This is a genomic window from Dysgonomonas sp. 25, assembly GCF_010501075.1.
Classification (GTDB): Bacteria; Bacteroidota; Bacteroidia; order Bacteroidales; family Dysgonomonadaceae; genus Dysgonomonas.
In genome coordinates, this window is record NZ_QVMN01000006.1 from 173,014 (window position 1) to 267,234 (window position 94,221).

The following is a 94,221-nucleotide window of genomic DNA, read 5'->3' on the forward strand; positions in this document are numbered from 1 at the left end:
AGCGTGCGGGGCTTGAAGTCGAGATAAGAGAACTTGTGAAAATCATCTTCACCTTTTTGTTCGTCCATCAAACTGAAGTCGACACTTCTTCCATCGATTCGCACGGGCGTTCCCGTTTTCATGCGGTCGGTTACAAATCCGTATTCGCGAAGCTGTTCGGTTATTCCGGTAGAGGCCGGTTCAGCAATTCGCCCACCTTCCAGTTGAACGCGGCCGATGTGCATCAGTCCGTTCATAAATGTTCCCGAAGTGAGGATAACCGCCTTTGCCCGGAAGGTAACGCCTAAATTGGTGTTGACTCCGCAAACCGTATTTTTTTCGATGACAAGGGAAGATACCGAGTCTTGCCAGATATTGAGATTATCCGTATTTTCTAAAATTTCTCTCCATTTCAGAATAAATTGCGCACGGTCGCTCTGCGCTCTCGGGCTCCACATGGCAGGACCTTTCGAGCGGTTGAGCATGCGGAACTGTATAGCTGTTGTGTCGGTCACGATTCCCATCTGTCCGCCTAATGCATCTATTTCGCGCACAATCTGCCCTTTGGCAATTCCACCGACGGCGGGGTTGCAACTCATCTGGGCAATTTTGTTCATGTCCATTGTTATCAACAGGGTTTTAGAACCCATATTGGCGGCCGCTGCTGCGGCTTCGCAACCAGCATGTCCTGCTCCGATAACAATGATGTCGTAATTAAAATTCATATATTGATAAAAAAAGTAAAGCTTAATTTTTCTGATTCGGAAGCTAAAGATACATATTATTTTGCATTGTTAGCACGCTGTAGAGCCAGTTTCACACGATTGCTGTCTGTCTGGAGGTAGCTGTATTCCTCTTTTTCGCTACCGATGAGAGTTGTTTTGTATTCCATTTTCCCGATGAATTGGGATTGAAATGAGCCGTGAAATTCTTTCAGGCCTGTATATTCAACCAGCTCCTGAATGTTATTTTCTGTAATTCCTCCTCCCGGCATGATGCTAATCCGTCCGGCCGCTTTTTCGATAAGTTGCTTGATTACTTCTTTCCCTTCCAAGGCTGTTTTCTTCCCTCCCGAAGTAAGAATCCGCTCACATCCCAATGCTATGATATCCTCCATTGCACCGGATAAATCGGCAGTTCTGTCGAATGCTCGGTGAAAGGTCACGCCCATATTATATTGGCGGGCGATATCTATCAGTTCTTTATTCCTTTTCTTATCTATTGTGCCATCCGGATTGAGTATGCCGATAACGATTCCGTCGCAACCGGCTTGTCCGCAAAGATGAGCATCCCGCTTCATTATTTCGAACTCGATAGCAGAATAGAAAAAGTCTCCTCCTCGTGGGCGGATAATTGTATATAGCTGTATATCAATGCTTTTTCTGGTTGTTTCTATCTGTGCCAGCGAAGGTGTGGTTCCTCCATCTGCCAGATTATCACAGAGTTCCACCCGCAAAGCACCTCCTTTTTGAGCCTCGATGGCTGATTGAATGGAATTGGCACATACTTCTAACTGTATCATTACTATCTTTTTAGGGATGCAAAGATAATGAAATTGAAGCGGTTAGACATAATAAAATCTTCCGAGAAACTAAAACTTTTCTCAAAAATGGTCTTTTTATACCGATAAAGTTGATTCTTTTTAAGAATATTCTATCTTTGTAGCATAAAAATAACAGGAGCAAATTTTTTTAAGAAACTTTACATACTTTGAAGAGGGTGGTAACTATAACAATCATTAACATATGAAAAAGCAAAAACTGATACAGATATTTGTCTGTTGTGCTATTCTTTGTATCCTACCTTGTCGTGCTCATGCACAAGTAACAATCGGATCGGATGAACGTCCTAATGAAGGGACGCTTCTTGACTTAAAAGAACAACCGGATGGGACCTCTACCCGTGGAATTGCCATGCCCCGGTTGAAGCTTACTGTAGAACGCGATTTGAACAACGTATTACCTAATGCTTCGGATAGGCAGGGGAGTTATAAAGCGGATCATGTTGGTTTGACGGTCTATAACAACAATGCTTGCTTTTCGGAAGGAGTAGGCCTTTATATCTGGGAAGGAGAAAAATGGCAAAAATTAGGCGGAAGAGCTGTTGATTTGCCACAACCTTCTAATGTCTCTACAGATATATATTCCGGTGCTAATTCGTATATAATGACTCCGTACAGCCGGATAAAAATTCCGATAAAACGGGCTTTCGATATCTGGAATGCCTATTCCAGTACTGGCGCTACCCCCACGACAATCGAAATAATTAATGGCAAAGTTCTGAATAAATCGAGCATAAATGGGGCGACAGGAACTTTGTCTGCTTCTATTGCATGGCAAGAAGCATTGGACGAGACATCGACGTGCCTTCTTAAAAGTGTTGCTATAGAAGGGGACGGTAGTCAGGCATTTTTAGTTGTCCAGACTTTGGCCAAGCTTGGTAATGCAGTAGTACGCGTTCATATTGGCAATAATGGGAATAGCTCCGATCCTGTTCTTTGGCAATGGCATATCTGGATTCCTGACGGGAATCCGGCGGAAACACCTGCCGTTACATTGAATGATGGTACAAGTAACTGGACTTTTATGGATCGTTATTTGGGGGCTATTGATAATATCCCTGTAACATACACGGGAAGTTTGACTGCCGGATCCTCTCCGGGCGGCGGCTCTAAGGGAGGAGTGACTCGTAACGCACATGGTACATATTATCAATGGGGCCGCTCGGTCCCTTTGCGCAGATGGACGGCTATTACGACAACTTCTATCGGTATGACGGAACAATCGAGCCTGACATCTGCTATCCAGACGAATAGTTGGATATCGCATGTCAGTATAGCATCGCATGATTGGTATTCGGGTGATAATAGTAAATGGGATAATCGATGGGGAAATGCAACTAGAAAATCACCGTTCGATCCTTGTCCGCAAGGATGGCGGGTTCCTTCGTGGAAGGGTGGCAGATCTCCTTGGTCGGTTCTGGGAACTACCGGTACTTGGACAGCGAATCAGGGCTTTAATTTTACAAATCAAGGTGCAGGTTATTATGCAGCCGGAGGATATCGGAATGATAAGTATATCCATGTGGTGGGAAGTAACGGGCATGTGTGGTCTGGTAGTCCTTCGGGTAACTCGGCATATTCTTTTTTTATATCTGATGCGCCGATTACGGACAAGAGCGAATATCGAAGCGAAGGGTATTTTGTCCGTTGTGTAAAGGATAATTAATCAATCGAATAGATAAGGATATAACCTCTGCCTCAAAAATAATAGTGGGCAGAGGTTTTTTATATACTTAATGCTAAAATACCTGTCTATAATAGGATTTTATGTATATTTGTACACTTTGCAAAAAATGTTTTTACGATTTGCATAATAATATAGCATAGAAAAATGAAAATAGCACTGATTGGTTACGGAAGAATGGGGCACGAGATTGAACGCATCGCCCTTGAGAGAGGACACGAAATCGTTTCGATAGTTGATATAGATAATGCTGCTACGGCGTTCGATTCTCCCGAATTCAGAAGTGCCGATGTCGCCATCGAATTTTCTACACCCGATACGGCCATCGATAACTACCGCAAATGTTTCGCGGCCAATGTTCCTGTGGTGGCTGGTACTACTGGCTGGCTCGAACATCTACCCGAAGTGAAAAAAGCCTGCGCCGAAGGTGGTAAGACCTTCTTTTATGCATCAAATTATAGTATCGGGGTGAATATCTTTTTTGCGGTGAATAAGTATCTGGCGAAATTGATGAATAACTTCGACGGATATAACGTGCGTATGGAGGAGGTTCACCACATCCACAAGCTGGATGCGCCGAGCGGGACAGCGATTACGCTGGCCGAAGGGATTATCGAAAATCTCGATCGCAAAACCGACTGGCACCTCGAAACGGAAATGAAACCGGCCGATATAGCTATTCATGCCGTTCGCGAAGGCGAAGTTCCCGGAATACATGAAGTGACTTATGAGTCCGAAGCAGATATTATCAGTATCAAGCACGATGCGAAAAATCGCAAAGGGTTTGCTTTGGGTGCTGTATTAGCAGCCGAGTTTACGAAGGGTAGAAAAGGCTTTTTAGGAATGAACGATATGCTCAATTTTTAATCGATAGATAATGGGAAAAGAAATTCGCGATAAACAAAATAAGAGTCGGGCAGAACGTCCGAAGCCGGGTATCCGTCAGTGGATTTGGTGTATTGTGGCTTGTGTGGCTACTATTGCTTTTGTCATCTGGACAGGCTACTGGGCTGTGCTGATTCTGTTGCCGGTTTTTATAGATATTTATATTACCAAGTTTATACCTTGGGGGGCTTGGAAGGAATCGAAGAATCCTACTACCCGCAAAATACTCGATTGGGTAGATGCCATCGTATTTGCTTTGATAGGCGTTTACTTTATCACTACTTTCTTTTTCCAGAATTATCAGATTCCGTCATCTTCACTCGAGAAATCATTGCTTGTCGGCGATTTTCTGTGCGTGAATAAAATGGTTTACGGTGCGCGTGCGCCGATGACGCCGTTGTCTTTCCCGCTGATGCAGCATACAGCCCCTATAATCGGGACTAAATCGTATTTAGAGAAACCACAATTAGAATATAAACGCTTTGCCGGATTCCGTTCCATCGAACGCTACGATATTGTTGTATTCAACTATCCGTCGGGCGATACGGTAGCCACCAAACACCAATCGGACGACTATTACCGCTTGTGTGCACAAGATGGCTGGCACGCCGTGAATACCAATAAAGCAGAATATGGCGACATTATCTACCGTCCGGTAGACCGTCGCGAGAATTATGTGAAACGTTGTGTAGGGCTTCCGGGCGATATTATCGAAATCCGCGAAGACACTACTTTCATCAATGGCGCGAAGCTCGAAAATCCCGAAATGATGCAACTGTTTTATGTTATTCAGACGGATGGAACGCAGATTTCGACGAAAGTTTTTGAGGATTTGGGTATGAGTATGGAAGACCAGAATGTTATCTATCCTCCTCAGCTTTTACAAGCCAACAGCGACAGCATGTTCCTGAAAGAGTTGGGATTGAAATCATCTGACAAAGAAACTCTTCTCTATCAGCGTGTTAATATGACCAAAGAAATGGTTGACAAAATGCTGCAAAAACCATTTGTGTTGAGTGTGACACCATGGAACAAATACATCAATGTGTTGCGTGAGAAAGATCCTATTTCTTATGTCGAATTTACTCAAACGGTTTATCCTGTAACATATTATAAATCTGTTTCTATGGGTGATTTCCCTGCTACATGGATACCCAAAAAGGGAGAAACGCTCGTATTTGACGAGAACATAGCTTACAAAGTAGCCGTTTACGAACGCTGTATCAAGAATTACGAACACAACGATTTCGAATATAAAGACGGAAAAGTATATATCAACGGCCAGCAAGCCGATTCGTATACATTCAAATACGATTACTACTTTATGATGGGTGACAATCGCGACAGGTCGGCCGATTCGCGTCTGTGGGGATTTGTTCCCGAAGACCATATCGTCGGTTCGCCGATGTTTATCTGGCTGTCGCTCGACAGTGACAAGAGCGGTTTGAGCAAGATACGTTGGAATCGTATATTTACGAAAGGCAACAAGAATAAGTAATGGACATTTACTTATCTACGGCTTATCTCGCTCCTGTACAATATTATACCAAGTTCGTAGAAGACGATGCATCGATTTATATCGAGGCAAAGGAGAATTATGTAAAGCAAAGCTACCGCAACCGCTGTAACATTGTTTCGGCGAACGGTGTAATTCCCTTGTCCATACCCGTGGAACATGCTTCGGGAGCAAAAATTCCGATAAGAGATATTCGCATTGCCAGTCATGGCAACTGGCAGCACATGCACTGGAATGCCATCGTTTCGGCTTATAATTCCACTCCTTTCTTCGAATACTATCAGGACGATTTTGCCCCTTTCTATCACCAGAAATATTCGTTTCTGTTCGATTTCAACGAAGAATTGCGACAACTTATCTGCCGGCTGGCAGGATTGGACGACGCCATGATTCGCTACACCGGTGACTATAAAACCGATTTTGTTGTGAATGAGTTGGACTTGCGCAATTCCATCCATCCCAAAAAAGACTGGGCACAATCGGATTCCCTTTTCTCTCCACGAAAATATTATCAGGTATTTGCACAACGATTTGGCTTTATCCCTAACATGAGCATTATCGACCTGCTTTTCAATATGGGAAACGAAAGTCTGTTAGTGCTTAAAGATTCTCTCGGGCAGGAGTAACAATTAAGCCTGATTTCCCGTAAACTGCATTTCTCCTGGGTAAAAGCCCTATTTACAATTATATTTCTTAAATTTGCAGGTTACTTAAATACTGAGGAAATAATAATTTGAAATATGAATATACTGGAACTAAGCGAACAGGAAATAGTTCGCCGCAAAAGTCTCGATGAAATGAGGGCAATGGGTATCGAGCCATATCCTGCTGCCGAGTACGAAGTCAATGCTTATTCCGAAGAAATAAAGTCGTCATTCCAAGACGATGCGCCGCGCCGCGAAGTATCTATTGCCGGACGTATCATGAGCCGCCGCATTATGGGTAAGGCCTCGTTTATGGAATTGCAGGATGCCGAAGGGCGTGTTCAGGTCTATATCTCGCGCGACGATCTTTCTCCGGGAGAAGATAAGGAACTTTACAACACCGTATTCAAGAAGTTACTCGATATAGGAGATTTTGTCGGCATCAAAGGATATGTATTCCGCACACAGATGGGCGAAATCTCGGTACATGCCGAATCGCTCACCGTGTTGTCCAAGTCGCTTCGTCCGCTTCCTGTGGTAAAAGTAAAAGACGGCGTAACATATGACGGCTTCACCGACCCTGAGCAACGCTATCGCCAGCGCTATGTCGACTTAGTTGTGAACGAAAATGTAAAAGATACTTTCGTGAAACGGACAAAAGTCTTCAATTCCATGCGCGAATATCTGAATAGCTATGGCTATATCGAAGTTGATACGCCTGTTTTGCAAAGCATCCCCGGAGGAGCGACAGCCCGTCCGTTTATCACGCACCACAATGCACTCGATATCCCATTATACCTGCGTATTGCGAATGAACTTTACCTGAAACGCCTTATTGTCGGCGGATTCGATGGGGTATATGAATTTTCGCGTAACTTCCGCAACGAAGGAATGGATCGCACGCACAACCCCGAATTCACGGTGATGGAGTTCTATGCAGCTTATAAAGATTATAACTGGATGATGGACTTTACAGAGCGCATGCTCGAGAAAATCTGTATGGATGTGCACGGAACAACCAAAGTAATGATGGGCGATAAAGAAATCGACTATAAAGCACCTTATCCGCGCGTGACGATGATTGATTCTATCAAACAGTTTACAGGTTTCGATATCGACGGCATGGACGAAGCTCAATTGCGCGATGTCTGCAAACAACTTGGTATAGAACAGGACGAAACAATGGGTAAAGGAAAGCTCATTGACGAAATATTCGGCGAAAAATGCGAAGGCAACTATATTCAGCCGACTTTCATCATCGATTATCCAATCGAAATGTCGCCATTGACAAAACGCCACCGTTCAAATCCTGAACTGACAGAACGTTTCGAGCTGATGGTGAACGGAAAAGAACTGGCAAATGCTTATTCGGAGCTGAATGATCCTCTCGATCAGCGTTACCGTTTCGAAGAGCAATTGAAATTATCCGAAAAAGGAGATGATGAGGCGATGTTTATCGATCAGGATTTCCTCCGGGCGCTGGAATACGGTATGCCTCCTACAAGTGGTATCGGCATCGGTATGGATCGTCTGGTGATGTTTATGACAGGACAGGAAAGTATTCAGGAAGTAATGTTCTTCCCGCAGATGCGCCCTGAAAAAGTTGCCAAGAAAGATGCCGTAGCAAAATATACCGAACTGGGTATAGCCGAAGATTTAGTCCCTGTGATACAGAAAGCAGGCTACCTGACAGTGGAAGACTTGAAGGAAACCAATAATGCGCAGAAAATCAGACAGGATATCGGCGAAGTGAATAAAAAATATAAGTTAGACTTAGCACTACCTTCTGTCGATGATATCGCCGGATGGCTGACTAAACTAAATTAAGCGCGGAACCGTTTATAATAGAGTAAAAACTAATTGTAAATCTATGGATTTTCCCGGACGAATAGCGATTTTTGGAGGAGGTACGTGGGCTACCGCTTTAGCCAAAATCATGTTGGCGCACGAAAAGCATATTAATTGGTATATGCGCCGTCCTGAACAGATTGAAGAATTCAGGGCGACAGGGTATAACCCATCCTACCTTTCGACTATCGAATTTAATACAGACCGGATTACATTCTATTCGGATATCAACGAAGCGGTAAGGAACTCGGACACACTTGTGCTGGCAGTTCCTTCGCCTTTTCTGAAAAGCCATCTGGAGAAGATGACGGAAAGCCTGCATGATAAATTTATTATCTCTGCGGTGAAAGGGATTATCCCTCCGGAGAATCTGATTGTAACAGATTACCTCATCCAGCACTATGGTGTTGCGCCGGACAATGTAGCTGTGGTCGGAGGTCCTTGCCATGCCGAAGAAATTGCGCTGGCGCGGTTGACTTATCCCACTATTGCCTGCACCGATCCCGAAAAGGCTGCGACCTTGGCGAAGGTATTTACCAATCGCTTTGTCAAAGCTTCTACGTCGACCGATGTAGTAGGCATCGAACTGGCTGCCGTATTGAAGAACGTCTATGCTATAGCCGTGGGAATATGCCACGGGTTGAAGTATGGCGATAACTTTCTGGCGGTTATGGTTTCCAATGGGCTCGACGAAATGCGTCGCTTTGTAGACAAAGTTTCGCCTACGGAACGGAGTATCACCGCTTCGGCTTATATGGGCGACCTGTTAGGAACGGCTTATTCCAATTTCAGCCGTAACCGGACGTTCGGTTCGATGATTGGACGTGGTTATTCAGTCAAAGCGGCTCAGATAGAAATGGAAATGATTGCTGAGGGATATTTCGGTGTGAAGTGCATTGTAGAGATGAACGAAGAATACAATGTTTATATCCCTATCATCGATGCGGTTTACAATATCCTTTACGAAGGAGTACCCGCCCGCCAGGAAATAAAATTGCTAAGAGAGCGTGTTCTCCGGTAAATTGGGTTAGGGTTACACTGAGTTACACTGAGGAGTCACTGAGAAAAAATATGATAAACGAGAATTATAAATATTCGGAATTAACAGGTAAAATAATAGGGTGTGCCATTGAGGTGCATCGTTTATTAGGGCCGGGACTTTTAGAATCTGCTTATGAAGAATGCTTGTCATTTGAGCTGATAAAAGAAGGATTGAATATTGAGCGCCAAAAAGCGACACCAGTTGTGTATAAAGATATAAAATTGGACTGTGGGTACCGAATAGATATTTTGGTGGAAAATAAAATTGTTATTGAATTAAAATCAGTAGAAATATTGAATCCGGTTCATGAAGCACAGATTTTGACGTATATGAAATTCGCGGAAAAAGAAATTGGTTTACTAATAAATTTCAATGTAACGTTGCTAAAAAATGGATTAAAGAAATATATAATGTAAAACTCAGTGAACCTCAGTGTCTTCTCTGTGGTTCTCAGTGTGATAAAAAAATAAACAGATAATTAACTAAAAATATAAAAATTAACTTAGGTATGAATAAAGCGATTAAATTGGATGTAAGTAAAACACTCGGTTTTATCAGTCAGAATGACATCAATGCTCAGGCAGCATTGGCAAAGAAATGTAACGAAACATTGCACAACGGGACAGGAAAAGGAAACGATTTCCTTGGATGGTTGAACCTTCCGTCTTCTATCACTGCAGAACAGTTGAAAGACATTCAGCAGACAGCCGACACTTTACGTGCTAAATGCGAAGTGGTTGTTTTGGTTGGTATCGGAGGTAGCTATCTTGGTTCGAAGGCTGTGATAGATTCATTATCTAACTATTTCGACTGGTTGCAGAAAGACCGCAAAAATCCGGTAATCGTTTATGCCGGAAATAACATTGGCGAAGACTATCTGGTTGAATTGCTCGAATACCTCAATGGTAAATCTTTCGGAATCATCAATATATCTAAATCGGGAACAACTACCGAGCCTGCTCTTTCGTTCCGTATCCTGAAAGGTGCTTTGGAGAAAGCTGTCGGAAAAGAAGAAGCGAAATCGCGTATCGTAGCTATTACCGATGCGGCCCGTGGAGCCTTGTTCACTTTGGCAACAAACGAAGGATATAAAAAATACGTTATTCCTGACAATGTAGGAGGACGCTTTTCCGTACTTACGCCGGTAGGTTTGCTGCCGATTGCTATTGCAGGCATCGATATTCAACAATTAGTTGCAGGAGCTGCTGATATGGAGAAACATACCACTCCTGAAGTTCCGTTCGAGCAAAACTTAGCTGAACAATATGCCGTTGTCCGCAACGAACTGTATAAGAAAGGCAAGAAAATCGAAATCCTTGCCAATTACCATCCTAAATTGCACTATATCGCCGAATGGTGGAAACAGCTTTATGGCGAAAGTGAAGGAAAAGAGCATAAAGGTATCTTCAATGCTTCAGTTGACTTTACAGCAGACTTGCACTCGATGGGACAATGGATTCAGGAAGGCGAACGTACCATTTTCGAAACGGTATTATCTATCGAAAAGCCGAACAAATCGTTGCAAGTTCCTACGGATGGGGAAAATCTTGACGGATTGAACTTCTTAGCAGGTAAGCAAGTAGACTTCGTGAATAAAATGGCAGAACTCGGTACGCAGTTGGCTCACGTAGATGGTGGTGTTCCGAATATCAAAATCTCGTTGCCGGAGTTGAATGCTTACTATATCGGTCAATTGTTGTACTTCTTCGAAAAAGCTTGTGGTATCAGCGGTTATATCCTCGGGGTAAATCCGTTCGACCAGCCGGGAGTAGAAGCATATAAGAAAAATATGTTCGCACTGCTTGGTAAACCGGGCTTCGAAAAAGAGACAGAAGAAATTAAGAAAAGAATATAATAATAAGCTGTTAGCTGTTAGCTTATAGCCGTTAGTTAGGCTAATAGCTAATAGCTATCGGCTAATAGCTAAAACATGACAAAAAAACGATACTTATTGGGAATGACATTGGACGAACTTCGGGTTGTTGCCGATGAGTGTCGTTTACCTAAATTTGCAGCCAAGCAGATAGCTGACTGGATTTATAAGAAACGGGTAACTTCCGTCGATGAAATGACCAATATTTCGGTTGCTAACCGAGAACTTCTGTCCGAAAAGTTTGATGTAGGGCGGACTAAGCCTTCCGAGTTTCAGCAATCGAAAGATGGTACGGTCAAATACCTGTTCGAGGTGCACAACGGCAAGCTGATAGAATCGGTGATGATTCCCGACGAGGAGCGCAAAACATTGTGTGTTTCTTCGCAGGTCGGCTGTAAATTCAACTGTTTGTTTTGCATGACCGGCAAACAGGGTTTCGGTGGAAACCTGACGGCGAATGAAATCCTGAACCAGATTTATTCGGTCAAAGCAGCCGAAGAACTGACCAATATCGTCTTTATGGGGATGGGTGAACCGTTGGATAATTACGATGAGGTGAAAAAAACGATTGATATTCTCACAGCCGATTACGGTCTGGCGTGGAGCCCCAAACGGATAACCCTGTCTACGACGGGTATTACTCCTGTCCTGAAACGCTTTCTGGACGAGACTTCGGCGCATCTGGCGATTAGTCTTCATAGTCCGTTTGCCGAACAGCGCCAATCCATTATGCCTGTAGAGAAAAAATACCCGATGCAGGAAGTGATTGACTTGCTGAAACAATATGACTGGCGCGGACAACGCCGCTTGTCATTCGAATATATTATGTTCGACAATTTCAACGATTCCAGCGAGTATTCGGTCAAATTAGCCCAACTGCTTCGCGGGATGGATTGCCGTATAAACCTGATACGTTTCCATGCTATCCCGAATGTTGATTTGAAAACTTCGACACGCGAGAAAATGGAAGCATTCAGGGATTACCTGAACAAAAAAGGTTTCTTGTGTACCATACGGTCGTCACGGGGCGAAGATATAGCCGCCGCTTGCGGTATGTTGTCGACAGAAAAGAGTAAGAAATGACAAGGTTATTATTATTTATTCTATCATTTGGATGTTTTATTTTTTCTTATGCTCAAGAAGAAATAGATTATAGTAAACTTGATTCTATAGATGGCGTGTATATTCCTGTTGATTTAGACGATTGTGTTCGTCAATTAGACATTATACTGTCTGATAGTGTAAAAACTGAGATAGCGGAAATGAATAGGTCTTCTTTTCTTGGACTGTCTCATCGTGGATTAGGAATGTGGATACGTAATAATTGGGGATTATGGAGAAGATCTAGGCTATCTAACTACTTCCACAAGAGAATAGATGAAAAATATGGGGAAGGGGAGATGTCACTTGCTCGCCATCCGGATTCTATGTCTGCAGGTATTTTATCATATTACTATCATTATTTGATAAATAAAGATATTGACTGGGATACGATAAAAAGCGATTGCAAGAGTTCGAGTTGTCCTTCCAATGATACAGAGATCCAATTTGATTCTGCGACAATTTATATTGATAAACAAGGGAACCGCAAAAAAGCTCATTTTTCCTATATTTCTGATGATGAGGCTTGGATATATTGTGAAGAAATGAGATGGAATAAAATAAAGAGAGAAGATATGGGATCAATTGAGTATGCAAAGGAAGATTCCCGATATGAAAAAATAAAAGAATCAATTGAGAAAAATAAGAAATTATGATAAAAGTAGGAATTACACACGGAGACATCAACGGAATAGGGTACGAAGTTATCCTGAAAACGTTTGGCGATACACGCATGGTGGAAGTTTGCACACCCGTTATTTATGGTTCGGCCAAAGTGGCTGCCTATCACCGCAAAGTATTGGATTTGCCTCATGTGAATTTTAATCAAATACAAAATGCGAAAGATGCAGCTGCCAATAAAATCAATATTGTCAATATTACTTCGGACGAATTGAAGGTAGATATAGGCGAGGCTACTCCCGTTGCAGGCGAGGCTGCCTACCAATCACTCGAAATGGCCGTGGCCGATCTGAAGGCTGGTTTGATCGATGTATTGGTAACAGCGCCTATCAACAAACATACCATTCAGCGCGACGATTTCCACTTTCCCGGCCATACCGAATATCTGGAAGAGCGTTTCGGCGAGGGGAAAGATAAAAGCCTGATGATTCTGGCGAATGATGTTATCCGCGTAGCATTGGTTACAGGGCATGTGGCATTAGCTGACGTTCCCAAGACACTGACGAAAGAAAAGATAATAGATGCAGCGGTGCGTTTTTCTAATAGCTTGCAACGCGACTTCAAAACAGGACGCCCACGCATTGCCATTTTATCATTGAACCCGCATGCCGGCGAAAACGGTCTTTTGGGCAATGAAGAAAAAGATATTATCATCCCTGCTATAAAAGCATTGCAGGATGAGTACAAAATACTGGCTTTCGGCCCTTATGCAGCCGATGGATTCTTCGGTTCGGGCGAGTTCAAACATTTCGACGGAGTATTGGCCATGTACCACGATCAAGGCTTGGCACCATTCAAAACGTTAGCCATGGAAGAAGGGGTAAACTTTACGGCAGGATTGCCGATTGTCCGCACCTCTCCGGCACACGGAACGGCATACGACATTGCAGGTAAGAATCAAGCCTCGGAAGAATCGTTCCGGCAAGCCATTTATATGGCGATAGACGCCTTTCAGAATCGCGCAGAATATGATAAAGCACATGCCAACCCGTTGCGCAAACTCTATGTAGAACGAGGAGGCGACAACGAAGTGCTTGACCTGACTAAGGACGAAGAAGCATGAATTATGGCATCATAGCAGCGGGAGAAGGTTCGCGCCTCGTGCAGGAGGGTATTTCATTACCCAAACCATTGGTTAAACTCCATGGGAAAGAAATGCTCGGGCGCTTAATCGATATTTTCCTGGTGAATGATGCACAATCAATCAGTATTATTGTTAACGAAGAAATGCAACAGGTGCAGGAGTATGTAAAAACCCTCCGCCTGCCTGTTCCGCTGAATCTTGTTGTAAAATCCACTCCCAGTTCGATGCACAGCTTCTTCGAATTGCGTGATTTCTTCCGTGCGGGAAAGTTTTGCCTGACTACAGTCGATACCATCTTCGAAGAAGCCGATTTCAAGGCCTATATCGATGCTTTTTCCGGTAGCGACCAAATAGATGGTTTGATGGCTGTAACGAGCTATATCGACGATGAAAAGCCCTTATATGTCGAAACAGATGGTGAAATGAACATCACCGGATTTTTGGATAAGGCGTATAATTGTCCTTACATCTCGGGCGGAATCTACGGATTGACGCCTAAGGCACTCGATACGTTGGAAGCGTGTATCCATAGCGAACAATCGCGGATGCGCAATTTCCAACGGCAGTTGATAGCCGACGGGCTGAGGCTGAAAGCTTATCCTTTCGGGAAAATTATCGATGTAGACCATGCTGCGGATATTGTTGTAGCGGAGGAGTTTTTGAATACTACCCTAAAATGACACAAACAGATGAATAAACCAATCGATAAAATAATCGGCATTAAACGCCAGACAAAATATTCCCCCAACCATGTTGGTAACGATGGGCTGATATTCAGCCTGACAGCGGATAATCTGCGAAAAATGGGTTATGAAGTAGAAGAATATGCCGAAAATGAATTTTTGGAAGACAATATCGAAGGGCGTTATATCTTCAATATGGTGCGCGATAAACAGTCGATAAGCCGTTTACAACGATTGGAAGATAATGGCTCGATTGTCGTTAATTCGGCTTATGGCATCGAAAACTGCAGCCGGACGAAGATGACGCATCTACTGCTCGATAACCATATCCCGCATCCTAATAGCATTTTTGTAAATACAACGGAAGATCCTACGGCAGAATTGCAGAAGATGCATGCCAAAGCCTTTTGGGTGAAGCGGGGAGATTCACATGCCATCCATCGCGAGGATGTGACCTATGCCCGCAACATGGAAGAGGTGAAAGATATAGTGCGGGAATTTGCCTTGCGCGACATCCCTAATGCTGTTGTAAACGAGCATTTGATCGGCGATTTAGTGAAATTTTACGGAGTAGCCGATACCGATTTCTTCTATTGGTTCTACCCGTTCGACCTGAGCCATAGCAAATTCGGCTTGGAGGAAATAAACGGAGCGGCACAGGAATTTAAATTCTCGGTTGAGGAATTGAAAAAGACCTGCGACAGGGCAGGGGAGATCCTCAACGTGAAAATATATGGTGGCGACTGCATCGTGGATGAAAAGGGCAATTTTAAGATTATCGACTTCAACGATTGGCCGAGCTTCGCTCCTTGTCGCGACGCTGCAGCACCCAAAATTGCCGAGTGTATTGATAAAAATATTAAATATAGTTTTATATCTTAACAGACTTAATTAACATTTCTCTATTATGAAAAACCTATTAGCCTTGATTCCGGTTCTGCTTCTTTTTTTCTCATCTTGTTCTGATGATAATGCAAAACCAAAAGAAATTACGTTGGAGGTTTCCAAAAATGAATTGCTTTTTTCTTCCGGAGGAGGGAACGCTTTTTTTGATATATCATCGAATGATTCATGGATTATTACGCAGATTCCTGCATGGATAGAGATCGATGTTACAGAAGGAGAGGGAGACTTGCGAATCCGTTTGATTGCGGAAGTCAACCCAAAAGAAGAAGAGCGCTCGGCAACGATAAAAATCACCGCAACGGATAAATATAAAGAAATCCTGATAAAGCAAAGCGCTAAAAATGTTACTCTATCTCTCTCGGAGGCAGAGCTTATTTTTGCTGCTGAGCCTACAGCTGCAGGATTGACTTTTGATATAGCAACGAATGAATCTTGGATTATAACGGATATTCCGGATTGGTGTACGCTGAGTGAAGAAAGTGGAGACGAAAATGCTACAATAACTGTTATTGTAGAGAAAAACTATATCGATACCGAGCGAGAAGCGGTCATCTATGTAAAAGCGGGTAGTAAGACAGAAGAATTGAAAATAACACAAGAAGCGTTAGAAATACAATTGGCTTTCGGCGAGGCAGGATATCCTGAATACACTTCTTCGAACAAAATGCAACGTTTTGATTTTTATGAAAATTCCGGAGACCTTTCTGTCCTTATCAAATCGAATACGAAGTGGACTGTAGCTTCTGATTCAGAATGGTGTATTCCGGATAGAGAAGATGGAATAGAGGATGGCACACTGGCAGTGAATGTCGGAGAAAATACCACTTCAGCTGATCGTACGGGAGAAATAACTATATCGGCAGGAACAAAGTCTCTTAAAGTTCTGGTTAAACAAGGAGGGCTTATTCAGGTAGACGAAACAAACCCATATCAGATAAATAAACGGGATAACGCTCCGAGAATTGGTGATATATTGAGAAAGAAGCAAGTGAATTATGTTGATCCCGGAAATGCTGGTGAAAACGTGACATGGAATTTTAGTTCCCTCACGGTAACTAATAATGATTATAAAATAGAATATTCGGCGGCTCCGACCCAATTAAATTATAATGATCCTTACATTCCGACTTATATAATGGGTTATGACAAATTCGATATAACAGAGCCAGAAGCAAACAGCTTGTTTATTTGTACCGAATACTATACGATGTATTATTTTCAAATTAAGAATAATTTGTTAAATGCACTTGGCCATGAAAATCCCGTTACAAAATTGCAATATAATCCTCGGATGATTTCAGATAAATATCCGACCTATTATAATGACACATATAAATATGACTATGAAACAAATGGCTATTATTCAGGAACTGAAAAGATAGAGACAGAAGGCTATAAAGAAATGAAAGCAGATGGATATGGTACTATTGTTTTACCGTCCGGGACATACAATAATGCTTTACGAATAAAATATGTGCAAAGAATAGAAGAGGAAATATTTAATGGAGTTAGCTATGTAGATTATATAAGAGAATATACCACCTATAAGTGGTACGTAAAAGGCTATCGCTATCCTGTCCTTGAAATATATCGCATTGTTGATTTGAATAGTGGGACAGAGTTGTCTAAGCAGGGATTTTATTATCCTCCAACTGATCATACCTATTTGCAGAATACGAGAAATGTAAATGTAAATGCAACAACAATAAAGGGCATGCCACATAAGGAGTTTTCGCGGGAAGAAAGTATTTTACCTATAATGCAATTGAAATAGAGGATGCTCAACGTTGATCAAATTAAAGGCATTATCTTCGACTACGGAGGGACGATTGACAGCAATGGTAAGCATTGGTCGGAAGTCCTTTGGGATGCTTATGAACTGGAAAAAGTACCTCTCGCTAAAGAGCAGTTTCGCGAGGCTTATGTCTATGCCGAACGTTATCTGGCAACTCATCCTGTTATTCAGCCCGAAGATAATTTCCATGTCTTATTGACCAAGAAAGTTGCTATTCAGATAGATCACCTGATCGAAAAAGAATATTTAGCCGATACAAATAAAGGACAATATATAACAGCTATTCCGCAGCGATGTTATACCTTTGTCCGGGAGTTGATTTCAGCGGAAATACCTGTACTCGCCGGGTTGCATAAGAAATACCCGATGGTGTTGGTTTCGAATTTCTATGGGAATATTCATGCCGTGCTGAAAGATTTCGATATTCTCGATTGCTTCGATTCCATCGTCGAATCGGCAGTTGTGGGCATAAGGAAACCCGATCCGAAGATATTTGAATTGGGTGTAAAAGAATTGGGCTTTTTGCCATCGGAAGTCGTTGTTATCGGTGACTCTTACGATAAAGATATACTACCTGCTATGCAGGCAGGATGCCAAACCATCTGGCTGCGAGGGCAGGGATGGGGGCAGGACAGTGAAGATGCTTCGGCAGACATTGTCATTACAGACTTCATGGAGTTGAAGGAACTATTTTGCTGATACGACAAAGGTAATCGACGGCGATTCCTGATAATGGAAGCCTTGCAAACGGAGCGAGGTGGAAAAGCCCGGGTTGGGAGAAAAAAACAGGAGGAGTTTTTCGGTTGGTTTTGTCTTATTATATAGTGTTTAAAGTAAGCCGCGGGTTGCGGTGTAATTTAAAAAGAAACAAAAATGACAAAAAAAGAAGTGAAAGAAGCCAACGGAAAACTTGGTGTTTTGGTTGTTGGCGTGGGAGGAGCAGTAGCTTCTACCTTTATTGCAGGAACATTAATTGCTCGCAAAGGCATGGGCGTTCCTGTCGGTTCCATAACACAATTAGCGACTATCCGTCTGGGAAAGAGAAACGAGAACCGCTTCCCGAAAATCAAAGATGTAGTGCCTTTGGCTGATATGAACGACCTCGTATTCGGAGGTTGGGATTTATTCGAAGAAGATGTTTATCAGGCTGCCAAGCATGCCGAAGTCTTGACTAATGAAGACTTAGACAAGGTAAAAGATGAACTATCGGCGATTAAACCGATGAAAGCGGTCTTTGATCAGGAATTTGTTAAACGCCTCCACGGAACGTGGGTGAAATCAGCCCCTACCAAATGGGATTTGGTAGCGCAGGTACGCAACGACATACAACAATTCAAGAAAGAAAATAATTGCGATCGTGTAGTGATGATTTGGTGCGGTAGTACCGAAGTTTTTACGCCATTGAGCAAAGTACATAAAACACAGGCAGCCCTTGAAAGTGCAATGAAGGAAAATAATCCGGATATTGCCCCATCGATGATATATGCCTATGCATCTGTTGCCGAAGGAGTTCCTTATATCAATGGTGCACCGAACCTTACCGTGGATATGCCTGCCATGTGGGAATTTGCCGATAAGCAACAAGTGCCGATTTGCGGGAAAGATTTCAAAACAGGGCAAACCATGTTGAAAACAGTTCTTTCGCCTATGCTCAAAACGCGTATGTTGGGACTTAGCGGTTGGTTTTCGACCAATATTCTGGGCAATCGCGATGGGGAAGTCTTGGATGATCCGGGTTCGTTCAAAACAAAAGAAGAATCCAAGCTTTCAGTTATCGACAATATCCTCCAGCCGGATTTATATCCGGAATTATATGGCAATGTCTATCACAAAGTGCGTATCAATTACTATCCGCCACGCAAGGATAACAAGGAAGGATGGGATAACATTGACCTGTTCGGTTGGTTGGGCTATCCGATGCAGCTGAAAGTGGACTTTCTGTGCCGCGATTCGATTTTGGCTGCGCCTTTGTGCCTCGACCTTGTATTGTTCACCGACTTAGCTCAACGTGCCGGAATGAGCGGCATACAATCGTGGTTGTCGTTCTATTTCAAGAGCCCGATGCACGATTCCGAGCATATTGCCGAACACGATTTGTTTATCCAGTATGTGAAGCTGAAAAATACCTTGCGTCAGATGATGGGCGAGGAAACGATTGATTTTATCGACTAAATTCACTCGATATATAATAGAAAGAGGCTGTCTAACTGACAGCCTCTTTTGCTTGCAATTCTTTCAAATTGGCTATTATTTTTTCTTGACTTTAGTTTTGGTTACATTACCTTGGTTATCCTTTTTCTCGATAATATAGATGCCTCCTCTTAGGGTTGTATTCTCAATATTGAACTCTCCGACAGATTGCCCTTCGTGTACCATTCTTCCGGAAGGGAACTGATAGACTTAATTTCGAATTTTAACAACAAAATGCAAAAAAAAATACGGAACCGTTTATCGCAAACAGTTCCGTATACTCTTTTCTAAATCTAATTAACTATGAAGGGTGTATATGTATCAATATATATTGAATTCGTAGATGCGGGATACATAACCCTCGCTTTGGTCGGGTTTTGTAATCCATAGGCGGACATATCTCGCTTTAGTAGGAGATGATAACAGGCGATCTGTTTCGTCGGCTGTGTTGTCCATCACCTGATCTACGGTTCTCCAATCGTCGTTCGCATTTTCTTTCACTTGCAGGCTATATTCTTTTGTAATGAAATCGAGCGATTCCATACCTGCATTCAATATGCGCCATCCTTTGACTGTTTCAACCTTTCCGAGGTCGATTTCCAGGTATTTCGGATGATTGTTGCTGATGTCGCACCATTTAGTAAGGAAATCGTCATCGAAGGCCATTTCTGCACTTTCGGAAGAGTTAACTTCACCCGATTTCCCGATAACGCGTACACGGCTGCCTGATAGCAGGTTGCTGCTTGTTTGTTCTCCGGCAATCTCCGTTTTATCTTCCAGTCCTACATTCAATAGGCAACCGGCAGATTTTGTCGATGAATTTCCGTTTTTAACAGCTGTAGCGGCAAACAATACAACACGCGTATTGTGTGGAAGGATAACATATTTCGCCCCTTTCGGAATATCCAATGTGATGTTGAACATATATGTATATTCGTACGGAAGGTCTTTGTTGCCGACGCCTGCGTGGCGGTGAGTTCCTACATAGGCTACATCTGCACGGCTGAGGTGACCTTCGGTGTGGCCTGTATGTCCCCATTGACCGATGAATCCGGTGTATTCCGGAACAACTGCCGATTGGGTAGTTTTGCCTATCTGGAAGTCTACCTTGTTGTTGTGGTTGGTCGAAGCAGCTAAGAATGCTATTTGATTGTAATCGCCTGCAGGAAGCATCAGGGTATCGCCCAGACATTTCATACCATTAGCAGCATCTGGTTCGCCCAATTTGAATGTAACGCCATTGAAGACGATTTCTTCCGGAAGAATTTCAGCAGCATACGAATGTCCGCGTCCGTCGAAGTTAGCATCGCGGCGGAAAGAGTTGTATGTAGCGGTTTTCATATTATATTTCAATGGAATAGGAGTAGAAACAATCTGCGTGTGTTGCTGTGCAGGAGCTTGCAACTTCACTTTGAATGTTTTCATGCTGAACGGTTTCACCTCGAATGTCAGGTTTTTGCCGCTGAAGCTCACATGGCCTATTTCGTCTTCTACACCGTTCAGTTCTTTAGCAGAAGCGATGTTTCCGGCGAATGATACGGTTGCTTTCTGGCTTGCTTTACCCGAAGTTTCGTAGAAACGTACCACATACTCGTCCGATTTTTCAGCTTGCTTAATTGCTTTCATCGAAACATTGTCGTTGTCTACACTGGCAAACGAGAAGGATTTTCCTAAATGTCCTTTATGCTTAGCCGTAGCAAATGCACGCATCGGCTGATTCAATACTTCGGCTTTCAATACTGTTTTGGCAGCCTGATAGCTTCCTTCGTGCCCCATGAGCGAGTACGTAAAGATATGGTGCCCGAAGTCCTGTTTATCCTGATAGCCATAGTTGCCTTTTGTCTTAGGTGTATGAAGCAATGTCAGGCGAAGCGTGTTGTTGTTCGGTTTGTCCCAGCCATATTTGCTGTCGTTCATCACCGATACGCCATAGCTGCCGTCTGTTGCGGTGAGGTCAGCCCATTGCTGAGCATATACTTCGTAAGCTGTTTCGGTATTGTTTCCTCTCATGACAGCTCCTACGCCCAAGTCGTAAGTTGCTTTAGGATTGGAAACAGATAACGGAAATTCTGCTTTCAACAGGGCATTTGTTGTTGCCCAGTCGATTTCGGTGCGGAAGTCGATACGGTCTTTTTGTCCGCTCTCGTTGAGGGTGATATATTGCTTAAAGGTAGAACCGTTGTATTTTCTTTCCACGCAAAGGCTTGCTCTTACAGGCCCTTGTTCGGCAACTGAAATCTTCACATCATCCGTAATAGAAACCGGAGCAGCATCCATTGCCTTTTTCAGGATTTCCCAAGCCGGCCAGTGGAACGATTCGTTTTCGGTGAAAAGGGCTAAACGAATAGCTTTGCCGGATTCGACCAATTCCTTGTTGTTGCGTTTGTCGAGGATAGACGAAACGTCTCCGTTCTGATTGAGTGTTACTTTGTAAACGCTATTCTCGATAGAGTTGCTGGTAGCTTTTAGATTAGTTATTGCTTTTGACGCACCATTTCGAAGGTCGTAGACAACATAACCGTTGGCAGGAACAGTCGCTATAAATAATACTTTTCCATTGGCATATTGGGTAGGCACAGCTTGTCCTTTTTCGTTGTAAACAACCTTTGCTATTTTAGTACGGTTTTCTGTTATTTCTACCACATCCGATACTTCGCGGTCGGTTGGGTTATAAATAACCAACGGAGTACCTTTTACCTGTGTGTCCAATCCTCTGGCAACACCATCAACCGAAGTGGTGAGGATATTGGCAAAGTCTTTCATCGAGATTAGCTCGTCATTCCATGAAAACTCGTAAGCACGTGGGAGACTTGTCCCGGTGAGGTCGTCGTGGAACTGGTGCCAGAGGAAGCGTTTCCATGCTTCATTGAGGTTATGTTTCGGATAATCTACCGCACCAAACCAGTCGGCGGCTACCGCAGCACGCTCGGCAGCATCGGCCAGTAATTCGTTTTTACGGTTGTATAATTTCATCGCTGCCTGCGAAGTATAACAGCCCGTAGCATGCACGTCCATCAACAATTCGTCGTTGAAAACAGGCAATTCAGGATGTTTGTCGAATGGCAGATAGTCTTTGTATAGTTGATCGCTCGTTGCGCTGATGATTTCAACAGGGCCGTCGCCTTTTAATCCTTTTTCTACGGCACGTACCGACTCGATTGTCGGCGCACCGCCCGTGTCGCCCGTTCCGTAGTAGTGATATACCGTTTTGATAGGGCTACGATCGGTCAGTTTTTTCAAGTATTCGCTATTGCTCAAATCCTCGTCTTTCCATTTGGTGGTGTAGTTGTGAGCGTCGGCCACCATCATGATGCGCGAGCCGTCGACCCCTTGCCACAATCCGATTTCGAACGGAATTTTGCTGTCTCCGTAGAATGGTTTGGAGCGCCATTGCAATTTTTGTGTAGAGAAACCAATCAATCCCGAGTGAGCGGCCACCGTCGGCAATGTCCATCCGAAACCGAAACAGTCAGGGAGGAAAATATCCGTTCCACGTACACCGAACTCATCCATATAGAAGTGTTGGCCGTAAAGGATATTACGCGTAAATGATTCGGTAGAAGGGATATTCGGGTCGTTGGCATCCCATGTACTTCCGTTCACATGCCAGCGTCCTTGCTTGATGTATTCTTTTATCAATTTGTATTGGTCGGGGTAGTATTCCTTCATCCACGAATACTTGATTCCCCCTTCGAAGTTGAAGATATAATCAGGATATTTTCCTAACAGAAAAAGATTCTGATTCAGTGTCTTGGGAATGTATTCATTGATGGATTGTTGTACATCCCAGTTCCACTGGCTGTCGAAGTGGGCGTTGGAAACTATATAAGCTTTGTTTTTCGTATTGGCGGGCTTTTGCGCAAAAGCACCTATTGCAACGAAAAACGACAGGCAGATACAGCATATCAGGTTTGTTTTTTTCATGATAACAAGTAAATAATAAAATGAGATTTTAGTAAATTTTTCCGTAAGCTAAGGTATAACTTTAATATCGACCTTACAGTTTCGTTATGAGACAAAGAAGTGCAATTTTGTGACAAAAAATAGCTATATTTAATCAATGCTCGGAAAATTGTATTATAAGAGCATTTTTTTAATCTTATTAACCCATCTTAATCGTCTATCTTCTGCGCTCTTTGGGGATAGCCGATAAAAAGAAAATGGACTTATTTTCAGAAATGTAAAAAGCCGGTAAAAGTATCTGGTTAAGTCTGCCACTATAACAGAAAACCTCCCGTCTGTGGAGAGGGAGGTCTTGCTAAATATTTTGAAATTAATTAGTATCTGTAATGCTCCGGCTTATAAGGCCCTTCTTGCGGCACGCCGAGGTAATCGGCCTGTTCTTTGGTCAGCTTGGTCAGCTTCACACCGATTTGCTCCAGATGCAGGCGTGCAACTTCCTCGTCGAGGTGCTTAGGCAGACGGTAAACGTTCACCTCGTAGTCGCGTTGCCAAAGCTCTATCTGAGCGAGTGTCTGGTTGGTGAATGAGTTACTCATCACAAACGAAGGGTGTCCTGTGGCGCAACCGAGGTTTACCAAGCGTCCTTCTGCCAACAGGAAGATTGAATTGCCTGTCGGGAAGGTATATTTATCTACCTGTGGTTTGATGTTGGTATGTTTGATGCCCGGATAGCTAACCAGCTTTTCAACTTGTATCTCGTTGTCGAAGTGACCGATATTACATACGATAGCCTGGTCTTTCATCGCAGCCATATGCTCGATGGTGATGATATCCTTGTTTCCGGTCGTTGTGACGAAGATATTGCCTTCTTTGACGGCTTCCTCCATTGTCGTTACTTCGAAGCCTTCCATCGCTGCCTGAAGGGCGCAGATAGGGTCTATCTCGGTGACGATGACACGTGCCCCGTACGAGCGCATCGAGTGGGCACAGCCTTTACCTACATCGCCATATCCGGCTATGACGGCTACCTTTCCGGCAATCATCACGTCGGTAGCGCGTTTGATACCATCGGCAAGCGATTCGCGGCATCCGTAGAGGTTGTCGAACTTGGATTTTGTAACCGAATCGTTCACATTGATAGCAGGGATAAGCAGCTCGCCACGTTCCATCATCTGATACAGGCGGTGAACGCCGGTTGTTGTTTCTTCCGAAACACCTTTCCATTCGGTTACCGTGCGGTGCCAGCGTTGGTTGTCCTCGCGGAGAATCTTGGAAAGGGTATCGAGTATCACTTGTTCTTCGTGGTTCGTTCCTTTGCGGTTGAGGAAGTTGGCGTCTTCTTCAGCTTTGAATCCCCAATGGATAAGCAGGGTTGCATCGCCTCCGTCGTCTACAATGAGGTTTGGCCCTTTCCCTCCGGGGAAACGGAGCGCTTGCTCGGTACACCACCAGTATTCTTCCAATGTTTCGCCTTTCCATGCAAAGACCGGTATTCCGGCAGCAGCTATGGCAGCAGCGGCATGGTCTTGCGTCGAGAATATATTGCAGCTGCACCAACGGATGTCGGCGCCCAGCTCTTTCAATGTTTCGATAAGTACTGCCGTCTGAATGGTCATGTGCAGCGAGCCCATGATGCGTGCGCCTTTAAGTGGCTTGCTCGCTCCGTATTTCTTGCGGAGAGCCATCAGTCCGGGCATCTCGTGTTCGGCAATATCTATTTCTTTGCGTCCGAAGTCCGCTAAACTGATATCATCTACCAGATAAGGTAGGTTAGGGAGTAGTTGTTTTGACATAATTGTATTTTAATTATCTATATTTCAGAAAGGACAAAGGTAGCATGATTCGGCGGAATAACGAGCCTAAAATCCTTAAAAGCTACTTACTTATATGATTTTTGATTGTATATTGGTCGTCTTTGTATACGATGAAAGAGAGTATCCAGTTTTTGCCGGATTCTGCGATTTTTGCGGCATTCCGCTCTTCGAGGTATTGCTCAATTGTACTGTTCTGGAAGGCATCGACAAATGAGAGTGCCTCGTAGGGAGTTATGTCGGCAGAGGTTTGTATGTATTCGCCGATATCCTGTTCGTCCCTGTTTTTTGCTTTACGGGCATTGTAAAAAGTTGTCATCTTGTTATGGGCAACATACGATATACATTGATAATTGCCTGCTTTGTCGATGGATTCGACCATAAATACCGAATCGGGATTCAGTATATTGCGGTTGATAGACGAGATGACTGCCGTCCGGGCTTTGAATAGCTCCTCGCGTTCCTGAAAGTGGCCGGTCGATTTGTTCAGTTCGGCCAAAAGGGCTTTTGCCTCTTCTTCGGCATTTGTTCCGGTACAGCTGGCGAGAAGAATTAAAGCAGTAAGTAAAAGTGTTGTGGATAAGGATTTGGACATTAGATACTATTGATTATATATAATCTTCTCCGTATTTAAGTTTCACATCGGTTACAAATTGTCTGATACGTTGCTCTTCGTCTTTTTTGCATATAAGCAGGACATTGTCCGATTCGGCAACAATGTATCCGTCCAATCCTTGTATCACGGCTAATCTGTCGGACGGGAGCGTCACGACATTCTTGGTGCTGTCGTAGAACAAGGTTTTCGGCGAAAGGCTGGCATTGGCATTTTCGTCTTTATCGGATATGTCGTAGAGCGATCCCCATGTTCCTAAGTCAGACCATCCGAAATCGGCTGCCTGTACATATACGTTAGACGATTTTTCCATGATGCCGTAGTCTATCGATATATTCGGGCAGAACGGGAAGTTTTCGTTGATGAAGTTTATCTCCTCTTTGGTTCCGAATGTAGAAATTCCTGTATCGAAGCGATTGGTAATTTCCGGCAGGTGTTCGCGGAACGATTCGAGAATTGTCGTGGTATTCCAGATGAAGATACCTGAATTCCAAAGGAACTCGCCGCTTTCGTAGAATACTTTCGCCAAGTCTAAGTTCGGCTTTTCGGTAAAAACTTTTACTTTGGTTACTCCGTCGAGCTCGTTGTCGCTCATCTGGATATATCCGTATCCTGTTTCGGGGCGGCTCGGGCGTATGCCTAAAGTCAGCAATACGGGATGTTTCTCTACGAAAGAAAAGCCGTTCTCGATGACAGACAGAAAGTTGTCTTCTTTGAGTATCAGGTGATCCGAAGGAGCTACAACGATGTTGGCTTTCGGATTGATAGCATTGATATGATAAGTTGCCAAAGCGATGCAAGGCGCAGTATTACGGCGCATTGGTTCTGCCAGAATCTGGCTCGGATTCAGTTCCGGCAATTCCTGGGCAATCATTTCGGCATAGTCTTTATTGGTTACGATAAAGATATTTTCGATGGGGAGTATCTTTTTGAAGCGGTCGAAAGTCATTTGCAGCAATGAGCGTCCTGTCCCGAAAAAGTCAAGGAATTGTTTCGGGCGGGCTTCCCTGCTGAAAGGCCAGAAGCGGCTTCCGATACCGCCACTCATTATAACGCAATAGTTGTTTTGATTTTTTTCCATTACTTTATCTATAAAATGTACGCAAAGTTACAGCTAAAGGTAATACAAACAAAGGAAAAAGCAGTGATAGGAAGAAAAAATATGTGACAGATTGTAAAAAAGTCTTATCATATAATTGCTTGTTTGAAAAATATATGTATTTTTGCACCTCATAAGCCCAGATGGCGGAATCGGTAGACGCGCTGGTCTCAAACACCAGTGGATTCACTTCCATCCCGGTTCGATCCCGGGTCTGGGTACTGAAGCGGAGAAAGTTGAAAAACTCTCTCCGTTTTTTGTTTTCGTTCCTCGTAACTCATTGGTTTGTTGATAGGTTAGATCTGAAACTTTGTTCAAGAAATTGCTTCGAAGATAGAATCTATCTTCCTGTGGTGTAAAGGAATTGAGATGTCGGTATGGCTGATTGCCAAAGAATTACTATTTTAGCTGGTGATAAAAACAGAAACAATGGAAAAGCTATCCGAAATGCATATAGTATTTCAGAATTAGCTGTGATTTTTCAAACCTCGTCAATGTTTAACAACCTCAAAATATACTGTAAGAAAATAGTCCCTTTAACAGATGATGAACTTAATATTGTTGATAAATATTTTGAAGTCAAAAAGTTGAAGAGGAAAGATTTTTTATTACAAGATGGAAAAGTCTGCAATTTCATTGCTTTTATTGCTAATGGGGTTATAAGGCATTTTCATATTAAGGATGGTGTAGAAAAGACTTGTAATATTTCTTTCGAAAATTCGTGGGTGACTGACTTTCAAAGTTTTACAAGTGGTTCGTCTTGCGTTATGAATTTGCAGGCAATGGAACCCACAATAGTGTTTGTCATCAAAAAAGAAGACTTATACAGATTATACAACGAATGTCATAAATACGAAACATTTGGCAGACTTATGGTAGAACATGCTGCCCAATATGCGACAGAAATTGCAATGTCACTTTCATCTGAAAAGCCAGAGGAAAGATTTCAGAACTTACTAACTAAACATCCAAACATATTTCAACGAGTTCCCCGAAAATATATAGCTGACTTTTTAGGAATAAGACCTGAAAGTTTGAGCAGAATTCAAAAAAGAATTCACCTGAAACGAAAATCTTAACTTAAGTCATCGTCTACAGCCTTACTGTCTTTATACTTTTGTAACCAAAAGATGAAAAAAATTATGGACATGGTAACAAACGACAGCCTCATAGAACAGCATTTGGATTTTTCAAAAGTAAAAGCCTTTGAATATCAATTAGATGATGTTATGGAATTGATTGATATGGCTGAATTGAAAATCAAACTTAAAGAAGTTGAACAGGAATATAAGCAAAATCCGACAGAAATTAATAAAACCCGACTTGGCATTATTTTCCACGAAACAGCATTAAATCTTTCGTTCTTCTCCAAAACAACATTTAAAGGCTATGCAAAAAGAAGCTTTGATACATTAAGCGAACTCTTCAACTCGGCTAACACATCAAAAGAATTATTGCCATTTATTGCTTCCTACCGGGCGTCAGCTCTATCGCTGGTATGCGCAGAAACTAAAAAGTTGAAATTATTGGGGGAAGCATTTGCCTTGTTTAACGAAGCAGTGAAAAATTATTCGGCAGTTTCCTATTTACCTGAGTTCTTACGAGGAAGCGTTGCCGAAAATCTACCTTGGTTCTTCTTCGCAAAAAGAAAATTGGCAAAACAAGATTTTCAGTCCATCATAGACAAGCAAAATAAGAATGAAGAATATGCTAATTGGAAAGTAATAAGTTTTACTTATTGGGCTTGGGCAAAGCAACGACAAAGTTCTAAATATAGGACTCAGGCATTAGACTACCTTGACAAAGCAATAGCATTAGACCCCAACTACAAAGCAGGGCGAGAAAGAGCAGAAAAGTTGAAAATGAAGTTGACAAAATGAGGCTACAGTTAACAAGCGTAACTACAGAACAATCTCGATTCCCAAGTCAGAATCAGGAATAAATTTCCAATATTCGCTTAGCCTCCCTTCTGGTAATACTCCAAGAGGCTACCTCATCATTGTGAGACAGCCTCATTTCTCTGTATAAATTTAATTTATTATTTCTTATACATTTCCGGTTCTTTGGAGAAAATCGCTTTGATGCGTGACATATCGAACTTGGGGGTACGATCGTAATTGTATATACCATTCTGTTCTTGTTCGATATCTGTTAATTGCGTGTAGCAATGACCACGTACATAAGGAGTGGCTATGATTGCATCCATCAAGCCTTCCAGACGTGTATAAAATTCATTGAGTTCTTTTGGTGTTGAGCCATATCCCCATGAACTTCCTTCGTTTACTTTATCTACCCATCTGATTCCTCCCCATTCGTCGAGCAGATAGGGTTGCCCTGTGTATAATGAAAAGTCATTTCTCTTGTCATAGTGGATAGGTTCTTCCATCTCCATAAGAATTTCGCGCATTCTTTGAGGGTCTTGCTCATACTCATGAACAGTCCACATGTCAGCTATAACATATGTCCAGCCACTCACGCCGTTTACCGGACGATAATCGAGCCCATGAGTCAGGGTATATGTATCGCGCACCAGCCTATCAAAAGGCGGATAATCATTTCCGACCGGACGCCATATTTCGTTGAAAGGTGTCCATGTAATTATCGAAGGATGGTTGCGATCGCGAAGTATTATTTCCTGCCATTCACCCAAGAAGTTACGGGCTGATTCAATTTGATGAGGTTGCATCCCCCAACTTGCACCCTCGGCCCATGTCAGATATCCGAGCTTGTCTGCCCAATAGTGGAATCGTTCATCGAAAACTTTTTGGTGAAGGCGTGCTCCGTTGAATCCTGCAGCCATAGAAAGTTCGATGTCACGCTTCAGATCGGCGTCGGTAGGCGCAGTCCAAAGGCCTTCGGGATAGAAACCCTGATCGAGAACAAGACGCTGGTAAAGAGGTTTATTATTGAGATAAATCTGGTCACCCTCGATATGTATCTTGCGCAAACCGGCGTATGATTTCACTTGGTCAATAACTTTCCCATCCACATTCAATACGTCGAACTCTATATCGTAAAGGAAAGGCGATTCAGGCGACCATGTTTTCGGATTCTTAAGGGAGAGTATCGCAAAATTGTTTTCCGATGCGGGTACGGTAACAGTTGTTACTACTTTTCCTCCATCTTTTACGGTTGCGCGTAATTTTTGCCCTTTTTCTACGCTGTAGAAGCTTGGACGCACGACAAAACGTTTTCCATCCAGATCAGGAACTATATATACATTTTTAAGTCCACTCTTTTCAACGGCTTCCATCCAAACAGTAGACCATATCCCCGTTACGCGTGTATAGTTCGGCCCATTCGAATAGTATTCCTGACTTTGTTTTCCCGAAGGCTGGTGCCCTGAGCGGCGTTCGTCAGCTACCTGCACAACCAGGTCGTATTCTTTACCTGCTTCAACAAACCGTGTCAGATCAACACTGAAAGAAGAAGTACCTCCCCAATGCCTGCCGGCTACTTCGCCATTGATATATATGGTGGATTCGTAATCTACTCCTCCGAAGTTGAGCATGACATTCTTTCCTTTCCAGTTTGCCGGAATCATTAACTTGCGGTGATACCACATTGCTTCTATAAAGTCTTTGTATTCTACGCCGGATAGCTTACTTTCCGGGCAGAATGGGACGAGTATATTGCCGTCGAATCCCTTACTTTCGTGTAACTTGCGTTCGATCCCCGACTTGCCGAAGTCAAATGTATAACTCCATGTTCCATTGAGGTTTACCCATGCCTTTCTTTCGAATTGTGGACGAGGGTATTCGGGACGCGGCAGATTACCTTGTGCATGCAGGCACAAGACCGCGAAAATAGCTGTAGCTATTGTACATACAATTTTTCTCATTATCATTTTGTTTTAAAGTTATATGATTTATCCTTTCCCTATTTTAATCCATGTCGCCTTTTTCCATAGCCATTCTAATGGGCCTTGGCGATGCGAACGAAGCCACCAGCGGCAGAAGAAGAACTGTAAAAGAAATACGCCTATACCCATCAGAAAGCATACAGTGATGCCTGTGTGTTCGAAAAGCCTTAATCCCCAGTTGTAGAATAAGAACCCTCCCAGCAAAGACTGCGACAGGTAGTTCGTCAGGCTCATGCGTCCATAAGGTGCTAATGTATGCAGAACGCCTCTAAGCTTTGTCAGGTAATAGAGAAGTATTATGCCGGCAAACAATATGGCTGTAAATGCAATATTAGAGAGCGATTTGAGTATAAGGGTGGAAGGTACAAGTAATGCCTCGCGGCCGATGAAGTCGGGGAGTACGGCTATCAGGCCGTAAATCGGGAAAAAGGCAAAGGTGGCTATGATGAATACTTTAACCCAAACCTTGATATTCTTCTCCGAATAAGGGAACAGGCTGCTGCGTCCTATCAGCATACCTACCATAAACAAGGCTGCGGTTTGCGTAACCCTTCCGTGCAATATCATCCAGCCCATATTGGCCACATTGCCCGTCCATATGGCTGTTTTACACATTTCGAGGAAAGAACCTTCTTTCTGGGCGGCATTGACTATCTCCCAGTATGGCCCGTCGAACTCGGCATTCATTGTAAAATCGGGGTTGATAAGTGCATAAATCAGTTGCCCCCATTCCAGTGGTTGCAGCAAAAGAACGATTGCTATAATGGCGACTGTCCGGGTAGAAAGCCGGCAAACTGCAATCAGCACGTAACCGACCAATGCATAGAGCACCAATATTTCGCCGGGAAATAGCGTCGAATTGATGCAGGCTATAACAAATAGCAATATCAATCGCCAGGCAAACCGCCCACGAAAATCTTTCCCTTTCTTGAGTTGATTGTTATCCTGAATAAAGAAACTGAACCCGAAAAGTAACGCAAAGATACAGTAGGCTTTACCGGAAAAGGCAAAAAATATGCCATCCCAGATAACCTTATCTGTGAACATCAGCAGGCTGTTGGTTTCTTCCGGATGGCTGTTGAGGCTGAAGCGCTCGATAAAATGTATAAGGGTAATTCCCATTACAGCAAAACCTCGTAATACGTCTGCTATTTCTATGCGGTTATTACTGGTCGACATGGTGGTTGGTTGCACGTGGTTCAGATTAAAATGTTAACATATTCATTTACTGGCAGTACAAATCTATTATAAACCTTTGGTGTTTCCTAACAAATGCTATTCAATAAATAGCAAAATATGGTCTATAAAAGCTTTTCCGGATGGATGATATAGCCTGTGAGGATTAACTTCGGAAAGCAAAAACGCCCTGATAGAAAATCTGTCAGGGCGCTTTTTATAGGGAAAATAAGTTTACTTAATGAATGGTATCGATGGCTACGTCATAGATACAGAAGCCAAGATCGATAAACTGGTTGCCTTCTTTGTTGAGGCATTTCACGGCTATCAGGTTCGGTTGATTCGGTTTGATTGTCGCTTTTGCCTCCTCACTGATTTCAACTACTTTGTAGCGGTTGGTAAATTTAGGAAGGGAAGCAGCAAGTACACCGTTGATGTAGATCTCGCAATCTTCGTCGTGGAAAACCAACATTCTCAACTTAGACAAGTCACTTCTGTTCAGGTCTTTGAAATCTTCCCATTTTCTTAAATAGATATGGGATGTATTCCATTTCGTGTTGTTGCTTGCACCTTGCAGCGAACCGTTTCCGAATCCGGCAGCACCTGTTTTCCATGCATTGTCTTCGAATGAGGTATTTTTCCATGCATTTCCAGAAAGTGGTTTATCCGACATATAATATTTCCATTTGCTGACCATCTCTCCTGCGCGGGAGGTAGGGACGAGGATTTTGGAGGTGTGGGTGATATTCCGCTCGATAGCTTGTCTTATCTCGGCCAATTGAGCATCATTTACTTTTACCACCTTGCGGTCATAAGTAATCAGACCGTTTTCTTCGTCTTCAACATCGGTAATCTGGGTATAAACGGCAGCACATAGCCCGTTTGCCTGTAGACCTAATATCTGGTTTGTGAAGTTAACAAACCTGTCTTTCAATTCTTCCTGAGAATGTACCTCTGTATATTGCATCTTACTTCCTCCGATCCAACGGTGGCCATTGACCAGATAGGTGATACCTCCATACTCGCCGCATACCGATGCCCGTCTATTGACAGGATTAGGCAAAACGTTCGGCTCGGGATACCAGTGTGTATCTTTTATGTCGCCACACTCATAGTCGTTCCATCCGCTGGCAGCATTGATGAGGCGGTGAGGATCTGTTTCCTGTGCAATAGCAACACTTTTACGCGTTGTTGCTTCGTCGGGCTGTCCCCAGCTTTCGTTGTAGACAGTCCACAGCACGATAGAAGGATGGTTTTCCAACGACTTCATTATTCTTACCATTTCATCGTGGAAGTTATCCCTCAAATCCATATTCTTTTCGCCTATGATTTTGCCGTTTTCGCCGAATCCCGGATTCGGAATGTCTTGCCAGACAAGGATTCCCATTTTGTCGCAATGGTAGTACCAACGGGCAGGCTCGACCTTGATATGCTTGCGGGACATATTCATACCGAACTCTTTTATCTTTTCCAGATCGAATTTCAATGCTTCTTCGGTTGGTGCGGTATAAACGCCGTCAGGCCAATAGCCCTGATCGAGTACACCATAGTGGAAATAAGGCTTGTTGTTGAGGTGCATGATAGGATGGCCGTTGAAATATTCTACGCTGATCTTCCGCATACCAAAGTAGCTGTCTACTTTGTCTATCACCTTGTCTTTTCCGGTAAGTTCTACGGTCAAATCGTACAAAAATGGAGATTCGGGACTCCACAGTTTCATATCTTTTATGGCAATCGGCAACTCTTTATTGATGTCGGCATGGGTTGTCGTCATCAGCAACTTTTTACCGTCATAAATTTTGATAGTCGCTTTGGTATCTGCCTGTGCATTTTCGGCTAATACCTTGATATTGATAGTTGCGTTGTCTACATCGGGTACGATTACTAACTTTTCGATATGGGTTTTCGGTACTGACTCTAACCATACTGTTTGCCAGATACCTGTAGCAGGCGTGTACCAGATTATCTTTTCGCCTATCTTCTGTTTTCCGTGCGGATATCCTCCAAATTCCTGATAGTCCTGAACGAAGACACAGATTTCCTGTTCTTTCTTATTGGTAAGGGCATCGGTGATATTGAAAGAGAACGGATCGAATCCTCCTGTATGTTGACCTACCTTTTTCCCGTTGACATATACTTCGCATTTCCAGTCTACAGCGCCGAAATGAAGGAGTACGTCTTCTTTCTTCATGTTATTCGGGATGGTAAATTTCCTGCGATAGGCGAACACTTTTCCTTTATTATCGGCATGGTTGGTATCCATTATGCCCGAAATGGCAGATTCCATAGCGAAAGGAACGAGTATTTTCTTGTCATACTTTTGCGAGGCGTTGTAAGTCATAGCCTCTACTTTGGTAAAATCCCATAGCCCGTTAAGATTCAGCCAGTTGCTTCTGGTCATCTGCGGACGGGGATATTCGTCTAATACTTTTTTGGGGTCTACCTTTTCGGCCCAAGGTGTCATAATACGCGCCTGCTTCATTTCCCACTTTTGTGCAAAGGAGAAAGAGAAGGCAAAACAAGATAAGAGTAGAATTAAGTTTAATTTTCTCATGGTTTGATTATCAATAATTAAAATTCTTGTATGCAAAGAACGCATAAAGAGACGAAACCTTTAGGACAAAATTTAGTCAATTAATATAACTTACGGGGCATATAAGCTTTTTTAGGGTATTCTGATTACCACTTATAGAGAAAAATAAATCAAATACAACCAACCATATATCTTGGTCTAATCTCTTCTTTCGGCTCACAATAATTCGATATATCCCCTTTGCTTTTCGAAATATTCGGCTTGTGCTATTTCGTTCGATTCGGTTATCAAGATGGAGTATTTCTTTAGCGATTCCATCCATTCGTGAAGGGCATTACATCTGATTGGATTGGTGATTATTATCTTGTTGAAAAAGTGGAAGTTGAAAGACGACATTATATTCCCGTTCCAGTTGTTATAACTGCTATTGACATCGATGTTGATGTTGGACAAGTAAAAATAGTCCGATCCTTCTCCCCCGAATCTGACCATTTTTTCTACATAATCTATCAGGTCGTGGTAATCTTTTTTTATCCTCATTATCTCTTCATCGTTTATCAGCCCCAGCTTATAAAAGTAGGCCACTTCCTTCAAAGGGCTTAGAAACACATTCGAGTCTAAGATATATGTATTGTTCCTTATTTTGCGGGAATCTCTGGCAATCTCCTCTCGCAACTCCTCCAATTCCGGTGAAATTTCGACATCCGAATAGCGCAATTTCGATGAGCTTTTGTTTTTGCGGTGCAGCCATGTATAGCATGAAAACTTGAATATATCCTTGTAGTGAAAACTAAACTCGGCAGGCAGGTAATTCAATGCCATAATGGTCTCGGAGTTTTCGTACTGAAGGCGTATATCTACTTCCTGCCGGTACTTCTTTAGCCGGTCGAGAAAGGTTTGTCTCGGATCGTCATAGACAGGCAAATCAATTACTACCTCATTGCTATCCCTGTTCTGCCAGATAAGCTTATCTAACGAAAAATCGAGCTTCTGCGCTAAAAGGGTGAGCTCTTCAATCGTAAATGACATTTCTCCGCGTAACCTGCGGTAAGCAGACTCTTTGCCAATATCAAGCGTTTCTGACAAAAAATTGACAGGCTTGATATGGGGTGGTATTGATCCTACTATTTTATTGATTATAATAGTCCTTAGGTCTTTCTTATTCATATTAATATTCTTTAATAGAAATATCTCTTATATGTCGGCGCTGCTCTTCGATAAATTTTGTTTGCAAAATTTCGTCACATCCCGTTACCAAACTCGAATATTTCTTCAACGAATTGAACCATGTCCTGTAAGTTTTACATATTTCGGTATTTTCGGAATGAATTGTCGAACCAAAAGATATCCACAAATCCAACGTTTCCTCTGCTCCGAATTTACAGTACAAGCCTGTAGAATCGATCTGAGTAGTAGATAAATATATATTGGGTATATGATTCCCCTTTTTGACCGGTTGTTTTAACATATACTCCATGGTATCGATGAACTGGGAAAGGTCGTTTTGTAACAAAACGATCTCATCTTCCGAAATGAGTTTCCTCTTATAATAATACTGTATCTCGTGAAGAGTATTCTTCAGGAAATTATAGTCCAAAATATATGTATTAGTGCTATCTATCAGAGATTCAGACGTCTTGAGTTGCTCTTGTAACGAGAGAATATTATCAGGTAAAATAACATCCGAAAGGCTGAAATTCAGCGGCATTTGTTGTGTCTGATGTATCCATTTATAGTAGTAGAACTTGAATATATGATCATAATAGATGGAAGTCAGAATCATCAACCGGTTGGTTGCCACCAATATTTCGACATCGTCGTATTTCTTCAATCTTTTCCTCCCTTCGACATAGGCCGAAAGAGTTTGAGAGAAAGTTTTCTGAGGGTCGAACATCTTATTCGAACGAAATTGAAACAGAACCGAAACAGGTTTTGCTTCTTTTTCTCCGTCCATGAGTACTATTTCGTCTAAAGAAAAAGATAACTCCGACGACAATTTGATTACATCATCGAGGCTGAAAGCTATTTCCCCTTTAAGTCTCCTATATACAGATTCTTTACTGATTCCTAAGATCTCTTGCAAAAAATCGACAGGATTTAAATGAGAAGGTATTTTAGCTACTATTTTATTTACAATATTCTTTTTTAATATCGGATCCATAAGTCATACACCATTTATCCTAATTATTCCCCACTGCAAAACTACGACTATTTTTGCAAATACCATCAAATGGTTCGATTGCTTGATATTTCACTGGTAATCAAATTTGTAATTTCTTTTAATGGCACTTTTGCCGGAAAAATGTTGCATTTTTTAGTATATCCGGCTCTCTTGTATAAGCAAATCTTTAGCTTTTATCAGTGAGAATCGAAGAAAAGAAACACATTTTGAAAATATAACAACAGAGGTTGTCATAAAGTTGAAAATTAAGGATTAGTTTTCATTTTTTTTTCGCGGATTCTTTTTCCAACCATCCTTACCTTTGTATTGGTATAACAAAAGAACAATATAGCTGAGAAGTATAATCTCTTTTGAATAGACATAAAGTGAATAGGCATAATAGAGTATAGTTATTTTTATTGAAACGAACAAAGATCCATAGAAGTTTTCTCTTCTTATAATCTTATGGTGTGTAATAGGCAAGCAAAACATAATAGAACAAGTAAAATTAGAAAGCAATTATGAAATATTTAATATTTCCATTATTGTTACTTTTGGGGGTATCGCATCTTTGCGCTCAAGTAACAATTGGCTCTGGGATTCAACCTGTAAGAGCCGCATTATTAGAATTAAAGGATACAGAAACGGGGGTAATCAATGAGGTGACAGACGATGGCAATGTAACTTCTGTTACGGGAGGTATGGTATTGCCAAGAGTCAAATTAGGGAATGTCGCCACCCTCGAACCCTTTATACCTGTCGGAGATCCGGATTGGGTAAATGCTACTACATCGAAGATCAAGCAAAAGCATGCCGGATTGATGGTATATAATCTACGGACAACAGGCGGTTTTTCCCAAGGGGTCTATATTTGGGATGGAAATCTCTGGAAACCGGTGGGTGAGGGGATCTCTACACCAAATACTCCACAGGATAAATATTTCTATCTGCCCTCTTTCAATCTGCCATTGTCTACCAATAGTAGCGAAGTGTTGTATGTCGATCTCTACGCAGTGTATCAAAACCAATTCACCAAGGCAGAGAATACCTCTTTTGTAAGCAGTAATCCTGCGCTGGAACAAGTGACCACTTTATATGGTGCTATACACTTAGATTATGTGGTAACAGCTTATGATAAGACGCTTATTAATATCTTGGCCATAAGCGACGACGGCGTATTATATTATCAGGCATTGCAGCCTACTGCCCCTGAAGGATCGTTCATCAATATCGTTTTAGTAGTAAAATAGGAATGATAAAGAAAATCATATATTTATCTATTGGTATCCTCTTTTGTGCGAATAGCTTGTATGCCCAGAAGGAAACGTATAACTGGATTTTTGGTTACAATGCCGGGATGACTTGGAATACAACACGCAATTTTGAAGGGACATATGTATCTGGAGGAACGGGGAAAGTAATCCTCAGAGGTATGCCTACCAACATCCCTTCGGTAATGAAGGCCGATATGGGTTGTTTCACCCTCTCGGATAAGACAGGGAAATTATTATTGTTTTCCAATGGGGCTAATCTATGGGATGCGAAGCAATCGCTAATGAATTCGGACACTCCGATGATAGGTTCTTCGGGGAATGCACAATCGGGTATTCTGTTCCCTTATCCGGGACATCCTAACAAATATATAGCTGCCACTGTCGGTTTGTGGAGTTTCGACGAATTTGGTTATACAGTAATCGATATGAAAGCTAATTCGGGTGCAGGAGCAGTAGAATCCCTGAACAATACCTTCCCTTCCGGTCATAAGGGGAAACTCGGCTCCAGTGTTTCTTCCATCAGGCATGCAAATGGCGAGGATTATTGGGTTGTTGCTCCCGGAAAAGGAACGACCTCCTATATGAATGCCTGGCGTGTCAAACCTAATGGAATCGATCCTCCTGTTTATACCCAACTTCCCGTTGCTGTAGCAGAAAACAAATCTAATGGATATCTTAAATTCTCTCCGGACGGGAAATATTTTGTGTGGGGAACATTCAGTGACGCGAAGTTGTTTTTTGGAAAATTCGATTCAAGTACAGGCTCATTTAGTAATATAAAATATATTACTTCATCCAAGGCGGGAGGAAATGAATTTTATGGTGTAGAATTTTCTATGTCAGGGAATTACCTATATGTGACCGAAACAACATCTGATATGGGTCCTACGGCTTTTTTCCTTTATGCCTTCGATTTTAAAGAACTATTGACTACAGCATCTCCTCAATATTATTACGAGAATAAGATGAAGAAGATATCTTTCCCTTCCGCTACGGGAGGTATGCCGGCTGCCTTGCAATTGGGTCCCGATGGAAGGATGTATATAGCCGGATATCCATATTCGACGACAAGTTCTCCATCTTGTTTGTATGTACTGGAAAATCCTGAACAATTCAGTAAGTTGAAGATATTCAGATTAGACAATTTCCTCGATGGAACCGTACGTTGGGGGCTTCCTTCTTTTGCTGCCTCATGGTTCGAACTCAAAATCGGAGGCGAAACAGAATTCTGTTTAGACAATTTGCCAAAAGAATATACACTTGTGATATCAAAAGGGGTTGGTAGCGAAGAGCTCGCTTATAACCGATGGGACTTTGGCGATGGCTCGGCCACTGTGGATGATTATACCGTAGATGATGGAGCTATACAATCCCAATATCACACCTATGGCGCTGCCGGAGAGTATGAAATAACGATAACCTCGCATAGAGCCGACGGCACCGAAATAGCTTCGATGGGAAAGCAGCAGTTGAATGTCAAAGTTCTGCCTGTGCCTACGATGACCATTTCTGCTGATGACGTTTGTGTGGGAAGTTCGGGAACGATGACCGTTAATGTAACAGGCGGAGTGACGGTGAATTGGTACAGAACCTTGACTGATGTAACTCCGTTCCAGACAGGCTATACTTGTTCGACAGGATTGCAGGAAACGGCAGGGACAGTTACCTTTTATGTAGAAGCGTTGAATGCAAACGGCTGTTCTACAGGTAGAACTGCCGTACCTGTATTAGTAAAGAAATGTGGAACCGAATTTATTCCGGTAAATCCACATCTGAGAAGTGGATATAAGTAGAATAATAAGTGTTTTGTTAGTATGGGAAGGCGTTCTGTATACTATTCGCGAGATGTGTGTTGGGTTGGATTGAAAGAAGTATCTCGGATGAAGAAGTATGGAACGGGCGAGGCTGTAGCATTTTATGATTACAGCCTCGCTATTTTTATTATTCCTGCCCATTGCATAGCGACATTTATTCATAAGATTCATTCCGGCAATGTGATGGCAATATACTTCTTCCATAACCACCAATTGTTTTCTTCGTCTCCCTCTTCGTAATTTCCTGTACAGAAGTACCATGTATTCCCGACAATGAACGAATCAGAGACATAAAATGTATAACCAATAGCTTCGCTGGGAATATTGGCCGCTATTTCATACAAGTAGCATAATTGCTGGTAGCGCTTCGTTTTTGCGTTGTATCTCTCTATGCTGTAATCGATATTCTCTTGCCCGGAGAATAGCCCTCCTACGCGGTATCGCTTATCATGGGGAGATACGGCAGAACTTTCGGGGTTATAAGCTGGTTCGCCATTGTCGACAAATATGGCATATTCGCTACAGTGTCCTCCCTCATATACTATGATTCGTTCGCGCGGATAATAGGCTGTAAATCCGCCGCATTCAATATTGAACAGGAACCGGAACTCTTTACCCTTTCTTAGTTCGATAAGGCTATACAAGGTATCTTTGCTGTTAGTATAGGAGTTGTCGTAGATATGTGTTTTGTATGTAAACTTCAGTTTCTTTCCTAACAGCCGGTCTACCTCTTCCATCTTCCGCACAGGTTTGGAGGGTTTTATATAATGCTTGTTGTATAATTGCCTGAATTCATCGGACGTTATCCGTTGTACGCGATATGGCAGGCCTTCTACATATATTGTCGTATCTATGAGGGTGGTAGCCCAATCCTCCGGTGGATCGGCATGAAGGGAAGGAACGGATAGAATAAAAAAGGCTATAACTGCAGCGATTGTTTTTTTCATTGCCTGATGCGTATTTAGGAATTTGGACTTGTTTCTATCATAATCTCAGTACTGTTGCCATCCCAGCTATTGTCGAAATAGTAGATATATAAGACATCCTCATCGATGAGGTATCTCCATGAGCGATTGGCGACGAACGGGGACAAATCTGCAAGCGTCTTATATGTCTTTGTTTTGCCATCGTATATTTGCCAGAGGACAGCCGGATCGAGGTAACTGTATGCTTGGTATATCAGCCTGAACTTCCCTCCGGGAGCATACTGTACGTAAGCGGGGTCATATTCGTCCTCGCCCGAACGGAGATTGAATACGCTCTTGTCATAGTTCTCGAAGACAATAATATCTTCTTTGGGGTAATACTTGCTGAAATTCATCCCTTGCTCGAACTTCAATTTCATCCCCGACCGGCAGACTATCCCTTTTGTTATAACCATATTGTTGCCCCATCGCTCAAATACATCGTACATGATGCTTACTCCTTTTCCATAGAGTAGCAGCAACGAATCCAGATCGGTGATGACTGTCCCTTCGTAATGAGGCTCGAACGACTGGTAATCAGCCATTTTCGTCCCAGCATTTTTGCCGATAGTCCGCATGGTTACTTTATGCTTGCCCGAAGTGAAAGTTGTTTCTGCACCGGCACTTTCAGTGAATTGCTGCGCCATTCCTTTCGCGCATAACAGGGTAAAGAATATCAATAAGCTGTATTTCATTGTGGTGTACGATAATCAGTTGTCCGGTTTCAATATTTCCATCTTACGTTATTTGGTACAAATATACTTAATAAATGTGAGCAAGTACCTTTCTGCTTTTTCAACCACGAAGGGCACAAAACACTTCTTTACAGGACAGATATCCCTGTCAAGTTTCGTCAAAAAACTACTTCGCTGATAATCAGTCGAAATTTAGTTAAAACTTGACACTCTTGACATATTTGACGCGATACAGTGTTTTTTACCTGTCATTTTTTATTTTAACCGCGGAGTTTTTCACGGAGTAACACGAAGTGAAAGAACAGTTTTGTCATGCCGGGCAAATGCGAGACATCCCGACCCGGCTATGAACAAACAACGCAAAGCGCAACGAGACCCCTTGCCGCTGCTCGGAAAGACAAAGATGCGGAGCATCAACAGACATCAGTTAACTGTTTTGCTCCTCTCCCACAATGGGGAGGCTTATAAATATAGATAAAGATGTAGCGAAAAAATCGTGTCATTCTTATGTGAATCAGTATTATCAAAAATGTTTTTTTAAATTGTACTGCTGCGTAACTGTCGTTGTGTGGCTACCCCGTCTATCCGGCAATGTTGGAATAGGAAAAAGTACAATGCAGCGAAAAAGAAACGCAAGGAATCTTTGATTCCGCGCAGTAAATATTTGGCGCCCTTATCTTTTCATATCCCTAAAAATCCTATCTTCGTATGTTAAATGACTATACCCCCAATGAAACAGCTGTTTGTGATGCTATTTTTGCTGTTGCCCGTATTCGTCTACGGACAACGTAGCGATGTATCGTCCGGCTATGTGGAAGGGAAAGTCATAGACAAGCAACTGGAAGAGCCCGTTTATTCGGCATCCGTCTCGCTGCTCCGTTCCGATAGCAGCTTTGTGAAAGGGATAACGACCGATAGCCTTGGCTATTTTCGTCTCTCTGCACCTGTCGGGCAATACATCATGCAAGTATCATTTGTCGGCTACCAGACGGCTTACCGGAATATCCAACTGACCGATATGGAGCCCGTAGCTTCGTTGGGGAATGTCTATATTCAGGACAAGTCCATCCAGCTCGGCGAGGCGGTTATCACAGGCGAAGCGCCGGCGATTGTCGTGAAAGGAGATACTATCGAATATAATAGCAGTTCCTATAATCCCGAAGAAAATGCAATGCTTCGCGATCTGATAAACAATATCCCGGGGCTCGAAGCCGATGAGGCCGGCAATATTCTGGCAAATGGGAAGCCCGTTACCAAGATATTGGTCGATGGAAAGGAGTTTTTCGGTAACGATATTGCATTGGCGCTCTCAAATCTCCCTGCCAATATGATCAAGAAGCTCCAGATATTCAAAGACGAATCCGAATCATCCAAGATAACAGGCTTCAAGGACAAAGAGCCGGAGCAAACCCTCAATCTGGTCGTCAAAGAGGAACTGAAAGAAAGCATCTTCGGCGATGCTATGGCAGGCGCGGGCAACCACGATCGGTATAATACGCGCCTCTCTACCAATTATATGAAAGGGGAGAAGCAGGTTATGTTTGTGGGGCAGTTGAACAATGTCAGCCAAAGCCCTTGGTCGGTCAGTAACAAAAAGGATAAGCAACAGACTTTTGCGCTGAGTACCTATTTCAACCCGATGAAAAAAATGGAGCTGGGGCTGTATGCCCGCTATTCGTCCGACACGGGACAGGACGAAAGCTACAGCAACACGCAATATTACCTCGACAGCGGCGACCGTATTTCTAAGCAGGAGATGATGGGACTGAATAAGTCGCGCAGGCTTTCTACCGGCTTCAACCTGAAATGGGAAGTCGATTCGGTGACGACTATCTATGCCCGCTCGGGGATTAGCTTCAATAACAATGAATCAGCGAATCGCACAACGGGCGTATCGTATGTCCAGAATGCTGCCGATACGACCAGGACGGACTACCACAACCGCACGAAAGGGGATGGATATAGCATCAACTCGTCTATAACGGCAGGACGTAAACTCAATAGTAAAGGGCGCGCCGTAAGCCTCTCGTTGAACCACTCCACCCGCAAGAGCGACGATAAGGGGACGAACGAGTCGTCGACCATTTATACAGGAAGTACACCTTCTATATTGCTCGACCAACGCTTCAAGACGGACAACACGAATAACAGTTATGGCTTTACCTTCGATTACATAGAGCCGATGGGCGAAGATAATTTGCTGCGGCTCTCGTATACCCTTACGCGCAATAAATCGAACCGCGACCGGAACACGTATAAGCAGGATGCGATGGGCAACTACACGCTGATAGACAGTACCTACACCCGCGAAACGGAGAATAAGAATACCAACCAGAGCATCAGCCTCGAATTTCAGCGGACGAAAGAGAAATATAACTATACTATCGGTGTCAGTGTAGACCCTTCGTCGTCGCAGAGCGATATATGGCTGCTCGATTCTGTCGTAGATAACCTCAAGCAGAGCGTAGTCAACTATTCGCCTTCGCTCCATTTCTCCTATAAACCGAACAATTCTACTACGTTCGACATTGGCTACTATGGCAGCACAAGCTATCCCTCCACCCGCCAGTTATCGGCCGATACTACCGTCGTGAATGCGACGAATAAGACATACGGAAATCCCGATTTGAAGCCCAGCTACCGCAATCAGCTCAATTTATTCTATCAGAAATCCGATTATGAGAAAGGGAGTTTCCTGATGGTATCGGGAGGATTCAATTATACCTTCAACGATATTGCCGCCTATTCGCTAATAGATAATTTGGGCAATACGGAGAATACCTATCGCAATGTGGACGGGAATATGAGCGCCGACTTGTCTTTTATGCTGAATACGCCACTGCGCAACAAGAAGTTCACCATAAGTACCAATACTTTCAGCTCTTACTACCGGAATGTCGGCTTCTCGAACGGTAAAAAGGCGATAACCAATAACTATGTTATCAGCGAAGATGCCTCCCTCAAATATAAAGTAGAGAAATTTGAGACTACTTTGCGGGCAAGCGCCAGTTTCAACTTTGCTAAAAACAACCTTTCGCAACTCGATAACCAGAATACGGCAACCTACAAGGTCGAGAACAGAAGCAAGTTGAAGCTTCCACTCGATTTCACCGTTCAAAGTGACTTTTTCTATTCGCGTTATTCGGGCTATGGAGACGATTTCAAGAAGAATGAATTTCTCTGGAATGCTTCTGTCAGCAAAGAATTTCTCAAGAAGAAAAAAGGACGCCTCAAACTCGAGTTCTTCGACATCCTGCAAGATCGCAACAATCTGCGTCGCGTGGTAACGAGTACCTATTCGTCCGACACGCGCACCAATACCATCAGCCGCTATTTTATGCTCTCCTTCACCTACAAGTTCAACATCTTCCGCGGAGCGAAAAGCACCTCCGACGAGGATATGGATATTTAGCCCTTTCTACCGGAAAACAATCCTCATTATAAGGTGTTTATATAACAAATATAAACTACCATTATTATGACTACCATACGATTGAAACGTGTCTACGAAGATTGCGAAAAAAGCGATAGATTCAGGGTTCTTGTCGATCGCCTGTGGCCGAGAGGCATAAAGAAAGAAGCCCTCAAATACGACCTTTGGGCAAAAGATATAACCCCTTCTCCGCAGTTGCGGCAATGGTTTCATCAAAATCCCGATAATAATTGGGATCAATTTGCTTTTCTCTATAAGAAAGAGCTTAGCGGTTCGCCGGCTGTTAAGGATTTTGTTGCGATAGTTAAACAGCATCCCGTGGTGACGTTGTTGTATGCCTCCAAAAGTCCCGATCACAACCATGCGCTGATACTGAAAGGCTTTATTGAGAAGCAATTGAAAGGGTAGGGCGGAGAATGCTATTGCACTTAAAATACTTTTCTGTAGATGCCAATAACACATCCTTCACAGATATATAAGGTCGAATTCCGTTTGGCAATGTGCTTCGTTAACGTTTTATCATGTTCCGCAATCCTTTTTTCTTCCTCACCGATTAGGAAATTAGGTTTTTTGTAGACATGATGTATCGCATCTAAACCATATGTTTGTATCTCCGGGTTATAGGAACGAAGCCATTCCCGGAATGTTGCAATATTCTTGAAGTCATCAAAAGAAAGTCCGTCTTTTTGCGTCCCCATATTCATAACAGGAGCCATTCCGCACATATAACCGTATGGCTCGTATGCTATCAGATCTTTTATTAAATCATCCTTAGTTGTTCTTGTTTGATATAAAGAATCGTGTTTAAGCATATATTCTGTTATTTTTCCTTCGTCGAAAAAAGCATATTTTTCTTCTTCGTAAATAGGATCTACTATTATGCCGATATTCGTGCTGTCTTGTAATAATAGATGGAATTTTGCAATGAAAAGGGTAAATTCATCATTTTCGATATAGGGCAGTCTGACTTGGTAGATTGATTCTTTTACCCCAAAATCCAAATCTCTCGTAACTTCTTCGTTGATATATTTCTTAGGCAGGTTCTCGTTAGAAGAGCCTCCGAAATCTTTTTTTGACAATTCATCGAAAGAGAAATTCGCGACATCAGACAAATAAGAAACAAGCTCCTCCTCAAAATTCTTCTGAGGATAAAGAGATAAGGAGCAGCAAAAGAGAGTTATGAGGATAACAGTATATCTCATGGTCAAGCTTTTTCTTTACGAATATAGTGAAATATTCTTGCGTATTGATATTTTTGTATCTTTGAGATTGCGACAAGATTCAATCTTTAAATATACAACTATGAATAGAATTATCCTTATTGGCAACGGCTTCGATTTAGCACACGGACTACCCACCAGCTATAAAGATTTTATCGATGATTATTGGACGAATAAAGTAATTAAGTTAAAAAGAACTATTCATTTTGTTAATGAAGAAAATGACCCATTTGAAATTTTTAATTTTTCTGTAAATGGATTCTATTTTAATCCTCAATTGAAAGAATCCTATTATGAGCTAATAAAACTAATTGAAGAAAATGGTGGAAATTTCCGTTTTAAGAATCAATTCCTAAAAATTATCACAGAAAAATGTGGCATCCAAAATTGGGTAGACGTTGAAAATGAATACTATGAGTTATTGAAGGATTGTATTGAAGGGAAAAAGTATTATAAGGATGTTGACGAATTAAACAAAGACTTCGACCGTATAAAATCACTACTGAAAGATTATTTAAGAAAGATTAGTCAGCAAGAAATTCCTATCCGCTATAATATTAGGAATCATATATATAAGCCGTTTTTTTGCTCCGAAATTACAAAATTAGGATTGAAAAAATTAGATGAAAACGAGAACATAAAGCTTCCGGGAAAAGAACCTGTTTATCCTGAGACGATTTGCTTTTTGAATTTCAATTACACCAATACACAAGAACCATATCTCGACCAATCCGATTTCGAATTGGATGAACACATCAACACTAAGGTTATCCATATTCACCGGAAATTAGACGACGATTCCATCATCTTCGGTTATGGCGATGAAATCGGGGAAGATTACGCTAAAATAGAAAACCTGAATGATAATAAATATTTAGAGAATATGAAATCGATAAAATATCTGGAAACAATGGATTACCGGAAGTTGCTCGATTTCATAAACGATGGCTTATATCAAATTTATATTTTCGGGCATTCGTGCGGAAACTCCGACAGGACACTGTTAAATACTTTGTTCGAGCATGAGAACTGTGTTTCCATCAAGCCTTTCTTTCATCAAAGGGAGGACGGAACGGATAACTACACGGATATAGTGATGAATATTTCCCGCCATTTCAGCAGTAAAGCAATGATGCGCGACAAAGTCGTGAACAGGGAACTTTGCGAGCCTTTACTTTAGGTAGTTTCTAAATATACTTCATCAGCGCTGCCACCGACAGGATTTCGACCTCTTTTCCGTTGGTGCGTATCAGCCCTTCGTCCGACATCTTTTTCAATTCGTTCGCCAAGGCCGGGCGTGTAACGCACAAGTATTCGGCCAGTTGTGTCTGATTGTGCTCCATAACGGCCAATCCATCGCTCTTTTTGTGGTTGAGGATATAGTAAATAAAACGGCTTCGGATGCTTTTGTAAGACAGTATGCGCAGGCGGCTGACGGTGCAGGCGTTGCAATTGCCTGTCAGGCGAAGAAAATTCTTCAATAGCTCGGGCTCGGAACTGATAATCTTAAAGACCGATTCTTTTGTAGCCTTCAAAAGAATAGTTTCCTCAATAGCCGTAAATGTTGCCGGAAAAATATTATTGTCGTTGAACAGGTGCGGCGTTGCAAAACTGCGCGGAGCAACGATATTCTCCACTTTGACGTTGTTCCCCGAAACATCTATGATATTCACCTCCAGATTTCCCCGCAACAAGATATGCATGTGATTGCACGGCGTGTCCTGCCGGATTACGATTTCACCTTTCTTGATTTCGTAAACGGCATAATCCATTTTATCAAGCATGGTTTCTTTGAATTCATCGCTTACCCCTCTGAATAAAGGTATTTTATGGATGACTCTGATTTGTTCGTCTGTCAGGTGTGTCTCTTTCATTGGTAACAGATTAAACGTTCTTTGCAAACAAAGATAGATTTATCTGCTGAAATAAAAAAATACCCCTCCCTCCTAATTCGAATATACATGTATACTGTTTTGAGCAGCAGGCAGATAGTTGACGCCAATCCAGGTAACCATCAATAGGAGGAATGCGACAGACAGCAGCCACAATACCAATTTGGGATGATATTTTTGCAGGCGCATATGGATATATATCAGGTATGCCGCCGAAGTGATGAATGCCCATGTCTCTTTCGGGTCCCACGACCAATAGTGCCCCCATGCCTCTTTCGCCCAGACAGCCCCCATCAACATGCCGAGAATCAGGAAGCCGAAACCGATATAAACGACATTGTCCATCAGTTTATACAGGTTTTCATCCGCCTTGCCTTTGTAGACGTTGCGCAGCTGGATAAACGATGCGATTGTTGCCGCTCCCAGCATGGCATACGATAAAATATAAACCGTCACGTGCGGAACGAACCAATAGCTTTGCAAGGCAGGCATCAGATTGGTAGAGTGTATCTCGGGTTTGAAGATATTGATACAGGTGAATACGCAGGCTACCAGTGCCGAAAACGACAATAGCCAGTTATACTTCCAATGCCGGTAGGTGAGATAGCCTATCGCCGCCAGAAAGAAAGAATACCACAATCGTGTTTCGCCGATGGTACGCAATGGCGGACGTTCCTGTCCAATCCATAATCCGACGATGAAAGCGGCAAATATAACAATTCCCACTATCATCAAACCTTCTACGATAGCAGGTTTCTTGCATGTATAAACCAATATTCCGGCGCTTATCCAACAGAGCATGGCCGGAATGGCAAACCAAAGGAATTCATCCCAAGTCATTCTCTTTCCTCCTTTTCTTATTTCCCGACCATAACAAACAAACCGAGCCGATTGCCAGCAAGGCTATCCCAGCGTAGGCGGGATAGAGCCACGGATCATATACCAGCTCCATGCTGCTGTAAGTAGACATTTTTCCGGCATCATTGTCGTAGCCATATTGGTAGATTGTCCAGCTTCCTATTCGCAGCGGCTTGTTGACTTCCAATACGGCATCTATATCCTCTACCTCGTCACCTTTCTCGTCCTTCTTCAGGAACACCTTTATATCCGACATGAAGCGTTTAGGAGCAGCCTTATCCATCACTAAGGTATATTGCGAATCCAACGGGAGTGTCATGTATAATTGCGCCATATTGCCGCCCGATATCCATTCTTCTTTCATTTCACCCGTACGGCTGTTTGTAGCCGTTATGAGGGCGGCGGGACTTGCTCCGGGCATGTGTACCTCTTGATAGGTGCTGTCACTGTTTCGCACGGCTAAATGGATATATTCCTTCAGTTCGATATCCCAATCCATCAACTTGCCGTTCGGGCGTTTCTCGTCAATCTGATAAACGTCCGGCTTGCCTTCGGGCTGCGTTTTGCCCGTTTCGCGGTCTATTATCATCAATGGAGGGTTGTATTCTTCCATATCGAAATCGTTGAGTTGAATGGCAATAGGCAGCTCCAAAACGGCTTGATTCTCGTCGTTATAGACACGCCACTCGACTTCACCCTCACGTACGTGCATCACGTAGCGCCGGATATCGGCCGCACCGAAGCCCGCGGCAAAAAGCAATATCCACAAGCCGATATGGTTGAAGTAGAAAGCATAATCTTCTTTTCGGAAGGCAATTAACCGCCTTACAATCAGCGAGCCTAACGAAAGCAGGGTGAGAAAATACGTTATAACGAAAGGCCACGAACTGGTAACCTGCCTGAATCCTAAGCGGGATAGTATGCTGTGGTCGTGCGGATGCAGGCGTACGACCTGCGGTGTAAGCCCCATAATCAACCCGAGTATCAGCAACGCAGCAATCAACGTAACGGAAAACGGAACTCCCGAAAACCATTGATAAAAGGATGTTTTTCGGGCAAATGAAAACAAGATTAGGAGTACAATAATCGCCCCTCCAAATATCAGGTTGACAGGCTCTTGCAGCAACAGGTAATCGAAATTTCCGACTATCCATTGCAATATAAAGCCGATAATAACAAATCCTGCCACAAAAGCGATGCTTTCGCTGTATCGCCAAGGGAATTGCCACATCCTGCGTTTGTTTTCTTTCATTATGCTTTTTAAGGTAAAATAAAAAAAGTGCCTGAAGTCTTTTCCAGACACTTTTTCACTTAATTAACCGATTTAGATACTTGCTGTAAGTTTGCCTTCCTCTTTGGCTTTTTTAATCCATTCAGGAACGACAGTTTTCTTCCAGTTGTCTTTTTTCTCGTGCAATGTTTTCATATCCAGCCCGATATATGCCTGTGCCTTGTCTTTTGTAGCAATGTCGGGCATTGACATATCGGTTATGCCATGCTTAAACAATACCTTCTGCAATTCCAGTTGGGCTTGCATGGTTCTGTCTAAGCTATGTGCTAAGATACGCTGTGCCTCTACCGGCGCGTGGAAAGATGCACCGTGCGAAGCTACTGCGAAATCCCAGCGCCATTGCGCCTGACGGAGCAGTTTCAGCGATTCTTTCATTTCGGCATCGTTTGCACCCTTGTCCCAAGCCGTTTTAGCCATGATGTGGGCTTTCGACAGTTCTTTTTCTATTCTGTCGCGGATTTCCAACGCTTTGTCCTGATATTGGTAAACATAGTTTTTCAGGTTTTCTTCGCTGTCGCGGTGACAAGTCTGACACGTATTCGATATATTCGCCAATGGGCTCATCACTTGGTGGTTCGAATATTTGACACCGCCTTCGGCCATATACGGCATGTGGCAATCGGCACAAGACAATCCGCGTTGCGAGTGCGGCCCTAACAGGAATAGTTCGTAGTCGGGGTGCTGCGCTTTCAACATCGGCGCTTTGCTGAGCGCGTGTGTCCAGTCGGAGAAATCAATATTATCGTAATATTCTTCCATAGATTCTACGGTCATACCACCATCCCAAGGGAAAGTCAGGTATTTAGCATCTTTCGTGAAGTAATATTCGACGTGGCATTGTGCACAAACCAACGAACGCATCTCTTGAGGAGTGGCTTGTGTAATATCTTTCCCTTGGCGGTTGAATGCTTCTATCAAAGCAGGACGCGTAATAGTCAGATTCATGGTCACAGGGTCGTGGCAGTCGGCACAACCGATTGGGTTTACCACTTCGGCGCCCCAGTCGCTCCATTTGGCTTTGTAATATTCTTCAATACCTTTCTCGTGCATCAGACGAGGCACATCGGGGCTTTTACAGGTCCAGCAAGTACCCGGCTGCATATCTCCCTCGCCGTTTTCGGGTGTTCCTGTACGGAGCGTGTTGCGCACATCCTCAATGGCGTGCATGTGACCTCTTGGAGCCGAATAATCGCGTGAAAATGCGTATCCTGCCCAGAGAACTACCATCTCGGGACGCTGTTCGAGCACATCGTCCATCATGTTTCCGAGGTGTTTACTCTTGAAATCCATGTTCTGGGTCATCTTCCACGTATTGTACTCGCGCGGATAATTGATACCCCATTCCTCGTTATGCGGATTAATGCCGGTTATTTCTACCTTTTTGTTAGCATACAAAGTGGCTATTTCGGCACGGCGTTCGGTAACGGAGGCAGCCAGTATGCCCAGTGCGAATACGGCTACCATAACCACAGCAAATATTCCCCATCCGATGATAGGTCTGCGTTTGATTGCTTCGGCTAATTTCTTAAACATAATCTATCGATTTTATTTAGTTAACTATTTTTCATTTTCTTCTTTAACCAATCTGGTACAGGTGATGCCGGAAGCGGAACAATGGCATTGGGCGATGCCGACAAATTACTCACTTTGCTGTGAGGAACCTGTGTGTGGCAGTCCCAGCAGGCTTTTCCTTTGCCCTCTTTCGTGTCGCAATAGTCGATCATCCCTGTTTTGACAAACTCGGTATTCAACTCCAGATGGCAACGGATGCAATTGTTCATAATCACTTCGTAGCTTTCTTCGCGCGGACGTATAACCTGCGGTTCGCCGTTGACGGTGAACACGGCGGCATGATACAGCCCGTCTTTTGCTTTGAAGGCATATTTGCTGATAACATTATCGTGCGGAACGTGGCAGTCGTTGCAGGTAGCCCACTGTGCATGCGAACTATGATTCCACGATTGATAGTATGGAGTCATAATGTGACAGTTGACACAAGCTGACGGATCGTCCGAAAGATACGAATATGCCCTCGACATGTAAAAGGTATACCCGCCTAATCCCGCAATGATGCCACCTATCACGAAGATAGGGACTATCCAGCGGCTGGGAATATGTCTTAAGAGCTTTTTCATTTTAGTTGATCGTTTATTTTCTTCTATTTCACCGGGTTATCAGAATCCGATTTGCAACTGGGCAAATACTGTGTTGTTAGCACCCCCTAAATCCCACTTTTTCGAGTAATCGGAGTAGGTATAATTCAACTGGATCCTGCACTGAGGATAAAAATAATAATTAAATCCAACAGTATAATCTTTTGCTTCCTTATTAACACTCTTATTCTGATTGTAATAATCGAATTTTGCCAGAGCGTTCAGTTTTTTCGGCACTAAGTAATACAAGCCGAGAAGATACATCCCCTCTTTGTCCGTTCCGCCATCGTTGGCGCGCAACCATTCGCTGCGGGCATAGAAACAGTCTGCCTTGTAGTCGGCGCTCACAAACCATCTGTTGCGCACATGGTCTACGTTGTTGTAATATACCTCGCCCTGATAAGTACCTCCGCCCACGCGCAATCCTTTTACGGGTTGGAAGAGAATCATGGCGGCTAAGTCTTTCGTATTGTTCACTTCGCCTGTCGTTACCCCTGTCCCTTGGAACAAGCCCACCGAGTATTGAATCAGGTTGTGTCCGGCAGGTAGCGATACCAGTTCGCCCGATGCCATAATTCCCGCATCGCGACCGAAGTTGTTCTTATTGTTTTGCTTTTTCATGGTGTCATCCTCTCCGGCATAACCTACTAAGTTGGCAATGGTGCGCGAATAGGCGGCCGTCTCCAGTGTGGCAGGCACTAACTGGCTCTCGAGGGTGAAAGGGCTTTTGAACTGTCCGACTTTCAGATTGAACTCGGTAGCTGCCGTCCATTCCGCCCAGAATTCCTGTACGGACGGATTGGTCATTTCCAATAAAAAGCCATAGCGGAACGATTCGTTTAACCGTCCATTGACCGAAAGGAAAAGATTTTTGGCTTTGAAATCGTTGTGAACCCTTTTGCCATCGGTATATTGGTACATCAATTGCCCGTTTCCTCCGATTTGTATGTAAGGAGAATTAAATATATTACGTACTTTCTCCGTTGTTTGAGAGAAGGTGCTCTTTTGTTCTTTAGAAGAAGATTTCCGCAACTCATCCGCTTCGGATTGCGTCAGGACGTTTTTTTCGACCAGTTTGTTCAGCAGATCGTCCGTATCCTGTGCCGAAACGATGCTGTATGATAAGCATACGAGCAATAATAAGAGTAATTTCTTCATAGTAAATAAAATAGTTATTAGGTTATTTACAATAATTATACACTTTTCCGGATACAAATTTTGTAAAAGTCTTCCAAAAAAAGTGTAATAATTATTACACTCCGGAGAAATATAAAAATATGAATATATTTGTAGTATGAGAAAGAAACGTATTCTTTGGGCTGACGACGAGATAGACATCCTGCGTCCGCATATCCTTTTCCTCGAAGAAAAGGGCTATGAAGTGACTCCCGTCAACAGCGGGCAGGATGCGATAGATGCTTTCAGGAGCGAGTCGTTCGACATCGTTTTCCTCGACGAAAATATGCCGGGGCTGACGGGTATCGAAACGCTTACGATTATGAAAGAGATCAATCCCGATATTCCCGTCATTATGATTACCAAAAGCGAGGATGAGGGGATTATGACGCACGCTATCGGTAAAAAGATTGCCGACTACCTCATCAAGCCGGTGAACCCGAACCAGATATTGTTGTCGGTGAAAAAGAATTTGCATAAAGACGATATTGTTTCGGAGGTGACACTCGAAAGCTACCGCGACGAATATGTTAAAATAGGGATGCAGATAAGCGATGCGCGTACGCATACCGATTGGGTGGATATTTACAAAAAGCTCATCTACTGGGATATGGAGCTTTCTTCGGCGCAAAGCCCTTTGCTGGACTTGTTGCACATGCAGGAGCAGGAAGCCAACAAGGTTTTCAGCAAATATGTACGCTTCAACTACGAATCGTGGATACAGGATGCGGATAATGCTCCGCTGCTAAGTCCCAGATTGCTTTCCCGCAAACTTTTCCCCTTGCTCGACAAGGGCGAAAAGGTATTTTTTGTCTTGATAGACAATCTCCGGCTCGACCAATGGTGGGAAGTGAAATCCCTCTTTACCAACGATTTCAATATCTCCGAAGATACCTATTTCGGCATTTTGCCCACGACTACCCAATATGCGCGTAATGCCTTGTTCTCGGGGCTGATGCCTGCCCAGATAGCCCGGATGTACCCCGAGCTTTGGATTGATGAGGACGACGACGAAGGGAAAAATATGAATGAGGAGGCGCTTCTGCAATCGCAAATCGAACGTTGGCGCAAATCGTATTCGTTCTCTTACCATAAATTATTGACATCGGCCGCCGGAGAGAAGTTGGCACAGAACCTTCACCAGTATAATGATAAGCAGTTGAATGTGGCGGTGATTAACTTTATCGACATCCTGTCGCATGCCCGCACCGATTCGAAGATGATACGCGAACTGGCCTCGGACGAGGCAGCCTATCGCTCGCTGACGCGTTCGTGGATAAAGCATTCGAGTACGATGGATTTGATAAAAAAGGCGGCAGAAGCCGGATACAAAATCGTGCTGACAACCGACCACGGCACCATCCGCGTGAAGAATCCGCTGAAAGTGGTGGCAGAGAAGGATCAGGTAAATTCCAACATCCGCTACAAGGTGAGCAAGAATATCGGTTACGACCGCAAAGAGGTATATGACAGCACATCGCCCGAAAAGATAGGCCTTCCTGCGGCAAATATCAGTACAAAATATATCTTTGCATGCGGAGAGGACTTTTTTGCCTATCCCAATAATTACAATCATTTTGTTTCATACTATACCAACACGTTTCAACATGGCGGTATTTCGCTGGAGGAGATGATTGTTCCTTTTATTACAATGACTTTAAAATAATCAATCTGATGGAACTGAAAATAACATCGCTCGATAACATCCATGAAGTAGCCCGCCAGTTTATCGGTGAAATGGGCGATAATACGGTTTTTGCCTTCCGTGGCGATATGGGTGCCGGAAAGACAACCTTTATCAAAGCTATATGCGAGGAATTAGGCGTGGAAGACGTTATCAACAGCCCTACCTTTGCCATTGTCAACGAATACCGATCCGATAGCGGCGAATTGATCTATCACTTCGATTTTTACCGCATCAACAAGATCGAGGAGGCTTACGATTTCGGCTACGAAGATTATTTTTATAGCGGTAGCCTCTGCTTCATCGAATGGCCCGAGAAAATAGAATCCCTCTTACCTTTCGATGTGGTGAATGTGCATATCTCCGTCGGTGAGGATGGCAGCAGAAAGGTAGAAATAACGAACAAATAAGTCTAATCGTGAGAGGATTAAAAAAAAATTCCCTATTTTTGTTAAACATACAATCAAATGGGGGCACAAATCAGAAATATACTCAACTTACTTAAACAGCCATTTCCTTATAGACATAAGAAATGGCAGATCGTCGTTATTCCCGTTGTCTGTGCCATTGTAATAGCGCTTATTCTCAAACCGCAGGGCTTGGCCGTACTCCGCTCTCCGTTGAAGCCTGTCCTGATCATATCGGGCATGGTTGCCGTTGTATGTGCCATCGTGGCTTATATATTCCCGCTGATTTTTAAAAAATATTATCATCCGGCATATTGGACAAAAGGAAAATTCTTGTCGGTACCGTTGACTATTGTTACACTTCTTGTAGTTCCGCTGGTGTGCTACGTCGACTATTTGCATACCTCCGTTGGAGTGATGATAAAATATGACTTTATTGAGAGGCTTTTTATCTGGTATTCAATCTCCCTTATCATTGCTTTCTTCCCCACATTCATCATTTATATCAATGTTCTTCACAGTCGGGATACGAATACAGCGGATACCCTGCCGGAAGAAGCGAATACAGTTGTTATAAGTAGCCAGTTGAAAGAAAAAATAGAACTGGCTCCCGACGGATTCCTATATGCAAAAGTTCAGGGAAACTATGTGACAGTCTATTATTTAGAAGCAAGTTTAAGTATCTGCAAGAAAACATTGCGGATAACGTTGGCCCAGTTGATGAGGATTTTTGAGAATTATTCGCCGATTGTCCGCTGCCACAGAGGATTTCTTATCAATACGTTATATATAACAGAACTGAAACGCAAGCAGCAAAATTATATTATAAGGCTTCAGAACGTAGATGCCGCGATACCTGTGACCCCCACTTATTTTCAGGCAGTACATAAACAATTGACCCAGATAAAGCCTGTTGTCATCCATTGATCATTTCGTCCCAGAATTGCTGTGACAAAATGAAAAAATCCGCACATTCGTCACAAAATAGCTTTGTTAGTCACTATTTTTTGTTTTAGAGTTGTATCTGCTGTTCTTTTGCAGACATAATATTATTAAAAGCAAATTTATGAAATACAGAAGAGTATTATTATTTTTCTCGTCTTTGTTCTTTATATGTGTTAACATGAGTTATTTGAAAGCACAAGTTACTATCGGATCGGACATTGCGCCGAATAAAGGAGCATTATTGGACTTGAAAGAAGGAGCTAATACCACCAAAGGGTTAGGTATGCCGAGAGTGCAACTGACCAACCTCAACCCGACTACCCCTACCGAATTGGCACAATCTATCGGCGGAACAGGCAGTTGGACATTGGCCGATCACACAGCATTGGCAGTGTACAACGTCAAAGCGAACCATTGCGCCCTCCCTGAAGCTATTTACGAAGGATTATACGTATTCGACGGTGGAAAGTGGGAATTGCTGGGTCAACCGTCTGTTGCTCCCGGCGTTCATACATTCACCGACAGCCGCAACGGCGAAACCTACCGCTACCGTGAATTCTATTACATGGCCGGTGCAACTAAAATCAGTGCCGGCGAATGGATGCTCGAAAACTTACGCTATATACCTAACAATGCCGATGCCGGTTTCACCGGTTTCACACATAGCGCAGCTACTATTACCATTCCTTACACCGATAAATATTGGTGTTATCCCTGGAAAGGGAATACGACCTACAATGCTGCACAAGCTCAGGCCGACTGGGATAAGCGCGCAGGCATTCTCTATAATTGGCCTGCTGCCACCAATGGACGTACTACTACGGGTAACCCATTGGAGGGACAGGGAAATCCTGACGCCGCTGCTGCCATAGGCATTCAGGGCATATGCCCTTCGGGCTGGCACATCCCTACCGATGAGGAATGGAACGAACTGGAACGGGCTATTTACAACAATGCAAGCCTCTACAGCCAATACAAAGACGATGGAAGCGATGCTTTTCTGCCCACTACCTGGCAAGACAACAACACCCTTAACTGGGAAACGGGCTATGTTAATCCTTCTCCTCCTTTTGGTTGGCGCGGTTCTTCTGCCAAAGGGCACGGAATAGCGATGCTTTCGGAATGCCTTCTTCCGGGACACGGCTACGGAACTCCCGGCGGAAAGAGTCTTTCCTCGGTGAAGGGTGGCTTCGAAGCGCATCTTGCGGGTCATGGTAAAGCGGGAAATGTAACCCTTTACGGAAGCGGTGGATTTATCTGGTCGGCCAGTGCTCACGGCAGTGGCGATGCATGGTTACGGAGTTTTTCCGTGGGTAACCCGCAAGTGTACCGGTTTGTCACTAATCGACACTACCTGTATTCTGTCCGCTGCAAAAAGAATTAATCATTATAACAGAAACTCATTAATGGAACTGACTTTAAAAACTCACCAATAGAGCTGACTTTAAAACTTGCTAATAGAGCTGATTAAGAAAAACTATTTGCTTGTGTTAATAATCGGGGGTATTCCGGGCAGTGATTGCCGCAGAAACCCCTATTTTTATTGATAAGAAAGAACGGATAGTTGCATTTCTAACAAAAAATACGTTTCTTTGCACTTTCGTATATTTAAAAAAAACACTAACACAGAAAAACAACAATCAATACACATTTTCCCTGCATATTGGGGAATATTAAAAATAACAACAATGAACACAAGAACAATCTTGACACGGGCTATCCTACTCGTGGCCTTAGTAATCGGGGCAATCAGCCTGAACGGACAGGTAACCATCGGTAGTGGGCAAACGGCAAATCCGGGAGCATTACTCGATCTGAAGCAGGATGGGACAACCACCAAGGGCTTGAAACTCCCCATCGTTTCGTTAAGTGATCCCGACAATCTTTTCCCCATGTTTACCGATGATGGCAGCAACGGCTATGTGGAAGGAACAAAAGCCACCGAGGATGCTTTGCATGCGGGACTGATGGTGTATAACTCCAAATATTGCGACGGACAATTTGCTAAAGGATTATATGTATGGACAGGAGATAGCTGGGAGCAAATTACAGATAATGAAGTTCATTTTGCTGCAGGGTTATATTTTACAGGTGACACGCTCCATCTTCCCAGCGGGATGGATGCCCGAGCATCGGCTGCCCAGACATTCAATTTCACATGGGATAGAGGAACACACGCCGATTGGTCAACACTGAGAAATGCTGTTGCTGGGGGATTAGTGTTTACACAAGCTTACGCACACATGACACCTGCCTCTCAGACATGGGCAACCAGCCCTTCTGTTTTGTCAGTTTATCCCGATGATATGACCAGTTCACTAGTGACAGAATATTATCCATGGCGTACGCGCCAATCAATGACTACCATTACGGCTTACTCTGTTGATTGTCCTCCAACAACTAAAGAACTCATATTAAATCAAACTAATTATGCATTTTATCCCATTTTGTCTTCTATACGGATTATAGACTCTTCTCCTTCTACTTTTAGCATTCGAGGTAATGCTGCTTGGAAGGCTACAGTGGTTCCAGGGAGTGCGTCTTCCGTAAGCGAAATATTTTCAGGTTATACAACTGCGACAAAAGGTGTGACAAGGCCTGTAACAGGCTATGATACCAATATCTTTGACTATACTGGTGCTGCAGGTGGAACAGGTACAAAATATAAAACAGCAATTGTTACTTTTAAAGATGTGCATAACCGAGCTAAAGATCTTATTGTAGAAGCAATACAGTGTCAAGGTACTCATGACTTGAGTGTGGTAACTATATCAGCAACTCCATCCCAAACAACAACCGGACACTCCAGTTGGGGAACAAAGGTAGTGCATCATCAGGAAAAAGCGGGAGTGTACAAAGAGTTTTATTCAGCAGATTTCGGCGGAGCCGGACGTTGGATGGTAACTAACCTAACAGCTACGAATTATGATGGAATCACTCATAGTGCTGGTCGAACTTTAACTGGTCCATCCAGAGGTATTTTTGGTTCATCTAGTGGTGCATATTGGTGTTATCCAAGCGCAACCACTTATGATACAAGCACAGAACATGATGCAAACCAATTCTTGGGTTATCTTTACACCTGGGATGCTGCAACAGCTGGCAAAGGAGGCTCTACAGGATTAGTCCTTAACATAGAAGAAGAAGGTACAAATCATACTAAAGTTCAAGGTATTTGTCCTTCCGGATGGCATTTACCATCTGATCGCGAATGGACTATATTGGAGAATGAGATAATACGCAATACAACTAAATATGCTAATATTACAACTGATATTGATAATTCAGGACTGTCAGATATACCGTATAATGCAGGTAGCCTTTCGCGGGATACTCCTCATGGGGCAGCCATGAAAGATCCTTGCGAAAACTTCTCGAACCACAACAATGGAACTTCTAAAGCTTTCTCTCAAGGAGGGTTCAGTTTTTTATTTGCTGGCCAGTACTACCCTACAACTACTACAAATGGCGACTTTGGCAGGAGTGGCTATTTTTGGACTAGTAGTGTTCAGATGGCTACATATCAAACCGTTGCATGGGCTCGGCAAGTTACAGGTTATTCTGTTCGTGTTACTAAGAATGGACCGTATGCTAATGCATCATCTTCCGTCCGCTGCAAGAAAGATTAATAACCAGTTACTTCGCCCTTCGGGCGGTTACGAGTTACAAGAAACTTTATCGATATAAGAAAAGTTGACAAGTAGACGAGTAAACAAGTTGACATATAGATTGTCATCCCGGGCGAATGCGAGGGAGCTCGCTGCGCTTTGTGCTGTTCATCCTCGGGTTGGGATGTTTCGCCAAAGGCTCAGCAAGATAGAATCGTTATTTTACTTCGTGGTACTCTGTGAAAGACTCCGTGAATCTCTGTGGTTAAAAAGAAAAAATGACAAGACAAAAAAATGCTGTATCGCGTAATATTTGAGTCGCCTACGCTCCTCGAAACAACGTTCGACGAACGAAGGTGAGTCAATGTTAATTGTCAAGAGTGTCAAGTTTTAACTAAATTTCGATTGATTATCAGTGGATTAATATTTTGACAGAATTTGACAGCTATATCAGTCCTGTAAAGAAACGCTTTGTGCCTTTGGCGGGCTTTTACTTCCCACTCATCAGCACCTGCATAAATTCCTGCCCCTTGATAAGGCCATATGCACCCTTAGGGGATGCGAATTCATCGTAAGATTGCACACTGTCCGCCTCACCGTTTGAGCGGTAGATAAGGAACGGGACAGGCCTATTTGTATGTGTGCGCAGGGCACAAGGAGTCGGGTGGTCGGGTAGGATAGCGATTGTTACCGGTTCGTCCCAATCCTTTGTCGCTTCATAGATGGTCTTTACCACGCGCGCATCGAGGTATTCGATCGTCTTGGTCTTCAGTGCGTAGTCGCCGTCGTGTCCCGCTTCGTCGCTCGCTTCGATATGCAGGTAGACGAAATCGTCCTGCTTCAATGCTTCTATGGCTGCTTCGGCTTTGCCTTCGTAGTTGGTGTCGTACAATCCCGTAGCACCCTCTACGTGGATAACTTTCAATCCGGCATATACCCCGATACCCATAATGAGGTCGACCGCCGAAATAACCGAGCCGCTCTTGATGCCGTATATTTCCTCCAGTGTCTGCATCTTCGGGCGATAACCGGGCGACCAAGGCCAGATGCTGTTGGCGGGATCCTTTCCTTCGGCAATCCGCTTCTGGTTGATAGGATGATTCTGCAATAGCTCCTGCGATTTCAGTATCAGGTTGTTCAGATAATCGGCCGTCTTTTGCGCTTCGGGTGTCTTAGCTGAGATAAGCACATCATGAAAATCCGTTCCCGGCACATCGTGCGGAGGCGTACAATCCAAATCCTTGTTCCCGCCTTTCAGCTTCAACAGGTGGCGATAGGAAACACCCGGATAAAAGCTGACCTTTCCGTCGTTTAGTTGCTCATCCAGGTAGTTGATTAACACCTCTGCCTCCTCGCTCGAAATATGACCTGCCGAATGGTTCTTGATCTTACCGTCCTCGATACAAATCAGGTTGCAACGCATAGCCATTTCACCGGGCAGGATATCGACGCCCATACTGGCGGCCTCGAGCGATCCGCGCCCTTCGAATACTTTCGGTACATCGTAGCCCATCACCGAGAGGTTGGCTATTTCGCTACCGGGTTTGAATCCTTCGGGGATAGTATCCAGTTCGCCGCTTTTGCCTTTGGCGGCTAACATGTCTATATAGGGTTTCTTTGCTGCCTGCAAAGGGGTTTTGTTGCCTAATGCGGCAATTGGTTCGTCGGCAGCTCCGTCTGCCAATATGATGATTGTTTTCATTTGTATCCTGTTATTAGTGCAATTTGTCTTTGTTTTGACTGGTTTACTTATCAATTTGTAAAGATAAGAATTATATGCGATATCAAAAAGGAATAAGGATCGGATTTCTATTGTGTAAGAAACAATAAAGCCCCCTAATGATAACATTCGGACAGATAACTGTGGGTACGAAATGATACCTTTGCTCAATCTTAAATCATAAATATGTTTTACTTATGAAACTCAAATGTCTTCTCATTATTTGCTTGATTGCATGCTCTATCGGGTTAGAAGCCCAAAACGGATATAAGAACCCGGTAATCCCCGGATTCAATCCCGATCCCAGTATATGCCGTGTAGGCGATGACTATTATCTTGTCACCTCTTCTTTCGAATATTTTCCCGGCTTGCCGATTTATCATAGTAAGGATCTTGTCAATTGGCGGCAGATAGGGCATTGCCTTACCCGTGACAGCCAATTGCCGTTGCAGGACGTTCCGTCATCGGGAGGGTTGTTTGCTCCATCGTTACGCTATCACGACGGATTGTTCTATGTGATCTGTACGAATGTGTCGGCGGGTGGCAATTTCTATTGTACCGCTACCGATCCGGCGGGCCCGTGGAGTGAGCCTGTCTGGGTGGATATAGACAGTATCGATCCCGATATCTTCTGGGACGAAGACGGAAAAACGTATTTTGTTACCCAAGGGAACGAGGGTATCCGCGTAACGGAGATAGACATCGAAACAGGAAAGGTAATCGGTGTTGAAAGGCTTGTTTGGGGCGGAATAGGCGGACGTTTCCCCGAAGCTCCGCATATCTACAAGAAAGACGGTTATTATTACCTCTTGCTCGGAGAAGGCGGAACGGAATATGCTCACAGCGCCACCATCGGTCGGAGTAAACATATATATGGGCCTTATGAGTCTTGTCCTCTAAATCCTATTCTGACGCATTGCAACAGGGCGGGGCAGTCCAATCAAATACAAGGTGTAGGGCATGCCGACTTTGTGCAGGCGGCAGACGGTTCGTGGTGGGCGGTATTTTTAGGATTCCGTGTCACGCATCAATGGTCTTACTATCATGTATTGGGGCGTGAGACCTTCCTTGCTCCGGTAGACTGGCCTGCGGGCGGGTGGCCGCAAGTGAATGGTAACGGAACGGTTTCGCTCGAAATGAATGTACCGACGCTTCCGTTGCACCCTTTCGAAAAAGAGCCTGTACGGACAGAATTCGATACAGAGAAACTGGGCTTGGAGTGGCAATACCTGCGTAATCCGGCACGCGATAATTATTCATTGACAGAAAGAAAGGGCAGTCTGCGCATGCAGGCATCGCCTTATACGCTGGATGAGACAAAACCGGTGTCTTTTGTCGGCCGCCGTCAGACACAGCACGATTTTAGGGCAGAGACACAACTGGCATTCGAATCGTCGAAGGAGCATGAAGAAGCAGGCATGACGCTTATCCAGAGTAATACGCATCATTACGATTTGCTGACGAAGAAAATCAATGGGAAATCTGTTGTGCAATTGCGCGTGCGCATCGGTTCCATCTCCTATATTGTCGCCGAAAAGACTGTCGATGGAAAGGCGCTAAAACTCAAAATAGAAGGTACGCCGATGCAATACAAATTCTATGTTGCCGATTCGCCAAACGGGAAATACACCGTTTTGGGAGAGATGGATACGCGCTACCTCAGCACCGAAGTGGCAGGAGGATTCACCGGTGTGATGATAGGTTTGTACGCCTCATCCAACGGAAAGCCGAGCAAGGCGAAAGCTTATTACGACTGGTTCGATTACGAAACGAAGGAATAGGTTATTTTAATAAGAGGTCTTTTTATTTCAGCAGCTTATCAATGGTATTGACGAGTTGCTGAAATTCTTTCTCATCATAGCCAACTGAAGTATAAACGATTTTCCCATTCTTGTCAAATAAATAGGCGCGGGGTATGCTTTGTGTTGCGAATTTGGCTGTAAATTCTCTATTGGGATCAGGATATATGGGAAAAGTAAAACCTTTCTTTTCTTTATATGCAATGAGTTCTTCTTCATTATGTTCGCGTCCGACAACAAGTATTGCCAAATCGGAATTATCTTTTCCAAAACGGATTTTCTGCTTGTCGATGGCTTGTTGCAATGCACCTAATTCTTGCTGGCAAGGTGGACACCAAGTAGCAAATATAACAATCAGTGTTACTTTATTGTCTAATTGTGAAGAACTTATATTACCATTTGCATAGGATTCTAATTCGAAAAAAGGCATTTTATCGCCTTTTTTCACTATGTCGGTTTGGGCTGACAGGCAGATAGAGAAAGCGGTCAGCAATAATAAGAATATTGGTTTTCTCATTTTCATAATTGGTTTATCTCACATTCGCAATACTGATAATATCGGCAAAAACGCCGGCGGCCGTTACAGTTGCTCCGGCTCCGTAGCCTTTGATTATCATCGGGAATTCGTTATATCGCTCGGTCGTTATCTGGATGATATTGTTGCTACCCTCGAGGTCGTAGAACGGATGATTTTGTCCCACCTCCTGCAAACCTACTTCGCATTCGCCATTCTCGTATTTGGCAACAAAGCGGAGGTGTTTGTGTTCTTTCTCCAGTTTTTCGCGCCTTGCTTCGAATTCTGCATCCATTTCATCGATGGTTTTCCAGAATTCCTCCAGTGTTCCGTCGAAGTATTTTTGCGGGATAAAGAGGTTCTTTTTCACATCCGATTGCTCGACAGGATAGCCTGCTTCACGCGTCAGAATGACTAATTTGCGGATAACATCCGTGCCACTCAGGTCGACGCGCGGATCGGGTTCGGCATAGCCCTTCTCCTTCGCTTGGCGGATGGCTTCGCTGAATGTCACCTCTTTGCTGAGGGTATTGAATATAAAGTTGAGCGTCCCTGAAAGGACGGCCTCTAATTTCACGATTTTATCGCCCGAATTAATCAACGAGTTCATTGTATTGATAATCGGCAAGCCTGCCCCTACGTTCGTTTCGAAAAGGAATTTGATATTCCGCTCGCGGGCTGTATTTTTCAGTTTGGCATACCGTTCGAAAGATGAGGAAGCTGCTATTTTATTGGCAGTCACCACCGAAATGTTATGCGATAACAAATCCTGATAGATACCCGCAATGCCTTCGCTTGCCGTGCAATCGACAAAAACAGCATTAAAGATATTCATGCCGATGATATTATCCCGCAGGATTTCGGGCGAACTTGGGATGCCTTTATTTTCGAGGTCATTTTTGTAATTATCCAGATCCAACCCTTCGCGGCAGAATAATGCCTTTTTACCGCGGGCAATGCCTACGACATTCAGTTTGAGCGAATATTGCTCTTTCAGCTTTGGCTGCTGGCGTTTGATTTGCTTTATCAGGTCGCTGCCGACTGTCCCGATGCCTGTGATAAAGATATTCAAGGCTTTATATTCCGACAGGAAGAACGAATCGTGTATCGAGTTCAGCGCTTTGCGCAAATACTTATTGCGGATAACAAAGGATATATTCACCTCCGATGCCCCTTGTGCACAGGCTATTACGCTGATGCCGCTCTTGCCCAGCGTCTCGAACAAGCGTCCGGCAATGCCGGGCGTATATTTCATATTCTCGCCGACAATGGCAACCGTTGCCAGTTCCGTCTCGAGCTGTACGCGGTTGATGCTACCCATCTCGATTTCATCGGCAAATTCTTCTTCCAGCACTTTCACGGCAAGCTCGGCATCTGCCGAACGTACCCCGATAGAGGTACTGTTCTCCGACGAGGCTTGTGATACCAAAAACACACTGATGCCATTCTCCGCCAATGTGCGGAATATGCGGTAGTTAACCCCGATGACGCCTACCATACCCAATCCGAGTACGGTGATGAGGCAGGTATCGTTAATCGAAGAAATACCTTTTATCAAGGCTTTTCCTTTGTTGGGATCTTCTTCGTGCGATATGTACGTCCCCGGCGCGCAAGGATTGAATGTATTGCGTATGCGTATCGGGATATTCTTATGGTAAACAGGGAATAATGTAGGCGGATAGATAATCTTCGCCCCGAAGTTGCATAACTCGGTGGCTTCGGTGAAAGTAAGATGTTCTATCACGTGTACATTGTTGATAATCTGCGGATCGGCAGACATAAAGCCGTCTACATTCGTCCACATTTCCAACAACGAAGCTTTGAGCGCCGAGGCAAAAATAGCGGCAGTGTAGTCGCTTCCTCCACGTCCGAGATTGGTTATTTCGCCACTTTCGACGCAACTGGCTATAAAGCCCGAAACAATCACTTTCTTATCCGATTGTCCGTAAGCCTGGCGGATAAGTTCCGAACTAAGCTCTATATTGGGGACGTGTTTGTTGAAAGATGGGTTCGTCTTGATAAGCTTCACAGCATCCAGCAGCTCGTAATCGGGGAAGAGATATCCCATGATGATAGCCGACAGCCGTTCGCCATAACTAACGATTTTATCGGAGGTTTTGGACGATAAGTCGTTGATAAGAAAAACGCCTTTGAAGATATTGCGTAATTCTTCGAGCAGAATGTCGATATCGTTGCTAACCTGCTGTTTAATGTGCGAATCAAAGCCGAGACTATCGACAATTTCGTTGTGCAGGCGGAGGATACGGAAGAACTCATCTTCGTACCTCTTATTCCCTTCTGCTGCCAGTAGCGATGTACTCAGCAGCATGTCCGTGACCCCTTTGAAAGCTGAAATAACAATTACGTTCGCTTTTTCTGCCGAAGCGATTATCTGTTTCACGTTCAGTATATCACTTGCGGTGCCCATAGAGGCACCGCCAAATTTCATTACTTTCATCAAGGATTTGAATTTTATATTTTACTTATTTTGGAGCGTCGAACTTCTCAAGATCTACAATCATTTGTTCTCTGCCTGTTTTCTGGCTAATCTTAACACCTTTTATAGGGGTGAAAGAAAGCGTTGATTTTTGTGCTATTCTTCCGGCAGGGACTGTACCTGTTATGTCTTCGATAGCTTTTGCCAGAAGAGGTTCTGTCGCCGGATTACCCAATTCGCCAAAAGTATAATCCCACTCATCGATGGTTAGCGCTGGATCAGGGCTGATTCCATTGATATAGTTCCCTTCTCCCTGCGCATTTTTTATTCTTACAACAAGCGGTTGCAATTTCCATTTTATACGGCTATCAGTTGATTCTTCTGTGATAGAACCTTTGTCCTTACCTCTGGTGGTTGTTCCGATTTGTTTTACGGTAGTGTAAGGTTTCAGCCCGTTTATTATCAACTCACTTGCCGATGCCGAGTTTTCTGTTGCAATGATATATACCCGTCCCAGATTCATCTTCGGGATAGATTCATTTGTTTTATAGACTTTGGAAACAAACCTGTCATACAGAATGTTTTCAGCCCCATGATCTGCAATCAAAGACGTCTGATAGGTAGGATTGTATTCGTTGATAGCAAAAATAGCAGATTCATTACCGGCAGGAACTAAGGCGCTTGCCAGATTGACGGCAGAGGTAACATATCCGCCCGGATTGTAGCGAAGATCCAATACGAGATCGGTTATATTCTGCGACTTAAGTCCTTTTAGAGCATTAGCCAAAGCAACATCATATTCGTATCCGTTTCCTTCTCCTCTTTTGAATTGGTTATACATCAGGTAGCCTACCTTATGTCCCCCGGATTGATAAACTACTTTGCTTATAAATACAGGATTTTCTGCATAGTTAGGAGTAATGGAGACGGTTATATCAGACGAAGCTGAAGTTGCCATGTCAATAGCAGAGAATGTAAACGAACTTTTGTTATTCAGAATAGTGTTAAAATTAGTCCCTGTTATAAATTCTCCGTTCACTTTATAGATAATATGTCCTCTTTTGAGCTTACCATCAGCATCGGTATTGGGTTTCGTGTAGAGTACAAAAAATCCTATCCTTGTCAGATCGGATGTTATGTATGCGGGGATATATTCAAAACCTAAATCATTTTCTCCCATTGTAGCTTTTTGTTTCGATTCATCCGCCTCGATCCATGAAAAACGGTCTCCGTCTGCCGGTGTATTTTTTCCGGCATATTTATATAGAAGCCCATAAAAAAATGCTTCAGGATCCTTATCATAGTTAGGAGAAGATGTTAATTGGTCATTCCACAAATATACTTCGGACATCCGTTCATATATCCATTTATTGTTGAATACTTCATCTGTGTCTACAGGAGGTGTCGGTTTTTTATCATCATCGCTATCACCACAGGCAGTGAAAGCCAATGCTGTGAAGATAATTGAAAGGAATATCAGGTTTTTTACTTTCATAATTTCGATATTTTGGTTGATATATTATCTATTGCTGCAAAACAGCTTTAATTTAAGGGCAAAATGCAAATATAACGATTAATATAGTAACTCGCCTTTTCCTTGGCGGATTATTTCCGGTTCGTCGGCCGTACAGTCTACAACGGTGGAGCCTTCTACTCCTCCGTATCCCCCGTCGATAACGAGGTCGACCGTTTTCTGGTATTTCTCGTAAATTAATTCGGGGTCGGTGGTATATTCCACTACTTCGTCGTCATCCTTGATAGAGGTCGTGAGGACAGGGTTGCCCAATGCACGGACTATTTCGCGGATGATATTGTTATCCGGCACGCGGATGCCGACTGTTTTCTTGTTTTTGTATATTTTAGGCAGGCTCGATGTTGTATTCAGAATGAAGGTGAAAGGCCCGGGCAGGTTTTTCTTCATCAGTTTGAAGGTGGTGTTGTCTACCTTGGCATACTCGCTGATATTGCTCAAATCGTAACAGATAATGGACAGGTTGTTCTTTGCCGGATTGATGCCTTTCATCCTGCAAATTTCCTCTACGGCGCGTACGTTCAAAGCATCGCAGCCCATAGCATATACCGTATCGGTGGGGTAAACAATCAATCCGCCATCGCGCAGGATGTTGACGATTTTGTCTATTTCGCGCGAATTGGGATTTTCGTTATATAGTTTTATGAGCATATGCGATTATTGTTATAGTCTCAAAGATAATGATTTATAAGTATCTATAAACAAAAGCAGCCCATAAAGTTACTTACGGGCTGCCTGATGATTGTTATCTGTCGTTTATTTCTTTTCGATATAATCTTCGACAACCGCCTGCGTAAGTCCCATATTGGAGAATCCTCCGTCGTGGAACAAGTTCTGCATCGTCACCTTGCGGGTGAGGTCAGAGAACATCACTACACAGTAGTCGGCACACTCGTCGGCGTTAGCATTTCCGAGTGGAGACATTTTTTCAGCGAAATCGAAGAAAGCGTCCATTCCGCCGATACCTTGTCCGGCAGTTGTCAGTGTAGGCGATTGCGAGATGGTATTCACACGTACACCTTTGTCGCGGCCGTATACATATCCGAAGCTGCGTCCGATAGATTCGAGCAGTGATTTGGCATCTGCCATGTCGTTATAACCTGTGAAGGTACGTTGTGCGGCAATATGCGTCAATGCAAGGATAGAACCTCCATCGGCAATGGCGTCGATTTTTTTGGCGGCTTGCATCATTTTGTGGAATGAGATAGCCGAAATGTCTAATGTTTTATCAAAGAATCCGTAATCGAGGTCGTCGTAGGCACGTCCTTTGCGAACGTTAGGCGACATACCGATAGAGTGAAGCACGAAATCGATTTTTCCGCCCAATACTTCCATCGATTTTCTGAATACTTCTGTCAGTTCCTCTACGTTAGTAGCATCGGCTGCTATTACTTCTGCATTCAGCTTTTCGCTCAGTTTGTTGATTTCGCCCATACGAAGAGCCATCGCTGTATTGGAAAGGGTAATAGTTGCACCTTGCTCAACAGCTTTCTCAGCCACTTTCCAAGCAATAGACTTGTCGTTCAATGCTCCGAAAATGATACCTCTTTTACCTTTTAATAAGTTATTACTCATGGTTATTTGTTTAATTTATACTAAAATCAAATTTATTAACGAATAAGATATTGGCACAAAAATACGAAAATTGTGCAATATCTATCCATTCTTAGCCGAAAATGTTGCGACGAAGGTGTGAGAAGTAGCTGATGGTATTTTTTATTTTGTCATGTTTAAATAATAAAGAAGATTGTATTTCTGAGAAAAAATGCTTTCCTTTGTAGTATCTATAACACATATGTCGTGCGAGAGAATAATGCTAATATATGTATTTTAATTGTTAATATATTGTATATAAATATGATATATTCAGCTTCTCACGTGCACACACACACACACACACACGAAATATAGTCAATATTTCGGATTAATCCAAGGTTTTAGAGGTTTTTTCAGAAAAAGGAGTCACCTCCCCCCGTCCCCCTCCAACAGAGGGGGAGTAAAAATATATACTCTTTTCCTATCTCCTCCCCTTGTGGGGGAGGTAGGGAGGGGGTGCCCGAATGCTTGTGTTAATGTCAGNCCCGTCCCCCTCCAACAGAGGGGGAGTAAAAATATATACTCTTTTCCTATCTCCTCCCCTTGTGGGGGAGGCAGGGAGGGGGTGCCCGAATGCTTGTGTTAATGTCAGGGGTAAAACCCCCATTCCATCCCGTCTTCTCCGTGAGGAGGAGCGGGATTTTTCAGTTAACAGCGAGCAGTTAACAGTCAATAATGAAATCCATGTAAGGGCGAAACATCTTTCGCCCGCAATATCCGACATATACGGGGCAATGTTTATTGGCTCGCCTGCGCTTCGCCGAACGATGTTTGCCCCCTACAAAACGATAACGAGATCCCTCGCTTTCGCTCGGGATGACAAAGTTAACAGCTATCAGTCAACAGATAACAGTCTAATGTTGCCACACCTTTTATGGCGTGGATATAATTGCATCTTTCAAGGGATGACCTTAGTCAACAGATATTTGGCTAAAGCCATTTTTGAACTAACCCTTCGAGACCTCCACTTAAAAGTGGAGGCAATTAAAAAGAATATGCATGTATGTGTGCGCCCGCAAACCGATATATCGGGCAGACACACAGGTCTGCCCCTACACAAAAACCGAAAGAGATCCCTCGCTCCGTATCGGAAACAGTTGTTGGCTCCGCCGATTTTCAATTTGACAGAACGAAGTGTAGTCAATGACAAAGCTAATGGCTATCAGCTAACGGCTAAAAGCTATATATCAGCACATTATCTCATTATCATATTCACTAATTATTTTTTATTATGAAACAGAAAACTTTAACACAGGCTATCACGATTATAGCCTTAACATTGACAACAACCGCCCTGCATGGGCAGGTTACAATCGGCTCGGGAGAGAAGCCTCGTGCAGGCGCATTATTAGACCTCACGGAAGGCGCAACTACCACACATGGATTGAACCTGCCACGGGTAGAACTGACCAAGCTGAAACCGACTACTCCTGCCGATCTGTCGGCATCCATTGGCGGAACGGGCAACTGGGTATTAGCGGATCATACGGCATTGGTGGTGTATAACACTAAAGAGAGCAATCATTGTGCCAGCGAGCGCATTTACAAGGGGCTTTATGTCTTCGACGGCACAGAGTGGCAGTATCTGGGATTAGCCAAACTGTCAACATCTGCCGATGTTCACTCGATGGTTGATAGCCGTGATGGAAATACTTATCTATATCGCGAGTTTTATTATATGAACGGGGCAGTCAAGGTCAGTGCAGGAGAGTGGATGCTCGAAAACCTGCGCTATATTCCCAACAACACCGATGCCGGTTTTACCGGTTTTACACATACGGCAGCCGATGGTTCTTCTCCTTATATTGCCAAATACTGGAGTTACCCATGGAAAGGAATAAGTAATTCAACTGAAACCTACAACGCTACTCAAGCCCAAGCAGACTGGGAATCTCGTACAGGCATCTTATACAACTGGTCTGCCGCTGTTAATGGCCGCACCACCACGAGTAATCCGCAAGAAGGGCAGGGGGATGCAAACGAAGCTGATGCCGTAGGCATCCGGGGTATTTGTCCTGCCGGATGGCACCTCCCTACCGACAGGGAATGGAACGAACTGGAACGGGCAATATACAACAACAAAGAGGCTTATAGCCAATATACTTCTACGGATATTTCTACTCCAACTACCTGGCAAGATAATAATACATTGAACTGGGAAACGGGTACTGTTCCTCCTGCCAATGATGCGCGCGGTTCTTATGCTAAAGGTCATGGTTTTGCTATGCTCTCAGAATGTGAACTCCCCCGTTATGTTATTATTGCTACTAATGGCAAAAGTCTTCCTGCTTCACAAGGTGGATTCAACGTTTTCCTTGCAGGATTCAGCCTCAACAGCCTCTCTTGCAGCTACGGTCATTCCGCCCATTACTGGTCATCTAGTAGCCGATACAGTAATAGTGCGTGGAGTAGAAGCATCAGCAATATCGATGCACGAGTAACCCGAAAGGTCTACGGTCGCAACAGCCAATATAGTGTCCGCTGCAAGAAGGATTAGTGTCAGTCAGTTACTTCGCCCTTCGGGCAGTTACAAGTTACAAGAAACTTTATCTATATAAGAAAAGTTGACAAGTAGACGAGTAAACAAGTTGACATATAGATTGTCATCCCGAGCAAACACGAGGGGTCTCGTTGCGTCTTGTGCTGTTCATAGTCGGGGTGAGATGCTTCGCCAAAGGCTCAGCATGACAGAACCGTTCTTTTACTTTGTGACCTCTGTGTAAAAACTTCGTGTCCTCTGTGGTTAAGTAATAAAAAAATGACAAGACAAAAAATGCTGTATCGCGTCAAATATGTCAAGAGTGTCAAGTTTTAACTAAATTTCGGTTGATTATCAGTGAAGTAGGTTTTTGACAGAACTTGACAGCATATCAGTCTTGTAAAGAAACGTTTGGTGGACGTGGTGTAGAATTTGAGAATTCTTTGGTTAGAGCCAAATGCTATAAAATCTTTTTCAGATAGGCCCTGTAGTGCCGGCAAATAGCATTTCATCGGTGTTTTGAGATTCGAGAAGAACCATATTTTTGAGATATTCAAATTCGAGTTCGAAGTTTTCGCTTAATATTTCATCGGCAAAGGCTTCTTCTATCTGGCTGATTGTCCAGAATTTACCATATAATTCCCTCGAACGGACTATTTGGTTTTCGCTCTCTACCTGCACCGAATAGAGGAAGACCATACGCTTTGTCTGCTCATTTTCGAACACATATTTGAGGATAAATTTCTTTTTGGGCTTCTTTGCTAATTTCCCGAGAACCCTGTGTAGAATCGTTTCGCTGGCTTCTTCGACCGTATGGCCATAATACACATATTTCTCGAGTGGATAGTCGTATTTGTGAGGGCTGACGGCGTCATTCGCTTTGCGCTGTTGTAAGAAAACCTTTTCGCCGCAGATGAGGGCTAACCTAACCACCGGATGCATGTATTTGTTTCCGTTTTCGAGGGATATCGATTGTGCGATGCGCCCTATTACGTCTCCTTTCTCGCTGAGGATAGGTAGCCATGTTTCGGTATTCAGGTTCTTGTTGAGGAGGTTGATTTTCACTACTTCATAGATCGCAATTCCTATGGTGGCTATTATCGGTAAGGAGGTGAACAGGAAGAAATCCCAGAAGAAGACATTGGTTATTATTCCGTCCGAAAGGAGGTATTTGTAGATGAGGATAAGTGCAATGTGGATGGAGAGTGTAAATTTGACGAGGAATCCGGTACTGAAGAAGGTGGATAGGGAATGTTTCTGGAATAATTCGGTTTTTCTCCTGTAATAAGTCCTGATTACAGGGCTTGCCATCCGCAATACCAGCGTGGAGACAATAATCACGAGCTCGTAGAGTACCTGGTAAATGTTTTCGTTGATAATATAATTGTGGAGAAAGAGCCAGAACAGGAGAACAATCAGCGAGTCAACTATTGCCAAACTCAAAATAACCGATACAAACCGGTTTTTGAACGCATACTGATTCACTGCTTCAGCAATGAGTGAAGTGAATAGTACGGCAAACAAAGAAAACTGAACTTGTACCCCTATCTTGTGTAGTATTATATATTCCAGAAAGGGGAGCAAGATCAATGTAGGCATATAGTTGTAGCCCTTCAAATTCAATCGCAACATATTGTCTTCTCCTATCCGATTATAGATTTCATTTGCTCTATTTATGATAGATATTAAGGCTTACTAATTAACGCAAAGGCTATATAGTTTTGTCTCTTCCATCCCAGGCAATTATAAACAACCGGGTTGTTCGTTTTGTTCAATTAAAAAGCATTTTTTTTCGCCGGTAGTAATGCTTTTATTGAGTGATCTGTTCTTTCTGCTTGAAAGTCACATGTTTATTTATCAGGAATTGTATCATGGCAACAATAATAATTGCCAATCCTTTTGCCAGCATTTCGGATAATCCCAATCCCTCGATAAAAATCGTAAGTAAGAAAGAACTAATGACCATCCCGATAGCTGCAATCCCTGCAAATGAAAAGAACCTTCGGATTTTTTTATCTGTAACTTTAAATGTGAATATACTGTTTAGGATAAAATTATTTATAACACCCAGCGATTGCCCTATTATACTTGAAATCAGAATATCCATCATTCGCGGCGATTTATCGGCTCCGAAAAGCTCGATGACAAATGACGAAATAGGATAGTGAACTTCGAATTGTTTTACCAAGAGAAAATAAGCACCCATATCGACAACAAGCCCAATGCCCCCAACAATACCGTACTTTATCAATTCTCTGACGGCTTTTCGCCGTAATAAAACTCTCAGTCTATCGAACATTCTGTGTATATAAGGTAAATCCCAAACAAATGTATAAATAAATCTTAGGAGGTCAAACGAAAACCGAAGAAAATACGCTTGTGCGTTTAAACTATTCGTTGAATAAATAGTCTTATCTTTAGAAGAACACTAAAAGGCAATGATTATGAGAAAGATATTTTGTATCCTTATTGGCTTACTTTTTGTTTGCTCTGTCGGCGGTTTTGCACAGAAAAAAGTGAAAGTGAAACTTTCTAAGCCACTTAGCCGGATTGATGAAGGTCTACCTTCAAAAATGACAATCTCTTTTATTAGTTCTAATATTGATTTTTACGAGCATGTAGATGAACTGAGAATAATGAAAGTAGATAACGAAGAATTTCTTGTATTTATCGTGTATGAAATATCGTCAAGAGAAGAAAAATGGGAAGATAGATACTACATCAGTGGTTCTTATATAACTAAAGAGCCGGATCGTTATTGGCTCTACTATACAGCGTATGCATACTATTATGTGGTTAACAAGCAGGATTTTATGAATAACTTAAAAATTGGAAAAGACTCTGGTGAATACACCATCAAGCTACCTCTTTTAAAAACTGGAGAGGAAAATTCTAAAGAAATTAAGGAGAATGTTGCAAAAGTGAAGAAAGAAGCATGGAAAAAGTTGAAAAAAAATATGGAGGCTAGCGCAAAAGAATATTGGTATAAGGATATGCAACAAGTGAGGCCTCTATATATTAAGCTATCCGATTGATAATATTTTGATTTGCTCGTAGCTAAATAAAATGAGTTTTTCTTACAATAGGATGTTAAGAAACTCATTTTTTCGTTTTACAATTATCTATATTCTATAAATATAAAAATTATAGAATTATGGGTCAAGAAAAAATATTTAAAATTACCATTGACGGTGTAGAACAATCGTATAAATCGGTAGATAAATTAACAGATAGTTTAGAGAAATTACTCTCCTCCCACTGTCAGGCTGCTGACTAATACCGAAGGAAGCCCCTGTCCCACAGGAACGCCTTGTCCGTCTTTGCCGCATGTCCATGCACCCTCGTCTATGGCAAGGTTATTTCCTACCATTGTGATGTCGGCTAAGGCTTTCGGGCCGTTGCCGATAATGTTGATATCTTTGATGGGTTGTGTCAGTTTCCCTTTCTCGATCAAATAGCCTGTCTTGACAAAGAAAGTGAAATCTCCCGCCCCGATTTGTACTTGTCCGTTAGTGAAATTGTCGACAAAAATGCCCTTTTCAACGGAAGAGATTATATCCGCCTCATCCATATTTCCCGCTTCCATATACGTCACGCGCATACGCGGTACGGGAGCATAGCGGAACGATTGCCGGCGACCGTTGCCCGTAGGGGCTACATTGTAGTGGCGGGCACTGATGCGGTCGTGTAGATAACTTTCTAAAATTCCGTCTTTTACAATATAAGTCTTTTGGCTTTCGATGCCTTCGTCGTCGAAATTGATCGAACCCCGCGCATGCTCTATTGTTCCATCGTCTACCACATTGATCATCGGTGAACAGATTTTCTTCCCCAATTGATCGGAGAAAATAGAAACATCCTTTCTGTTAAAATCCGCCTCGAAAGCATGGCCGATAGCCTCGTGCAACAGGATTCCCGATTTGCCGGCACCCATCACCACAGGCATTTCGCCACCTTTGGGGCGTATCGCTTCGAACATCAGCGATGTCTGCGAAACGGCTTCCTGTGCCAGTGTCTCTATCAACTCATCGGACAGGAACTCGAAGCCTTTGCGGTATGCCCGCGACGATTGCCCGCTCTCTATTTTTCCGTTCTGCTCCATCGTACACATGGCATACATCACACACATCGGTCGATAATCCCATGTCAACAGCCCTTCCGAATTGAAAAAGAGAATATAAGAAGTAGAATCGCTGAGGCTGATAATCACTTTTATAACTTTCGGATCGAGTTCGAAAATCCGATCGTTCAGCCGCTGGACAAAATCCTTTTTGTCGCCTATCGAAATATCCAGCCATTCCCTTTTCACCGGGTAATGGTTCGGATAGCTGGCTTCATTTACCTGTATATTGGGCATCTCTTTGGCAGCAGTGGCAATATTGGCTGCCGTGCGTGCCGCTTTGAGCATGCTTGGCAGATCGGTGTTTTCGACATAGGCATATCCTACCTGATCGCCTGCTACCACCCTTACCCCGACTCCATAATCGATGGAGGATGCTGCACGGTTCACTTCGCCGTCGCGTAGCGAGATATTGTTGCTCGTTGTATGCTCGAAAAAGAGGTCGGCATAATCGCCTCCCTTGTTCATTGCTTCGGCTACGACTTGCCGGAGATTCTCCTTGCTTACTGCAAAGTGGTTCAATATATCGTGTATGTTATCTATCATCGTTGCAAAAGATTTTGTTGTCCTTCCATTTTCTTGAAATAGCGAAGCTGCATTATAAACAAAACCGCTGTTAATAGTGTCGCCAGAAAATCGGCTGTCGGGAGGGATAGCCATACGCCTTCCAGCCCGAATATAGGAGGCAATATCATCAGCGCCGGTATCAGGAACAGGATTTGGCGCGTAAGGCTGAGGAATATAGACTTCCCTGCCTGTCCGATACACTGAAAGAAGTTTGTCACCACAATCTGGAAGCCTGCCAGCGGAAGCAGAATAGTCACATAGCGTAATGCCTTTTCGGCAGCGGCAGCAAGAGGTGGCGACGGGTTAAACGGACTGACGAATATCTGCGGAATCAGCATAGATAGCACCATGCCGATGGTGCCTATTATGACACCAACCTTGATCGTATAGTTTAGTGTTTCCTTTACGCGCGGATAATTTCCTGCACCGTAGTTGTAGCCTACAATCGGCTGCATGCCCTGTGTCAGCCCGACGAGAATCATGACGATAATCATAACCAGCGTATTGGCTATAGCAAAGGCTTCTATCGCAACATTACCGCCGTAATCTCTTAACCTGTTATTGATGAAAAATACAACAACCGACGATGCCAATTGTATAAGAAACGGTGACAGCCCAATGCTGATAATCGCCCAGATAATGAGGGGATATGGTTTTATATATTTCAGGCGCAGGCGCAACATGCTGTTACGGTTCATAAAGTGGTGCATCACGAAACAAACACCTATAAACATGGAGATTACCGTAGCAATGGCTGCCCCTTTAATCCCCATTTTGAAGACGAAAAGGAAAATGGGTGCCAGAATGATATTGGCGACTACCGTAATAAGCATGGTATACATCGCTTTGGAAGGGTAGCCCGATGCCCGCATCATGCTGTTGAAGTTGAAGCAAACAGTAACAAACACGTTCCCCATTAATAAATAGCTCATAAATTCATAAGCATAGGGGAAGGTTTCTTCGGTTGCGCCTACCTTCCAGAGAATAGGTTCGAGAAAGATGAAGAGCGTAGGATATACGATGGCCGAGAGCAGAAGCGTAAGGAAAAAGGATGTCCCGATAATTTTTTCGGCAGTCTCTTTGTCGCCTTTCCCCAGATAGATGGATATACGGCTCGCCGAGCCGGCACCAACAAGCATGCCCACGGCAGCGGTAATGGCCATAATAGGCAATGAAATACCCAATCCGCCGATGGCATGGTCGCCCAATCCGTCGGTGTGACCGATATATACGCGGTCGATAATATTGTATAAGGCATTGACCATCGTGCCTACAATGGCAGGAAGGGCATATTGTCCCAGCAAACTGCTGATCTTCTTGTTCTTTAATTCCTCTATGTTAGCGGTTTTCGACATTCTTTCGGTTGATAAAAGTTAAGGAGAGGCCTCCCATCGGTGCTTTGCCAAAAAAGTGCACAAAGGTAGCAATCTATTCTGTGATAAGAGAATGTTCGGCAATTATCTTTGCTGCTGTCAACAAAGTTTAACAAATAAGAAAGCCCCCGATTATTATTTTCGGAGGCTTGTATTTTGATAATTGTGTGTCAGTCTTTCTTGCAGCGGGCAGCAGCAAACCACACCCTACCCATAGTACTACGTTCTACTTGGCCAGTACCAGGTTGAAACCTGCGTACATATACAGAAGAAGTGATTGCACCACTGGTGGTTCCACTGGAAGAAAAGAAATAAGAATTGGTTCCATACATACTTTCACCGCCGCCACTATGGTTAGAGCCTGTACACATTACACCAAATCCACCAATAGCTGATGATGAGAGAATGTTAGACTTCCCATTCGAGAGAGTGGTATAACCCGGTACATTGCAAACATCTTTCATTCCCTGCCCATGAGTAGAGCCACGCAGGCCCAGGACTCCAGGAGTAATGGCGGTGCCATCGTCGACCAAACCACTATAAAGGCTCGTATTGTCACTGATTTCCTGTTCTAATTCGGTCCATTCCACATCGCTTGGCAGATGCCACCCATTAGGACAGATACCTTGTACTTTCGCATGATTGGGATCTGTATCGGTTTCTCCCTCAGCAAAAGGAAGCAGGCCATCGATCCCTCCTTTTCCCATAGTAGCAGCAGCCCAGTTATAGACACGTCCTATCCGTTCGGATTGCTTATAATAAGTGTCGTCAGCAGCTCGCTCGGCAGGGGTACTCCCATTTGTTCCTCCCGGAAAAGCCATACGAAGGGCTGAATAGGATGTAAGAAAGTTAACGTCGATCACATTGGGTGAAACAACAGTTGTTCCATCAGTACGTCCGGTAGCGGCATAAGATGTTGCTCTAACATTATGCAGCATCCAACGTCCGGCTGTTGCCCCAAAACTACCGGATATGAACAAATTACCATTCTGGTCGCGGTGTAGCTGGTAACCGTTTTTGAGAGCAGAAGAACCGGCTTGTGCATCCGTTACTGCATCTATTTCGGGTTGAGTGAATCCTATAATTTTAGCCCATCCCTCAATAGTCGGTTCAGAAGCTGTACTGCTACAGTTCAGGACTGATACTGTAATATCGTTGAATCGTTTAGTAGATTCCGTGTCGCTAAAAGTAATATCTGCTACATTATATTTGCTGGTTGCAGTAGGAGAATAAACAGAAACAGTTGTACTATTGTTATTGTTTCTCAGATTTTTACCGCCGGTAGCAGGTACTACAGCAGCTCCGGATAAGGTTTGGGTAATAGTTGTTTTCCATGCAGCATTACCTTGAACATTGATGTTTTCAGTTCCGGCTATTCCGGTATAAATAAACGCTGTATTATTAAACGAATTATTAACTTTTAAGGCATAATTGGTCTGATTAAGAACAAGTTCTTTTGTTGTTGGAGGACAATCGACGGAGTAGGCCGTAATAGTTGTTTTCGACTCCCGTGTACGCCACGGATTGGCAGGTGTTACCAGCGCACTGGTCATATCATCGGGATAGACAGACAAAACAGAAGGGCTGGTAGCCCATGTCTGAGAAGCTGGCGTCATGTGTGCGTAGGCTTGCGAAAATAGCAAACCTCCGCCTATTGTATTCACCCTTGTGGACCAATCGACATGCGTAGCCGCATCCCAAGTGAAAGGAAGGGTTGAAGCAGCCGATGTGCGGGCATCCATCCCGCTGGGAAGATGGAGCGTATCCGTTGTAAAAGACATATAAGCCGCAGAATAGACAGGATTATCTGTAATTTGTTCCCAACTATTCCCCGACCACACATACATGCCTTTGGCAAATTGTCCGTCGCAGTAAGTCGTATTATATACTGTCAATCCTGCGTGCAAAGGATCTTCTGTGGCTTTTGTTCCTTCCACGTAGCCATTGCTACCATCATCGGTGAACATGGGGAAAAGATTGTCGGGATCGCTCAACGAAACGACGGGGAGTTTCAAGCCCTTGGTGGTTGTCCCATCCTGCTTCAGATCGAGTAATGCTCCCGGATTTGGCGTTTGCCCGCTACCGATGGTTACCTGTCCGTTCAGGCTGATTGCCCCGATTACTAAGGCCATGAGTAGGATAGCCCGTGTCAAGATTGTTCTTGTGTTCATTGTTGTTATTTTTAATATCCCCAATATATGCAGGGAAAATGTGTATTGATTGTTATTTTTCTGTGTTAGTGTCTAAAAAAAATATACGAAGACGCAAAGAAACGTATTTTTTGTTAGAAATACAAGGCTATATTGATAGCATGCACAAAATATATTACCTTTGATAGTTTAGACAAAAAACAAATGAAATTCTCTATAAAATCGGATTTTGCGCCTACCGGCGACCAGCCGGTAGCCATCGAAGCGCTCAGCGATGGCGTGATGAGCGGGGTTCCTGCGCAAACCTTGTTGGGGGTGACAGGATCGGGGAAAACATTTACCGTCGCCAACGTTATACAAAATGTAGAGCGGCCGGTTCTTGTCCTTAGCCACAACAAAACGCTCGCCGCCCAATTGTATGGCGAGTTCAAGGCTTTCTTCCCGAACAATGCCGTCGAATATTTTGTCTCTTATTACGACTATTATCAGCCGGAAGCCTATCTTCCTTCCACCAATACATATATAGAGAAAGATCTCTCTATCAACAACGATATCGAAAAACTGCGCATGCAGACAACTACCTCCCTCCTTTCGGGGAGGCGCGATGTGATAGTTGTTTCGTCCGTATCGTGTCTCTATGGTATGGCTAATCCCGAAGACTTCGAGGCGTCGACACTCTATATCAAGCAGGGGCAGAAAATCGGGCGCGATACATTCCTGCGCCAACTGGTCGATTCCCTCTACTCCCGCAACGAAGCAAATCCCGGGGCAGGGAATTTCAGGGTGAAAGGCGACACGGTAGACATATACCTTGCGTATGGCGATACGATATTGCGCGTAACATTCTGGGGAGACGAAATTGAATCAATCGAGACACTCGATATCGAAACCGGCGTCCGTCTCGACCGTTTCGAAGATTATCGCATCTATCCGGGCAATCTCTTTGTCACTACCCGCGAACGGATGTTCCGTGCTATCAGCGAGATAGAGATCGACTTGGGCAGACAGGTCGAATTTCTCAATTCGATCGGTAAATCTTTCGAAGCTAAACGATTATACGAGCGTGTGTGCTATGACCTCGAGATGCTGCGCGAAGTAGGCTATTGCTCGGGGATAGAAAATTACTCGCGCTATTTTGACAACCGCAAAGCCGGAGAGCGCCCCTTCTGCCTGTTGGACTATTTCCCGAAAGACTTTTTGCTTGTCGTGGACGAAAGCCATGTGACCATCTCGCAAATACGGGCTATGTACGGCGGTGACCGTTCGCGAAAAGAAAATCTGGTGGAGTATGGCTTCCGTCTTCCCGCAGCGTTGGATAACAGGCCGCTGACATTCGAAGAATTCGAATCTTTTGTCGGGCAGGCTATCTATATCAGTGCTACTCCTGCCGATTACGAATTGATGAAATCGGAAGGGGTGATAGTCGAACAGCTTATCCGCCCGACAGGGCTTATCGACCCGCCTATCGAGGTGCGTCCGAGCCTGAACCAGATAGACGACCTGATGGAAGAAATTCAGCAGCGGATCGAAAAAGACGAGCGGACGCTGGTCATAACCCTGACGAAACGGATGGCGGAGGAAATGACTAACTTCCTGATGAATTACGGAGTGAATACGGCCTATATCCATTCGGATGTGGATACCATCAATCGCGTGGAAATCATGGAAGGGTTGCGGCAAGGAAAATATGACGTCTTGGTGGGTGTCAACCTTTTGCGCGAGGGGCTGGACTTGCCCGAAGTGTCGTTGGTGGCTATCCTCGATGCCGATAAGGAAGGATTCCTCCGTTCGGAGCGTGCTTTGACGCAAACTGCCGGACGTGCTGCCCGTAATGTAAACGGGAAAGTGATTTTCTATGCCGACGTGATGACCGATAGCATGAAGAAAACGATAGAGGAATCGAATCGCCGGCGGACGATACAGATGAAATATAATGAAGAACACGGCATTGTCCCTCAACAGATACGCAAAGCAATGACATCTACTTTCGACTTTGGCAAGCATGCTGTTCCTGCAGCGTATGAGCAGGAAAAGAGAATGTCGTTGGCATCGGAAGAGAATATCGAATACATGAGCAAAGAGGATTTGATAAAAGCCATAGAGGGCGAAAAGCGGAACATGAATGCCGCAGCCAAGCGCCTCGACTTCCTCGAAGCGGCACAATATCGGGACAGGATTGTTTATCTCGAAAACATCTTGAAGAAAAAGGGCTGAATATCAACGGAATATAAAAATCGCTTTGCGGGCAGTTACGAGTTACAAAAACTTTATCTATATAAGAAAAGTTGACAAGTAGATGAGTTAACATATAGATTGTCATCCCGAGCGAATGCGAGGGAGCTCGTTGCGCTTAGCGCTGTTCATAGTTGGGTCGGGATGCTTCGCCAAAGGCTCAGTATGACAGAACCGTTCTTTTACTTCGTGGTACTCCGTGAAAGACTCCCTGAATCTCTGTGGTTAAAAAGAAAAAATGACAAGACAAAAAATGCTGTATCGCGTAATATTTGTCAAGAGTGTCAAGTTTTAACTAAATTTCGATTGATAATCAGCGAAGTAGGTTTTTGACAGAACTTGACAAGCAAAAAAGATTGTAATATTGGGTATCGTATAGGACAGGATTCACATTTTAAGGTATTTTATTCCCTTGAAATCCTGATATATTGGCAAAACATTGTATTTTTGCGGTTGATATTCATTATTTCATTCACTGATGATACAGTTTGCAAAGAAACATTGGGGCTATCTGGTTGTGATTGCGGCAATTACGCTGGTTGTCTCGTGTGCTAACCAAGGGACGCCTTCGGGTGGCGAATACGACCTCGAACCTCCTAAGGTAGTGAAAATCACCCCCGACTTCAATGCAACCAATATCAAAGACGGCAGAATAGAGATATTGTTCGACGAGAATGTAGTGGTGGAGAAACCCAACGAAAAGGTTATCGTTACCCCACCTCAGCAGAAAGATCCGATAATACGGTCGGTGAACAGAAAAGTGACAGTAACGCTGCGCGATACACTCTTGCCCAATACGACCTATACCATCGACTTCACCGATGCCATAGCCGACAATAACGAAAAGAATATACTGGAGAATTTCTCCTATTCCTTTTCCACAGGCGACATTATCGATTCGCTGGCTATCTCGGGCAAGGTTGTTACGGCCGACAATGTAGAACCCGTAAAAGGGATTCTTGTTGGGTTGCATTCCAACCTCGAAGATTCGACATTTATAACCACCCGGTTCGAACGTATATCCAAGACAAACGACAGGGGCGAGTTTACCATACGCGGCGTTGCCCCGGGACGATATCGCATCTACGCGCTCAACGACAACAGCCGCACGTTCAAATATACGAATCCGAATCAGCCGATGGCATTCCTCGATACCATTATCGAACCGTGGTCGATGCCTGACGTACACCCCGATACGACCTTCACCGTGAAAAACGGAGAAGCCACTGTTGACACGATTGTAGATGTGCAGTTTACGCGGTTCATGCCCGACAATATCGTTCTGCGGTCATTCGTATCCGACTTTCGCCGCCGCTATCTGCAAAAGCATGAACGCACGCCTAACCAGGTGAAGTTATACTTCGGGGCGCCGACCGAAATGCCCGAAATAGAGCCGCTTTCTTTCGACAAAGAAAAGGACTGGGCTATCCTCGAGAAGTATGTAACAAACGATACATTGATATATTGGATCAAAGACCCTGCCATCATGGCAATGGATACATTGCTGTTCAGGGTGAACTATTTAAAAACTGATACGTTGAATATAGATGAGTTGGTGACAGATACACTGACTTTTACCGACAGGACACGAAAGCCGAAGAAGGAAGATAAGAAAAGGAGAAAGGACGACGATGAGGAAGAACCTGTCGTTCTGCTCGAAATAAAACAGAATCTGGCGGCACAGTGGGATATATACGAAAACATCACCTTCGAGATGGGAGAGCCCATCGTAGGGTCGCTTGACGATAAGATAAGGTTGCAGAAAGCCATAAACGATTCGACCTATACCGATGCCGAAGGATATACCATACAGCAGGATTCGCTTAACCCGCGCCTGTTCACCTTGCGGAAGAAATGGAATTATGACGAAAGCTATAAGCTGACAGTCGATTCGGCAACGATATACAGCATCTACGGATTGTGGAACGGCCCGATAGAACAGGAGTTCAAAGTCAAAAGCAAGGATGCCTATGGCGTTATCCTTATCAATGTCTCGGGGCTCGGTGATACGCCTGTCTTTGCCGAGTTGTTGGACAAGAGCGATAAGACTATCCGGAAAGTACGGGTTTATCAGAACCTTATCCTGTTCCGCAATGTAAATCCCGGCGAATATTATGTCCGCATCGTATTCGACGAGAACAACAACGGAATATGGGACACGGGGAACTATTACAAGCATCGCCAGCCCGAACGCGTTTTCTATTACGACAAGCCTATCAATATACGGGCTAACATGGAAGTAGAGAACGTTTGGGCATTGAATATGGAGACCGATAGCGCTTCCAAACCATTGGAAGTGACCAAGAATAAGCCTCAGGCACGCGAATCGAAAAAAGAGCAATTAGAGAAGGCCGAAAAGAAAAAGGAAGAAGATAAAGAGAAACAGCGTAGGGGACAGCAGTCCAACGCCTCCGGTCGTGGAGGTATGGACACAAACCCTTACAATATGGGGTCTTTCAGATAAGATTTAGATACTTATTGATTTATGAGAAGCTATATACTTGCCATAATTGCATCTATACTATTGTTGGGTACCGCACAGCTCGATGCGCAGCAATGCAGGATACGCAACAATGTATTCCAGGCAGGGGAGGAGATAAAACTCGATCTCTACTTCAAGTATGGCTTATTATATACCAAAGCAGGCAATTCGACTCTGAAAGTGGAAAACGCCTTCTTTGCCGGCAAACCGGCTTACAAGCTTACCCTTATCGCTGCATCTACAGGCGCTGTGGAGAAGTTCTTCAGCCTGAATGATACGATAATAAGCTATATCACCAAAGACGTCGTTCCGCTGGCTATCTATAAGAATGCCCACGAAGGGGGAGACATCACTATCGAGGAGACTACCTATTCATATAGCGGCAACCAGACCACTATCAAAGCCAAACGGGTAAAGAACGAAAGGCAGCGGTATGATGAAACCATCACGACTACCAATTGTATCTACGACTATCTGAGTGTTGTATTCTATGCCCGCACATTGGACTACGACAACATGAAGAAGGGTGATAAAGTGCCTATCGAATTCATGTCCGGCAAGAACAAGGTCAATATGGAAATCGTCCATGAAGGCACAGAGAAGATGAAAGCCAACAACGGCAAGAAATACGACTGCATAAAGCTTTCACTCAAGATTGGCGACGATGCCTTCGATGATGAGAAAGAAGCGATGAAAGTCTATATCACCAACGATAACAACCGCATGGTTATCCGCATGGACTCGAAACTCAAAGTCGGCTCTACACGCGCCCTGCTGAAAAGCTACAGTGGCAACCGCCATGCTATAGATTAATCTTTCAACTGCAGATAAGTCATCAATGGATAATGGTCGGAATGCAGAACCCTGTCTACCATTGCATTGTAGGATTGGATATCGCGCGAATGCATGATGTAGTCTATCCTGAACCAGAACATATTCCGGTTGTAACTGATACCTTGTCCAAAGCCCGTTTCGGCAAAAGAGTCCTTTAGCTTCGCCCCTTTCAGTATCTTCTTATAAGCGTAGGATATAGGCGTATCGTTGAAGTCGCCGCAGAGAATGGTCGGATATCCGTCCTCCTTATGTTCCTGTATCCAATCGACGACTATATCGACCTGATTAGCCCTTTTCAGGTAAGCTGCTCCGAGCTTTTCGGTGATGCTTTCCGATACTTCGGGCAACAGATGGGCATTGCCGCTGCTGATAAAGTCTCTGTACAATTCCTTATCTTCGGATGTCAGACGGTTCGACTCGAAGTGTACGTTCACCAGCCGCACGATGCGGTCTTTTATCCGCAGGTCATACATGGCAGCCCCGTTTGTCTCGCTTTCGAAAGGGATTTCTTCGGAGTTCACAATCGGGAACTTCGAATAGCAGGCTATCCCGAACGAATACTTGCTCTCGTATGACTTCCCGAAGCGCCAGATAGCACGGTAAGGATAGTCCGACATAATCCGGTCTATCTCGCTGATAGAGATAATGCCGTCGGAATTGTACTGGTTGTTGTTGATGACGAACTCTTGCATGCAGATGATGTCTGCACCGCTGTTTGCCATATATTCGAATATGGGATTCGCCCTTGCCGATTCGTCTATAGCCCAGTTGAACCCCATGACATTGTAGGTCATCAGCTTGATGCAATCTTCCGGCACGTTCTCTGTTTCTCTATTCACGGGGAAGTATGTCCATATGGCATTCCAGCTGAAAGCAAGCGCAAGCGCGCTATATATCAGAGGCTTCCATTTGAGGATGACAATCCAGAAACAGGCAAACAGGAAGTTCAGAATCAGTAGGACAAAGAACCCGAGCCCCAGATAAGAGGGGACGATATTCTGGTAAGGAGGTGTATACCATGCCAATAAAGAGATACCCAGCAGGACAAGCGAAAGCATGTTGGCAATGAATATAACCCACAAAGTTGTGCGTCCGAGAAAGCGCCTTATACGGTGCACCCGGTCGATGATATGCTTGTTCTTTTCTGATATTCCCTTCAATGTATTGCTCATTCTTTCCAGCGCAGATAGGTCGTCACAGGATAGTGGTCGGAGTGTTTCTCTTTCCCGACTTCGCAATTGTAAGACTCGAATTCGTCCGAGTGCATGATATAGTCTATTCTGAACCAGAACTTGTTTTCGTGATAGGTGATACCCTGCCCCAATCCTGTATTGACATAAGCATCGGTCAGGTCGCCTTTCATCTTATGGTAGGCATAGGAGATGGGTGTATCGTTGAAGTCGCCGCAAACGATTAAGGCATCGTAGTCATAGTCTTTTATGTATTGCGCGATATAGTCTACATCCTTTTCCCTTTGTAGGTAGGCCGAACTAAGGCGGGCTTTCATATTACGGGAGACTTCTTCGAAAGTCTCACGGTCTTTCGATACCGTCAACTCTTTATAGAGGAGTTTGTCCTGCGCCGTTATGCGGTTCGAAGAAAGGTGGTTATTCATTAAAAGCACCTTTTTACCGTTTATATCGAGTTCGAAAGCAACAGAACCATTGAATGCACTTTCGTAGAGTGGCAGCCGTTTGGCTTTCGTTATCGGGAATCTGGAGTAGCAGGCTATCCCATAGCCCGAAGTGTTATTCTCGGCACCCAGATTGATGTAGACATGGTAGGGATAGTCGCCGAAGACCTTGTTTATCTGGCTTAGGGTGATAATCCGCTGCCCCCCGTTATCGGGCTGTGCCATAAACTCCTGAAAGCACATGATGTCGGCATCCATACTTTTGATGTAGTCGAACATCGGGTTCGTTAATGCTTCTTTCCCTTGCAGACGATTGAAACTAAGGACGTTATAGGTCAGAAGCTTGATGCTTCCATCCGGTACTTCGCTTGTTTTGAAGTGGATAGGGAAAAAGGTAGTAATAGGGCTCCAACAGATGATGAAGACAACCACATTGGTCAGGAGAAACTTCCATTTTCTGAAAACGAGCCAAAAAACAAGGAATAACAGATTGCCAACGAGGATAAAGGGAAAGCCCATGCCCAGATAAGAGAACACCATCATCTTGGACGGCGGCACATACCACGCCAGCATACTGCCCAGCAGCAACAATAATGCTACCACATTGCCGGCGAAGAGAATATAAGCCAATGTATTCCCCAGCTTCTGGATGCACGAGGTGTTATTTTTTGCTGGCATCGAATAAGCGTTTTTTCTCGTTTTCGCTCAAGCTGCTATAGCCCGATTTCTTTATCTTGTCCAGAATAGCGTCGATTTCCTGCACTTCCTGATTTTTCCGCTTATTATAGTCGTAGTCCTTTTGCTTATCGGTGTTGTATTTCACCTTCATTTTGGGCTTCTTCGGGCCGGGTTTTGCCAGATTCGTTATCCGGTCGATAATGCGGCTTATCCAGCGTGTGATATCTTTCCCTTTCAGGTATTGCTTGGCATAGATATAGCCCAACGCCGCCCCTCCGATATGGGCTACATGCCCCCCCGGATTGGAAGAATCGCCCAGCGAAACAAAATCTATAATAAACAGAAAGATAGCGATATAAATAATCTTCACAGGGCCAATCAGTATCAGCCCCACTTTTTGATTCGGATTATAGAAGGCAACCGCGAATATAACAGCCATCACCGAAGCCGATGCCCCAATCAGGAATGAAGGGTGAAACTCCCGATAAAAAGGGATAATATTGAATGCCAAGAGGTAAAATGCAGCTCCCGAAATACCTCCTAAAACATATAAACTACCCAAATTCTTCGGGCTGAAATAAGTCAGGAAGAGCTGCCCGAACCAGAAAAGCATCAGCATATTGAAAAGGATATGCAAAACGCCTTGATGGGCAAACATATACGTAATCAGTGTCCACGGGCGATAAAGCAAAGCAGCCAGCCTGTCGGGCACGCCTATGAGGGCTACCAAATCGAGCGAAGGAAGCATAAAAAGCGTCGCTGCCAGTTTCAGCACAGCCAGAATCAGAAACACAGCCAGATTGATGATGATAAGCCACACCAATATATCGCGCTGTTTCAGCCTGTATTTTATATTATCGATGAAAGTTCCCATTATTCTTTGCTTTTTGTCGCCAAAACATCATAATAACAAACCCTACTAATAATCCTCCCAAGTGCGCGAAATGCGCTACATTATCATCCGGGCGGTCGGCAATACCGAATACCAGTTCCAGAACACCGTAACCAATTACAAACCATTTGGCCTTGATTGGGATAGGCGGAAACAGTAACATCAGCCTCACCTCGGGGAACATCATCCCGAAAGCCACCAGAATACCAAATACAGCTCCCGATGCACCCACCATCACACTGTTAACGATTCCGTTTATCCCTCCCAGAGCGGGGTCGGCATAATTTTTATGGTCTAATAGTAAAGCTAAACCTTCAGTATTTATTCTCTGATAAATCTCCGATAAAGCCTCAACCGGCAAAAGCCCTTCCAGATGTTTCAACCGTAAGTAATAGACTAATAGCTGAATCAGCGCAGCTCCGATACCCGTCAGGAGGTAATAAGTCAGAAACCTTTTACTCCCCCAAACCGATTCCAATACACGCCCGAACATAAATACAGCGAACATGTTAAAGAATAAGTGCCAGAAATCGCCGTGCATAAACATATAAGTGATTATCTGGTGCGGGCGGAACAGGTCGGAAGTAACATAATGCAGCCCGAAAAAAGAGTTCACATCGAACCCCGTCTTCGCCAACAACGTATTAGCAAATAATGCCAATAAGTTGATAATAATCAAACTCCGTGTCACAGGAGGGATTTGATTGAAAAAACCGGCTGAATTATTTTGCATATTTGAATATTAGTCCTTATTTTTGACAGTAAACGACACAAAAATACTGATATTTTTGCTGAATAACATGTCGCAAATGTTGTTTTACTCTTTTTTATTACATAAATTTATGTTTTTAAAAGATTTTTCAATGATTCTTAAATAAATATTTTATATTTGAAGTCTGAAAACTAATTTGGCAAAAGGATTGTTTTCTATAATAAGCAAGTAATTTATATAACATAGATAAAAATGTTTTAGTTATATATATGTTTAATTAATTTCATCTCAATTTAAATTATGAACAAGACAGAACTAATTAATTCAATCGCTGAAAAATCAGGATTGAGCAAAGTAGATTCAAAGAAAGCTTTGGAAGCATTTATCGAATCAGTGACAAAAGAAATGAAAGCTGGTGGTAAAGTTGCATTAGTAGGTTTCGGTACTTTCTCAGTAACTCAAAAAGCTGCTCGTAAAGGTATCAACCCAAGAACTAAACAGGAAATCAAAATCCCTGCAAAGAAATCTGTTAAATTCAAAGCAGGAGCTGATTTGGCTTCTTTGTAATTTGACGCAAAGATTAAAAAACACAGGGAGCTTCCAATGCGGAGGCTCCCTTGTTTTATTATATCCCTTCTCATAACGCCTATATCCCGAAGTTTTTATACTTTTGCAGACGGATGATTTGTCAAACGTTATTCTTATTTAAGGAAAGATGAAAATAGAAGCCACACTGCAGCATGCAGTAATCAACGCCATCGAAAGCCTTTACGGGCAACAGGCCGATGCCGCTCAGGTACAATTGCAGAAAACGAAGAAAGAGTTCGAAGGACACCTTACGCTCGTTGTCTTCCCGTTCCTCAAGCTGTCCAAGAAAAGCCCCGAGCAGACCGCTCAGGAGATAGGCGAATGGCTGGCTGCGAACGAACCCTCCGTGGCACGGTTCAATGTTATCAAAGGCTTCCTCAATCTGGTTATCGCCTCCGATTGCTGGACGAACCTGCTCAACGAGGTGCATGCCGACGACCAATACGGCACCCTTTCCGAGAAGAAAGACGCTCCGCTGGTGATGATAGAATACTCGTCTCCCAACACGAATAAACCCCTCCACTTGGGGCATATCCGCAACAACCTCTTAGGCTTCGCCCTTGCCGAAGTGATGAAAGCCAACGGCAACAAGGTGGTAAAGACAAACATCGTCAACGACCGCGGAATCCATATCTGCAAGTCAATGCTGGCATGGCAGAAATGGGGCAACGGCGAAACTCCCGAATCCAGCAACAAGAAAGGCGACCACTTGGTAGGCGACTACTATGTCCTTTTCGACAAACACTATAAAGCCGAATTGGCCGAACTACAAGCCAAAGGCCTCTCCAAAGAAGAAGCCGAAGCCCAATCCACCCTGATGCAGGAAGCCCGCGAAATGCTTCGCCAATGGGAGGCAGGCGACACCGGAACCGTAGCCCTCTGGGAGAAGATGAACTCTTGGGTATATGCCGGATTCGATGAGACGTACAAGGTGCTCGGCGTAGACTTCGACAAGATATACTACGAATCGCAGACCTACCTCGAAGGGAAGGACGTTGTCCTTGCCGGATTGGAGAAAGGCATCTTCTATCGCAAAGAAGACGGCTCTGTCTGGGCTGACCTCACCGATGCCGGATTAGACCATAAATTGCTGCTTCGTGGCGATGGCACTTCGGTGTATATGACACAGGACATCGGTACAGCCAAAATCCGCTTCGACGATTACCCCATCGACAAGATGGTGTATGTGGTCGGCAACGAACAGAACTACCACTTTCAGGTGTTAGCCATCCTGCTCGACCGTCTCGGATTCGAGTTTGGCAAAGACCTCCTGCACTTCTCTTACGGCATGGTGGAATTGCCCGAAGGGAAGATGAAATCGCGCGAAGGAACGGTGGTCGATGCCGACGATTTGGTCGATGAAATGGTACAAACCGCCAAAGAAACTTCCGCCGAATTAGGCAAGCTGGACGGATGCACCGAAGAAGAAGCCGGCAACATCGCCCGCATTGTAGGGTTAGGTGCGCTGAAGTACTTCATCCTGAAAGTAGATCCGAAGAAAAATATGACCTTCAACCCGAAAGAATCTATCGATTTCAACGGGAATACAGGCCCTTTTATCCAATACACCTATGCCCGTATCCGTTCGGTATTGCGCAAAGCTGCCGAGCAGCAAATCGCTCTTCCTGCCGCATTGCCTTCGGGTTTGAACCTCTCGGTCAAAGAAGAAGGCTTGGTTCAGCTGGTAGCCGAATATGCTGCGATCGTCAAGCAGGCAGGCGACGAATACAATCCGGCACTGATAGCCAACTACGTCTATGAGTTAGTGAAAGAATACAACCAATTCTACCACGACTATTCCATTCTCAAAGAAGAGAATGCCGATCTCAAAGCCTTCCGCTTAGTCCTTTCGGCCAATGTTGCCAAGGTCGTCAAAAGCGGTATGTCGCTGCTCGGAATAGAAGTGCCGGAAAGGATGTAACCGAAAAGGGTAACATTGCGTAACATCCCTGTCACTTTTTTGTCACCCTGTTGTTACCTTTGTCCCTCCTCTTAATCTTTGATTATTATAATGTTATTATAAAAAAGGTATACTCGGAATGGCGTTTTTTTCCTTGTGTACCTTTTTTCTACTGACTATTATCTTTTCTTTCGATAGTAGGTCGAGAATATTCCGTTCGCGATTGGCATAAGCCTTGTCTATCGCTTCGCGGAAAGCCGGTTTTTCTTTGCACCAGGCATAAAATGTTTTTCTGCTGATACGCATCCACTGGCATGTTTCGTTTACACTCAGGTTATATTCTCCTATTAACTCACAAATTGCGGATACTAATGATGTACTGTACTTTGCCATAATCTTTTTTTTAAGTACAGATAAATACATAGACATAATCGTCACTTTTTTAACAAAAAAGCCCCCGAAACTTTTTTTCGGAGGCTTTATGCTTTTGTATCCCCTCTGTAGGAAAGGGCAAGGGGAGGTGGGTTACGGACAAGTAGGTTTGGTTACAGAATGATCTATTGTCGTCGTGCCCGGGAAATACTGGGGAGTTACATACCAAGTAGATATATTCGGACAATAATTCGGATGAAGCTTAAACTTATTCACTTCCGTTTGCGTCAGTTGGTTATAAGTGCAATACAGCTGCGTTAAGGCTGTGTTTGCCGACACATCCAGACTTGTCAATTGGTTAGAGCTGCACTCCAGCAATGTTAATGCCGTGGCTCCTGATAAATTCAAACTCGTCAGTTGGTTATAAGCGCAATACAGGTCCGTTAAGGCCGTGTTGGTCGATACATCCAGACTTGTCAGTTGGTTCTGATAGCAATTCAGGTATGTTAACGCCGTGTTTGTCGACACATCCAAACTTGTCAGTTGGTTATTTTGGCAACCCAGCGATGTTAAAGCCGTGTTAGTTGATACATCCAGACTTGTCAGCTGGTTAGAATTGCAATACAGCTGTGTTAAGGCCGTGGCACCCGACACATCCAGACTTGTCAGTTGGTTATTTTCGCAATCCAGATACGTTAATGCCGTGGCTCCCGACACATCCAGACTTGTCAGTTGGTTAGAGTGGCAATCCAGCCACGTTAAGGCTGTGTTTGCCGAAACATCCAAACTTGTCAGTTGGTTAAGACTGCACCACAGCAACGTTAACGCATCAAGTTTATCGATTCCGGTAGATGAGGTTAGATTTTTAAACACAATATTCAATTGGGTTACTCTTTTTTCGCCGCATATAGTCGTCCAGAAAACCCCGGAAAAATTTGCGGGGTCGCCACTCAAATTCCATCCCAGCGTATTACCCGGGTTAGCAGTATAGAGGTCTTTCAAGGCTTGCACATCCTCGGCATAGCTGCCCTTTTTGGTGATTTGGCTTCCCGACAGTTGCACCCATGCCGCTCCATCCCAAAGGTATACCCCCTTGGATAGGCATAACGATTCTTTGGTATTGTACACGATCAGTCCGGTATGGTTCAGGGCATCTGCTCCCGTTATTTCGGGGGCTGTTCCTATCTTCAGTTTGCTCAAATCCGAAAGTTCCACCTTGGGCAATCCCAGTCCGTGTTTGGCTGTTGCATTATTGGCATCGGGGGCATGCTCTTTCAGGTCTAACAGTGTGCCGGCATTGGGTTTCTCGCCACTGCCGATGGTTACTTGTGCCTGCAAACTAATTGCTGTAAATAAGGCTAATATCATAATAGCCTGTGTCAAAGTTTTTTTCATGTTATAAAAAAATTAACCACCTCCCCCTGTCCCCCTCCACAAGAGGGGGTAGCAGAAAAAGATGAAGTGAATAAATAGTTTGTTTGAGCCCCACCAAACCTCCCCGTGGGGGAGGCTAAGGGAAGGATATATTTTCGTTTTTTGTTGAATGGTGGTACAAACCCATTTCCCC

At 43.6% G+C, this 94,221-nt stretch carries 73 protein-coding genes and 1 tRNA gene (1 of these 74 only partly in view); 37 read left to right on the forward strand and 37 right to left on the reverse strand.

Translation table 11 applies throughout. The features are described from left to right. A protein-coding gene (mnmG, locus tag D0T66_RS10915) for a tRNA uridine-5-carboxymethylaminomethyl(34) synthesis enzyme MnmG (protein ID WP_163357316.1) crosses the window boundary here: on the reverse strand, positions 1-704 show its beginning. 1,171 nt of this gene lie to the left of the window's left edge; the window shows 704 of its 1,875 coding nt (coding positions 1-704); its start codon is at positions 702-704; its stop codon lies beyond the left edge, outside the window. Between the two features lie 56 nt (positions 705-760). Next, entirely contained in the window at positions 761-1,501 is a 741-nt protein-coding gene (locus tag D0T66_RS10920; RefSeq protein ID WP_163357317.1) for a copper homeostasis protein CutC, read from the reverse strand. A 223-nt stretch (positions 1,502-1,724) separates the two neighbouring features. On the opposite strand from D0T66_RS10920, the gene D0T66_RS10925 reads away from it, so the two are divergent. From D0T66_RS10925 to D0T66_RS11000, 16 genes are all read left to right on the forward strand, one after another. Continuing rightward, complete coding sequence (locus D0T66_RS10925) at positions 1,725-3,206, forward strand: hypothetical protein (protein ID WP_163357318.1); 1,482 nt, start codon at positions 1,725-1,727, stop codon at positions 3,204-3,206. 165 nt (positions 3,207-3,371) lie between these two features. Then, complete coding sequence (gene dapB, locus D0T66_RS10930; protein WP_163357319.1) at positions 3,372-4,091, forward strand: 4-hydroxy-tetrahydrodipicolinate reductase; 720 nt, start codon at positions 3,372-3,374, stop codon at positions 4,089-4,091. 10 nt (positions 4,092-4,101) lie between these two features. After that, a complete protein-coding gene (gene lepB / locus D0T66_RS10935) occupies positions 4,102-5,607 on the forward strand; it encodes a signal peptidase I (protein ID WP_163357320.1) in 1,506 nt (501 codons plus the stop codon). Next, on the forward strand, positions 5,607-6,251 hold the full coding sequence (locus D0T66_RS10940) for a WbqC family protein (RefSeq protein ID WP_163357321.1): 645 nt from the start codon (positions 5,607-5,609) through the stop codon (positions 6,249-6,251). Before lepB ends, D0T66_RS10940 begins: the two co-directional genes overlap by 1 nt. Positions 6,252-6,365: 114 nt before the next feature. Further along, on the forward strand, positions 6,366-8,096 hold the full coding sequence (gene lysS / locus D0T66_RS10945) for a lysine--tRNA ligase (protein ID WP_163357322.1): 1,731 nt from the start codon (positions 6,366-6,368) through the stop codon (positions 8,094-8,096). 43 nt (positions 8,097-8,139) lie between these two features. Continuing rightward, entirely contained in the window at positions 8,140-9,138 is a 999-nt protein-coding gene (locus tag D0T66_RS10950) for an NAD(P)H-dependent glycerol-3-phosphate dehydrogenase (protein ID WP_163357323.1), read from the forward strand. Between the two features lie 50 nt (positions 9,139-9,188). Then, positions 9,189-9,575: a GxxExxY protein gene (locus D0T66_RS10955; RefSeq protein ID WP_163357324.1), complete on the forward strand. Its 387-nt coding sequence runs from the start codon at positions 9,189-9,191 to the stop codon at positions 9,573-9,575. A 92-nt stretch (positions 9,576-9,667) separates the two neighbouring features. Further along, positions 9,668-11,014: a glucose-6-phosphate isomerase gene (locus D0T66_RS10960; protein ID WP_163357325.1), complete on the forward strand. Its 1,347-nt coding sequence runs from the start codon at positions 9,668-9,670 to the stop codon at positions 11,012-11,014. Positions 11,015-11,089: 75 nt separating this feature from the next. Next, positions 11,090-12,115 carry a 23S rRNA (adenine(2503)-C(2))-methyltransferase RlmN gene (gene rlmN, locus D0T66_RS10965; protein WP_163357326.1) on the forward strand — a complete coding sequence of 342 codons (1,026 nt, stop codon included), beginning with the start codon at positions 11,090-11,092 and terminating at the stop codon, positions 12,113-12,115. Further along, positions 12,112-12,789 (forward strand): DUF6794 domain-containing protein, encoded by a 678-nt coding sequence (locus D0T66_RS10970; protein ID WP_163357327.1) that lies wholly within the window; start codon positions 12,112-12,114, stop codon positions 12,787-12,789. Before rlmN ends, D0T66_RS10970 begins: the two co-directional genes overlap by 4 nt. After that, a complete protein-coding gene (gene pdxA, locus D0T66_RS10975; RefSeq protein WP_163357328.1) occupies positions 12,786-13,877 on the forward strand; it encodes a 4-hydroxythreonine-4-phosphate dehydrogenase PdxA in 1,092 nt (363 codons plus the stop codon). The genes D0T66_RS10970 and pdxA overlap by 4 nt, the downstream gene beginning before the upstream one ends. After that, a complete protein-coding gene (locus D0T66_RS10980) occupies positions 13,874-14,578 on the forward strand; it encodes an NDP-sugar synthase (protein WP_163357329.1) in 705 nt (234 codons plus the stop codon). Before pdxA ends, D0T66_RS10980 begins: the two co-directional genes overlap by 4 nt. Before the next feature lie 9 nt (positions 14,579-14,587). Continuing rightward, a complete protein-coding gene (locus D0T66_RS10985) occupies positions 14,588-15,463 on the forward strand; it encodes a hypothetical protein (RefSeq protein ID WP_163357330.1) in 876 nt (291 codons plus the stop codon). 25 nt (positions 15,464-15,488) lie between these two features. After that, positions 15,489-17,261 carry a BACON domain-containing protein gene (locus D0T66_RS10990; RefSeq protein WP_163357331.1) on the forward strand — a complete coding sequence of 591 codons (1,773 nt, stop codon included), beginning with the start codon at positions 15,489-15,491 and terminating at the stop codon, positions 17,259-17,261. 3 nt (positions 17,262-17,264) lie between these two features. Then, positions 17,265-17,981 carry an HAD family hydrolase gene (locus D0T66_RS10995; protein ID WP_163357332.1) on the forward strand — a complete coding sequence of 239 codons (717 nt, stop codon included), beginning with the start codon at positions 17,265-17,267 and terminating at the stop codon, positions 17,979-17,981. Between the two features lie 174 nt (positions 17,982-18,155). Further along, positions 18,156-19,454, forward strand: a complete 1,299-nt coding sequence (locus tag D0T66_RS11000) for an inositol-3-phosphate synthase (protein ID WP_163357333.1) — start codon at positions 18,156-18,158, stop codon at positions 19,452-19,454. 339 nt (positions 19,455-19,793) lie between these two features. Here D0T66_RS11000 and D0T66_RS11005 read toward each other — a convergent pair whose 3' ends face one another. From D0T66_RS11005 to D0T66_RS11020, 4 genes are all read right to left on the reverse strand, one after another. Next, entirely contained in the window at positions 19,794-23,396 is a 3,603-nt protein-coding gene (locus tag D0T66_RS11005) for a glycoside hydrolase family 38 C-terminal domain-containing protein (RefSeq protein ID WP_163357334.1), read from the reverse strand. A gap of 353 nt (positions 23,397-23,749) precedes the next feature. Then, positions 23,750-25,168 carry an adenosylhomocysteinase gene (gene ahcY / locus D0T66_RS11010; RefSeq protein ID WP_163357335.1) on the reverse strand — a complete coding sequence of 473 codons (1,419 nt, stop codon included), beginning with the start codon at positions 25,166-25,168 and terminating at the stop codon, positions 23,750-23,752. A gap of 82 nt (positions 25,169-25,250) precedes the next feature. After that, entirely contained in the window at positions 25,251-25,781 is a 531-nt protein-coding gene (locus D0T66_RS11015; protein ID WP_163357336.1) for a hypothetical protein, read from the reverse strand. 13 nt (positions 25,782-25,794) lie between these two features. Beyond that, on the reverse strand, positions 25,795-26,880 hold the full coding sequence (locus tag D0T66_RS11020; protein ID WP_163357337.1) for a mannose-1-phosphate guanylyltransferase: 1,086 nt from the start codon (positions 26,878-26,880) through the stop codon (positions 25,795-25,797). Between the two features lie 155 nt (positions 26,881-27,035). Between D0T66_RS11020 and D0T66_RS11025 the strand changes: the two genes are divergently transcribed. The 3 genes from D0T66_RS11025 (at position 27,036) to D0T66_RS11035 (ending at position 28,778) form a co-directional block, all read left to right on the forward strand. After that, positions 27,036-27,119 (forward strand) — tRNA-Leu (locus D0T66_RS11025). 156 nt (positions 27,120-27,275) lie between these two features. Continuing rightward, on the forward strand, positions 27,276-27,977 hold the full coding sequence (locus D0T66_RS11030; protein WP_221412215.1) for a Crp/Fnr family transcriptional regulator: 702 nt from the start codon (positions 27,276-27,278) through the stop codon (positions 27,975-27,977). 51 nt (positions 27,978-28,028) lie between these two features. Continuing rightward, complete coding sequence (locus D0T66_RS11035; RefSeq protein ID WP_221412216.1) at positions 28,029-28,778, forward strand: hypothetical protein; 750 nt, start codon at positions 28,029-28,031, stop codon at positions 28,776-28,778. A 158-nt stretch (positions 28,779-28,936) separates the two neighbouring features. Here D0T66_RS11035 and D0T66_RS11040 read toward each other — a convergent pair whose 3' ends face one another. From D0T66_RS11040 to D0T66_RS11060, 5 genes are all read right to left on the reverse strand, one after another. After that, positions 28,937-30,739 carry a glycoside hydrolase family 2 protein gene (locus D0T66_RS11040; RefSeq protein ID WP_163357339.1) on the reverse strand — a complete coding sequence of 601 codons (1,803 nt, stop codon included), beginning with the start codon at positions 30,737-30,739 and terminating at the stop codon, positions 28,937-28,939. Between the two features lie 27 nt (positions 30,740-30,766). After that, complete coding sequence (locus D0T66_RS11045) at positions 30,767-31,939, reverse strand: DUF418 domain-containing protein (protein WP_163357340.1); 1,173 nt, start codon at positions 31,937-31,939, stop codon at positions 30,767-30,769. A gap of 235 nt (positions 31,940-32,174) precedes the next feature. Continuing rightward, positions 32,175-34,490: a glycoside hydrolase family 2 protein gene (locus D0T66_RS11050; protein WP_163357341.1), complete on the reverse strand. Its 2,316-nt coding sequence runs from the start codon at positions 34,488-34,490 to the stop codon at positions 32,175-32,177. Between the two features lie 195 nt (positions 34,491-34,685). Beyond that, positions 34,686-35,636 carry a hypothetical protein gene (locus D0T66_RS11055; protein WP_163357342.1) on the reverse strand — a complete coding sequence of 317 codons (951 nt, stop codon included), beginning with the start codon at positions 35,634-35,636 and terminating at the stop codon, positions 34,686-34,688. A gap of 1 nt (position 35,637) precedes the next feature. Continuing rightward, positions 35,638-36,630, reverse strand: coding sequence for a helix-turn-helix domain-containing protein (locus tag D0T66_RS11060; protein ID WP_163357343.1), 993 nt, complete (start codon positions 36,628-36,630; stop codon positions 35,638-35,640). Positions 36,631-37,151: 521 nt separating this feature from the next. On the opposite strand from D0T66_RS11060, the gene D0T66_RS11065 reads away from it, so the two are divergent. Both D0T66_RS11065 and D0T66_RS11070 read left to right on the forward strand, forming a co-directional pair. Continuing rightward, positions 37,152-37,880 carry a hypothetical protein gene (locus D0T66_RS11065; RefSeq protein WP_163357344.1) on the forward strand — a complete coding sequence of 243 codons (729 nt, stop codon included), beginning with the start codon at positions 37,152-37,154 and terminating at the stop codon, positions 37,878-37,880. A 2-nt stretch (positions 37,881-37,882) separates the two neighbouring features. Then, on the forward strand, positions 37,883-39,697 hold the full coding sequence (locus D0T66_RS11070; protein WP_163357345.1) for a hypothetical protein: 1,815 nt from the start codon (positions 37,883-37,885) through the stop codon (positions 39,695-39,697). A 188-nt stretch (positions 39,698-39,885) separates the two neighbouring features. On the opposite strand, the gene D0T66_RS11075 is transcribed toward D0T66_RS11070, so the two are convergent. After that, positions 39,886-40,665, reverse strand: a complete 780-nt coding sequence (locus D0T66_RS11075; protein WP_163357346.1) for a hypothetical protein — start codon at positions 40,663-40,665, stop codon at positions 39,886-39,888. A gap of 14 nt (positions 40,666-40,679) precedes the next feature. Further along, on the reverse strand, positions 40,680-41,378 hold the full coding sequence (locus D0T66_RS11080) for a hypothetical protein (RefSeq protein ID WP_163357347.1): 699 nt from the start codon (positions 41,376-41,378) through the stop codon (positions 40,680-40,682). A gap of 730 nt (positions 41,379-42,108) precedes the next feature. Here D0T66_RS11080 and D0T66_RS11085 point away from each other — a divergent pair. Continuing rightward, positions 42,109-44,790: an outer membrane beta-barrel protein gene (locus tag D0T66_RS11085; protein ID WP_163357348.1), complete on the forward strand. Its 2,682-nt coding sequence runs from the start codon at positions 42,109-42,111 to the stop codon at positions 44,788-44,790. Between the two features lie 66 nt (positions 44,791-44,856). Next, the gene (locus D0T66_RS11090; RefSeq protein WP_163357349.1) at positions 44,857-45,219 is read left to right on the forward strand and encodes a DUF488 domain-containing protein; all 363 of its coding nucleotides are present in this window, start codon (positions 44,857-44,859) and stop codon (positions 45,217-45,219) included. A 20-nt stretch (positions 45,220-45,239) separates the two neighbouring features. Here D0T66_RS11090 and D0T66_RS11095 read toward each other — a convergent pair whose 3' ends face one another. Continuing rightward, positions 45,240-46,013, reverse strand: coding sequence for a hypothetical protein (locus D0T66_RS11095; protein ID WP_163357350.1), 774 nt, complete (start codon positions 46,011-46,013; stop codon positions 45,240-45,242). Between the two features lie 100 nt (positions 46,014-46,113). Between D0T66_RS11095 and D0T66_RS11100 the strand changes: the two genes are divergently transcribed. Beyond that, positions 46,114-47,211, forward strand: a complete 1,098-nt coding sequence (locus D0T66_RS11100; protein ID WP_163357351.1) for an AbiH family protein — start codon at positions 46,114-46,116, stop codon at positions 47,209-47,211. Between the two features lie 7 nt (positions 47,212-47,218). Here D0T66_RS11100 and D0T66_RS11105 read toward each other — a convergent pair whose 3' ends face one another. The 6 genes from D0T66_RS11105 to D0T66_RS11130 all read right to left on the reverse strand — a co-directional run bounded on the left by D0T66_RS11105 (position 47,219) and on the right by D0T66_RS11130 (position 53,383). Further along, a complete protein-coding gene (locus D0T66_RS11105) occupies positions 47,219-47,905 on the reverse strand; it encodes a Crp/Fnr family transcriptional regulator (RefSeq protein WP_163357352.1) in 687 nt (228 codons plus the stop codon). A gap of 72 nt (positions 47,906-47,977) precedes the next feature. Next, positions 47,978-48,763: a cytochrome c biogenesis protein CcsA gene (ccsA, locus tag D0T66_RS11110; protein ID WP_163357353.1), complete on the reverse strand. Its 786-nt coding sequence runs from the start codon at positions 48,761-48,763 to the stop codon at positions 47,978-47,980. Next, entirely contained in the window at positions 48,750-50,033 is a 1,284-nt protein-coding gene (locus D0T66_RS11115) for a cytochrome c biogenesis protein ResB (protein ID WP_255489809.1), read from the reverse strand. The genes ccsA and D0T66_RS11115 overlap by 14 nt, the downstream gene beginning before the upstream one ends. Before the next feature lie 72 nt (positions 50,034-50,105). Then, positions 50,106-51,605 carry an ammonia-forming cytochrome c nitrite reductase gene (nrfA, locus tag D0T66_RS11120; protein ID WP_163357354.1) on the reverse strand — a complete coding sequence of 500 codons (1,500 nt, stop codon included), beginning with the start codon at positions 51,603-51,605 and terminating at the stop codon, positions 50,106-50,108. A 20-nt stretch (positions 51,606-51,625) separates the two neighbouring features. Continuing rightward, positions 51,626-52,207 (reverse strand): cytochrome c nitrite reductase small subunit, encoded by a 582-nt coding sequence (gene nrfH, locus D0T66_RS11125; RefSeq protein WP_163357355.1) that lies wholly within the window; start codon positions 52,205-52,207, stop codon positions 51,626-51,628. Between the two features lie 39 nt (positions 52,208-52,246). Further along, the gene (locus D0T66_RS11130) at positions 52,247-53,383 is read right to left on the reverse strand and encodes a porin (protein WP_163357356.1); all 1,137 of its coding nucleotides are present in this window, start codon (positions 53,381-53,383) and stop codon (positions 52,247-52,249) included. Between the two features lie 136 nt (positions 53,384-53,519). On the opposite strand from D0T66_RS11130, the gene D0T66_RS11135 reads away from it, so the two are divergent. The 5 genes from D0T66_RS11135 (at position 53,520) to D0T66_RS11155 (ending at position 60,066) form a co-directional block, all read left to right on the forward strand. After that, on the forward strand, positions 53,520-55,067 hold the full coding sequence (locus D0T66_RS11135; RefSeq protein ID WP_163357357.1) for a bifunctional response regulator/alkaline phosphatase family protein: 1,548 nt from the start codon (positions 53,520-53,522) through the stop codon (positions 55,065-55,067). A gap of 8 nt (positions 55,068-55,075) precedes the next feature. After that, positions 55,076-55,495, forward strand: a complete 420-nt coding sequence (gene tsaE, locus D0T66_RS11140) for a tRNA (adenosine(37)-N6)-threonylcarbamoyltransferase complex ATPase subunit type 1 TsaE (RefSeq protein ID WP_163357358.1) — start codon at positions 55,076-55,078, stop codon at positions 55,493-55,495. Between the two features lie 57 nt (positions 55,496-55,552). After that, positions 55,553-56,419, forward strand: a complete 867-nt coding sequence (locus D0T66_RS11145) for a LytTR family DNA-binding domain-containing protein (RefSeq protein WP_163357359.1) — start codon at positions 55,553-55,555, stop codon at positions 56,417-56,419. Between the two features lie 196 nt (positions 56,420-56,615). Then, entirely contained in the window at positions 56,616-57,821 is a 1,206-nt protein-coding gene (locus D0T66_RS11150; RefSeq protein WP_163357360.1) for an FISUMP domain-containing protein, read from the forward strand. Positions 57,822-58,125: 304 nt separating this feature from the next. Continuing rightward, positions 58,126-60,066, forward strand: a complete 1,941-nt coding sequence (locus D0T66_RS11155) for an FISUMP domain-containing protein (protein ID WP_163357361.1) — start codon at positions 58,126-58,128, stop codon at positions 60,064-60,066. Positions 60,067-60,535: 469 nt separating this feature from the next. Here D0T66_RS11155 and D0T66_RS11160 read toward each other — a convergent pair whose 3' ends face one another. Next, positions 60,536-61,747 (reverse strand): cofactor-independent phosphoglycerate mutase, encoded by a 1,212-nt coding sequence (locus tag D0T66_RS11160; protein ID WP_163357362.1) that lies wholly within the window; start codon positions 61,745-61,747, stop codon positions 60,536-60,538. Between the two features lie 215 nt (positions 61,748-61,962). Between D0T66_RS11160 and D0T66_RS11165 the strand changes: the two genes are divergently transcribed. Continuing rightward, positions 61,963-63,546 carry a glycoside hydrolase family 43 protein gene (locus tag D0T66_RS11165; RefSeq protein ID WP_163357363.1) on the forward strand — a complete coding sequence of 528 codons (1,584 nt, stop codon included), beginning with the start codon at positions 61,963-61,965 and terminating at the stop codon, positions 63,544-63,546. Between the two features lie 22 nt (positions 63,547-63,568). On the opposite strand, the gene D0T66_RS11170 is transcribed toward D0T66_RS11165, so the two are convergent. From D0T66_RS11170 to D0T66_RS11190, 5 genes are all read right to left on the reverse strand, one after another. Continuing rightward, positions 63,569-64,081: a TlpA disulfide reductase family protein gene (locus tag D0T66_RS11170; protein WP_255489810.1), complete on the reverse strand. Its 513-nt coding sequence runs from the start codon at positions 64,079-64,081 to the stop codon at positions 63,569-63,571. A gap of 13 nt (positions 64,082-64,094) precedes the next feature. Continuing rightward, on the reverse strand, positions 64,095-66,536 hold the full coding sequence (thrA, locus tag D0T66_RS11175; RefSeq protein ID WP_163357365.1) for a bifunctional aspartate kinase/homoserine dehydrogenase I: 2,442 nt from the start codon (positions 66,534-66,536) through the stop codon (positions 64,095-64,097). Positions 66,537-66,561: 25 nt separating this feature from the next. Further along, positions 66,562-68,010 (reverse strand): S41 family peptidase, encoded by a 1,449-nt coding sequence (locus D0T66_RS11180; protein ID WP_163357366.1) that lies wholly within the window; start codon positions 68,008-68,010, stop codon positions 66,562-66,564. Positions 68,011-68,088: 78 nt separating this feature from the next. Then, positions 68,089-68,697 carry an L-threonylcarbamoyladenylate synthase gene (locus D0T66_RS11185; protein ID WP_163357367.1) on the reverse strand — a complete coding sequence of 203 codons (609 nt, stop codon included), beginning with the start codon at positions 68,695-68,697 and terminating at the stop codon, positions 68,089-68,091. Between the two features lie 105 nt (positions 68,698-68,802). Continuing rightward, positions 68,803-69,621 carry an enoyl-ACP reductase gene (locus D0T66_RS11190; protein ID WP_163357368.1) on the reverse strand — a complete coding sequence of 273 codons (819 nt, stop codon included), beginning with the start codon at positions 69,619-69,621 and terminating at the stop codon, positions 68,803-68,805. Positions 69,622-70,873: 1,252 nt separating this feature from the next. On the opposite strand from D0T66_RS11190, the gene D0T66_RS11195 reads away from it, so the two are divergent. Beyond that, a complete protein-coding gene (locus tag D0T66_RS11195) occupies positions 70,874-72,139 on the forward strand; it encodes an FISUMP domain-containing protein (RefSeq protein WP_163357369.1) in 1,266 nt (421 codons plus the stop codon). Positions 72,140-72,595: 456 nt separating this feature from the next. On the opposite strand, the gene D0T66_RS11200 is transcribed toward D0T66_RS11195, so the two are convergent. Next, positions 72,596-73,753, reverse strand: coding sequence for a hypothetical protein (locus D0T66_RS11200; protein ID WP_163357370.1), 1,158 nt, complete (start codon positions 73,751-73,753; stop codon positions 72,596-72,598). Between the two features lie 178 nt (positions 73,754-73,931). Further along, entirely contained in the window at positions 73,932-74,420 is a 489-nt protein-coding gene (locus D0T66_RS11205; protein ID WP_163357371.1) for a GtrA family protein, read from the reverse strand. Positions 74,421-74,565: 145 nt separating this feature from the next. Between D0T66_RS11205 and D0T66_RS11210 the strand changes: the two genes are divergently transcribed. After that, a complete protein-coding gene (locus D0T66_RS11210; protein WP_163357372.1) occupies positions 74,566-75,156 on the forward strand; it encodes a hypothetical protein in 591 nt (196 codons plus the stop codon). A gap of 209 nt (positions 75,157-75,365) precedes the next feature. Here D0T66_RS11210 and D0T66_RS11215 read toward each other — a convergent pair whose 3' ends face one another. The 3 genes from D0T66_RS11215 to D0T66_RS11225 all read right to left on the reverse strand — a co-directional run bounded on the left by D0T66_RS11215 (position 75,366) and on the right by D0T66_RS11225 (position 80,352). Beyond that, the gene (locus D0T66_RS11215; protein WP_163357373.1) at positions 75,366-76,787 is read right to left on the reverse strand and encodes a TldD/PmbA family protein; all 1,422 of its coding nucleotides are present in this window, start codon (positions 76,785-76,787) and stop codon (positions 75,366-75,368) included. After that, positions 76,784-78,163: an MATE family efflux transporter gene (locus D0T66_RS11220; RefSeq protein ID WP_163357374.1), complete on the reverse strand. Its 1,380-nt coding sequence runs from the start codon at positions 78,161-78,163 to the stop codon at positions 76,784-76,786. The genes D0T66_RS11215 and D0T66_RS11220 overlap by 4 nt, the downstream gene beginning before the upstream one ends. A 188-nt stretch (positions 78,164-78,351) precedes the next feature. Beyond that, a complete protein-coding gene (locus D0T66_RS11225; RefSeq protein ID WP_163357375.1) occupies positions 78,352-80,352 on the reverse strand; it encodes an FISUMP domain-containing protein in 2,001 nt (666 codons plus the stop codon). Between the two features lie 183 nt (positions 80,353-80,535). Between D0T66_RS11225 and uvrB the strand changes: the two genes are divergently transcribed. The 3 genes from uvrB to D0T66_RS11240 all read left to right on the forward strand — a co-directional run bounded on the left by uvrB (position 80,536) and on the right by D0T66_RS11240 (position 85,858). Further along, on the forward strand, positions 80,536-82,545 hold the full coding sequence (gene uvrB / locus D0T66_RS11230; RefSeq protein WP_163357376.1) for an excinuclease ABC subunit UvrB: 2,010 nt from the start codon (positions 80,536-80,538) through the stop codon (positions 82,543-82,545). A gap of 496 nt (positions 82,546-83,041) precedes the next feature. Then, positions 83,042-85,027: an Ig-like domain-containing protein gene (locus D0T66_RS11235; RefSeq protein WP_163357377.1), complete on the forward strand. Its 1,986-nt coding sequence runs from the start codon at positions 83,042-83,044 to the stop codon at positions 85,025-85,027. Positions 85,028-85,048: 21 nt separating this feature from the next. After that, positions 85,049-85,858: a DUF3108 domain-containing protein gene (locus D0T66_RS11240; protein ID WP_163357378.1), complete on the forward strand. Its 810-nt coding sequence runs from the start codon at positions 85,049-85,051 to the stop codon at positions 85,856-85,858. Here D0T66_RS11240 and D0T66_RS11245 read toward each other — a convergent pair. Genes D0T66_RS11245 through D0T66_RS11260 form a run of 4 tightly spaced genes read right to left on the reverse strand, consistent with a single transcriptional unit; the run spans position 85,855 to position 89,815 of the window. Beyond that, positions 85,855-87,051, reverse strand: coding sequence for an endonuclease/exonuclease/phosphatase family protein (locus D0T66_RS11245; protein ID WP_163357379.1), 1,197 nt, complete (start codon positions 87,049-87,051; stop codon positions 85,855-85,857). The two genes, D0T66_RS11240 and D0T66_RS11245, sit on opposite strands and share 4 nt — an antisense overlap. Beyond that, positions 87,048-88,190, reverse strand: coding sequence for an endonuclease/exonuclease/phosphatase family protein (locus D0T66_RS11250; protein ID WP_163357380.1), 1,143 nt, complete (start codon positions 88,188-88,190; stop codon positions 87,048-87,050). The genes D0T66_RS11245 and D0T66_RS11250 overlap by 4 nt, the downstream gene beginning before the upstream one ends. After that, a complete protein-coding gene (locus tag D0T66_RS11255) occupies positions 88,174-89,064 on the reverse strand; it encodes a rhomboid family intramembrane serine protease (protein WP_163357381.1) in 891 nt (296 codons plus the stop codon). Before D0T66_RS11255 ends, D0T66_RS11250 begins: the two co-directional genes overlap by 17 nt. Continuing rightward, positions 89,045-89,815 (reverse strand): rhomboid family intramembrane serine protease, encoded by a 771-nt coding sequence (locus D0T66_RS11260; RefSeq protein WP_163357382.1) that lies wholly within the window; start codon positions 89,813-89,815, stop codon positions 89,045-89,047. Before D0T66_RS11260 ends, D0T66_RS11255 begins: the two co-directional genes overlap by 20 nt. Positions 89,816-90,094: 279 nt before the next feature. On the opposite strand from D0T66_RS11260, the gene D0T66_RS11265 reads away from it, so the two are divergent. Together D0T66_RS11265 and argS are read left to right on the forward strand one after the other, a co-directional pair. Continuing rightward, the gene (locus tag D0T66_RS11265) at positions 90,095-90,361 is read left to right on the forward strand and encodes an HU family DNA-binding protein (protein ID WP_163357383.1); all 267 of its coding nucleotides are present in this window, start codon (positions 90,095-90,097) and stop codon (positions 90,359-90,361) included. A gap of 148 nt (positions 90,362-90,509) precedes the next feature. Beyond that, the gene (gene argS, locus D0T66_RS11270; protein ID WP_163357384.1) at positions 90,510-92,303 is read left to right on the forward strand and encodes an arginine--tRNA ligase; all 1,794 of its coding nucleotides are present in this window, start codon (positions 90,510-90,512) and stop codon (positions 92,301-92,303) included. Between the two features lie 96 nt (positions 92,304-92,399). On the opposite strand, the gene D0T66_RS11275 is transcribed toward argS, so the two are convergent. Next, entirely contained in the window at positions 92,400-92,675 is a 276-nt protein-coding gene (locus D0T66_RS11275; protein WP_163357385.1) for a helix-turn-helix domain-containing protein, read from the reverse strand. Positions 92,676-92,807: 132 nt separating this feature from the next. Then, positions 92,808-94,049, reverse strand: coding sequence for a leucine-rich repeat domain-containing protein (locus D0T66_RS11280; protein WP_255489811.1), 1,242 nt, complete (start codon positions 94,047-94,049; stop codon positions 92,808-92,810). Positions 94,050-94,221 lie beyond the last annotated feature (172 nt).

Bases quoted from the DNA above. Each gene is read 5' to 3' on its own strand.
- D0T66_RS10920 (WP_163357317.1), bottom strand. From the start codon at position 1,501: ATGATACAGTTAGAAGTATGTGCCAATTCCATTCAATCAGCCATCGAG.
- D0T66_RS10925 (WP_163357318.1), top strand. From the start codon at position 1,725: ATGAAAAAGCAAAAACTGATACAGATATTTGTCTGTTGTGCTATTCTT.
- dapB (WP_163357319.1), top strand. From the start codon at position 3,372: ATGAAAATAGCACTGATTGGTTACGGAAGAATGGGGCACGAGATTGAA.
- lepB (WP_163357320.1), top strand. From the start codon at position 4,102: ATGGGAAAAGAAATTCGCGATAAACAAAATAAGAGTCGGGCAGAACGT.
- D0T66_RS10940 (WP_163357321.1), top strand. From the start codon at position 5,607: ATGGACATTTACTTATCTACGGCTTATCTCGCTCCTGTACAATATTAT.
- lysS (WP_163357322.1), top strand. From the start codon at position 6,366: ATGAATATACTGGAACTAAGCGAACAGGAAATAGTTCGCCGCAAAAGT.
- D0T66_RS10950 (WP_163357323.1), top strand. From the start codon at position 8,140: ATGGATTTTCCCGGACGAATAGCGATTTTTGGAGGAGGTACGTGGGCT.
- D0T66_RS10955 (WP_163357324.1), top strand. From the start codon at position 9,189: ATGATAAACGAGAATTATAAATATTCGGAATTAACAGGTAAAATAATA.
- D0T66_RS10960 (WP_163357325.1), top strand. From the start codon at position 9,668: ATGAATAAAGCGATTAAATTGGATGTAAGTAAAACACTCGGTTTTATC.
- rlmN (WP_163357326.1), top strand. From the start codon at position 11,090: ATGACAAAAAAACGATACTTATTGGGAATGACATTGGACGAACTTCGG.
- D0T66_RS10970 (WP_163357327.1), top strand. From the start codon at position 12,112: ATGACAAGGTTATTATTATTTATTCTATCATTTGGATGTTTTATTTTT.
- pdxA (WP_163357328.1), top strand. From the start codon at position 12,786: ATGATAAAAGTAGGAATTACACACGGAGACATCAACGGAATAGGGTAC.
- D0T66_RS10980 (WP_163357329.1), top strand. From the start codon at position 13,874: ATGAATTATGGCATCATAGCAGCGGGAGAAGGTTCGCGCCTCGTGCAG.
- D0T66_RS10985 (WP_163357330.1), top strand. From the start codon at position 14,588: ATGAATAAACCAATCGATAAAATAATCGGCATTAAACGCCAGACAAAA.
- D0T66_RS10990 (WP_163357331.1), top strand. From the start codon at position 15,489: ATGAAAAACCTATTAGCCTTGATTCCGGTTCTGCTTCTTTTTTTCTCA.
- D0T66_RS10995 (WP_163357332.1), top strand. From the start codon at position 17,265: ATGCTCAACGTTGATCAAATTAAAGGCATTATCTTCGACTACGGAGGG.
- D0T66_RS11000 (WP_163357333.1), top strand. From the start codon at position 18,156: ATGACAAAAAAAGAAGTGAAAGAAGCCAACGGAAAACTTGGTGTTTTG.
- D0T66_RS11005 (WP_163357334.1), bottom strand. From the start codon at position 23,396: ATGAAAAAAACAAACCTGATATGCTGTATCTGCCTGTCGTTTTTCGTT.
- ahcY (WP_163357335.1), bottom strand. From the start codon at position 25,168: ATGTCAAAACAACTACTCCCTAACCTACCTTATCTGGTAGATGATATC.
- D0T66_RS11015 (WP_163357336.1), bottom strand. From the start codon at position 25,781: ATGTCCAAATCCTTATCCACAACACTTTTACTTACTGCTTTAATTCTT.
- D0T66_RS11020 (WP_163357337.1), bottom strand. From the start codon at position 26,880: ATGGAAAAAAATCAAAACAACTATTGCGTTATAATGAGTGGCGGTATC.
- D0T66_RS11030 (WP_221412215.1), top strand. From the start codon at position 27,276: ATGGCTGATTGCCAAAGAATTACTATTTTAGCTGGTGATAAAAACAGA.
- D0T66_RS11035 (WP_221412216.1), top strand. From the start codon at position 28,029: ATGAAAAAAATTATGGACATGGTAACAAACGACAGCCTCATAGAACAG.
- D0T66_RS11040 (WP_163357339.1), bottom strand. From the start codon at position 30,739: ATGAGAAAAATTGTATGTACAATAGCTACAGCTATTTTCGCGGTCTTG.
- D0T66_RS11045 (WP_163357340.1), bottom strand. From the start codon at position 31,939: ATGTCGACCAGTAATAACCGCATAGAAATAGCAGACGTATTACGAGGT.
- D0T66_RS11050 (WP_163357341.1), bottom strand. From the start codon at position 34,490: ATGAGAAAATTAAACTTAATTCTACTCTTATCTTGTTTTGCCTTCTCT.
- D0T66_RS11055 (WP_163357342.1), bottom strand. From the start codon at position 35,636: ATGAATAAGAAAGACCTAAGGACTATTATAATCAATAAAATAGTAGGA.
- D0T66_RS11060 (WP_163357343.1), bottom strand. From the start codon at position 36,630: ATGGATCCGATATTAAAAAAGAATATTGTAAATAAAATAGTAGCTAAA.
- D0T66_RS11065 (WP_163357344.1), top strand. From the start codon at position 37,152: ATGAAATATTTAATATTTCCATTATTGTTACTTTTGGGGGTATCGCAT.
- D0T66_RS11070 (WP_163357345.1), top strand. From the start codon at position 37,883: ATGATAAAGAAAATCATATATTTATCTATTGGTATCCTCTTTTGTGCG.
- D0T66_RS11075 (WP_163357346.1), bottom strand. From the start codon at position 40,665: ATGAAAAAAACAATCGCTGCAGTTATAGCCTTTTTTATTCTATCCGTT.
- D0T66_RS11080 (WP_163357347.1), bottom strand. From the start codon at position 41,378: ATGAAATACAGCTTATTGATATTCTTTACCCTGTTATGCGCGAAAGGA.
- D0T66_RS11085 (WP_163357348.1), top strand. From the start codon at position 42,109: ATGAAACAGCTGTTTGTGATGCTATTTTTGCTGTTGCCCGTATTCGTC.
- D0T66_RS11090 (WP_163357349.1), top strand. From the start codon at position 44,857: ATGACTACCATACGATTGAAACGTGTCTACGAAGATTGCGAAAAAAGC.
- D0T66_RS11095 (WP_163357350.1), bottom strand. From the start codon at position 46,013: ATGAGATATACTGTTATCCTCATAACTCTCTTTTGCTGCTCCTTATCT.
- D0T66_RS11100 (WP_163357351.1), top strand. From the start codon at position 46,114: ATGAATAGAATTATCCTTATTGGCAACGGCTTCGATTTAGCACACGGA.
- D0T66_RS11105 (WP_163357352.1), bottom strand. From the start codon at position 47,905: ATGAAAGAGACACACCTGACAGACGAACAAATCAGAGTCATCCATAAA.
- ccsA (WP_163357353.1), bottom strand. From the start codon at position 48,763: ATGACTTGGGATGAATTCCTTTGGTTTGCCATTCCGGCCATGCTCTGT.
- D0T66_RS11115 (WP_255489809.1), bottom strand. From the start codon at position 50,033: ATGAAAGAAAACAAACGCAGGATGTGGCAATTCCCTTGGCGATACAGC.
- nrfA (WP_163357354.1), bottom strand. From the start codon at position 51,605: ATGTTTAAGAAATTAGCCGAAGCAATCAAACGCAGACCTATCATCGGA.
- nrfH (WP_163357355.1), bottom strand. From the start codon at position 52,207: ATGAAAAAGCTCTTAAGACATATTCCCAGCCGCTGGATAGTCCCTATC.
- D0T66_RS11130 (WP_163357356.1), bottom strand. From the start codon at position 53,383: ATGAAGAAATTACTCTTATTATTGCTCGTATGCTTATCATACAGCATC.
- D0T66_RS11135 (WP_163357357.1), top strand. From the start codon at position 53,520: ATGAGAAAGAAACGTATTCTTTGGGCTGACGACGAGATAGACATCCTG.
- tsaE (WP_163357358.1), top strand. From the start codon at position 55,076: ATGGAACTGAAAATAACATCGCTCGATAACATCCATGAAGTAGCCCGC.
- D0T66_RS11145 (WP_163357359.1), top strand. From the start codon at position 55,553: ATGGGGGCACAAATCAGAAATATACTCAACTTACTTAAACAGCCATTT.
- D0T66_RS11150 (WP_163357360.1), top strand. From the start codon at position 56,616: ATGAGTTATTTGAAAGCACAAGTTACTATCGGATCGGACATTGCGCCG.
- D0T66_RS11155 (WP_163357361.1), top strand. From the start codon at position 58,126: ATGAACACAAGAACAATCTTGACACGGGCTATCCTACTCGTGGCCTTA.
- D0T66_RS11160 (WP_163357362.1), bottom strand. From the start codon at position 61,747: ATGAAAACAATCATCATATTGGCAGACGGAGCTGCCGACGAACCAATT.
- D0T66_RS11165 (WP_163357363.1), top strand. From the start codon at position 61,963: ATGAAACTCAAATGTCTTCTCATTATTTGCTTGATTGCATGCTCTATC.
- D0T66_RS11170 (WP_255489810.1), bottom strand. From the start codon at position 64,081: ATGAGAAAACCAATATTCTTATTATTGCTGACCGCTTTCTCTATCTGC.
- thrA (WP_163357365.1), bottom strand. From the start codon at position 66,536: ATGAAAGTAATGAAATTTGGCGGTGCCTCTATGGGCACCGCAAGTGAT.
- D0T66_RS11180 (WP_163357366.1), bottom strand. From the start codon at position 68,010: ATGAAAGTAAAAAACCTGATATTCCTTTCAATTATCTTCACAGCATTG.
- D0T66_RS11185 (WP_163357367.1), bottom strand. From the start codon at position 68,697: ATGCTCATAAAACTATATAACGAAAATCCCAATTCGCGCGAAATAGAC.
- D0T66_RS11190 (WP_163357368.1), bottom strand. From the start codon at position 69,621: ATGAGTAATAACTTATTAAAAGGTAAAAGAGGTATCATTTTCGGAGCA.
- D0T66_RS11195 (WP_163357369.1), top strand. From the start codon at position 70,874: ATGAAACAGAAAACTTTAACACAGGCTATCACGATTATAGCCTTAACA.
- D0T66_RS11200 (WP_163357370.1), bottom strand. From the start codon at position 73,753: ATGTTGCGATTGAATTTGAAGGGCTACAACTATATGCCTACATTGATC.
- D0T66_RS11205 (WP_163357371.1), bottom strand. From the start codon at position 74,420: ATGTTCGATAGACTGAGAGTTTTATTACGGCGAAAAGCCGTCAGAGAA.
- D0T66_RS11210 (WP_163357372.1), top strand. From the start codon at position 74,566: ATGAGAAAGATATTTTGTATCCTTATTGGCTTACTTTTTGTTTGCTCT.
- D0T66_RS11215 (WP_163357373.1), bottom strand. From the start codon at position 76,787: ATGATAGATAACATACACGATATATTGAACCACTTTGCAGTAAGCAAG.
- D0T66_RS11220 (WP_163357374.1), bottom strand. From the start codon at position 78,163: ATGTCGAAAACCGCTAACATAGAGGAATTAAAGAACAAGAAGATCAGC.
- D0T66_RS11225 (WP_163357375.1), bottom strand. From the start codon at position 80,352: ATGAACACAAGAACAATCTTGACACGGGCTATCCTACTCATGGCCTTA.
- uvrB (WP_163357376.1), top strand. From the start codon at position 80,536: ATGAAATTCTCTATAAAATCGGATTTTGCGCCTACCGGCGACCAGCCG.
- D0T66_RS11235 (WP_163357377.1), top strand. From the start codon at position 83,042: ATGATACAGTTTGCAAAGAAACATTGGGGCTATCTGGTTGTGATTGCG.
- D0T66_RS11240 (WP_163357378.1), top strand. From the start codon at position 85,049: ATGAGAAGCTATATACTTGCCATAATTGCATCTATACTATTGTTGGGT.
- D0T66_RS11245 (WP_163357379.1), bottom strand. From the start codon at position 87,051: ATGAGCAATACATTGAAGGGAATATCAGAAAAGAACAAGCATATCATC.
- D0T66_RS11250 (WP_163357380.1), bottom strand. From the start codon at position 88,190: ATGCCAGCAAAAAATAACACCTCGTGCATCCAGAAGCTGGGGAATACA.
- D0T66_RS11255 (WP_163357381.1), bottom strand. From the start codon at position 89,064: ATGGGAACTTTCATCGATAATATAAAATACAGGCTGAAACAGCGCGAT.
- D0T66_RS11260 (WP_163357382.1), bottom strand. From the start codon at position 89,815: ATGCAAAATAATTCAGCCGGTTTTTTCAATCAAATCCCTCCTGTGACA.
- D0T66_RS11265 (WP_163357383.1), top strand. From the start codon at position 90,095: ATGAACAAGACAGAACTAATTAATTCAATCGCTGAAAAATCAGGATTG.
- argS (WP_163357384.1), top strand. From the start codon at position 90,510: ATGAAAATAGAAGCCACACTGCAGCATGCAGTAATCAACGCCATCGAA.
- D0T66_RS11275 (WP_163357385.1), bottom strand. From the start codon at position 92,675: ATGGCAAAGTACAGTACATCATTAGTATCCGCAATTTGTGAGTTAATA.
- D0T66_RS11280 (WP_255489811.1), bottom strand. From the start codon at position 94,049: ATGAAAAAAACTTTGACACAGGCTATTATGATATTAGCCTTATTTACA.